100 protein-coding genes and 1 pseudogene (1 of these 101 running past the window's edge) are annotated in these 115,343 nt (G+C 54.2%); 38 read left to right on the top strand and 63 right to left on the bottom strand.

Translation table 11 applies throughout. The annotated features are described in order from the left end of the window. Window positions 1-231, top strand: the 3' end of a protein-coding gene (locus tag CA264_RS00505; RefSeq protein ID WP_025609450.1) for a 1,4-dihydroxy-2-naphthoyl-CoA synthase. The gene continues 612 nt to the left of window position 1, outside the view; only the last 231 of its 843 coding nucleotides appear in the window; its start codon lies beyond the left edge, outside the window; the stop codon is at window positions 229-231. A 125-nt stretch (window positions 232-356) separates the two neighbouring features. On the opposite strand, the gene CA264_RS00500 is transcribed toward CA264_RS00505, so the two are convergent. Further along, entirely contained in the window at window positions 357-1,403 is a 1,047-nt protein-coding gene (locus CA264_RS00500) for a hypothetical protein (RefSeq protein ID WP_071784644.1), read from the bottom strand. Window positions 1,404-1,882: 479 nt separating this feature from the next. Here CA264_RS00500 and CA264_RS00495 point away from each other — a divergent pair, with 479 nt between their 5' ends. The 5 genes from CA264_RS00495 to CA264_RS00475 all read left to right on the top strand — a co-directional run bounded on the left by CA264_RS00495 (window position 1,883) and on the right by CA264_RS00475 (window position 10,397). Continuing rightward, window positions 1,883-4,219, top strand: a complete 2,337-nt coding sequence (locus CA264_RS00495; protein ID WP_025609448.1) for a TonB-dependent receptor — start codon at window positions 1,883-1,885, stop codon at window positions 4,217-4,219. A 4-nt stretch (window positions 4,220-4,223) separates the two neighbouring features. After that, window positions 4,224-5,318, top strand: a complete 1,095-nt coding sequence (locus tag CA264_RS00490; RefSeq protein ID WP_071784643.1) for a PepSY-associated TM helix domain-containing protein — start codon at window positions 4,224-4,226, stop codon at window positions 5,316-5,318. Window positions 5,319-5,605: 287 nt separating this feature from the next. After that, window positions 5,606-7,999 carry a TonB-dependent receptor gene (locus CA264_RS00485; RefSeq protein WP_051364539.1) on the top strand — a complete coding sequence of 798 codons (2,394 nt, stop codon included), beginning with the start codon at window positions 5,606-5,608 and terminating at the stop codon, window positions 7,997-7,999. Between the two features lie 3 nt (window positions 8,000-8,002). Then, window positions 8,003-9,190, top strand: coding sequence for a PepSY-associated TM helix domain-containing protein (locus tag CA264_RS00480; protein ID WP_025609444.1), 1,188 nt, complete (start codon window positions 8,003-8,005; stop codon window positions 9,188-9,190). Between the two features lie 31 nt (window positions 9,191-9,221). Then, window positions 9,222-10,397 carry a PepSY-associated TM helix domain-containing protein gene (locus tag CA264_RS00475; protein ID WP_025609443.1) on the top strand — a complete coding sequence of 392 codons (1,176 nt, stop codon included), beginning with the start codon at window positions 9,222-9,224 and terminating at the stop codon, window positions 10,395-10,397. Between the two features lie 86 nt (window positions 10,398-10,483). Here the strand turns inward: CA264_RS00475 and CA264_RS00470 are convergent, their stop codons facing one another. Beyond that, window positions 10,484-12,976: a DUF5686 and carboxypeptidase-like regulatory domain-containing protein gene (locus tag CA264_RS00470; RefSeq protein ID WP_036777934.1), complete on the bottom strand. Its 2,493-nt coding sequence runs from the start codon at window positions 12,974-12,976 to the stop codon at window positions 10,484-10,486. 306 nt (window positions 12,977-13,282) lie between these two features. Between CA264_RS00470 and CA264_RS00465 the strand changes: the two genes are divergently transcribed. Next, window positions 13,283-14,875 (top strand): hypothetical protein, encoded by a 1,593-nt coding sequence (locus CA264_RS00465; RefSeq protein ID WP_025609441.1) that lies wholly within the window; start codon window positions 13,283-13,285, stop codon window positions 14,873-14,875. 128 nt (window positions 14,876-15,003) lie between these two features. Further along, window positions 15,004-15,402 carry an NUDIX hydrolase gene (locus CA264_RS00460; RefSeq protein ID WP_025609440.1) on the top strand — a complete coding sequence of 133 codons (399 nt, stop codon included), beginning with the start codon at window positions 15,004-15,006 and terminating at the stop codon, window positions 15,400-15,402. Window positions 15,403-15,474: 72 nt separating this feature from the next. Here the strand turns inward: CA264_RS00460 and CA264_RS00455 are convergent, their stop codons facing one another. From CA264_RS00455 to CA264_RS00440, 4 genes are all read right to left on the bottom strand, one after another. Then, window positions 15,475-16,227 carry an SDR family NAD(P)-dependent oxidoreductase gene (locus CA264_RS00455; protein ID WP_025609439.1) on the bottom strand — a complete coding sequence of 251 codons (753 nt, stop codon included), beginning with the start codon at window positions 16,225-16,227 and terminating at the stop codon, window positions 15,475-15,477. Between the two features lie 3 nt (window positions 16,228-16,230). Then, a complete protein-coding gene (porT, locus tag CA264_RS00450; RefSeq protein ID WP_036777930.1) occupies window positions 16,231-17,001 on the bottom strand; it encodes a type IX secretion/gliding motility protein PorT/SprT in 771 nt (256 codons plus the stop codon). Beyond that, window positions 16,950-17,672, bottom strand: coding sequence for a bifunctional demethylmenaquinone methyltransferase/2-methoxy-6-polyprenyl-1,4-benzoquinol methylase UbiE (gene ubiE / locus CA264_RS00445; RefSeq protein WP_025609437.1), 723 nt, complete (start codon window positions 17,670-17,672; stop codon window positions 16,950-16,952). The genes porT and ubiE overlap by 52 nt, the downstream gene beginning before the upstream one ends. Window positions 17,673-17,825: 153 nt before the next feature. After that, window positions 17,826-19,817: an OmpA family protein gene (locus CA264_RS00440; protein WP_025609435.1), complete on the bottom strand. Its 1,992-nt coding sequence runs from the start codon at window positions 19,815-19,817 to the stop codon at window positions 17,826-17,828. Window positions 19,818-20,527: 710 nt separating this feature from the next. On the opposite strand from CA264_RS00440, the gene yihA reads away from it, so the two are divergent. The 4 genes from yihA to CA264_RS00420 all read left to right on the top strand — a co-directional run bounded on the left by yihA (window position 20,528) and on the right by CA264_RS00420 (window position 22,530). Then, the gene (gene yihA, locus CA264_RS00435) at window positions 20,528-21,136 is read left to right on the top strand and encodes a ribosome biogenesis GTP-binding protein YihA/YsxC (RefSeq protein ID WP_025609434.1); all 609 of its coding nucleotides are present in this window, start codon (window positions 20,528-20,530) and stop codon (window positions 21,134-21,136) included. Window positions 21,137-21,207: 71 nt separating this feature from the next. Then, window positions 21,208-21,615 carry an energy transducer TonB gene (locus CA264_RS00430; RefSeq protein WP_025609433.1) on the top strand — a complete coding sequence of 136 codons (408 nt, stop codon included), beginning with the start codon at window positions 21,208-21,210 and terminating at the stop codon, window positions 21,613-21,615. A gap of 22 nt (window positions 21,616-21,637) precedes the next feature. After that, window positions 21,638-22,102 carry a DUF5606 family protein gene (locus CA264_RS00425; RefSeq protein WP_036777926.1) on the top strand — a complete coding sequence of 155 codons (465 nt, stop codon included), beginning with the start codon at window positions 21,638-21,640 and terminating at the stop codon, window positions 22,100-22,102. Window positions 22,103-22,221: 119 nt separating this feature from the next. Then, on the top strand, window positions 22,222-22,530 hold the full coding sequence (locus CA264_RS00420) for a hypothetical protein (protein WP_025609431.1): 309 nt from the start codon (window positions 22,222-22,224) through the stop codon (window positions 22,528-22,530). 254 nt (window positions 22,531-22,784) lie between these two features. Here CA264_RS00420 and fbp read toward each other — a convergent pair whose 3' ends face one another. Beyond that, window positions 22,785-23,792, bottom strand: coding sequence for a class 1 fructose-bisphosphatase (gene fbp, locus CA264_RS00415; RefSeq protein WP_025609430.1), 1,008 nt, complete (start codon window positions 23,790-23,792; stop codon window positions 22,785-22,787). A 77-nt stretch (window positions 23,793-23,869) separates the two neighbouring features. Between fbp and CA264_RS00410 the strand changes: the two genes are divergently transcribed. The 4 genes from CA264_RS00410 to CA264_RS00395 all read left to right on the top strand — a co-directional run bounded on the left by CA264_RS00410 (window position 23,870) and on the right by CA264_RS00395 (window position 27,308). After that, window positions 23,870-25,144, top strand: a complete 1,275-nt coding sequence (locus CA264_RS00410) for an aspartate kinase (RefSeq protein ID WP_084196312.1) — start codon at window positions 23,870-23,872, stop codon at window positions 25,142-25,144. Between the two features lie 99 nt (window positions 25,145-25,243). Continuing rightward, window positions 25,244-26,017: an enoyl-CoA hydratase-related protein gene (locus tag CA264_RS00405; RefSeq protein ID WP_025609428.1), complete on the top strand. Its 774-nt coding sequence runs from the start codon at window positions 25,244-25,246 to the stop codon at window positions 26,015-26,017. A 158-nt stretch (window positions 26,018-26,175) separates the two neighbouring features. Further along, window positions 26,176-26,640 (top strand): Fur family transcriptional regulator, encoded by a 465-nt coding sequence (locus CA264_RS00400; protein WP_025609427.1) that lies wholly within the window; start codon window positions 26,176-26,178, stop codon window positions 26,638-26,640. A gap of 29 nt (window positions 26,641-26,669) precedes the next feature. Next, the gene (locus tag CA264_RS00395; RefSeq protein ID WP_025609426.1) at window positions 26,670-27,308 is read left to right on the top strand and encodes a peroxiredoxin; all 639 of its coding nucleotides are present in this window, start codon (window positions 26,670-26,672) and stop codon (window positions 27,306-27,308) included. A 276-nt stretch (window positions 27,309-27,584) separates the two neighbouring features. Here CA264_RS00395 and CA264_RS00390 read toward each other — a convergent pair whose 3' ends face one another. The 6 genes from CA264_RS00390 to CA264_RS00365 form a co-directional block, all read right to left on the bottom strand. Then, entirely contained in the window at window positions 27,585-28,211 is a 627-nt protein-coding gene (locus CA264_RS00390) for a class I SAM-dependent methyltransferase (protein ID WP_025609425.1), read from the bottom strand. Beyond that, entirely contained in the window at window positions 28,208-28,690 is a 483-nt protein-coding gene (locus tag CA264_RS00385) for a GNAT family N-acetyltransferase (RefSeq protein WP_025609424.1), read from the bottom strand. The genes CA264_RS00390 and CA264_RS00385 overlap by 4 nt, the downstream gene beginning before the upstream one ends. A gap of 83 nt (window positions 28,691-28,773) precedes the next feature. Continuing rightward, complete coding sequence (locus CA264_RS00380; protein WP_025609423.1) at window positions 28,774-29,643, bottom strand: dimethylarginine dimethylaminohydrolase family protein; 870 nt, start codon at window positions 29,641-29,643, stop codon at window positions 28,774-28,776. A gap of 180 nt (window positions 29,644-29,823) precedes the next feature. Further along, the gene (locus CA264_RS00375) at window positions 29,824-30,279 is read right to left on the bottom strand and encodes a DinB family protein (protein ID WP_025609422.1); all 456 of its coding nucleotides are present in this window, start codon (window positions 30,277-30,279) and stop codon (window positions 29,824-29,826) included. Between the two features lie 58 nt (window positions 30,280-30,337). Further along, entirely contained in the window at window positions 30,338-30,811 is a 474-nt protein-coding gene (locus CA264_RS00370) for a hypothetical protein (protein ID WP_025609420.1), read from the bottom strand. A 138-nt stretch (window positions 30,812-30,949) separates the two neighbouring features. Next, on the bottom strand, window positions 30,950-31,345 hold the full coding sequence (locus tag CA264_RS00365) for a hypothetical protein (protein WP_025609419.1): 396 nt from the start codon (window positions 31,343-31,345) through the stop codon (window positions 30,950-30,952). 223 nt (window positions 31,346-31,568) lie between these two features. Here CA264_RS00365 and CA264_RS00360 point away from each other — a divergent pair, with 223 nt between their 5' ends. The 3 genes from CA264_RS00360 to CA264_RS00350 all read left to right on the top strand — a co-directional run bounded on the left by CA264_RS00360 (window position 31,569) and on the right by CA264_RS00350 (window position 34,649). Continuing rightward, window positions 31,569-32,810 (top strand): 3-deoxy-D-manno-octulosonic acid transferase, encoded by a 1,242-nt coding sequence (locus tag CA264_RS00360; protein WP_025609418.1) that lies wholly within the window; start codon window positions 31,569-31,571, stop codon window positions 32,808-32,810. 5 nt (window positions 32,811-32,815) lie between these two features. Next, window positions 32,816-33,739 carry a ribosome small subunit-dependent GTPase A gene (gene rsgA / locus CA264_RS00355; RefSeq protein ID WP_025609417.1) on the top strand — a complete coding sequence of 308 codons (924 nt, stop codon included), beginning with the start codon at window positions 32,816-32,818 and terminating at the stop codon, window positions 33,737-33,739. 208 nt (window positions 33,740-33,947) lie between these two features. Continuing rightward, window positions 33,948-34,649 carry an SDR family oxidoreductase gene (locus tag CA264_RS00350; RefSeq protein WP_025609416.1) on the top strand — a complete coding sequence of 234 codons (702 nt, stop codon included), beginning with the start codon at window positions 33,948-33,950 and terminating at the stop codon, window positions 34,647-34,649. A gap of 76 nt (window positions 34,650-34,725) precedes the next feature. On the opposite strand, the gene CA264_RS00345 is transcribed toward CA264_RS00350, so the two are convergent. Next, complete coding sequence (locus tag CA264_RS00345) at window positions 34,726-35,400, bottom strand: fasciclin domain-containing protein (RefSeq protein WP_025609415.1); 675 nt, start codon at window positions 35,398-35,400, stop codon at window positions 34,726-34,728. A gap of 149 nt (window positions 35,401-35,549) precedes the next feature. On the opposite strand from CA264_RS00345, the gene CA264_RS00340 reads away from it, so the two are divergent. Next, window positions 35,550-36,008, top strand: a complete 459-nt coding sequence (locus CA264_RS00340; RefSeq protein ID WP_025609414.1) for a peptidylprolyl isomerase — start codon at window positions 35,550-35,552, stop codon at window positions 36,006-36,008. 75 nt (window positions 36,009-36,083) lie between these two features. Here the strand turns inward: CA264_RS00340 and CA264_RS00335 are convergent, their stop codons facing one another. Continuing rightward, entirely contained in the window at window positions 36,084-36,836 is a 753-nt protein-coding gene (locus CA264_RS00335) for a ZIP family metal transporter (RefSeq protein ID WP_211233419.1), read from the bottom strand. A gap of 300 nt (window positions 36,837-37,136) precedes the next feature. Between CA264_RS00335 and CA264_RS00330 the strand changes: the two genes are divergently transcribed. Further along, window positions 37,137-38,441, top strand: coding sequence for a dicarboxylate/amino acid:cation symporter (locus CA264_RS00330; RefSeq protein WP_025609412.1), 1,305 nt, complete (start codon window positions 37,137-37,139; stop codon window positions 38,439-38,441). Here the strand turns inward: CA264_RS00330 and CA264_RS00325 are convergent. Further along, entirely contained in the window at window positions 38,419-39,150 is a 732-nt protein-coding gene (locus CA264_RS00325; RefSeq protein ID WP_025609411.1) for a hypothetical protein, read from the bottom strand. The two genes, CA264_RS00330 and CA264_RS00325, sit on opposite strands and share 23 nt — an antisense overlap. A 422-nt stretch (window positions 39,151-39,572) precedes the next feature. Here CA264_RS00325 and CA264_RS00320 point away from each other — a divergent pair, with 422 nt between their 5' ends. The 3 genes from CA264_RS00320 (at window position 39,573) to CA264_RS00310 (ending at window position 41,522) form a co-directional block, all read left to right on the top strand. Further along, complete coding sequence (locus CA264_RS00320) at window positions 39,573-39,944, top strand: nuclear transport factor 2 family protein (RefSeq protein WP_025609410.1); 372 nt, start codon at window positions 39,573-39,575, stop codon at window positions 39,942-39,944. A 108-nt stretch (window positions 39,945-40,052) separates the two neighbouring features. After that, entirely contained in the window at window positions 40,053-40,703 is a 651-nt protein-coding gene (locus CA264_RS00315) for a hypothetical protein (protein WP_025609409.1), read from the top strand. A 528-nt stretch (window positions 40,704-41,231) separates the two neighbouring features. Then, a complete protein-coding gene (locus CA264_RS00310; protein ID WP_025609407.1) occupies window positions 41,232-41,522 on the top strand; it encodes a hypothetical protein in 291 nt (96 codons plus the stop codon). 67 nt (window positions 41,523-41,589) lie between these two features. On the opposite strand, the gene CA264_RS00305 is transcribed toward CA264_RS00310, so the two are convergent. The 3 genes from CA264_RS00305 to CA264_RS00295 form a co-directional block, all read right to left on the bottom strand. Next, the gene (locus CA264_RS00305; RefSeq protein ID WP_025609406.1) at window positions 41,590-43,107 is read right to left on the bottom strand and encodes a sigma 54-interacting transcriptional regulator; all 1,518 of its coding nucleotides are present in this window, start codon (window positions 43,105-43,107) and stop codon (window positions 41,590-41,592) included. 97 nt (window positions 43,108-43,204) lie between these two features. Next, entirely contained in the window at window positions 43,205-43,678 is a 474-nt protein-coding gene (locus tag CA264_RS00300) for a hypothetical protein (protein ID WP_025609405.1), read from the bottom strand. Window positions 43,679-43,732: 54 nt separating this feature from the next. After that, window positions 43,733-44,833 carry a vWA domain-containing protein gene (locus tag CA264_RS00295; RefSeq protein ID WP_025609404.1) on the bottom strand — a complete coding sequence of 367 codons (1,101 nt, stop codon included), beginning with the start codon at window positions 44,831-44,833 and terminating at the stop codon, window positions 43,733-43,735. Window positions 44,834-45,009: 176 nt separating this feature from the next. Between CA264_RS00295 and CA264_RS00290 the strand changes: the two genes are divergently transcribed. Continuing rightward, complete coding sequence (locus CA264_RS00290; protein ID WP_025609403.1) at window positions 45,010-45,291, top strand: DUF427 domain-containing protein; 282 nt, start codon at window positions 45,010-45,012, stop codon at window positions 45,289-45,291. 95 nt (window positions 45,292-45,386) lie between these two features. Here CA264_RS00290 and CA264_RS00285 read toward each other — a convergent pair whose 3' ends face one another. The 4 genes from CA264_RS00285 to CA264_RS00270 all read right to left on the bottom strand — a co-directional run bounded on the left by CA264_RS00285 (window position 45,387) and on the right by CA264_RS00270 (window position 49,195). Then, window positions 45,387-46,367 carry an acyl-ACP desaturase gene (locus CA264_RS00285; protein ID WP_025609402.1) on the bottom strand — a complete coding sequence of 327 codons (981 nt, stop codon included), beginning with the start codon at window positions 46,365-46,367 and terminating at the stop codon, window positions 45,387-45,389. 190 nt (window positions 46,368-46,557) lie between these two features. Then, complete coding sequence (locus CA264_RS00280) at window positions 46,558-47,505, bottom strand: glycosyltransferase family 2 protein (RefSeq protein WP_025609401.1); 948 nt, start codon at window positions 47,503-47,505, stop codon at window positions 46,558-46,560. A 155-nt stretch (window positions 47,506-47,660) separates the two neighbouring features. Then, a complete protein-coding gene (locus tag CA264_RS00275; protein ID WP_025609400.1) occupies window positions 47,661-48,773 on the bottom strand; it encodes a DegT/DnrJ/EryC1/StrS family aminotransferase in 1,113 nt (370 codons plus the stop codon). 8 nt (window positions 48,774-48,781) lie between these two features. Further along, window positions 48,782-49,195, bottom strand: a complete 414-nt coding sequence (locus tag CA264_RS00270; RefSeq protein WP_025609399.1) for a sugar 3,4-ketoisomerase — start codon at window positions 49,193-49,195, stop codon at window positions 48,782-48,784. Between the two features lie 105 nt (window positions 49,196-49,300). Between CA264_RS00270 and CA264_RS00265 the strand changes: the two genes are divergently transcribed. The 3 genes from CA264_RS00265 to corA all read left to right on the top strand — a co-directional run bounded on the left by CA264_RS00265 (window position 49,301) and on the right by corA (window position 52,031). Continuing rightward, window positions 49,301-50,221, top strand: a complete 921-nt coding sequence (locus CA264_RS00265; protein ID WP_025609398.1) for a hypothetical protein — start codon at window positions 49,301-49,303, stop codon at window positions 50,219-50,221. Between the two features lie 2 nt (window positions 50,222-50,223). Next, window positions 50,224-50,835 carry an IMPACT family protein gene (locus CA264_RS00260; protein WP_025609397.1) on the top strand — a complete coding sequence of 204 codons (612 nt, stop codon included), beginning with the start codon at window positions 50,224-50,226 and terminating at the stop codon, window positions 50,833-50,835. A 65-nt stretch (window positions 50,836-50,900) separates the two neighbouring features. Then, window positions 50,901-52,031: a magnesium/cobalt transporter CorA gene (gene corA / locus CA264_RS00255; protein WP_025609396.1), complete on the top strand. Its 1,131-nt coding sequence runs from the start codon at window positions 50,901-50,903 to the stop codon at window positions 52,029-52,031. A 29-nt stretch (window positions 52,032-52,060) separates the two neighbouring features. Here the strand turns inward: corA and CA264_RS00250 are convergent, their stop codons facing one another. Together CA264_RS00250 and CA264_RS00245 are read right to left on the bottom strand one after the other, a co-directional pair. Further along, complete coding sequence (locus CA264_RS00250; protein WP_157593756.1) at window positions 52,061-52,606, bottom strand: hypothetical protein; 546 nt, start codon at window positions 52,604-52,606, stop codon at window positions 52,061-52,063. A 306-nt stretch (window positions 52,607-52,912) separates the two neighbouring features. After that, window positions 52,913-55,633, bottom strand: coding sequence for a hypothetical protein (locus CA264_RS00245; RefSeq protein ID WP_025609394.1), 2,721 nt, complete (start codon window positions 55,631-55,633; stop codon window positions 52,913-52,915). A gap of 139 nt (window positions 55,634-55,772) precedes the next feature. Between CA264_RS00245 and CA264_RS00240 the strand changes: the two genes are divergently transcribed. Beyond that, window positions 55,773-56,675 carry a universal stress protein gene (locus tag CA264_RS00240; protein ID WP_025609393.1) on the top strand — a complete coding sequence of 301 codons (903 nt, stop codon included), beginning with the start codon at window positions 55,773-55,775 and terminating at the stop codon, window positions 56,673-56,675. Here the strand turns inward: CA264_RS00240 and CA264_RS00235 are convergent. Continuing rightward, window positions 56,672-57,574, bottom strand: a complete 903-nt coding sequence (locus CA264_RS00235; protein WP_025609392.1) for an ATP-grasp domain-containing protein — start codon at window positions 57,572-57,574, stop codon at window positions 56,672-56,674. The genes CA264_RS00240 and CA264_RS00235 overlap by 4 nt on opposite strands. 145 nt (window positions 57,575-57,719) lie before the next feature. On the opposite strand from CA264_RS00235, the gene CA264_RS00230 reads away from it, so the two are divergent. The 3 genes from CA264_RS00230 to CA264_RS00220 all read left to right on the top strand — a co-directional run bounded on the left by CA264_RS00230 (window position 57,720) and on the right by CA264_RS00220 (window position 59,509). Then, complete coding sequence (locus tag CA264_RS00230) at window positions 57,720-58,367, top strand: hypothetical protein (RefSeq protein ID WP_025609391.1); 648 nt, start codon at window positions 57,720-57,722, stop codon at window positions 58,365-58,367. A 354-nt stretch (window positions 58,368-58,721) separates the two neighbouring features. Further along, on the top strand, window positions 58,722-59,180 hold the full coding sequence (dtd, locus tag CA264_RS00225) for a D-aminoacyl-tRNA deacylase (protein WP_025609390.1): 459 nt from the start codon (window positions 58,722-58,724) through the stop codon (window positions 59,178-59,180). A 2-nt stretch (window positions 59,181-59,182) separates the two neighbouring features. Beyond that, a complete protein-coding gene (locus CA264_RS00220) occupies window positions 59,183-59,509 on the top strand; it encodes a nucleotide pyrophosphohydrolase (RefSeq protein ID WP_025609389.1) in 327 nt (108 codons plus the stop codon). 32 nt (window positions 59,510-59,541) lie between these two features. On the opposite strand, the gene CA264_RS00215 is transcribed toward CA264_RS00220, so the two are convergent. Both CA264_RS00215 and gcvT read right to left on the bottom strand, forming a co-directional pair. Next, entirely contained in the window at window positions 59,542-60,264 is a 723-nt protein-coding gene (locus CA264_RS00215; RefSeq protein ID WP_025609387.1) for a 2-phosphosulfolactate phosphatase, read from the bottom strand. A gap of 78 nt (window positions 60,265-60,342) precedes the next feature. Beyond that, a complete protein-coding gene (gene gcvT, locus CA264_RS00210; RefSeq protein WP_025609386.1) occupies window positions 60,343-61,431 on the bottom strand; it encodes a glycine cleavage system aminomethyltransferase GcvT in 1,089 nt (362 codons plus the stop codon). A gap of 327 nt (window positions 61,432-61,758) precedes the next feature. Between gcvT and CA264_RS00205 the strand changes: the two genes are divergently transcribed. Continuing rightward, window positions 61,759-63,240, top strand: a complete 1,482-nt coding sequence (locus CA264_RS00205; RefSeq protein WP_025609385.1) for a sensor histidine kinase — start codon at window positions 61,759-61,761, stop codon at window positions 63,238-63,240. 43 nt (window positions 63,241-63,283) lie between these two features. Beyond that, entirely contained in the window at window positions 63,284-63,718 is a 435-nt protein-coding gene (locus CA264_RS00200; RefSeq protein WP_025609384.1) for a response regulator, read from the top strand. 41 nt (window positions 63,719-63,759) lie between these two features. Here CA264_RS00200 and CA264_RS00195 read toward each other — a convergent pair whose 3' ends face one another. The 12 genes from CA264_RS00195 to CA264_RS00135 all read right to left on the bottom strand — a co-directional run bounded on the left by CA264_RS00195 (window position 63,760) and on the right by CA264_RS00135 (window position 79,211). After that, window positions 63,760-64,359, bottom strand: coding sequence for a ribonuclease HII (locus CA264_RS00195; RefSeq protein WP_025609382.1), 600 nt, complete (start codon window positions 64,357-64,359; stop codon window positions 63,760-63,762). Window positions 64,360-64,447: 88 nt separating this feature from the next. Next, window positions 64,448-65,968: a RagB/SusD family nutrient uptake outer membrane protein gene (locus CA264_RS00190; protein WP_025609381.1), complete on the bottom strand. Its 1,521-nt coding sequence runs from the start codon at window positions 65,966-65,968 to the stop codon at window positions 64,448-64,450. A gap of 9 nt (window positions 65,969-65,977) precedes the next feature. Continuing rightward, window positions 65,978-69,172 carry a SusC/RagA family TonB-linked outer membrane protein gene (locus tag CA264_RS00185; RefSeq protein WP_025609380.1) on the bottom strand — a complete coding sequence of 1,065 codons (3,195 nt, stop codon included), beginning with the start codon at window positions 69,170-69,172 and terminating at the stop codon, window positions 65,978-65,980. A 624-nt stretch (window positions 69,173-69,796) separates the two neighbouring features. Beyond that, window positions 69,797-70,874, bottom strand: a protein-coding gene (gene prfB, locus CA264_RS00180) for a peptide chain release factor 2 (protein WP_119570406.1) whose coding sequence is annotated in 2 segments (ribosomal slippage) — window positions 69,797-70,813 and window positions 70,815-70,874 — 1,077 coding nt in all. Because the reading frame shifts where the segments join, the coding sequence is not laid out codon by codon here. Between the two features lie 94 nt (window positions 70,875-70,968). Beyond that, window positions 70,969-72,042, bottom strand: a complete 1,074-nt coding sequence (locus CA264_RS00175) for a branched-chain amino acid aminotransferase (RefSeq protein WP_025609378.1) — start codon at window positions 72,040-72,042, stop codon at window positions 70,969-70,971. A gap of 57 nt (window positions 72,043-72,099) precedes the next feature. Next, window positions 72,100-72,654, bottom strand: coding sequence for a cob(I)yrinic acid a,c-diamide adenosyltransferase (locus tag CA264_RS00170; RefSeq protein ID WP_025609377.1), 555 nt, complete (start codon window positions 72,652-72,654; stop codon window positions 72,100-72,102). Beyond that, window positions 72,654-73,382: an ABC transporter ATP-binding protein gene (locus CA264_RS00165; protein ID WP_025609376.1), complete on the bottom strand. Its 729-nt coding sequence runs from the start codon at window positions 73,380-73,382 to the stop codon at window positions 72,654-72,656. Before CA264_RS00165 ends, CA264_RS00170 begins: the two co-directional genes overlap by 1 nt. A 9-nt stretch (window positions 73,383-73,391) precedes the next feature. Next, window positions 73,392-76,433 (bottom strand): tetratricopeptide repeat protein, encoded by a 3,042-nt coding sequence (locus CA264_RS00160; protein WP_025609375.1) that lies wholly within the window; start codon window positions 76,431-76,433, stop codon window positions 73,392-73,394. Window positions 76,434-76,563: 130 nt separating this feature from the next. After that, window positions 76,564-76,851, bottom strand: a complete 288-nt coding sequence (gene gatC, locus CA264_RS00155; RefSeq protein WP_025609374.1) for an Asp-tRNA(Asn)/Glu-tRNA(Gln) amidotransferase subunit GatC — start codon at window positions 76,849-76,851, stop codon at window positions 76,564-76,566. Then, window positions 76,793-77,599: a lysophospholipid acyltransferase family protein gene (locus tag CA264_RS00150; RefSeq protein ID WP_025609373.1), complete on the bottom strand. Its 807-nt coding sequence runs from the start codon at window positions 77,597-77,599 to the stop codon at window positions 76,793-76,795. The genes gatC and CA264_RS00150 overlap by 59 nt, the downstream gene beginning before the upstream one ends. Window positions 77,600-77,706: 107 nt before the next feature. Further along, window positions 77,707-78,270 carry an NUDIX domain-containing protein gene (locus CA264_RS00145; RefSeq protein ID WP_025609372.1) on the bottom strand — a complete coding sequence of 188 codons (564 nt, stop codon included), beginning with the start codon at window positions 78,268-78,270 and terminating at the stop codon, window positions 77,707-77,709. Between the two features lie 620 nt (window positions 78,271-78,890). Beyond that, window positions 78,891-79,211, bottom strand: coding sequence for a winged helix-turn-helix transcriptional regulator (locus CA264_RS00135; RefSeq protein ID WP_036777909.1), 321 nt, complete (start codon window positions 79,209-79,211; stop codon window positions 78,891-78,893). A gap of 111 nt (window positions 79,212-79,322) precedes the next feature. Between CA264_RS00135 and CA264_RS00130 the strand changes: the two genes are divergently transcribed. Continuing rightward, window positions 79,323-79,832 (top strand): VOC family protein, encoded by a 510-nt coding sequence (locus tag CA264_RS00130; RefSeq protein WP_025609369.1) that lies wholly within the window; start codon window positions 79,323-79,325, stop codon window positions 79,830-79,832. Window positions 79,833-79,862: 30 nt separating this feature from the next. Beyond that, on the top strand, window positions 79,863-80,936 hold the full coding sequence (locus CA264_RS00125) for an SMP-30/gluconolactonase/LRE family protein (protein WP_025609368.1): 1,074 nt from the start codon (window positions 79,863-79,865) through the stop codon (window positions 80,934-80,936). A 169-nt stretch (window positions 80,937-81,105) separates the two neighbouring features. Here the strand turns inward: CA264_RS00125 and CA264_RS00120 are convergent, their stop codons facing one another. The 17 genes and pseudogenes from CA264_RS00120 to lon form a co-directional block, all read right to left on the bottom strand. Then, on the bottom strand, window positions 81,106-81,666 hold the full coding sequence (locus CA264_RS00120) for a DUF4269 domain-containing protein (RefSeq protein ID WP_025609367.1): 561 nt from the start codon (window positions 81,664-81,666) through the stop codon (window positions 81,106-81,108). A gap of 113 nt (window positions 81,667-81,779) precedes the next feature. Then, entirely contained in the window at window positions 81,780-82,280 is a 501-nt protein-coding gene (locus tag CA264_RS00115; protein ID WP_025609365.1) for a hypothetical protein, read from the bottom strand. A gap of 164 nt (window positions 82,281-82,444) precedes the next feature. Further along, window positions 82,445-83,143, bottom strand: coding sequence for a 3'-5' exonuclease (locus tag CA264_RS00110; protein ID WP_025609364.1), 699 nt, complete (start codon window positions 83,141-83,143; stop codon window positions 82,445-82,447). Next, window positions 83,143-85,074 carry a DUF294 nucleotidyltransferase-like domain-containing protein gene (locus CA264_RS00105; RefSeq protein WP_025609363.1) on the bottom strand — a complete coding sequence of 644 codons (1,932 nt, stop codon included), beginning with the start codon at window positions 85,072-85,074 and terminating at the stop codon, window positions 83,143-83,145. The genes CA264_RS00110 and CA264_RS00105 overlap by 1 nt, the downstream gene beginning before the upstream one ends. 612 nt (window positions 85,075-85,686) lie before the next feature. Continuing rightward, complete coding sequence (acs, locus tag CA264_RS22025; protein WP_025609557.1) at window positions 85,687-87,585, bottom strand: acetate--CoA ligase; 1,899 nt, start codon at window positions 87,583-87,585, stop codon at window positions 85,687-85,689. A 78-nt stretch (window positions 87,586-87,663) separates the two neighbouring features. Next, a pseudogene (locus CA264_RS22020) lies at window positions 87,664-89,544 on the bottom strand (propionyl-CoA synthetase); the annotation flags it as partial. A 23-nt stretch (window positions 89,545-89,567) separates the two neighbouring features. Beyond that, the gene (locus CA264_RS00095; protein ID WP_025609362.1) at window positions 89,568-89,951 is read right to left on the bottom strand and encodes a response regulator transcription factor; all 384 of its coding nucleotides are present in this window, start codon (window positions 89,949-89,951) and stop codon (window positions 89,568-89,570) included. Window positions 89,952-89,966: 15 nt separating this feature from the next. Further along, entirely contained in the window at window positions 89,967-92,690 is a 2,724-nt protein-coding gene (locus CA264_RS00090) for an ATP-binding protein (protein ID WP_025609361.1), read from the bottom strand. Further along, on the bottom strand, window positions 92,687-92,905 hold the full coding sequence (locus CA264_RS00085) for a hypothetical protein (RefSeq protein WP_025609360.1): 219 nt from the start codon (window positions 92,903-92,905) through the stop codon (window positions 92,687-92,689). Before CA264_RS00085 ends, CA264_RS00090 begins: the two co-directional genes overlap by 4 nt. Before the next feature lie 119 nt (window positions 92,906-93,024). Then, window positions 93,025-94,716: a sodium:solute symporter family protein gene (locus CA264_RS00080; RefSeq protein ID WP_025609359.1), complete on the bottom strand. Its 1,692-nt coding sequence runs from the start codon at window positions 94,714-94,716 to the stop codon at window positions 93,025-93,027. 27 nt (window positions 94,717-94,743) lie between these two features. Further along, the gene (locus CA264_RS00075) at window positions 94,744-95,007 is read right to left on the bottom strand and encodes a DUF4212 domain-containing protein (protein ID WP_025609358.1); all 264 of its coding nucleotides are present in this window, start codon (window positions 95,005-95,007) and stop codon (window positions 94,744-94,746) included. Between the two features lie 38 nt (window positions 95,008-95,045). Beyond that, complete coding sequence (locus tag CA264_RS00070) at window positions 95,046-96,395, bottom strand: hypothetical protein (RefSeq protein WP_025609356.1); 1,350 nt, start codon at window positions 96,393-96,395, stop codon at window positions 95,046-95,048. A gap of 903 nt (window positions 96,396-97,298) precedes the next feature. Continuing rightward, a complete protein-coding gene (locus CA264_RS00065) occupies window positions 97,299-97,718 on the bottom strand; it encodes an IS1/IS1595 family N-terminal zinc-binding domain-containing protein (RefSeq protein WP_025609355.1) in 420 nt (139 codons plus the stop codon). A 193-nt stretch (window positions 97,719-97,911) separates the two neighbouring features. Further along, a complete protein-coding gene (locus tag CA264_RS00060; protein ID WP_237151153.1) occupies window positions 97,912-98,652 on the bottom strand; it encodes an SDR family NAD(P)-dependent oxidoreductase in 741 nt (246 codons plus the stop codon). Between the two features lie 234 nt (window positions 98,653-98,886). Then, window positions 98,887-100,281 carry an ATP-dependent protease ATPase subunit HslU gene (gene hslU / locus CA264_RS00055; protein WP_025609352.1) on the bottom strand — a complete coding sequence of 465 codons (1,395 nt, stop codon included), beginning with the start codon at window positions 100,279-100,281 and terminating at the stop codon, window positions 98,887-98,889. Between the two features lie 69 nt (window positions 100,282-100,350). Next, on the bottom strand, window positions 100,351-101,394 hold the full coding sequence (gene porQ / locus CA264_RS00050) for a type IX secretion system protein PorQ (protein WP_025609351.1): 1,044 nt from the start codon (window positions 101,392-101,394) through the stop codon (window positions 100,351-100,353). A 221-nt stretch (window positions 101,395-101,615) separates the two neighbouring features. After that, a complete protein-coding gene (gene lon / locus CA264_RS00045) occupies window positions 101,616-104,105 on the bottom strand; it encodes an endopeptidase La (protein WP_025609350.1) in 2,490 nt (829 codons plus the stop codon). 215 nt (window positions 104,106-104,320) lie between these two features. Here lon and CA264_RS00040 point away from each other — a divergent pair, with 215 nt between their 5' ends. Further along, window positions 104,321-106,294, top strand: a complete 1,974-nt coding sequence (locus CA264_RS00040) for an OmpA family protein (RefSeq protein ID WP_036777986.1) — start codon at window positions 104,321-104,323, stop codon at window positions 106,292-106,294. A 428-nt stretch (window positions 106,295-106,722) separates the two neighbouring features. Here the strand turns inward: CA264_RS00040 and CA264_RS00035 are convergent, their stop codons facing one another. From CA264_RS00035 to CA264_RS00015, 5 genes are all read right to left on the bottom strand, one after another. Further along, the gene (locus CA264_RS00035; RefSeq protein WP_025609348.1) at window positions 106,723-107,229 is read right to left on the bottom strand and encodes a DUF6702 family protein; all 507 of its coding nucleotides are present in this window, start codon (window positions 107,227-107,229) and stop codon (window positions 106,723-106,725) included. A gap of 59 nt (window positions 107,230-107,288) precedes the next feature. Next, window positions 107,289-108,416: a LysM peptidoglycan-binding domain-containing protein gene (locus CA264_RS00030; RefSeq protein WP_025609347.1), complete on the bottom strand. Its 1,128-nt coding sequence runs from the start codon at window positions 108,414-108,416 to the stop codon at window positions 107,289-107,291. 15 nt (window positions 108,417-108,431) lie between these two features. Continuing rightward, window positions 108,432-109,745 (bottom strand): RIP metalloprotease RseP, encoded by a 1,314-nt coding sequence (rseP, locus tag CA264_RS00025; RefSeq protein WP_025609346.1) that lies wholly within the window; start codon window positions 109,743-109,745, stop codon window positions 108,432-108,434. A 57-nt stretch (window positions 109,746-109,802) separates the two neighbouring features. After that, complete coding sequence (locus CA264_RS00020; protein WP_025609345.1) at window positions 109,803-110,954, bottom strand: 1-deoxy-D-xylulose-5-phosphate reductoisomerase; 1,152 nt, start codon at window positions 110,952-110,954, stop codon at window positions 109,803-109,805. A 535-nt stretch (window positions 110,955-111,489) separates the two neighbouring features. Further along, window positions 111,490-112,989, bottom strand: coding sequence for a GH3 auxin-responsive promoter family protein (locus tag CA264_RS00015; protein WP_025609344.1), 1,500 nt, complete (start codon window positions 112,987-112,989; stop codon window positions 111,490-111,492). Window positions 112,990-113,318: 329 nt separating this feature from the next. Here CA264_RS00015 and CA264_RS00010 point away from each other — a divergent pair, with 329 nt between their 5' ends. Beyond that, window positions 113,319-113,828, top strand: coding sequence for a hypothetical protein (locus CA264_RS00010; protein WP_036777873.1), 510 nt, complete (start codon window positions 113,319-113,321; stop codon window positions 113,826-113,828). A gap of 90 nt (window positions 113,829-113,918) precedes the next feature. On the opposite strand, the gene dnaA is transcribed toward CA264_RS00010, so the two are convergent. Further along, a complete protein-coding gene (dnaA, locus tag CA264_RS00005) occupies window positions 113,919-115,343 on the bottom strand; it encodes a chromosomal replication initiator protein DnaA (protein ID WP_025609342.1) in 1,425 nt (474 codons plus the stop codon).

Raw genomic sequence — 115,343 nt, 5'->3', positions numbered from 1 at the left:
CTGGAGGATACAGCCTACGAGTGGGCGCAGGAGATTCTGCAGAAGTCGCCTACTTCTATTAAAATGCTGAAGTTTGCCTTTAACGCCACAGACGATGGCATGGTAGGGCAGCAGGTGTTTGCCGGTGAGGCCACCCGCCTTGCCTACATGACCGAAGAGGCCAAAGAAGGCAGAAATGCATTCCTGGAGAAGCGTAAGCCGAACTTTAAAGACATCCCCTGGATTCCGTAAGGAAGATAAAAGCAGCCTAACCGTACTGCTGACACACAAGCAGCCTATGAGCTGCACAGAACCGATTTTAAACCAGAAGGGCCAGCTACAGTAGCTGGCCCTTCTGGTTTTCTATTTCAGCTTACCTACACAGGCCGGACAGCCTCATCACCGGCTGCCACCAAATCTTTAGGCTCCCCTACTTTGCCTCCAACCGCTGCAGCAATAGCACCCAGCACAAGCCCAAAGAAAGCATAAATAGCTGCCTTGGAAACAGCATCGGCCACATTCCCGCCAATCTGCTGCGCCCGTGCCCCTACCTGAGCTCTTGTTTCCTTGAACTGTGATTTAGCCTGCTCGTAGGTGGAAATCCAGCTGCTAACAATTTCGTTGGCTTCTTCCCTGCTTTTGCCCGTGCGCTCCATCACAACATTAACAGCCGCCTCACGGTCGGCAGCGTTTACGATATCTGCCCCTTGCCCATACAGCCTGTCCATCACCTCATCAAAAGTTGAACCGGCGGCCTGTGGGTTTGCAGCAGCCTCACCTGCTCTTTGCTCCACAGTGCTTCCCGCTTGCCTGGCCTCCTGCTCAATATTCTCCGGCTGCAGCTCCGGTTTACCTGTCTGCTGTAGAATCTGCCGCGCTTCCTGCTTAATGGACTGGAGGTTGATCCCGCTTCCTTCCACTCTCGATTGGATGGCATCAGCCGCTTGCGGGGCGACAGCCGCTACCCCTTGTCCGGCAAGTGACAGGGTCTGGCCAACCACATTTCCCACACCACTTACAATTCTACCAATAGCTGTTGTCAGCAAGTAGAAAGAGAGCAAGGTAAAAAGGCTCCAGGTTAAAATACCGTGCAGTATGCTGTCGAAGCCAGTTGGCATACCTGCCAAGCGCCCTGCCACCCAGCCGCCAGCAAAGAGCGAAATCAGCATACTGACAATCCACCAGATAAGCGTACCCGTTCCCAATCCAGCCATAGGGTTTTGTTCCTGCGTTGGGTCAATGGACCCGATGCCTATGCCGAGGCCCAACAGGCTTAGCGTTAGCTGCACCACCAAGGCAACGACCAAGCCACCAAACACAGCTCCCCATGATATCCGCTTCATGGCGCTTAACCCTGCAGCGGGTCTCACACCTGTATAAACAGGTGCTCTGTAAGTTCTGTCGTCGTGTAGATCATCTTTCATAGTTCAGCGCTTTATTAGGTTTCAGATAATATTGTAACGCTTTAATAATCAATAGGTTTAAAAGGCAAGCAGAAGCCATTAAAGGCTAGCTTAAGCAAAAGCCCTGTTCCTGCCGCACGCCGTGCGTCTGCACAAAGCCGCAGCAAGCCGTAGAAAAGCAGGAGCTACCGCTCGCAGGGCAAGTTTGGAGGGCAAGAGCAGCAACAGGAACAACAGATGGCGAAGGAAAAGACTGCCAGGGTCGTCGGCAATCAACTTACATACAAGCATATAAATATATGCCACTTGCCTTACGGCATCTACTCCTCCCCTCCTGAACCCAGCACTAGCAACAGCCGCTGCACCCGGCTCCTTTAGCTAGCTTATACCTTGCAGCCACCCTATTTCCTTTTTATATGTTTAAACAGCTATTGGAGGCTAAAGCATCAGGCTATACTTTTGCACTTACATAGAATAAGTCTAAATAAAAATAAACTCGCATGCAAAGAACACTACTCCTGTTCGCACTACTACTGTTTTGTGCCTTAGCCACCCAGGCGCAAGACCTAAGAACGGTAACGGGCACCGTGCATGATGCCGCCGGCCAGCCTGTTCCTATGCTGACAGTGGCGTTGGAAGGCACCACCATCGGCGCTAACACAAATGACAATGGTTACTTTGAGTTAAAAGGCATTCAGCCCGGCACCTATACGCTACGTGTGGGCGGCGTGGGCTATGGCTCTATCAGGCAACAGGTGGACCTCACCAACAGCAACGCTAACTTCGACCTGAGCATCAAACAGACACAGCAGGCACTGCAGGAGGTAATTGTGTCTGCCGGCCGCACCGTGGAGGCGCTCGACGAAACACCGGCCTCTGTCTATGTACTGAACTCCCGTGCCTTACAGGTGCAGTCGCAAATATCCACCAACATCTCTAACATACTGGCGCAGACCGTTCCGGGCCTGGCCATCAACAGCAACACCACCAGCAACGTAGGCCAGACCCTGCGCGGCCGTAACGTGTTGGTTATGATAGACGGCATCCCGCAATCCACCCCGCTGCGCAACGGCAGCCGCGACGTGCGCACCATAGACCCTGCCGCCATTGAGCGCGTGGAGATCGTTAAAGGAGCTACCGCCGTTTATGGCAACGGTGCCGACGGCGGCCTGATTAACTACATTACTAAACGGGCTGACGCCAACAAGCCGTTCAGCGCCTACACTTCTGTTGCCGGTACAGGCATGCTCTTCAACAGCGACAATACCTTGGGCGGCCGCATTTCGCAGCAGTTCTCGGGCAAGGCCGGCGGCCTGGATTATGTAGCCAGCGGCACGTATGAGAAAACGGGTGTTTTTAAGGATGGGGAGGGCGATGTGATTTCGCCGGTATACGGCCTGGGTGAAACCAAAATGTACAATGGCTTCGGCAAGCTTGGCTACAACTTTAATGAGAAGCACCGCGTGGAAGCCATGTACAACTACTTCGGCAGCGGGCAGAACTCAGACTACGTGGAGCAGCTCGGCAAGTATGGCGAAGCACCGACCATAGGCGTGAAAGGCGAGCACAAAGGCAAAGACGAGGGAACGCGCTACAACCACAATGCCCAGGTGCGCTACATCGGCAAAGACCTGTTCATTAACTCAAGCCTGGAGCTGAGCACCTACCTGCAGAGCTTCTACACCGTGTACGGCTGGACGTCCTACTTTGAGAACGGCGGACAGTCTACCATCAAATCAAATAAAAAAGGTGTGCGCCTGAACCTGAACACTCCCTTTGCACTCGGCATGGCCAAAGGCAGCCTTACCTATGGCGTAGACTACCTGAACGATGTGACATCGCAGCCACTGGTAGACGGCCGCACATGGGTTCCGGAGATGGACCTGAAAAACGTGGCGCCTTACGCACAGCTGAACCTAAACCTGAACCAGGACTTTATCTTCAAGGCAGGCTACCGTTACGATAACGTGAAAGTTGGTGTGGATGATTTCCAGCAATTGGTGCTGGCAAGCGGGGCAGGCGGTGAGTCGGTGCAGGGTGGAACCCTGAAGTTTGATGCCCACACGTTTAACGTAGGCTTCCGCTACGTAGGCATTGAGGCGATCAAGCCGTTTGTAAGCTATTCGCAGGGTTTCTCCATGATTGACGTAGGCCGCTATGTGCGTAGCGCTAAAGAGAACTTTATCTCCCAAATGGACCTGGAGCCAGTTATCGTCAACAACTACGAGGCAGGCTTCCACAGCAGGCTGGGCATTGTGTCTTTTAGCGGTGCCTACTTTATCAGCACTTCCAAGCTGGGAGCAAACCTGAAGGCGAACGCTGACGGCGTGTATGAGATTGAGCGCGCACCTGAGCGGGTAGAAGGCGTAGAGGCTCTGGTTGATGTGTTCGTGTCAGATAAGATCACCTTTGGTGCCAACGCCGCCTACAGCGAAGGCAAGGCCGACATAAACAACAACAGCGAGTGCTCTGACGCGGAAGACAAGTACCTGACTGGCCTGCGCATTCCACCTCTCAAGATCACATCTTACCTGAACGTAAAACCTGTGGAGAAGCTGAACCTGAACCTGCAGTGGATTTACTCCGGCGACCGCGACCGCTTTGAGCGCAACGCCAAAGGCGGCTACAGTTCCGGCGAAGGACCTGTAAAAGCCTTTGATATTTTCAATCTGGCAGCCTCTTACCAGGCAACAACTAAACTGAGCCTGAACCTGGGCATCGAGAACCTGCTGAACAATGCCTATTACCTGCCACAGGCCTACTGGTACGGTCGCGACGACAACTTTACCCGCGCCAGCGGTGCCAGGTTCCAGGTGGGGGCGTCCTATAACTGGTAATATTTTGAAGAAACGCATTAAACGTACTTTTTCCATACACCACTGGTGTGGGCTGATAGCTGGGATGTTCATCCTGGCTATCAGCGTTTCCGGCTCTATCCTCGTTTTTGACGACAGTATAGATGAGGCCGTGTATACCCGGGAGGCAAGGCTGGAGGCACCCACCCAGGTCCTGCACATTGACAAATCCTTTCAGTGGGTACGCGCGCAAAACCCGGGCTGGGACGTGCGTATTCCCTCCCTCCCCACCTCCCCGGATCAGGCGCTGCTGTACGAGCTGCGCCAAGGGCAGTTCCGGAAGTGGGTATTTGTGCACCCGGAAACGGGGCAGGAAGTAGCTACCGTGCCGCAGGCACACAACCGCCTGACGTATGTGCTCCTGAACCTGCACTACAACCTGCTTTCCGGCACCCCCGGCAAAATAGCGGTGCTTTTGGTAGGTGTTGCGCTGCTCCTGCTCACTGTGACAGGGTTTATACTTTACAGAAAGTCCATTGTAAAAGTGCTCACCTTCCGGCAGAAAGTATCTTTTAAAAGCCGCCGAAGCCTTTACTCCGGCTTACACCGGGTGATAGGGGTCTGGGCCCTGGCGTTTAACCTGCTGATATGCGTTACCGGCCTCTCGCTGGCCATTACGGTAGTCAACAGCGCCTTGAAAGGAGGCAACAAGGAAATAGCCGTACCGCAGGTTACTGCCTCCGTGGATGCGGCCGTGGCAGAGGCAAGAGCAGCTTACCCTGACTTTGTTATTACCTATGTGCGCTTCCCAACCAGTGCAGATGGAAAGCTACAGCTGCTGGGCCACCTGCACAGCGACCCTTCCTACTATGGCAAGCTCTACAGCAAAGTGCAGGTAAACTACCAAACGGGCGAGCTGGAAGATGCTTACTTTCTCCGCGACCAGCCCTGGCTCGACCGCTTCCTGACTGTGCTGCACCCGATCCATTTCGGTGACTATGCCGGCCTGGCTGTCAAAATCCTTTATAGCTTCTTTGGGCTGATGCCTGGCCTACTTTCGGTTTCCGGGTTTGTGATCTGGTACTACCGGCAACAGCCGAAGCCAGAGCGCAGGCGGCCCAAGCTGACCCGGGCCGCTTAGCTTAAGCAGCAGTATACCTTTGCACACAGCCTGTCCCCCCCGTGACAGGCTGTGTGCATTTTAGGGCAGAGTACATCCGTCTTTACAGCGTCTCCCTCTTTCTCAAGTGCATCCCTAGTAGCAGCTAAACCCCCTCACTAGTACTAGTGAGGCAGCTATAGCTACTACTAACCAATTTGCTTTCTAAGCGCCTTCCTGTTTAGAATATGTCTAAACAAGCTTTGTTTCCGATGTTCTCGCCCTCTACTTTTGCTCAAAATAGAATCATTCTAAATAATAAGCATCGTATGAAGCGAACGTCTATACTAGCTTTTCGGGGAGCTCTGCCTTTGGCACTGTCACTCCTCTTTGTACTTGTGTCCAGTATCGCAGCGCTTGCGCAGAGCGGCACCATCAAAGGGCACATCACCACCACGGACAGCCAGCCGGCCATAGGCGTTTCGATAGGTTTAGAGGGGACTGTAATCGGCACCACCACCGATGCCCAGGGCAACTACACCATTAACAGGGTGAAGCCGGGTAATTATACTTTACGCGTGCAGATGCTGGGCCTGGAGCCGCAGGAACAGTACGTGCAGGTAGATAACGGGAAGACAAGCACGGCAAACTTTACTTTGGTTGAGAGTGCCTCCAAACTGCAGGAGGTAATCATCACCAGCCAGCGCGACAAGTATAAAGCCTCGCTCCCGTCTGAATCGCTGCGCCTGCAAACGCCGCTGCTGGAAACCCCGCAGAACATACAGATCATCACCAACGATGTACTCAAAGACCAGCAGGTGTTTACCTTATTAGAGGGCGTAACCCGCAACGTGAGCGGCGTGACGATGCAGGAGCACTGGGGCAACTATACCCGTATGAACATGCGCGGTGCCAGGGTAGCGCCTTTCCGCAACGGCATGAACGTGGAGTCAAACTGGGGGCCGCTGTCTGAAGACATGTCTTTTGTGGAGCGCATTGAGTTTGTGAAAGGCCCTGCCGGGTTTATGCTGGCTAACGGAGACCCCGCCGGTTTCTACAACATCGTTACCAAAAAGCCGACGGGCACTCCGAAGCAGGAGGTGAGCCTATCTTTTGGCAGCTACGAAACATTCCGCGCCGCTGCCGACCTGGACGGCAAGCTAACCAAAGACGGCAAACTGCTGTACCGCCTTAACCTGATGGGCCAGACCAACGAGTCGTGGCGAGACTATGAATCGAACGACCGCTATGCTGTTGCACCCGTGCTCAAGTATAGATTCAGCGACAAGACCTCTCTCACGGCGGAGTACACGTACCAGTTCTCCCGCATGTCGGCCATTGGTTCGGCTTATGTTTTCTCGGCCAATGGCTTTGAGGACCTGCCGCGCAGCTTCACCATCGCCGACCCGAACCTGGAGCCTTCGGACATGAAGGACCACAACGCCTACCTCATCTTTGAGCACAAACTGAACGACAACTGGAAGCTGACCGCACAAACCGCCTACTTCTACTACAACCAGGAAGGCAGCTCGCTTTGGGCAGCCGGCGTAGACGCATCCGGAAACATGAAGCGTACCCTGTCTGGTTGGGATGCTCAGAACAAAAGCAAGTTTGGGCAGCTGTTTGTAAACGGTGAGTTTGAAACAGGTACCGTTTCCCATAAAATATTAGGCGGCCTGGACCTGGGCGACAAGGAGTACCTGGCCGACTGGAGCCAATACTTTGTGCTGGACCCTGAAGCACCGTTTAATGTATATAATCCGGTTTACGGCAATATTGCCATCCCAACCCTGGACCACTCTGTGGCACTGGAAGACAGACCTACTGTAAGTACACTTGGCCAGAAGTATGGCGCGCTTTACCTGCAGGATGAGCTTGGGTTCTTTGATGATAAACTGCGCCTGACCCTGGCCGGACGCTACACCAAAGCGGAAACAAACCAGTACACCACCATCATCAAAAACGAGAAGTTTACGCCACGCGTGGGCATCAGCGGCTCAATCAGCAAGAGCCTGTCTGTGTATGCGCTCTTCGATCAGGCTTTTATACCTCAAACAGGCTTATTGGCCAGCGGAGATCAGGTAGATCCCATTACAGGTAACAACCTGGAGGTTGGCGTGAAGAAGGATTGGTTTAACGGCCGCTGGAACTCGACGCTATCGGTGTACCAGATCACCAAAAAGAACCAGCTGATAGGCGACCCAACTGACCCGACAGGCACTTACTCGCTGCAGATGGGCGAATCGCAGACCAAGGGAGCAGAGTTGGACGTGCGCGGTGAGATTGTTCCCGGCCTGAACCTGACCTTTAACTACGCCTACACCAACTCCGAGGCAACAGAAGAGTCCACTGAGTTTAAGCCGGGCGATAAAGTACCGGGTTTTGCCGAGCACATCACCAACGCGTGGCTGTCTTACAAACTACCAGTAAGCCCGCTAAAAGGGCTGGGCGTATCGCTAGGTTACCAGTGGCAGGTTAACCGCTACCCTTGGTTTGCCAGCGGCGATGGCGGCAGCGAACTGCCTGACTACTTCAGACTCGACGGCGGCCTTTCCTATCAAATCAAAAACGTGCGCCTGGCCCTGAACGTGAACAACCTGCTGGATGATTACCTGTACAGCGGCGCCCCTTACGACTTTAACTATGACGGCACCAACGACGGCTACTACTGGCAAACAGAGGCCCCTCGCAGCTACCGTGTTACCATCGGATACAGGTTCTAAGATATGAGTATAAAAAAGTTGATTGGTAAAGTACACCTTTGGCTCGGATTTGCATCCGGGCTATTGGTGCTTTTTCTGGGTATCACAGGCTGTATACTTTCTTTCCAGCGGGAGATAGAAGATGCCACGCAGGAGTACCGTTTTGTGGAGCACCAGCCAGGCAAAGCACTGCTTCCGCCTTCGGAGCTCCGGGCTATTGCCGATAGCCAACTGCCGGGCAAGAAAACACACAGCGTTTCCTACCAGAAAGGCAAGGCTGCTCTGGTGGTATACTATGACTTTGAACCGGAGTACTACTACACCGTTTACCTGAACCCTTACACCGGCGATGTGCTAAAGGTGAAGAACATGGCGCACGACTTTTTCAGGATCATCATAGAGGGCCACTATTACCTCTGGCTGCCGCCTAACATCGGGCAGCCTATACTTGCCAGTGCCACTCTTATTTTCGTTGTGCTATTGATAACAGGCATCATACTTTGGTGGCCTAAAAACAAGTCTGCCGCCAAGCAGCGGTTCTCCATAAAGTGGAGCGCCAAGTGGCGGCGCAAGAACTACGACCTGCACAATGTGCTGGGCTTTTACATGAGTTGGGTCGTGATATTCATTGCGATTACGGGTTTGGTGTGGGGCTTTCAGTGGGTATCTAAATCAGTTTACTGGGCAACCTCAGGAGGCAAGCCCATCAACGAGTATTACGAAACGCTCTCTGACACCACCAAAGCCTCCCCTCTCGCTAGCACCCCGGCCATCGACCTGCTTTGGGACAAAGTCAGGAAAGAGAACCCTGCCTTTACAGGTAGCCTGGAGGTGCACATCCCGGAAAACAAAAAGACAAGTATAGAAATTGCCTCCAACCCTGACACCGACACTTACTGGAAGATAGACTACCGCTACTTTGATCAGCACACGCTGCAGGAGCTTCCGGTAACCCACATGTACGGCAAGCTGGCTGATGCCTCGGTTGCCGACAAAATCAGGAGGATGAACTATGATATACACGTAGGGGCCATTGGCGGCATTGTCGGGAAGATCATCGCTTTTTTTGCCAGCCTGTTGGCAGCAAGTATGCCGGTAACCGGTACCCTCATCTGGTGGGGCCGCAGAAAAAAGGCCGCCCGCAAAGTAGCAAAGCCAGAACCGCAGCAGCAGGCAAGGCGCTTACAAAGGCCACGCGCAGTAAAGGCCTAGCAGGCAAAGCAGCTAAGAAAGAACGAGTTATATGGCTAATACACGCAAAACTATACTTACCCTGCATCGCTGGCTCGGGCTTGGCTCCGGACTTGTGGTGTTTATTGTAAGTATAACCGGCTGCCTTTATGCTTTTCAGGAGGAGATTTTTGATGCCGTGCACCAGGATGTGCTGTACGTAGCGCAGCCGCAACAGCAGGCACTCCCCATGAGTGTGCTGTACGAAAAAGCGCAGGAAGCACTGGGCCCCGAGTACCCCATCACGGCTGCCATCACCCATAAAGATCCCGTCAAAACATGGAGCTTTGAGGCATTAAAAGAAGACCACGAGGCGCTGACTTACTTTGGCCAGCATGTATACTTCCAAACTGCTTACCTGAACCCTTACACAGGAGAGGTGGCAGGCGTGATGGACAGCAAGTATGAGTTTTTTGAGCTGGTAAAGTACCTGCACTGGAGCCTGTGGCTCAGCACCGAAGTCGGCCAGCCTATTGTGGGTGTGAGCACACTTATCTTCCTGGTGATGCTGATCAGCGGCTTGGTACTGTGGTGGCCGGGCAGCAAGAGCAAAAAAGCGTTTAAGCAGCGCTTCACCGTTAAATGGGGGGCAAAGTTTAAGCGCCTGAACTACGACCTGCACAACGTCCCCGGCTTTTACATCAGCATGATCAGTGCCATAGTAGCACTGACAGGCCTGGTGATGGCTTTCCGGTGGGTGCTGGCTCTGGTATACTTTATGGCAAGCGGCGGTGAGACAGCCGAAACACCTCCCGTAAAATTAGAAGCGCCTGTTGTACAAACTGCTTCTACCCCACTGGACGAAGTCTTTACATCATCGCGCAGCTTATACCCCGAAGCCGCAACGATAGGATTGTTTGGCGCAGCCCAGGACTCGCTGGTGCTGGCTTATGTAAAGGTGCAGGACGATGTATATTACGAAAGCCATAACCTGCTGTATGAAAGAGCCACAGGGAAACCGCTTACCGCGCAGCACCACGAAGACAGAAATGCCGGAGAAAAGCTACTCTACATGAACTATGACATCCATGTGGGTGCCATACTGGGTATGCCGGGCAAGATACTCGCTTTCCTCGCCAGCCTTGTGTGCAGCTCCTTACCCGTAACCGGTTTTCTGATTTGGTATGGGAAAAGAGGGAAACAGAAAAAGCACCCCAGGGTGGCAGCGCCTGCCAGGGTAAGTGCCTAGCAAAGCGGGCTCAGCAAGTAAACATGTGTAAAGCAGGCGGGCCAGCTAATATTAGCTGGCCCGCCTGCTTTACACCTTACGGTAGTTTAGAGCTTAAACTGTACCGAGAACTTCAGCCCAAACTTACGGGCACCCTCGTCCAGGTAAGTCAGGCGGTGGAAAGCATCTACACGCAGTATCTTAAAGATGTTCTCGATGCCGTAACCCACCTCCACGTACGGCGTGTGCCCAAGTGCTTTGAGCGACTCCTGGGTAGCACCGGAAGGTGTAACCGCTGGCATCAGGTCCAGATTTTTCTGACTGAGGCTGCCGTAGAGGATGTTGGAGCTGGCCAGCACCCGCCACTTCAGCTTCTTGATGAGCGGCAGGCGGTTAAACAGTAAACCCTCAAAATACTGCTCGTAGTGCAGGGATGCGTACGTATCGCTGGCAAACTCAAAGTAGTCCATCAGGTTATAGGTAGCCTCGTAGTAGAAAGGCATTTCGTTACCGGTGTGCACCTCCAGCAGCGGGTAGGGCACCGGCGAGAAAACCTTGCCTGCCTCTAATCTATACAAAGCATTACCCAAACGGCCCATGACAAACTCCTGCTCTACTATCGCATCTACCCGCTGGTAATCTACGGTAGAGCCCAGGGCGTTATTCAGTCCCAAGGTATACTTCAGGCTAAGCACAGGCCAGCTGCCGCTCCCCAGGCTGATGCGCTCATTGTCGTTCTCCACATACACTTCGTTGTTGGCAAAGCGCGTCAGCACGCTTACCTCGGTAGCTGTAAAGCTGGAGGCGACCTTATCCGGCTGCTCCGGCCCTTCGGTGTAGTAGGCAAAGTCATACTGCGGGGTGAAGCGGCGCGAGCGCAGGCTGATGCGTTCGGTTACATTGCGCATCACGTCCCGCTGCAGGTACACACTGGTTTTGCGCACCATCATCGGGCCAAGCAGTTCCCCAAACCGTGAAAGGCCCATAAAGAAGGGGCTTGCCTCCAGCTTATCAGACATCAGGCCTACCTGCTGCAGGTCCTCCTGGTGCTCTACTCCTATCTCGCTCCAGTGTTTACGGCTCAGGATGTAGCGCGCGCCCACACTATACTTCGCTTTCTGGTCATCCGTGCCGTAGGCCACATATCCGCGCAGCTCCAGCTTATCGCTAAAGTGGATGTTGGTCTTTCCGCCTACCTGCAGGCGGTGCCCCTCCACATCGTTGTAGGCGTACGTGTACGGCCAGGGTCCCCAGCTCACTTTACCAAAGCTCCTGTAGCCGGTGCTCAGCGTAGTTACCAGGTTTGTGAAGCGCTGCACCTTGGGCGCCTCCCGGATGGCGTTAATGGTAGCATACACCTGCTGGTCTGCTACCGTGAGGCTATCGTGGCGGCGTTTCTCCCAGAAGTTCTCGGTCTGTTTGGTGGCGGAGGAAAGCAACTCCACGGGCTTGTCAAAGAAGGCGGGCTTTTCCGGCTGGTTCACCACCACATCCTTATAGGACGTGTGCACACTCGCCAATATGCCGGGGCGCTTCGGCGTGAGGCCCACCAGCTTAATTGCCACATCGGTGCTGGCCGGCATCCAGGCCCGCTCCCCCACCGGTAGCAGCTCCTGCTTCAGGGCAATGCTCTCCACAAAGTTAATGTTCGCCGACTTGCTCACCTTTACGTCTATCCTGCGGAGGGCGTAACCGTCTGCCGAAATCCACATACGGCCGTTAAACGCCAGGTCCTGTGCGCGCTTCTGCTTAAACGACAGCTCATAGCACCAGTCGTCGCCAATGTAGGTGCTGTCCTCCAGCTCATAGTTGTAATAGCCCTTCCAGCCGTCGGCAATCGGGCTGATAAAGTTCTTCTGCAGCACGCTCACCCAGTTCTGGTAAAAGTTGTAGTCCTGGTAATTGCTGCCGATCACCTGCGATACCAGCGTACCGTCCTGCAGGCCAATGCCCGTTACTTTCGTGGCCTTGATGATTTCCTTGCTCCGCTTGGGCTCGCGGGTGTAATACACATCCGACAGCGACTCCGAGATAAAGAACGGCAGCACCCTCCTGCCATCCTCGCCCGCCAGGTACAGCTGCGAGTCCACCAGGGAGGTAATGGCCTTCCCGACCACGCCCTTGCCCTTTCGCTGCCCCACGTTGTCAACGTCAAACTGCATTTTGGTGTAGGCTTCGTACTGGTAGGCCGTGAGCTTTCGCTTATCGTTGACATGCTTGTTATCCATTACACGGCGCATAATGGCCCAGGCCGGGTTCTCGCCGGGCCGGATCACAACCTCCTGCAGCTGTTGGGCGTTGGTGCGGAGCTTAAAGTTGACGGTCTGGGCAGCAACCCCTTTCTGCACAGGCAGCGTCTGGGGCAGGTAGCCCACAAAAGAAGCCGTAATGGAGTCTGGCGCAGTGGCCAGCCGCATAGCGAAGGCACCGCTCACATCGGTAGAGGTACCCAGGGAGGTGTTCTTCACGTAGATGCTCACAAAAGGCAGGGCCTCGCCGGTAACAGCATCCGTTACCTGCCCCGCAATGCGCACCTGGGCAAAGCCTGTCGCAGCGGTAAGTATAAACAGGAGTAAAAGCGTAAACTTTCTCAAAACCATATGTTTTAAAGGCCCGCAAATGTAGAAGGTTTTTCCCTCAAAACCAGCAATTTTGTGCAAACAACAGTTGTATAAATACAATACCCTTCGAAGGGGCTGTTACGGGTTTCCGAGGCTGCCGCAGAAGCCATTGTTACCCCTGCGCCGGAAGTGCCTCCGCTGCCCGCTATGCATTCTGTACCTGCTGCCTACAAGGCATTTGCCTACCTTATCCATGGGTTTTGCTAAGACTATGGTGCCATTCACATGAAAACATTACGCCCCATTTACGTTAGATAACCTGTTATACAGCATTGAACATACTTTATGAAGATATACCATCGGCAACTCATACTTGCCTTCATGATGATAAGCTTGGCCGGGTGCGCCAGAAAAAACTTCTACGCCACAACCCCTGTGGTGGACAAGGATGTGTACCAGCGCCTGAAGAACAAGCCCGAGTCGGTGGACAGTGTGACAGTAAAGGCCGGCGCCCACTACAAGCGCGGTTTCCTGCACCGCCTGTTCTGGGGCACGCACCACCGCCCCCTGTGGAACGCATCTGTAACGGTACCGGTATTTGACCTCGACTCTGCCAAGGGGGGCTTGGAGATAGAAGAGATGGGCGGCGGCTTTCAGACAACCAGCGTGGACCTGGTCGGCCCCAACGACTTTACCTACGCCCTCCGGTCTGTAGACAAGGACCCAAAGGAGGTGCTACCGCCCATGTGGCGCAAAACCTTTGTGCTGAACGTGCTCCGGGACCAGATCTCAGCGATAAACCCTTACGCCGCACTGGTGGTACCGCCCATGGCCGAGGCCGCCAAAATCCCCCACTCCACCCCAAAGCTAGTATATGTGCGCCCCAACGACGAGGACTTCGGAGAGCACAAGGAGCGCGTGAGCGATAAGCTTTACATGATTGAAGAAAAGTATAACGATGAGCGTACAGTGCATGACCTCCCCGGCGATGCGGTAGATATCGACGGCTCCGGCAGCATGCTTGACGACCGCTTTGGGCAGGATGATCATTTTATTGACCAGGTGGCCTTTGCCAAAGCGCGCTTGTTCGACGTGCTGATAGGAGACTGGGACCGCCATGAGGGCCAGTGGGAGTGGGCAGAGTATGAGCAAAACGGCAACAACTACTACCGCCCCATCCCCAAAGACCGCGACAACGCTTTCTACCGTTTCCAGGACGGCATCATTCCCTGGATCTTCAGCCGCAATTGGGCCATCCGCAAATTTGAGTCTTTTGATGAGGACTTGAACGACGTGGAGGCGCTGACAGTGAACTCTCAGTTCATAGATAAGCGGGCACTCTCGGAGGTAACCCGGGCACAGTTCGACTCCCTGGCTGTGGAGCTGCAGCAAAGCATTACGGATGAAGCAATCGCCAAAGGGGTGCAGCAGTACCCGGAGGCCGTGTACAAACTGGTGGGCGAGGAAACCCAGCGCAAACTCATCAGCCGCCGCAACCAACTGCGCGAGGCAGCCGCCAAGTTCTATGAGGTACTGGCGGAGGAGGTGCTGGTGGTGGGCACCGACGAGGAGGATAGCTTTGAAGTAAAGCGCCTGAACGATGAAGAGACGGAGGTAACGGTGCGCCGCGAATCCGACAAGATGGTTACCTACCACCGTGTCTTTAAGCGCTCCGAAACAGAGCTGATCACCCTGCACGGGCTGGCGGAAGACGATGTGTTTGAAGTGAGCGGGAAAGTGGACAAAGGCATCAAGGTCAAGATCTACGGTGGCCGCGGCGAGGATGAAATCAAAGATACCTCCAAAGTGAGCGGCTGGTGCAAAAAGACCTGGGTGTACGATACCAAGCGCGGTACAGAACTGGAGGCAGGCCCCGAAACAAAAGACAAGCGCACACACGACGTACGCGTACATGCTTTTGACCGCGAGGGCTTTTGATGCCTGGCTTTTGCTGGTCTCTACCGGCCAGGCCGCTTTCAAAGGCAACGCGCTCGTAATGTTTCAAAGCGTAAGCGTACCTTTGTGATGTACCCAGGCGCCTGGGGACATCAGCCTACACTACCACCATGCACGTTATAGATAAATTAGCCTGGATTGAGCTACAAGGCGGCAAGATATTGAGTACCCGCAGCCACGGCAAAGACGCCTACTACATCCCCGGCGGAAAGCGCGAGCCCGGAGAAACAGACCGGGAAACGCTGATGCGGGAGGTGGCAGAGGAGCTAAGCGTCAACTTAATTCCTTCCTCTATCAAGTACATCGGGACGTTCCAGGCGCAGGCACATGGCCATGCCCCGGGTGTGGAGGTGAAGATGCAGTGCTACAGCGGCCGGTACGAAGGCACACTCAAGGCGGCGGCAGAAATAGCAGAGGTCGTATGGCTTCAGTACGCTGACAGAGACAGCGTGTCGCCTGTGGACAAGGTCATCTTTGACTGGCTGCAGGCTGAGGGGCTGCTACACTAGCAAACACACAGAACCCCGCCCCTACCGGTAGCTAACCTGTGGGGGCGGGGTTCTGCAATTATAGATAGCCTTTTACTGCTGCTTTGTTACAATAGTAGCGGATGCCTGCGCAGCGGGCAGCACCAGCACCTCGGCCAGGTTTACGTGCGCCGGGCGCGTTACAATAAAACCGATCAGCTCGGCGATGTCCTGGGCCTGCAGCGGCGCATAGCCCTGGTATACCGTAGCAGCTCGCTCTGTGTCGCCTTTAAAGCGCACCTCGGAGAACTCCGTTTCCACCAGCCCCGGGTTTACCTCCGATACCTTTATCCCCTGCTCCACCAGGTCAATCCGCATCGCCTTTGACAGCGCATCGACGGCGTGCTTAGAGGCGCAGTACACATTGCCGTTAGGGTATACTTCTTTGCCTGCAATAGAGCCGATGTTTACGATATGGCCTTTGCGCTGCTCCTGCATCAGGGGCAACACCGCCTTCGTTACGTAAAGCAGGCCCTTCACATTAATGTCGATCATCGCGTCCCAATCATCCAGCGAGCCATCCTGAATCGGGGCCAGGCCGTGGGCGTTACCGGCGTTGTTCACCAGCACCTCCACCTTACGCCACTCCTGCGGCAGCGAAGCCACCGCCTCCTGCACCGCAAGCTTGTCGCGCACATCAAAGGTAAGCGGGTACACCTGGCCTTCGCCCAGCTTCTGCTGCAGCTCCTGCAGGCGGTCCTGGCGGCGGCCGGTGGCGATAATGCGGTACCCTTTGCCGGCCAGCTCCAGCGCAGTGGCCAGGCCAATGCCCGAAGTGGCTCCGGTAACGAATGCGATCTTGGTCATCTCTTATTCAAAGAAAAGTATGAGTGAAACATTGTGGTTTGTCAGCTTCTGGATGTAGGCGCTGTACTGGCTCTCCGGCACAGCCTTATACTGGTTCAGCAGGCCGTGCGAAAAGCGCAGCTCGGGCGCAAACTTAAAGTAAGGGTAGAAAATATCCACTCCGATGCCGTACTCCAGCGCCACGTCAAACTTCTCCACCTCCAGCAGCATTTCTTCCGGGGCTCCGGTGTTTCCCTTGCCCAGGTCGATGGCGGGCTTCACGCCGGCCACAATGTAAGGCCTGTAGTTGGAGCGGCGCTTGGCTTTATACTTGAGTAACACCGGCAGCTCCACCATCGTGTTGTTGATGGTCTCCAGCATTACGCTTTCGGTCTCCACGCCCGGTACCTCTACATTCTGAAACTCAATGGTGCGGCTGTAAAAGCCCACACCAGGCACAAAGCGGGCATCCAGGTACTCGGCCAGGCGCACGTTCAGTACCAGGCCGGTGTAAAAGCCGATGTCCGTCTTCGCGTTTACAGCATCGTCGCCGCCGTTTCGCAGTTGGTCCGCGTAGGCCTGCGAGTGATGCAGGTTATACTTGGTGAGCGGCATGGCCAGGTAAAAGCCGTAGTGCACCGGCCTGTCGTCGTAGCCTGGCTTGTTAAGGCTTTTGATTTTCTGGTTCTGTGCCGCGGCGGTGTTGCCTAGCAGCAGGCACAAAGCCAGCAGGCTGGTAAGGGCTACTTTTTGCCTGTATAGATGGAGCTTATCCCAAATGTGAGTGAATGCCATTTTGTGCTTCTGAATCCGACTTTCTGGTAAATGTTTAAGAAATCCTGCCCGTCCGGGAAAGCCTGAACCGACTCCGGCAAATAAGTATAGGCAGCATTGTCCTTAGAAACGAGTTTACCTACCACCGGTAGTATATTCTTAAAATAAAATTGATACAGCTGCTTCATCGGGAAGCTGCGCGGCTTAGAGAACTCCAGCACTACGGCCATTCCGCCCGGCTTTAGCACGCGGTGCATTTCAGCAAGCCCCTTCTCCAGGTTCTCGAAGTTGCGCACGCCAAAGGCCACCGTAATGGCATCAAAGGTATTGTCTTCAAAAGGCAGGTTCTCTGAGTCGCCGTACTTCAGCTCAATTTTGTTGGTGAGCCCCTTTTTAGCCAGCTTCTCACGTCCTACGGCTAACATGCCCTCCGAGATGTCCACTCCCGTGATTTTATCCGGGTTCAGGCGCAGCGTCTCAATGGCGAAGTCGGCGGTGCCAGTGGCTATATCCAGTACTTGCTTGGGCTTCTGGGGCGCCAGCAGGCTTACGGCTTTCTTTCTCCAGATAATATCGATGCCAGCGCTCAAAAAGTGGTTCAGGAAATCGTACTTGCCGGCAATGTTGTTGAACATCGTGGCCACCTGTGACTTTTTGTCTTCGTTCTGGTCTTTGTAAGGTACTACCGCCATGGGTTGGATTGTATTGTGTAACAGGGCAAAAATACTGTACCTAAAACTATAATCCGCAGAATATGTTCCGAAATATAAAAAAAGCAGGCCGGGCATCTCTGCCCGGCCTGCTCCGGAGTATAGTTCTTCCGGCCTCTCGGCCCGGTGTCGCAATTACTGGTTCTGGTTCTCGCGCGGAAGCACTTTAAACATGGTTCTGCGGTTCAGCTGCATGTTCTCGGCAGAGGTGTTCGGCACTGCCGGTCTGCTTTCGCCGTACGTTACGGTTACCATGCGCTTCGGAGAGATGCCCTTGCTCACTAGGTAATCGAAGGCGGCATCGGCACGGTTCTGGCCCAGCGTCATGTTATACGAGTCGCTTGCACGAGAGTCGGTGTGGCCTTCAATGCTGATGTTCAGCGTTGGGTTCGCCTTCATGATCGCGGCAATGCGGTCCAGCTCCTGCACTGATTCCGGACGCAGCTCATACTCGTCGGTAGCAAAGTACAGGTTCTCCATCTGGACGTTGGCGCTAACCCCTGTGCCGCTGCGCAGTGCGTCTGGCGACACTTTGGCGATGCGCGCCACCGTAGAGTCGTCCAGGGTAATGTAGAAGTTCTTGGTGATCTTGCTCGTATCATCCAGCACAACCGGCACCTCAAACTCCTCCGTTTCCACTACCTCGCCGTCCAGCGACAGCTGCACCTGGTAAGGGCGGCCTGAAAGCAGGGACACGTTGTAGTTGGCAGAGTCTGGCTTCGTTACGTCGCGGTAGCTGATCGGGCGCTTGTCTGCCTGCAAGCCGTTGAAGATAAGCTCAACGCCGGGCAGGGCAATGCTGTCGTTCTGCGTAAACACCTGGCCCTCTACCGTGGCGTTTCTGATGTAGTTGATGGTGTAGATATCCTTCTCGCCGTAGCCGCCGATGCGGTAAGACGACAGGTAAGCGTAGCTTCCGTCCGGCGCCAGGCGGTAATAGGTGTCATCGTCCGGCGTGTTGATCGGAGAGCCCAGGTTTACAGGGCGTGCCCAGCGGCGGGCCACAGAGTCATACTTGGCGGCGAAGATATCGTAACCGCCCATGCTGTTGTGTCCGCGCGAGGCGAAGTACAGCGTGCCGTCCGCAGCCAGGTAAGGGCTGTCGTCGTCAAAGGCCGTGTTGATGGTTTTGCCAAGGCTCTTCGGGTTGCCCCAGCTGCCGTTGTTGTTGCGTGTGATCGAGTAAATGTCCAGGTCGCCGTTCTCAGAGTAGTGGCTGGTGGAGAAGAACAGCGTTTTGCCGTCCGGCGTGATGTACGCGTCAGACTCGAAGTCTTTCGTGTTCACTTTGTCGCTGATGCTTTTCGGGGTACCCCAGGTTCCGTCCGGCTGGCGCTCCGACACCATAATGTCGCCGTTGTTCACAGACTGGTACAGCAGCAGCTTGGTGTCGTTGTCGAAGAGCTGGATAGAGGCATCGTGCCCGGCGCTGTTCAGTGCACCTGGCACAACGCGTGGCTCTGCCCATGAGTCTTCGCCTGTGCGGGTGGTCTCGAAGATATCTTCGAAGTACTCACCGTCACGGGCTTCCTTGCCGCCGGTCACGTTCTCAGAACGGGAGGTAAACAGCAGGTAGTTGTAGTCCGAGGAGATAACCGGGCTGTGCTCAGAGTAGTTTGAGTTCACGTCGCCGCCCAGGTTCTTCACGAAAACGTCTTTCGGGTTGGCCACCTCACGCTTGGCGTTTTTAGCATACTGGATCAGCTGCGCCACTTCCTCCTTGCGCTCCACGTTCCGCTTCGGAATGTCTTTCTGGTAGGTCTGGAAATGGTCGATCGCGCTGTCGAAGCGGTAGTTGATGTGGTCGGCGCGGCCAAGCCAGTACTCCAGCTCGCGGTCTACGTTCGGCTTCAGCTTCTGGGCGCGGTACAGGTAGTCAGCGGCCTTCTCCTTGTCAAAGGTCAGGTAGCTAATGCCTGCGTAGTACAGCGCTTTGGCGTTATCCGGATCAGCAGCCAATACTTGCTCATAGTATGGCAGGGCGTCGCGGTAGTTCTCCCTGTCGAAAAGCTTGTTGGCTGTGCGCAGTAGCTTTCTGGTGCTTTGCGCAGAGGCAGAGGCAGACAGAAGGCAAACCATCAACAGCAGCAGTGAAACCCGCGAAAACGATTTGGCTAAATAATTCATGTGTAAAAGGGTTTGTTATACTTTCCTTGTGTTTGTAATGATGATGTTTTCCTAAGCCAAAGCCGGTGCTCAAGCCTACGGCAAGGCTGTTCCAGTCTCTATACGAGATATATTATTTTTAGTATATGTTAATTTTCAGACATTCTTGCGCCAGGCATTGCCCTGCATACGGGTTTGTAGCGCAAAAAGGTTAGGTAACGGCAGCCTGGCCTTGTTAAAAGCCGCTAAACAAGTATAATCTTATCTTAAAATAATAGAATCAACAGCAAATATATGGAATTAATAATATTAGCAAACACTTATTTAACCTAATTACGCCTTGCCGTAGTGCAAGCCCAGCAAGTATAAATACAGGCCAGCGGAAACACTCCCGGGCGCTCCCCCTCTTCTGCGGCTCCCCCAGGTGGGTACAGCAGGGGCCGGCTGTTGGCTGGGGTGCCTGCCATACGCTAAAAGCCTGTTTTGCAAAGCCCCCGCCCGCAGCAGCACGGCCGCAAAGGCCGCTTTCCCGTCCGCTCCCGGTAAAATGTTCTGCCGTTTTACACGTTTACTTATAGGAGGGGCGCAAAAAGCGCTTCTACTTCTCCGAGTAGGTAAAATATTCGTTACCTTTGAGGTGCAACAAACAAGGCTGCCGCCAAAAGAGGCTCGTTCCTGCACTACCAAGTGTGGCTTCAGCGCTTAGGGCAGCGCCACGAATACACCACAGCATGATTATAAAAGAAGCAAAGTTTTTGATGAGCAACACCAAGGTAGAGGCCTGCCCTACCCCCGACAAGCCGGAGTACGCCTTTATCGGCCGCTCCAACGTAGGCAAGTCCTCCCTCATCAACATGCTGACAGAGCAGAAGAAGCTGGCCAAAACCTCGTCACAACCGGGCAAGACGCAGCTCATCAACCACTTCCTCATCAACAACGAGTGGTACCTGGTCGATTTGCCGGGCTACGGCTATGCCAAAGTCAGCAAGAGCTCCCGCGAGGAGTGGCGCCGCATGATCAACTTCTACTTTCAGAAGCGCGAGAACCTCACCTGCGTTTTCGTGCTGGTGGATGCCCGCCACGAACCCCTGCAACCGGACCTGGACTTTATTAACCACCTCGGAACCATGGGCGTACCTTTTGTGATTGTATTCACGAAGGTGGATAAGCAATCGGCGCTCAAGACAGACTCAACCATCGCCGCCTACGAGCGTAAACTGCGGGAAACATGGGAGGAGCTGCCACAGATGTTCCGTACCTCCGCCGAAAAGCAGATGGGCCGCGACGAGATCCTCAACTTTATAGATGAGGTGAACGCGCAGGTGCAGAACCAGCAATAGGCGGAGCAGGTTTACATTTAAACGTGTGCTGTAGCTTACCCGTGACGTAGGAATTTTAAATGTTTACCCTTATGAGAAGAAAAATTTCATTTTTGTTTATTTTCTTTGCCTTCGCGGCGCTAACAGCGAGTGCCCAGAGCAACGGCACAAAAAAAGCAGCAGCGCCTGCCGAGGAGAAAGTATGGATGCCGGAGAAGGCCGTTCCAGTCGCCGACTTTTACGAAGGCGGCCAGGAGGCCATGTACAAAGCCATCAACAAGGAGCTGACGTACCCGCCACTGGCCAAGCGCAACCGCGTGCAGGGCGACTGTATCGTCAGCTTTACCCTGAACCCCGACGGCTCAACATCTAACTTTAAGGTGTTGCGCAACGCCGGGGCCGGTACCGGCGAAGAGGCGCTGCGCGTGGCGCAGCTGCTGAAGTTTAAGGCGCCCGGTTTTGGCGTAGATGCCAGCATCCCGATTATGTTTAAACTATAAACTATACAGACATACCTTAACTATGCCTATCGATTTAAGACAAATTGCAGCCGTATCCGGACAGAGTGGCCTTTACCGTGTAATAAAGCCTACACGCACCGGTGTGATTATGGAGAGCCTGGAGGAGAACCCGAAGACAATGGTTGCGCAGGCGCGCCACCGTATGTCGCTGCTTGATGAGATCTCTATCTACACAACCGATGAGGAAGGAACTGTACCGCTTGCAGAGGTCTTCGACCGCGTGCATGAGAAGTATGGCGACAGCCTGCCTCTTGGCGAGAAACCAAGCAACGAGGACTACAAGGAGTTCATGGCCAACGTACTGCCTAACTACGACGACGACCGCGTGTATGTGTCAGACATGAAGAAGCTGGCCACCTGGTACACCATCGTGAAGAAGTACGTAGGTTTCACAGAAGCTGCCGAGCCTGAGGCGCAGTCTGAATCAGAGGCACCAGCTAAGGAATCTAAGAAAAAGAAAGCCTAGTGTAAAAGCCCCCCGGTACCGGGGGGCTTTTTTGTTTCCGGACGTATAGCCGTACCTTTACACTTACCCGCTTCGCTTTTACCGCCCCTGGCAAACAGCAAAGCCCTTGCCCTACAGCCATGCCTTACTCACCAGCCTTACTTGCCGGCACCACCAACCACCTGCAAAGGATATTTGAGGTAGACAACCTGCCCAGCACCGATCTGGAGGCGCTGGAGCACAAGCTGGCCCGTGTGGTGCTCCACCTGCTCCGCTCAGACTTTAACCGCCTGCTGCACATCCTCTACCGCATCGACGTGGACGAGCGCAAGGTGAAAGCCGCCATGGTGGATGCCGATGCGGAGATCATCGCCACCCGCATCTCCCGCCTCATCATCAAACGCGAAATGCTGAAAACCGAAATCCGGCTCAGGTACAGCGGGAGGTAACCCGCGCGCCGCAGAGGCCCCTTGTAAACGCCCCAACTTACCCCTGTGCCCCGGCAAGCCCCCCTTTCCCGAAATACTGCTGCGGCCTTGGCACCGTACTGCAATCAGCAAGGCCTCTGCCTCAGGAGCCGCCGCAGCTGGAACCGCCGCTACAGCCGCTGGCACCGCTCCGCTAAAAAGAAAAAGGCAGAAAGCGCTGCTGCTCTCTGCCTTTTGATGCTGTCTTAATCTAATTCCAGATGTGCGGTGCGGGGTTAACCTACTTCTACTTCGGATTTCAGGTACTCTTCTACTTTATCCACCATCTCTGTGGAGCCAATAATCAGCGGGCATCGCTGGTGCAGCTCCGTTGGCTGCATCTCCATAATGCGCTGGTAACCGTTGGTTGCCTTGCCGCCTGCCTGCTCCACAATAAAGGCCAGTGCGTTGCACTCGTACATGAGGCGCAGCTTGCCGTTTGGCGCCTTAGCGGTAGCCGGGTAAATGTAAATGCCGCCCTTCAGCAGGTTGCGGTGAAAGTCGGCCACCAGTGAGCCAATGTAGCGGGCCGAGTAGCCGCTTTCCTTGCAGTAGTTCACATACTGCTTCACCCCCTCCGGGAAAGAGTTAAAGCTACCCTCGTTAATGGAGTAGGTAGAGCCTGTTTCCGGTGAGGTGATGTTCGGGTGCGACAGGAAGAACTCGCCCAGCGACGGGTCGTAGGTGAAGCCGTTAACGCCGTGGCCGGTGGTGTAGACCATCATGGTGGACGAGCCGTAGATCACATAGCCGGCAGCCACCTGGCGCACGCCCTTCTGCAGGCAGTCTTCCATGGTGCCGTCCGCCCCCTGCTCCGACACACGGCGGTAGATGGAGAAGATCGTACCGATGGATACGTTCACATCGATGTTAGACGAGCCGTCCAGCGGGTCGATGGCCACAATGTACTTGCCCCCGATATTACCGGTTTGGATGATGTCATCTTCCTCCTCAGAAATAATGGTGCAAACTTCGCCACCGTTGCGCAAGGCACGTATGAAGCGGATGTTGGCAATTACGTCCAGCTTTTGCTGGTCTTCGCCTTGTACGTTTTGTTGCCCATAGGCACCAGTCACGTCGAGTAGCCCTGCGCGGTTTATTTCGCGGTTAACGATTTTGGCCGCCAGCGCTATATCGCGGAGTAACTGCGATAGCTCCCCTGTTGCATACGGGAAGGCTTCTTGTTTTCTCATGATAAACCTGTCCAGCGTGGTGCCTACAGGGAGCGCGAGTTTGTCATTCATAAAGATGAGTTTAACCTATAGTTTACAAAAATATCATTTTTAGGCAATATTCCGAACGATGCCTAATTTTACGGTTCATGACACAAGACAGGATAAAAGTATACAAGTTTGGGGGCGCATCGGTCAAGAGCGCCGAGGCGTTCCGCAACCTGGCCCGCATCGTGAAGACGCAGGCCGGCGGACAGCAGCTACTGCTGGTAGTGTCCGCCATGGGTAAGACCACCAATGCCCTGGAGGCGCTGCTCGACCTGGCACACCGGCAGCAGGCGTTTGAGCAGGAGTTTCTGCAACTGAAATCGTATCACCTACAGGTGCTGAGCGAGTTGTTTCCGCAGCAAGGCCACCCGGTGTTCCAGCGGCTGGAGCACCTCTTTGAGCAGCTGCACGCACAGCTGGCGAAAACACTTCCCAACGACAACTTTGATACCGTATACGATCAAACCGTAAGTTTTGGCGAACTTTTATCGTCAACTATCTTGCATTATTTTCTGGAGGAGCAGGATTTACACAACACCCTGATTGACAGCCGGAAGTACATCCAAACCGACAGCACCTGGCGCGAGGCCCGGGTGGACTGGGGCTGGACGGAGCGGCTGATCAGGCGGGACGTGCCCGCCATGCTGCAGGAAGGGCTGGTGGTAACGCAGGGCTTTCTGGGCGGCACCAACAACGGCCTGACGACCACGCTCGGCCGCGAGGGCTCCGACTTCAGCGCCGCCGTGTTTGCCTACTGCCTGGAGGCCGAGGGCATGTACATCTGGAAGGATGTGGAAGGCCTGCTCAACGCCGACCCCAAGTACTTCGCGGATACGGTGTGCTACCCCGAGATCTCTTACCAGGAGACGGTGGAGATGGCTTACTACGGCGCCTCCGTGATCCACCCGAAAACCATCAAGCCACTGGCCAACAAGCAGATTCCGCTCTACGTCAAGTCCTTTCTGAACCCAGAGGGGGCTGGCACCAAAATCTGCAACTGCCGCTTTGAGGTAATCGCTCCGGCCTACATCATTAAGGAGAAGCAGTGCCTGGTGTCCTTCGGCGTGAAGGACTTTACCTTTATCTCGGAGCAGAACCTGGGCACCATCTTCAACGCCCTCTCCGAGCTGCGCATCAAGATCAACCTGATGCAGAACTCGGCCATCTCCTTCTCCATCTGCACAGACTACCACCCTGAGCGCCTGCACCGCCTCATCCAGACGCTGCACGACCAGTTCGTGATCCACTACAACACCGAGCTGCGGCTGTACACGATCAAAAACTACGACGCAGCCAGTATAAACCGCATGATGGCAGGCAAGGCCGTGCTACTGGAGCAGCGCACACGCACCACGTTTCAGTTTGTGAGCCGGTAGGCTGCCAACACCTTACAGCCCGATCTACGCATCGGGCTTTTTCTTGCTTGCGCTAAAACTGTTATCTTAAGGCATTATCAACAGAAACCTAATCATACTATGGAATTTATACTTGTAACGCCCCAGGCGCAGCCGCACGTTGCGCTTATCCAACTCAACCGGCCCAAAGAGCTGAACGCTCTAAACCTGCAGCTGATGAGCGAGCTGCGCGACGCCCTGAAGGAGCTGGACGAGAACGACGAGGTGCGCGCCATCATCATCACCGGCAACGAGCGCGCCTTCGCCGCCGGCGCAGACATTAAGCAGATGGCCGGCAAAACGGCCATCGACATGCTGAACGTGGACCAGTTCTCCACCTGGGACCAGATTCGCAAGACTAAGAAGCCTATCGTTGCCGCAGTGTCCGGCTTCGCCCTGGGTGGCGGCTGTGAACTGGCCATGACCTGCGACATGATCGTGGCTTCGGAGACCGCCCAGTTTGGCCAGCCCGAGATTAAGATTGGCGTGATGCCCGGCGCGGGCGGCACACAGCGCCTGACCAAAGCCATCGGGAAGGCCAAAGCCATGGAAATGGTGCTGACGGGCAGGTTTATATCCGCCGACGAAGCAGAAAAGCACGGCCTGATTAACCGCGTAGTGCCGGTGGAGCTGTACTTGGAGGAGGCCTTTAAACTTGCCGGAGAGATCGCGCGCATGTCGCCGGTGGCGGCAAAGCTGGCCAAAGAGGCTGTGAACCGCTCCTTCGAAACCCACCTGGACGAGGGCCTGCACTTTGAGCGCAAGAACTTCTACCTCTGCTTCGCCTCCGAAGACCAGACCGAAGGCATGAACGCCTTTGTTGAGAAGCGCAAGCCAGAGTTTAAGGGCCGGTAGGCCATTACTTCAGAGTTATGAGTTGAGAGTTAAGAGTTATGAGTTGAGCCTGTGCGGAAGTATAACTCATAACTTTTCACTCTTCACTTTTAACTCTAATCTATCTGTCTTACCTTTGCAGGAACTATTATCAAGTAAGAATCATTCTTAACTGGTATATGCAAAACCTGACCCGAGACGAATTACGACAGCGCCTGTTAACGTGCGGCCTTAAGGCCACGCACCAGCGCATTGTTGTATTCGAAGCGGTAACGGAGCTGCACGGGCACCACCCCACCGCAGAGGATGTGTACCAGCGCCTGAAGCCAGCAAACCCAAGCATCTCGCTGGGCACGGTGTACAAAACTCTGGACACTTTTGCGGAGACAGGCCTGATCCGGCGCGTGTTTTCGGAAGAGGGCAGCAAGCGCTACGATGGCAACACACTGGTGCACAGCCACATTTACTGCAGCAACACCAAGGAGATCGTTGACTTTGATGATCCGGAGCTGGACCAGCTGCTGACCGAGTTCTTCAGCCGCAGAAAGCTCAGCAACTTCGAAGTGAAGGGGTTTTCGGTGCAGCTGTCAGGAAACAAGGTGGAGCCCGAGAAACAAATAAGCATTACACGAGTTTCAAAATAGATTTTTCAAAAACCAAAAACCAATAACAAATGGCAGTATTAGTAGGTAAAAAAGCACCTTCGTTTAAAACAATGGCCGTAGAAAACGGTGAGTTTGTAGAAGACTTTTCACTGGAGCAGTACCTTGGCAAGAAGCACGTAATTTTCTACTTCTACCCAATGGACTTCACTTTTGTGTGCCCAACTGAGATCATCGCCTTCCAGGACAGAATGGAGGAGTTTGAGCGCAAAGGTGTAGCGGTAGTAGGTTGCTCTACTGACACGCACTTCTCTCACTTCGCATGGCTGAACACTCCGCGCGAGCAGGGTGGCATCGAGGGCGTTAACTACCCGCTTGTAGCTGACGCTGCAAAGACTATCGCACAGAACTACGACGTGCTGGCTGGCCACTACGAGTACAACGAAGAAGGTGAAGTTACTTTTGTAGGTGATCCGGTTGCTTACCGTGGTCTGTTCCTGATCGACAAAGAAGGTATCGTACGCCACCAGGTAGTAAACGACATGCCGCTGGGCCGCTCTATCGACGAGGCGCTGCGCATGGTGGATGCCCTGCAGTACTTCGAGGAGAAAGGCGAAGTTTGCCCTGCAAACTGGGAAGAAGGTAAAGAAGGTATGCAAGCTACAAAAGAAGGCGTATCTAGCTACCTGTCAGCTAACGCAGCTCACTAAGCACCAGCTTCTAGTATAAAACAGAAAAGCCCCGGCAGTAGCTGGGGCTTTTTGTTTTTAAGGTAGCGGTGATGTACAAAAAGCCAGGAGTGGCTAGATAAGAGCTTAACTTACCCTTCACTTTTTTGAAAGAACGTCACCCTGACTTTGTGCTACTTTAAGAGGAGCACATCCCGATTGGAAATTGGGTTGCAAACGACTTCTTTAAGTACTGGTACACGCAGACGTACAACAACTTCTGAAACCGGATAGCTACTGCTCTACAAAGGGAGGCCCTTACACCCTCTGCAAGAGCAGCGTCAGGATGCGCGGTATGCTGGTGCGGTCGTTGTCGTCGAAGTACTCGTTTAGGTCTATCAGCTTCAGGCCATGCTGCTTGGCGGCCTGCACAAAGTCAGATACGTGGTGGGTGTAGCACGCCACCTCCTGCCTCCCCTGCTCCGTATCGAAGCGGGCTTTGGTGCCGCTGTACTGCTTAAAAGGGTGCAGTTCGCCAATGTATACGTGCCCGCCGTGCCTTAACACTGCGGCTGTTTTTCTGAAGATATGCTCCAGGTCTGCGATGTGCTCCAGCACCAGGCTAAAACTGACCAGGTCGTAAGGCTGCGTGGCAAAGCTCCAACCCTGAGTGATGTCGGCCTGCACAAACGTAGCCTTGTTAGAGTTCACCTTCTTCTTTGCCCGCTCCAGCATCTCCTCCGACAGGTCTACGCCTGTAACGTGCTGTGCCTTTCGCACCAGCCACTCCGTGTTTTTGCCCGTGCCGCAGCCAACCTCCAGGCAAGACTCAAACCCTATGCCTGCCAGTGTGGCGCGCAGCGCTACCGCCTCCAGATCGCGGGTGCGGTTCTTGTTGGTGTCGTATTGCGATGCCCAACTGTTGTAGGCTTGCTGTATACTCATAGTTCTTTCAACATCCAGATGGTGCAGGCATAGTGGCCGGAGTTGCCGAGTGCGTTCGGCAAAGGCCTAAAGCCTGCTTTTTCATACATAGATACGGCCCTGGCCAGTTCCGGGAACGACTCTAAGTACAGCTGCTTGTATCCGAGCTCCCGGGCCGCCGCTATACTTTGCTGCATCAGCTTGTTGCCAACGCCCTTGCCCCGGGCACTGGCGGCAAGGTAAAACTTCACCAGCTCTGCACAGCCCTCCGGCAAGCCCTCTGTAGGGTAAACGCCGCAGCCGCCTAGTAGCACACCGTTTTCTTCTGCAACAAAATAGGCGCTGGCAGCGCGCTCGAACAGCTGGTACAAAGCATCTGTGGTTGGGTCTGTGTATACCGTGCCGGGCTTGTCGATCTTAAACTCTCTGAAAACCGTGCGAATCAGCGATGCCAGGGGCTCGTTGTCGGCAGGTTGGATGGGGCGGATAGTGAGGGCCATACATTTATACTTTGGGCGGTAAGCTACTCAAAACTGCTTTGGTTCGAGGTTCCGCTGTGCTCAATTTTATACTTCGCTCTCCGTTAGCCTCTCCGCAAGGGCAGGCTGCAGCACCTGAAGGAGCCGCCGGTGGCCGGGGCCGCATCAAAGGTTATTTCCGTCACCTCTATACCCGCCTTCCGGATCTCGTCGTTGATCGGTTTGCACAGCGGATGGTCGCGGCTGATGATGCGGTCCTGCGAAAGCGACAGGATGTTGGTGGCCAGCTCCCGCTGCTGCGCCTTGTTTACCCGGATCAGGTCGTAGTTATTCAGGATTTCACGAGGCACCTGCTTAAAGCCTTCCTCATAGATAAGGGCGGTTCTCTCCCCCACCGGGTTAAACATACAGTCCAGGTGCAGCACGTTCTCGCCTTCTGCCAGCGAGCGGGCCTCAATGGGCACGATGTTAAACTCATTGCCGAACTGCTCCTGCAGAAACGCCACGCCTTCCGGGTTTGTGCGCTGCGACACGGCCACAAAGAGGTTCCCTTTGTCGATCAGGATGTCGCCTCCTTCTATAAAGCAGGTGGGCGAGTCGGGGATGATGATGTTCGGCTCATCGTCGGGGATGGCGTGCAGGTACCGGAAAATGCCGGCGCTCTCGTAACGGCGGCTTCGCTTCACCATGTTGCAAAGCAGAAACTTATCGCCGATCACCATGCCGATATCGCGCGGGGTGAGCTGGTCGTACACAAACCGGCCCACATAGTCCGGCACCAGCACTTCCACGCCTGCGTCTGTCAGTACTTTCCTGAAGCTGTCGAACTCCTCCTTCAGCTGGTTGCGCTGGGGCAGGCCGCTTTTCTGGTCCTCGTTTACCAGCTCCGCATAAGCCGGCGACTCATTATAGTTTTCGTACCTCCCGATAATTACCTTTTGCAGCGGGTCTGTCTCGCTGTGTTGCTGAATCATGCTATCCTCTTAAATTTGTACTACCTGCTGGCCGTGCCACAGGTGCAAAAATAAGGCCTAAAACCGGATTTGTTCTAGTTTTAAGGTTTCAGCAGGTACAGCGCGCCAACATTGCCAAGGAGATTACTGCCGGCTGGGCGGAGCGGGTGCTTCGGGACTGGCAGGCTTCGTTCCGGTGTTTCAGACAAACTTCCTGATGTTCATCATAACCCCCAAATGGAGCGCTTCGTGGTAATTGTTAAACTGTATGGCATCCGTTAGCGAGGCTACGTAAAAGCCCGTGCCTGTCATCCGTTCTTTGTAGGTAACGAACTTTCCGGCGTAGTAATCTGCTTTTGTTTGCGCTACCAAAGAGATCAAAAGCTCCTTTAGCTCCGCCACCTCTTCCTGCGAGGTAGCGGCAGTGGGTCTTGTGCCCGGCTTGTACAGCTCAAACAGCGCATCAGGCACATACCCCGGCAAGCCGGAAGACTTGTACACCAGGGCTTGCTGCGCCACAATGATGTGACCTATGTTCCAGATCAGGTTGTTACTGAACCCCTCCGGCACCTTGTTGAGTTGCTCTAAAGTATACTTGCTTAGAAAGTCCAGGTATAAGTTTCTGCTGGTTTCCCAAATCTTGAAGGCTGATTCCATTTGGTTGATGTTTGATGGAGGTGTGGTTAATGTTTCTTGGCTAAGCTGAGGCATCAACTTAAGTCTGCGCTTTATTTCCTGAATGTGATTCTTTCGCTACTCCTAACAAGATATTACTTCGGGTTGTAAAGTAAAGCTTAACTCTGTCTCCGATTCCAAAACTATTATATTCATCTTCTTCCACACATACTCTTCGCTTATCTATAACTAAAAAGCACTCGATAAGCTTTGGTTGTGAGCAGGAATCAGCACCAGGATTACCATGCCACCCCCAGTTGGTATTTGTAGATTTATCTGTTACTTGCCCAGAGTATATTCTTTTTGAATCGCTTCTCAAGTCCTTTAGGTAGTCGCTGATTGCATGAAACAAGAAGGCTGCAAATCCAGAGACAGCGGTTAGAAGCAAAACAGTGACTGCTGCACCCTTTTCGACTGGAAGATTATCTTTCTTTTGAACAAAGATGATAGCAGCAGCGATTAGAACAGACAAGATAATTCCGTTAGCTAAATAGCTTACTACAACTTGCCTCATTTCAAGCTTTACTCTGCGCTTATCAGCACCACTTAATTTTTCTATTCTATCATTTTTTATGACAGATAACGTCTCTGCTATAAGGTGGCATAGCTAACTTATAGGTTTTGTTGGGAGATGTGATTCTTTTATTTACTTCTAATCATTAAATCTCCAGAGTCTTCGAACTCCATCCTCGTTGGAAAGCACTAAAGAATCTTCGTCCGCTTTTATTACTCTTGCCTTAAAGAAGGGAATATTATCTTCCATATAGATTAGAGTGTCATTTCTGAATTCGTATTTCAGATATTCATATGAGTCTACAAATAATATTGAATCTTCATCGATTCTAAAGCTTGCGTTTTCAGTTTCTCCTGAAGTCCATATACCTTTTATATCTTCTTTGGTAAATAAAGGCTGGGCACCCGAATGTTGTGATTCAACTGCTGGAGAAGAAGTGTTAGCATGAGGTTGAGCAACGGATTCTTTCTCGCTCTCTTTCACACTACAGCTTATCAAAAGCAACACTAAGAAAACAGTGTATATGTTCTTCATTAATTAATTCTTATACCTCCCAACTAGCTGCTAAACGTAACAACCCACGCTTCTCCTACCAAATATAGCAGATAACAGCAACTCACCAAGTCAACAAAGTCTCCCGCCCCACAAACTACCCCTCCTTTGCCAACTATCCCTCCGCAAAGCGCTATATTTGCAGCAGAACCAGACACTCGCAGGAGCTGCGCGCACCGCGAGGTCTTTGTAAAGAAGTATAAATTTGAAGTTACTCTACGACATCGGCCTGAAGGCTTACAGTACGGCCATTGCCCTGGCGGCCCCTTTTAACGAGAAGGCGAAGCTGATGCGGCAGGGGCGCGAGGGGCAGTTCGAAAAGCTGCAGCAGGCCCTGCAGCAGAACCAGGCGCCGCTGGTGTGGTTCCACTGTGCCTCGCTGGGCGAGTTTGAGCAGGGGCGACCGGTGATAGAGGCCTTTCGGGAGACATTCCCAACGTACAAGGTACTGCTGACCTTCTTTTCTCCTTCCGGCTACGAGGTGCGCAAAAACTACGCGGGTGCCGACTATATCTTCTACCTGCCGCTGGACAGCGCCTCCAACGCCAAGCGGTTTCTGGACATCACCAGACCGAAGCTGGCGGTGTTCGTGAAGTATGAGTTCTGGCATTATTACCTGCAGGAGCTACAGCAGCGAAGTATACCGGTGCTTTCCATCTCTGCTATTTTCCGGCAGGAGCAGGTGTTCTTTAAGCCCTACGGCGATTTTTACCGTCGCATTCTGCGCCGCTTCACCCACATCTACACCCAAAACCAAACCTCGCTGGAGCTGCTGCACCGTATACACATCAGCAACGCAAGTATAGCCGGCGACACCCGCTTCGATAGGGTGCTGCAGACGGCCGCTTCGGTGAAGACCATACCCTTGGTAGAGGCTTTTGCGGCCGGGCAGGAGGTGTTTATGGTGGGCAGCAGCTGGCCTGCGGATGTAGAAGCGCTGCTGCCGCTGATCCAGAAGTATAAAGCAGGTATAAAGTTCATCATCGCGCCGCACGAAGTAAATGAGGCAAGTATAAGCACCGTGATGCAGGCTCTGGGCAAAGGAGCCGTGCGCTTCTCCCAAACCTCTGCGGCAGACGCGGCCAGGTACCAGGTGCTGGTGATCGACAACATCGGCATGCTCTCCTCGCTCTACAGCTACGGCACCTACGCCTACATTGGCGGGGCCTTCGGCAAGGGGCTGCATAATACACTAGAAGCCGCCGTGTTTGGGCTGCCGCTGTTCTTCGGGCCGAAGTATGACAAGTTTCAGGAGGCAAAGGACCTGGTAGCGTTGGAATGTGCCTTTCCGGTGCAAAACGCGGAGGAGCTGCTGCAGGCTTTCGGGCGGGTGCACGCAACACCGGGGCTGCGGCAAAGTATAACTCACAAAGAAAAAGATTACGTACAAAAGCAGGCTGGCGCCACGGCTACCATCATGGCCGATGTGAAACAGCTGCTGAAATAGACCGGATGAAAGGAGTAGTAGTAAAATCGACGGGGTCGTGGTACCTGGTGCGCGACGAGGAAGGCAATTTGCACCGGGCTCGCCTGCGCGGTAAGTTTAAGATAAAGGGCCTGAAGGTGAGCAACCCGCTGGCCGTGGGCGACCGCGTGGAATTTGAAGTGGAGCAGACGGGCGAGGACACAGCCGTGATCTTCAAGATCGAAGACCGGGAGAACTACATTATCCGCCAGAGCACGCACAAAACCGCCTACTCCCACATTATTGCCGCCAACTTAGACCAGGCCCTGCTCATTGTAACGCTGGTGTCGCCGCGCACCTCCTTTGGCTTTATAGACCGCTTTTTGGTAACAGCGGAGGCCTATGACATACCGGCAACGCTTATCTTCAACAAAACAGACCTCTACGACGAGGACGTGATGGACTACCAGCGCCAGATCAGCCACATGTACGGGCAGATCGGCTACCCGAGCCTGGCGGTATCGGCCAAGACCAACGAGGGCGTTGAGGAAATGCGCGCGCTGCTGCAAGGCAAAACCACGCTCCTCTCCGGCCACTCCGGTGTGGGGAAGTCGACCCTCATCAACCTGCTGGTGCCGGACCTAGCGCTCAAAACCTCCGAAATCTCTGACTTCTCCGACAAAGGCGTACACACCACCACCTTTGCCGAGATGTTTGAGGTGGACCAGGACACGTTCATCATCGACACCCCCGGCATTAAAGAACTGGGCATTGTGGATATCCCGGCGGCGCAGCTGGGCCACTACTTCCCGGAGATGCGCGAGCGCATGAACCAGTGCCGCTTTAACAACTGCACCCACTTTAACGAACCGGGCTGCGCTGTGATAGAGGCTGTGCGCCACAACGATATTTCCCTGAGCCGCTACGAAAGCTACCTGAGCATGCTGCACGGCGGCGACAACCGGAAGTAAGGCTAAGATACTTTTTCAGATAAAACAGGAGAGGCGCAACATGTTGCGCCTCTCCTGTTTTATCTCTGCCAGCTGCCCTCTGCGCGGCTGCCGCACACACTGTGCCTGCCCCTGTGTATGCCGCCCGCGGTAAGGCGCTCAGTTTAACCAATCCCCACCTGCACCGTTACATGATTTTATACTTCTTGAAACCTAACCATCAGATACCATGAAACTTGACAACGCCAATATCCTGATCACAGGCGGCACGCTGGGCATCGGGCATGCCACGGCCAAGCTGCTCATAGAGAAGGGCGCCAACGTAGCCATTACGGGCCGCGACGAGAAACGCACCCACAAAGCCGCTCGCGACATAGGGGCCATGCCCATCACCGCCGACGTCGCCAACCCCTACGATGTAAAGCGCACCTTTAAGACCTTTATGGACGAGTACGGCCGGCTGGATGCACTCATTAACAACGCCGGCGTCGGCACGCGAAAGCTGGTCGAGGAGCTGACGGTGGAGGACTTTCAGGAGGTGTACAGCGTGAACGTGTTCGGGGCCGCCATGATGGCCGCGCGGGCAGCAGAGATCTTCAAAAAGCAAAAGCACGGCAACATCATCAACATCGGCTCCACGGCGGCGCTGAACGGCTACGCGGGCGGCTCCGTTTACGCCTCCTCCAAGGCCGCGCTGCGTAGCATGACGCAGAGTTGGCAGGCCGAGCTGCGCAAGTACAATGTGCGCGTAATGCTGATCAACCCAAGCGAGGTAACCACGGCCTTCGGGCAGCAGGACCGCCGGGAGCGCGATAGCGAGCCGAACAAACTGCGGGGCGAGGAGATTGCCTGGGCCATCAAGAGCGCGCTGCAAATGGACAGCCGCGGCTTTATACCGGAGCACTCCGTCTGGGCCACCAACCCTTTCTAAGCTCCCGCGGTGGGCACAAAAAAAGGCAGGCACTGTACAGCGCCTGCCTTTTTTGCATAGCCGCTTTGGCGGCAGTCTATTTCTTCGTGATCAATACTTTGCCAATCACATGAATCACCCCGTTCTCGCTCTCCACGTTAGGCTGCAGTACTTCGGCGCCGTTAATCATCACCTTCTCTCCCTTCTTGGATACCTTCAGCTGCTCTCCTCCTACCGTTTTAAGGGTGGCGCCGTCCTTTAGCTCGCTTACCGTTAGCCTGCCGGCCACCACGTGGTTGTTCAGGATCTCCTTCAGGCGGGCTTTGTTCTCAGGCTGCATCAGCTCTTCCAGCACCCCATCCGGCAAGGCCTCAAAGGCATCGTTCTCTGGCGCAAACACGGTGTAAGGGCCGGTCGCGTTTAAGGCATCCACCAGCTCCGCCCTGCGGAGTGCAGCGGCCAGCGTGCTCAGCTCATAGTTGGAGGTGATGTTCTCCACCACCAGCTGGGTCGGCATCATTTCATGTCCACCTATATCCGGGTCCGTAGCAGTCAACTCCACCTCTTCGGTTCCTCCTTCTGCCTCTCCTTCACCGGCTTGCCGGCCAGGAGTAGTTGGGTTCGTCATTTTGGCGTCTGTCTGCGCCCCCGGGTTTGGCTTGGTTTCTTCCTGTAGTTCGTTTTCAGCGTTGTCAGGCCCGGTGCCGCAACTTACGAGTGCTACACTAAAGCACATCGCCAGGGCATAGGCCATTATCTTCATTTTTTTCATAGTTTGATTTGTTGTGCTATCCTACATAACTAAACAGGCCCGCCACGCCAGCCAAACAGCCGGAGCAAAGCGTGCCTTATTGCTCTCTTAAACTATAATTTACGTACTTTTGTTATCTATATTGATTTTTAAGCTAAACTGTACCCACAATGAGAACTGCAGACATCCATACTGCCAAAGGCGTAATGAAAGTGGAGTTTTATGAGAAAGACGCTCCTAAAACCGTAGATAACTTTATAAAGCTGGCAAAAGAGGGCTTCTACGACGGCCTGACTTTCCACCGTGTCATTCCTGACTTCGTTATCCAGGGTGGTTGCCCTAACACCCGCGAGGGTGCCAAAGGCGCTCCGGGCACCGGTGGCCCCGGCTACAAAATCGACTGCGAGCTGACAGGTGAGAACCAGTACCACGACCGCGGTGTGCTGAGCATGGCGCATGCCGGCCGCAACACAGGTGGTTCGCAGTTCTTTATCTGCCACAGCCGCAAAAACACAGCCCACCTGGACCGCAACCACACCGTTTTCGGTAAAGTAGTGGAAGGCGAGGACGTGATCGACCAGATCAAAGCCAACGACCGCATCGAAAAGATTGTAGTGAACGAGGCTTAAGCAACCGCGCTACCGTTTTTTTATATCACAAAAGCCAGCCACACGGTGTGTAGCTGGCTTTTGCTTTTCAGGCATCTACAGATGGCTTAGCACAAAGGCTACCAGAAAGCCCAGCACCGTGATCAGCCCCGTCATGTTATGTGCCTGCTCAAACGCTTCGGGTATCATGGTGTCGGAAACCATGGCCAGTATGGCACCGGCAGCCAACGCGGTGGTAGCGGCAATAACATCATCGGGCAAACCACTAAACACAGTATAGCCCGCCAGCGAGGCAAAGCCCAGTATAAGCGCTATACTTCCCCAGACACCGAAGATGTAAGCCTTAGACCTGCCGGCGTTCTTCATGCCCACCGCACTTGATAAACCTTCCGGAACGTTAGACAGGCAAACCGCGATGAGTGCGACCATACTTACAGCGCCTCCGGCAATCATGCTAATGCCTATCACCATAGCCTCTGGTATGCCATCAATCAGAGAGCCAATGGCAAGGGCCATACCGCTGCCGCTTTCTTCCGACTCCGACGGCTGCTGTTTTCCTGAGCGCTTGCGGTGTTTGGCCCCCTGCTTTGCCAGTACCCAGTTGGCAAACGTGTAGATAGCCGCACCTGCCAGAAAACCGACCACGGTCGCATCAAAGCCACCGCGTTCGTAGGCCTCCCCCATCAACTCAAAGCTTAAGGCCGACACCAGCACACCACTGCCAAAAGCCATGATACCTGCCACTACACGCTGCTTTATCGGCACAAAACAACCTGTAACCGCACCCACTACTAAGGCTAAACCTGCCAATAATCCGTATAACCCTGCCTGTAGCCAAAGTGGTATCATGCTGTATGTGTGTTGTAACGGTGATAGATGCTGACTTGTACGGTTACCCGGGCTGGTAGTTAGCTGCAGGAGAAACAGCCCAAACATGAATTATGCTGCTAAAAATAGAATATTTAAAACAGTTTACCGGATACAAGCCTAATTATGCTTAAATTTACCTAACAACTGTTCGGCACCTATAAAGGGGATATCTGCTTTGCCTGCCCCGGCTTTGGGAGGTGCCAGGTTTATGTGTATCATCTTAATATACTGTTAGAGAGGGACAAGTACTCGTGCTTGCCTCCGCCGCTACTACTGCGTATGAAGAAACTCGCTTTACACTGGCAAATTCTGATCGGCATGGCCCTGGGCGTGCTATGGGGAATGCTGGCCAGCTACCTCGGCCTCGTTGAATTCACCTCAGACTGGGTGAAGCCCTTCGGCACCATCTTTATTAACCTGCTTAAGCTGATTGCCGTGCCGCTGGTGCTGGTGTCGCTCATTACCGGGGTCTCCAGCCTCAGCGATGTGAGCCGCCTCTCGCGCATCGGCTCCAAGACCATCGGCATTTACCTCATGACCACGGTGGTGGCCGTGGTGCTGGGCCTGGTGCTGGTGAATGTGTTTGAGCCGGGCAAGGCCTTCTCGCCGGAGAAGCGCGAGGAGTTTAAGGAGCAGTTCGCCTCCACTACGGTTGAAAAATCTTCGGACGCGGCAGCTGTGGAACAGCAAGGGCCATTGCAGCCCCTCATCGATATTGTGCCGAGCAACATTTTTGGCTCCCTTACCACCAACAGCGCCATGCTGCAGGTTATCTTCTTTGCCCTGCTCTTCGGCGTTGCCCTCATCATGATTCCCGCTGACAAGGCCCAGCCCGTCAACGACTTCTTCGAAGGCGTGAACCTGGTCATACTCCAGATCGTGGACCTGATTATGGCCACGGCCCCTTATGGCGTGTTTGCGCTGCTGGCGGGGCTGGTGGTGGAGTTTGCCGGCGACGACCCGGGCGCCGCCGTAGAGCTGCTGCTGGTGCTGGGCTACTACTGCATTGTAGTGATTGTGGGCCTGGCCTTGATGATCTTCGTGGTGTACCCGCTACTGGTGACAACGGTAGGCAAAACAAAGTATAAATCGTTTTTCAAAGGCATTTTCCCGGCGCAGATGCTGGCTTTCTCCACCTCCTCCAGCGCCGCGACGCTGCCGGTAACCATGGAGTGCGCCGAGCAGAACCTGGGCATCAACAAAGAGATCACCAGCTTCGTCCTGCCGCTGGGCGCTACCATTAACATGGACGGCACAAGCCTTTACCAGGCCGTGGCCGCTGTGTTCATCGCGCAGGCTTACGGCATTCAGCTGGACATCATGGCCCAGCTCGGCATTGTCATGACGGCGACCCTGGCCTCTATCGGGGCCGCGGCCGTGCCCGGAGCAGGCATTGTGATGCTCGTGATCGTACTGCAGCAGGCAGGCATCCCGATCGAGGGCATTGCCCTGATACTTGCCCCGGACCGGATTCTGGACATGCTGCGCACGACCGTGAACGTAACCGGCGATGCCACCGTGTCAATGATGGTGGCCCGCACCGAGGGCCAGCTGCACCCGCCTAAAGAGACAACAGCAGTATAGCATATAAGAACGCCCCCAGCGCAAAGGCCCAGTAGCGGCTTTTGCGCTCCTCGGGCAACTCTTCCTTCAGCACGTTAAGTATAACGCCCCCTCCCACGAAAGACAGCACCAGCACCACCAGCGTGTGCGATACCGTTACCAGGTAGCCTGTGCCCCACCCTGCTACCAGCGCCAGCACTAAAAGCCAGCGGCCATACTTCCGGTAGCGGTCATGGTGATGCTCCTGCAAACCGAAGTCGTTCACGACAAAATGCAGCGCCATGGCGATTGAAAACAGCACCAGTTGCTGCAGCGGCCCCTCCTCCCGGGTAAAGAGAATGTAGCCGATCAGGGCGTTGTAGATGGCAAAGGAGGCCATGTGCACCCAGAAAAGGCCGGGAGGCGGCTTGTTATCGACTTTCTTCTCTTTCTGCTCCTCTTTAGCGGACACCATTTTCCGCTCCAGCCCATAAAACACGCTCAGCCCAATCAGGGCCATAATGTAGACGTGGTGCCGCAGAAAACCCTCCCCGACAAAGGCCTCCTCCACGTGCTCCTGCCCCTCGCTTAGCTCCGGGAACAGGTGCAGAAACACGTAGGCTACCGACACACCGCCGGCTACCGACAGCCACACGCTACGCGGCACCCCCGCCAGAAACCGTAGGCGGGTGCCAAAGAAATGGATAAGTGCCAGCACCAACACCGGCCAGATAGATACATGATGCTCCATAGGCAAGGGTACTATCCTTTTCAGCTTAGGGTTATCCAAGGCCCCCTTTTACGCCCGCCCTGGCCTGGGGAGGCTTCCGCAGCAGGTACTGCCTCCGGCACTCACTCCAAACTCAGGGCAGGCTAAATTTTTCGAGCACGCACCCACTTTGTATCACTATATCTTCTTATATTTATACTACCAAGCAGCAGCAGGCGAGATCCGGCAACTGCCCGTGTGTGAACGACAAGAGAGGCGGCATAGCCACGCAGCCGGATGCTGTTGCTGCACATCAGAATAAAAGCATTTGTTTACGATTGTGCGGCGGGCCAGCAACCACCTTACATCAGACAGCTTTAGCAAAATGACCTGTGAAAAACACCTTCCTTCTTTTCGCCGCCTTACTGGCTTTAAACTCATGTGATACCCCTAACCAAGAAACAATGGACTCCGAAAACGTAAAGCTGGTAAACCAGTACTTTGAGCACTTCAACAACCATGATTGGGAGAAGATGGCGGACATGTACACAGAAACCGCAGAGTTTAAAGACCCCTCCCTGGGCCCGGGGATCGTAAGGCAGACACGGGCACAGACGGCTCAGAAGTACAGCGAGCTAAACGGGGTGTTCCCGGATTTGCAGGACAGGGTGGTACAGCTGTACCCTTCAGGGGAGAAACACGTGGTTGTGGAGTTCGTATCGAGCGGCACTGCACCGGATGGCTCAGCCTTTGAGCTGCCCATCTGTACCATTTTCACTGTGGAGAACGGAAAGATCACGAAAGACTTTACCTACTACGACAACTTTGAGGAGTAATAGAAATAAGCACACGCACCTGTCCCACTCCGGTAGAAACACAGCTCTGCCAGTGGGCAGGCGGTTGCGCGCCACGCTATCCCATCCATAAATTTACCCCATAACCACATGAAACAGCTTATCCTCCTGCTCACTTTTACGCTCCTCTCCACCTACGGCTTTTGCCAGGGCAAGTACTTCTTTGGTGCAGGGGCAGGCGCTGTCTTCACGACAGACAACGGGCTCCCTGCCAAAGCCGGAGCCAGCTTCAGCAACAAGGCAGGGGTTGTTTTTCCGGCCCAGCTGGGGGTGTACATCAGCGAGAAGAGCAGGGTACGCCTGGAACTGACAAGTATGAAACTGCGCTCTGAGCTCGACTACGGTTACAGCACCTTGCACCCCGACCCTTTGATACCCAGCCAAACAGAAGTAACCGTTAAAGCACAGGGGGTACACCTTAACTATGACCACCGCGTAGCCGGCACAGGAAAGCTGGAGGTGTTTGCCGCTGCAGGCGCTCGCGCCTTGTTTGCCAGCAGTAAAAAGGAAGAAACCACCTACGGAGACGGCCGCAGCGAAAAGACCTCGCTGCTGGTCCGTGACTACTGCCAAAACGTGTTTGGAGTGGGGGCAGGTGCTGTAGCCAAGTACAACCACACTCCCCACCTCGCCATTACCCTCACCCCGGACTACATGTATTACTTCGGCAGCTTTAACAAAGGCGGCGGTAAGCACCTGCAGCTTCTGCAACTCTCCCTCGGCGTTGAGTGCCGGCTGTAACGCAGGCAGTGTAGCTTTCAGGTGTTTCCGTTTGGTAAAGAATGTACAGGTTTTTCACGCAGGAGGCCTTCGCCACAGCGCCCCTTCATGCACAGGACAAGTTAAACCTCTGTGGCTACTGACGCTGTAAAGCTTATCGAGTGCAACATTTGAGCAAACACAAGGCTTTTAGAGCAGATAAGGCAGCTCCCGGGCAATGGGTTTCACAGAGAGTTTGGGGAAGCTTTCCGACCATACGGCTCACCTTGCTTCACCTGCTGGCGTCTGGCTGGACCTGGCTGCACCGCTGAAAAGGAATCCCTTATGTAGCGCCTCCTGCTGACTGGCCAACCGATTACAGCCCAATAGGGCAGGAATGTACCTGCCAGTGTATACGCTAGTACACACGCTTGCCAAGTATAGCGTTTATACCTGGCAAAGGGCCGCCGTTTACCGTATGGGTTACACGTATAAAAGCAAAACCACAGGCCTGGAGGAAGAGCGTTGAGCACCGGCCGGGCATAGGTAGCACACATAACCACTGCACCCATGGACTACAGAAGTTTTAAGGCAAGCCTGCAGCACGATGCTCCCCCACCGGAGACCTCAGTGTACCTGCAGGCGCTGTGGCACGAGGCAAAAGGAAACTGGGACCAAGCACACGCCACGGTCCAGGACCTCCCCGACCAAACCGCCGCCTGGATACACGCCTACCTGCACCGCCAGGAGGGCGACACGTGGAACGCCGACTACTGGTACCGCAGAGCCGGCAAACACAGACCAGCCCTTACGCTGCAAGAGGAATGGGAGCAAATCGCAAGAGAACTACTTGGCAGGTAAAAGAAAAAGGCAGGAGTATTAACAACTCCTGCCTTTTCTAAAGTATAACTCGAGACGCAGCACTCGATTAATAGTCTTCATCCTCCTCATCACCGAAGCTGGGCATGGTAAACATCCCGCTGAGCAGGTCTTTGAACTGAAGGCCTGTGCTGAGGCGGTTTTTACTGAGCTGGCTGTGCTCGGCCAGGCCGTGCAGGGCAAACTCCATCATAAACAGCTTTTCGTCGCCTTTGGCATCGGGCTGTTGCTTCTCTACCAGCTCTGCCAACCCCGGCACACGTTGCAGGGCCTTTTTATAGTCTCCGCTGGCGGCATCGTTCAGGATATCGATGGCGTTTCCGTCGCCGAACCAGTCGGTGATCTTCTTGTACGGGTTGCCCTGCTTTAACTTCTTGGCCTTGTCCGGGTCCGGGAAGTAATGCAGGAACTGCGTGCGGATGGCTTTGCCCATCAACACCTGCGCCACATGCCCGGCTCCCTCCTGCTCTCCTTCATACACTAGCTCTACCTTACCTGTTACTGCAGGTATGGTGTTGAGAAAGTCTGCTATCCGCACGTAAGTTTGGCGCTCGCCATTCAGCAAGGCACGGCGCTCGGCCGCACTCAGCAGGTTTTCGTAGGCAGAGATCGTTAAACGGGCCGACACGCCGCTCTTTGCGTCCACATACTCGCTTTCGCGCGCCTCAAAGGCCACCTGCTCTATCAGGTCGCCGATGATGTCGTTGGTCTGCACCAGCTCCCCTTGCCCGGCCTTTACCTTTGCCTCCTGCTGTGTAATCTTCTTGCCCGTCTCAATCGATTTAGGGTAGTGGGTGATGATCTGGGAGTCAATCCTGTCTTTAAGCGGCGTTACGATGGAGCCACGGTTGGTATAATCCTCCGGGTTGGCCGTGAACACAAATTGGATATCCAGGGGCATGCGTACTTTAAAGCCGCGGATCTGGATATCGCCCTCCTGCAGAATGTTGAACAGCGCCACCTGTATGCGCGCCTGCAGGTCGGGCAGCTCGTTGATCACAAAAATGCCGCGGTGCGAGCGCGGGATCAGGCCGAAGTGAATCACGCGCTCATCGGAATACGGCAGCTTGAGGGTAGCCGCCTTTATCGGGTCGGCATCGCCGATCAGGTCCGCCACCGACACATCGGGCGTGGCCAGCTTTTCGGTGTAGCGCTCGGAGCGGTGCATCCACCCGATAGGCGTATCGTCGCCGTGCTCCTGCACCATGTCTTTGGCAAAGCGCGAGAGCGGGTGCAGCGGGTCGTCGTTCAGCTCGGAGCCCTGCACCACGGGGATATACTCGTCCAGCAGGTCTATCATCTGGCGGGCAATACGCGTTTTGGCCTGCCCGCGCAGGCCCAGCAGGTTTACGTGGTGCATCGAAAGTATGGCCCGCTGCATATCCGGAATCACCGTTTCCTCATAGCCCCAGATGCCGGGGAATATCTCCTCCTTGTTCTGCAGCTTTTTGATGAGGTTGCGGCGCAGCTCCTGCTTTACGCTCTCCGGTTCATAGCCAGCGGCTTTTAACTGGCCTAGGGTTTTTATCTGTTGTAGTTTCTCAGCCGGAATTTCTCTGTAGTTCATGTATCAGTTCTCATTTACCGGTTAGCGTGTAACCGACATTCGTGAAAGTATAAATTTGGTAACCTGCCTGCATGTTTTGTACGGAAGCAGCGGGAGTTTAGTCGGAGGCGGTGAGGCGCTGGCCTGCCCAAGGCCGGTATAGCAGCCACTGCCATGCCTGCCGCAGCACCTCCCCCAGCACCAGTACCTCCGCCACCTGCGGCACCACGGATACCACCACGTGCTCCAGGTGTAAAGTATAGCCTAGCTCACCGTTGCCGGAAAGACGCCAGATGCTGTACTCAAACACAATCCAGCACACAACGGCAAGTATAATCAGCAGCGTTACGATAAACGCGGAGCCAACCACCTGCTGCAGCGCCCGCAGCCAACGCCCCTGCCCCGGCTGCACGGCACTTTCCACGCCCCGCACCAGCACATAGGTACCCAGCTGGAACAGCAGGAAAAGCCCCAGCAGCACCAGCCCCGGCAGCTCGGTAAACGCATAAAGTATAGCGCCTCCCGAGGCCAGGAGCGCTGTGCAGAGCTGCACCAGCAGGTACGGCAGTATGATGGAAAGGGCACGTTTCATGGCGGGTCGGGTCACGGGCGGTACGGGTTCAGGCAAAGCACCCGGTAAGGTTCTCTAAAAGTTCTTCCTGCGGTTCTGCTTGTAGTCCCGGAACACCATGTGGCCCAAGCCCTTCAGGCTGCTGTAGTACGCCTGCCCGTTGTTCACCTTGGTAAACTCATCCACAAACTGCTGCAGGTAAGGGTCAGAGGCGATCATGAAGGTGGTGATCGGAATCTTGATCCGGCGGCACTGGGCTGCCAGGTTCAGCGTTTTGTTCACCACTTTGCGGTCCAGCCCGAAGCTGTTCTTATAGTAGCGCAGCCCTTCCTTCAGGCAGGTTGGCTTGCCGTCGGTGATCATGAAGATCTGCTTGTTCTGGGTTTTCCGCTTGCGCAGGATGTCCATCGCCAGCTCCAGGCCGGCCACGGTGTTGGTATGGTACGGCCCCACCTCCAGGTATGGCAGGTCTTTCACCTCAATCTGCCAGGCGTCGTTGCCAAACACGATCACATCCAGCGTGTCTTTCGGGTACTTCTGGCGGATCAGCTCCGCCAGGGCCATGGCAACTTTTTTGGCCGGGGTAATGCGGTCTTCGCCATACAGGATCATGGAGTGGGAGATGTCGATCATCAGCACCGTGGACGCCTGCGTTTTGTGCTCCGTCTCCGTCACCTCCAGGTCCTGCTCCGTAAGCCGCAGGTCGCCGATGCCGTGGTTCACCTGGGCGTTTCGCAGCGAGTCAGTCATGGAGATCTGCTCCAGTGAATCACCGAAGCGGTACTCCCGGCGGTCAGCGCTGGCCTCATCGCCCACACCGGTGTGCGGCGTGGCATGGCCGCCTTTGCCGCCTTTCTTCAGCTTCCCGAATATTTCCTCCAGCGCACTTTTGCGAATGCTCTGCTCGCTCTTGGCGGTGAGCTGCAGGCTGCCGCCCTCCTGCGGGTTCTCGTCCAGGTAGCCTTTCTTCTTCAGGTCCTCAATAAAATCGCCGATGCCGTACTCATCCCCCGTCAGCTTGTACTGCTTATCCAGGGAGCTGAGCCAGTTCAGCGCCTCCCCCACGTCGCCGGACGTAATCGTGACCAGCTGCATAAAGATCTTGAGCAGCGAGTCGAACCCGGGTTTATCATCCTGAGGCGGTACAAACTCTGTAAATCGATATCCTATAGCCATAGTTTAGAGAAGTAAATCTGTAACATAACAAACACGGCAGGTGCAATGTTCTTTTTTTAATTGAAAGCGCCGTTGGCACGCCCCATACTCCTTTCCCTGCCCCGGCCCACAAACTATTGCCGGGCGATACAAGTAAAAAGAGTATAGCATACTCTCACTATAAAACGCAGGAAACGATGAAAGCGATATGGAACAACGTGGTAGTTGCAGACAGCGACGACACAATTGAGGTGAACGGGGAGCAGTACTTTCCGCCAAACACGGTTAAACACGACTACCTGGAGCGAAGCAACGCGCAACCGGTGGGGCATCAGCAGAACCACCCCACCTATTACCATGTACAGGTAAACGGGCGGGTAGAGCTGGACGCCGCCTGGTCTTACTCCGAGCCGCCGGAGGGCAACAGCGACATTAGAGGCTACTTTGCCTTCGGGAGAGGCGTGACGCTGAAAGACTAAGCCGGAGGCCAGGGCCTGAAAAGCAAATGCCCGGGCTACAACGTATAGCCAGGGCATTTGTGTCGGACGTAAGTCTGTACTTTTTAGGAAAGCCCTTAGGCGATCCAGCGGAACTTGTACTCCAGCGTCGGGGCTTTCATACGGTCTGCCACGCGCTTAAGGCGTGCTGGCAGGGCCATTACATAGTCGCGGGCACGCTCTCCGGCTTCGTTCAGGCCTGTGAGGCCCTCAATCTTCCACTCCTTAATCAGCCCGTCCAGGATGTCTGTGTAGTCAGAGGAAGTATAAACGCCCAGGCGCTGCGCTGCGTCGGTAAAGTGGCCGAAGGTTTTACCCATCTCCACACCCAGCTCCCGCATGTAGTGCGCCGGCATAACAATCTTCTTGCGCATCATGTCTTCGAAGGCCAGCATCATCTCGTTAGGGTCTGCCTCAAATATTTTCCCCACAAACGCTTTGTAGGCCTTGGCATGGCGCGCCTCGTCGGCAGCCACGTGGCCGCACATTTTGGCCAGCAGGTTGTCGCCTTGCTTTTTAGCCAGCTGGGCTACGCGGCGGTGCGAAATATTGGTGGCCGTTTCCTGAAACGAGGTGTACACAAACGAGCGATACGGGTCGCTGTCTGTCTGCAGGTCGAACCCGTCCGCGATCAGGTATTGGGTAGAGGCCTCCATCTCGCGCATGTTAATGCGCCCGCTCAGGAAAAGGTAGCGGTTCAGGATATCGCCGTGACGGTTCTCCTCCGCTGTCCAGCTGCGGTTCCACTTCATCCACGGCCCGTTCGGGTCCTGTGGCAGTCCATCTATGGTCATCAGCCAACTTTCGTAAGTCGGCAGCGCCTCTTCAGTTATGGTATCCCCTACTAAAACAGCCAGTAAATCGTAGCTCAGATCACGGGCTCTCTCTCGCAGATCCTTTATCTCATCCAGGAAATTATCCAGTGTTGCATCCGGTAAAAGGTCTGCAGGTTGCCAGCTATCCTCTACCGATTTAAGAAACTCGGACATCTTTTCTGCCACGAAGTCTTCCATCCATTTTATCACTTCTCCACGTGAGGCGAGTGCTGCTGTAATCATCTTATTGTTGTTTGTTTGGTTGCCAAATATACTTATTTAAACCAACATTGTTATCAGGTGAGAAACAATTTGGTAATAAAAGCGCCTAGTATGCATTGTTTTAGGCCTCTTTGGCCTATTACCAGTTGTGGTATATATTGTATACCGTTTGGGCGGATAAAATGATTCGCTGTAAGGAAAAAGCCTGTAACTAGCGCCCGTAACGCCAGCGGTAATAAAGGGCCCGCAGGAAACCCAGATCTATTTTACCCCTGTTTAAGAGGCTTATAAAACGGTACATAAAAGGGGGCTGGCCCAGTAGGTTTTTCAGCATTCCCAGCAGCTGACCGGCCTCTGTAAAATTACCGGAGAGGTAAGCATGCCGCGCCTCATACTTTAGCCTGACAGCCAGCGCCTCCCGCTCTTCAGGGGTTTGTATCAACCGGGCGGCTTTCTCGCATACCTGCACCGTAGACGCCAGCAAGCGGTTGCCCTTCTGGTACCAGCCACTGGAGAGAGAGTGCTGGTGCACCCGCCGCTGCGTGGTTACCTGCGGCAGATAAGCGTACTGGTACTTCCGGGCCGACCGCACCCAGAAGTCGAAGTCCTCATAGGCCAGTGCCTCGTCGTACCCCTGCAGGTCCTCCAGCACCTCGCGGCGCATCAGCATGGTAGGCGGGCAGATAAAGTAGCGCCGCAGCACATCGGCAAACACATTGCCGTCCGGCGCCGCTGTATACTTCTGGCTGTGCAAGTACAGGTGCTGGCCATCGTCTGAAATGTACTCGGCATCTGAGTAGACCACCCCATAGCCAGGGCCGAGGCGCTGGAACTGCTCCACCTGCTGTGTTACCCGGTCGGGCAGCAGCACATCATCCGTGGCGAAATCTAACACAAAGCGGCCCCGGCTGGCGCGCCAGCCTTTGTTAAATGCCCTCGTGTTGCCCAGGTTCGTCCCGGTGCTGATAAAGCGGAGCCGCGGGTGCTGCTGCAGGTATTCTTCTATGATTCTGACGCTGCCGTCGGTGCTACTGTCGTCTACGATAACGATCTCCAGGTTGGGGTAGGTCTGCGCCAGCACCGAGTCCAGGGCGGGGCGAAGAAAGCGCTCATGGTTGTAGCACAGGCAGACGATGGAGACAAGCGGCAATGGGGTCATAGGCGAAGATAGGCATTCTGGCGCGAATGTGCGCGTGCTTTATCCGGGCAGGGGTGGTTTATGCTAGCCCTTGGGGCTACGGCCGGCCTTTGCACGCATGTTGCCTGCAGCGCAGACACAGCGCCGCCGCGGGAGGGCGCGACAAAGTGCTCTCCTTACCTTTTCCTGCAGAAGCGCTTTACCGCCTCTAGCACCCGCTCCTGCTCCAGCTCCGTGAGGCCGGGGAAAAGCGGAAGGCTGAGGCTGGTGTTGGCCAGCTCCTCGGCTACAGGAAAATCACTGGCCTTATACCCCAGGAAAGTATAGGCTGGCTGCTGGTGCACCGGCACAGGGTAATGAACCGCGGCCCCAATGCCCTGCTCCTGCAAGTATACTTGCAAGGCATCCCGGTGCCTGGTGCGGATGTTAAAGATATGGTACACGTGGCCGCAGCCCGGTACCGACACGGGAAGAATGATGTCTCCGGTTTGCTGCAGCTCCTGCAGGTACACGTGCGCCAACCGCTGCCGCTCCGTGTTGAGCGCTTGCAGGTGCGGCAGCTTTACCCGCAGCACGGCCGCCTGCAGCTCATCCAGCCGCGAGTTAACCCCGACCTGCTCCGAGCGGTACTTCTGCGCCTCCCCGTAGTTTCTGTACTTGCGGGCGAAGGCGGCCACAGAGGCATCCGAGCTTACCACTGCTCCGGCATCGCCTACGGCACCCAGGTTCTTTGTGGGGTAGAAGCTGAAGGCGGCGGCATCGCCAAAGCTTCCGGCCAGCCTGCTTTTGTAGGTTGCGCCGTGGGCCTGGGCAACGTCCTCCAGCACTTTTATACCCTGCAGCTGCGCCACCTGCAGCAGCTCGTCCATCTCGCACACCTGCCCGTAAAGATGCACCGGAAGTACCGCTTTTGTCCGGGGGCTGAGGTGCCTGGCGGCGGTATCGGCTGTTAAGTTGTAAGTGTACCTGTCTGGCTCGGCGAGCACTGGCTTCGCCCCGACCTGCAGCACCGCGTTAACCGTGGCAATAAAGGTGTGTACCGGCAGCACCACCTCATCCCCCGGCCCTATACCCAGGGCTTTTAAGGCAATGACGAGGGCATCGTATCCGTTTCCGACCCCCACGGCTGAACCTGCACCTATAAACCTGGCAAACTCACCTTCGAAAGCCTGTACCTGCGGCCCCAGCACATACTGCTTTGCGGCTACAGCCTCAGCCAGGGCCTGTTGTACCTGGGCCTCCAGCCCTGCCGGGAAATCTCTGAACTGAAAGTACGGGAGTGGCTGCATGGCGATTTTTATAAGGCGTTGTGCGAAGCCAGCTTCAGAAAACGGTCGTAATCGCGGATATAGTCCGTTTCGCTGAAGTCGGTAGAGGCCAGGCAGAGGGCGGTGGCGCCTTCGGAGAAGTGCAGCTCAGTCCAGCACATGGCCGGTATGTACAGCCCCTGCTGCGGGTGCGCCAGCTCAAACTCCTGCTGCTCCCGCCCAGTGTCCGTCAGCACCTGTATACTTCCGCTCAGGGCAACCAGTACTTCCTCGGTAGCCATGTTGGCGTGGTGCCCACGCGCCACGGTGGGAGGTGTTGCCTGCGTCCAGAACACCCGCTTTATCTCAAAGGGAATATTCTTGGCCAACTGCGTGCTGGTGATGTAGCCGGCGTGGGGGCTGCCAATGCAGTCGAAGGAAAGCAGGTGTGGTTTGGCTGGCAAAACGTTGTCCTTTGGTACTGCTGCAAATGTAATCCATTTCGGAGAGATAGCTATAATTTTTACCTTTGGCTAACTTGCAGCTTTTGCAGCACTCAAACCGGGCACATGCTATACTTATTACTGAGCATTTTCTGTAGCGCATCTCTTATCTTTATTTTTAAGCTCTACGAGCGTTACAATGTGCACACCATGCAGGCGATCGCTGTTAACTACGGAGTGTGCGTGCTGGTGGGGCTCTGCTTCCCGGGAGGCGCAGATGTGCTGCAGCCGGAGATCTTTTCCCGCACCTGGGCCTACTATGCCATGGCGCTTGGCTTTATCTTTATCGTCACGTTTTATCTGATTGCCGTCACTGCGCAGAAAGTGGGGGTAACCGTGGCCTCTGTAGCGGCCAAGATCTCGCTCGTGATTCCGGTGCTGTTTAGCCTGCTGGTGCTGCAGACCACGGTAAAAGAGTACACCTGGCTCAACTATACCGGCATGGCGGCCGCGCTGGTGGCCATCGTGCTCTCTTCGCTGCGGCCACGGCAGCAGGAGGCCGGCGAGGCGGGCACCCGGGTGCCGCTGGTGCTGGCAGTCGTGCTCCCGCTGGTTATTTTCCTGAACAGCGGCGTGGCCGACTCGCTCATCAACTACACGAACCAGCACCACCTGCAGCCGCACGAGGCCAGCCAGTTTACCATGCTCACGTTTGCCGCCTCGGCCGTTATCGGCGGAGCAGTTATACTTTACCAGCGCACCCGGCACAAGACCAGCCTCCGGCGCCGCAGCTTTGTGGCGGGCGTGGTGCTGGGCGTGCCCAACTTCTTTTCCATCTTTTTCCTGATACAGGCCCTCCGCTACTTCAACAACGACGGAGCCTTCTTCTATCCCATCAACAACATCGGCATTATACTGGCCGGGGCGGCGGGGGCGGCAATTCTTTTTAAGGAGAGGCTGAACCCGCTGAACAAGCTTGGGCTGGCGCTTGCTGTGCTGGCGCTGCTACTTATTTCGTATCAGGAGATCATTGCTAACCTGTTTTAAACATGGAGGACACCTACAGAACCATAGAGGCGCCCGCTGAGGGCCTGTACAAAGAGAAAGGGAGCAAGTTTATCGCGCTGGCCTACCCGGTATACACTGAAGAGGAGGTGAAGGAGGTGCTGGCCGAGCTGCGGAAGAAGTACTACGATGCCCGCCACCACTGTTACGCCTATATCCTGGGGGCCGACCAGAGCCGCTACCGCGCCAACGATGACGGGGAGCCAAACCACTCCGCCGGCGACCCTATCCTGGGCCAGATCCGCTCAGCCGGGCTCAGCAATGTGCTGGTGGTGGTTGTGCGCTACTTCGGGGGTACCAAGCTGGGCGTGAGCGGCCTCATCAACGCCTACAAAGTATCCACCGCCGAGGCGCTGGCAGGCGCCAGCATCGTGGAAAAGCACGAGACAGTGCTGCTGCAGGCACACTATGCCTATCCACAGATGAACGACGTCATGAGCCTGGTGAAGGAGTACGACCTGAACGTGCGCGACCAGCAGTTTGAGCTCGATTGCCGCCTGACGCTGGAGGTGCGCCGCCAGCTGCAGGAGGAAATCACCACCAGGTTAGAGGAAATGGAGGGCGTCAGCGTAGCAGTACTCGGTGAGGGACTGTAAATTCATTAACTTTATAAGTCCGTTAACTTTCAGCGCCGCTAAATCTAAACACGTTAACCTGTAGCATGGCCAAGCACAAGCACACCCGCAAACGAAATAAAATACTCGAACGCAAGGCCGGTACCCGCCCGGGCACTTTGGCGATTCCTACCGAGGCCTATGCGCCGCGCTTTTTCCTGATGTCGTTTAACGAGCACCTGTTTGAGGAAGTGGAGCTGAAGACCTACCAGGAGCTGCTGCACAAAGTGAAGTCGCAGCCGGACGCGCGCCACTGGATCGATATTCGGGGGTACGCCGACCAGGCGGTGCTGGAGCAGATAATACAGGACTTCGGGCTGCACTCCCTGCAGATGGAAGATGTGATTAACGACTACCAGCGGCCCAAAGTGGAGGAGTTTGACCACAACCGGCTCTTTATCATTACCCGCATGCTGCGCTGGTCGCCCGAGTTCAGAACGCTGGACGATGTGCAGCTCTCGCTGTTTACGGGCACAAACTATGTGCTCAGCCTGCAGAGCGATTACGGCGACTGCCTGGACCCGCTGCGTGAGCGCATCCGCATAGGCAGGGGCGTTATCAGGCAGCGGCCCACCATGTACATGGCCTACGCCATACTCGATGTGGTGCTTGATTATTACTTCCCGGTAATGGCGGACATCGGCATGTACATCGAGGACCTGGAAACGCAGGTGCTCCGCGAGCCTTCTAAGGCTACACTCACCCAGATCCTGGACCTGAAAAGCGAGTTGGTGAAGCTGCGCCGCATCAGCTGGCCCGAGCGCGACCTGATGAACGAGCTGCTGCGCATGGACGAAGACACCATTCCCGACAGCATGAAGGTCTACTTCCGCGATGCCTACGACCATGCCGTGCAGCTCATAGACCTGGTGGACAACCACAAGGAAATGACCTCCAGTTTGGTGGAGCTGTACATGTCCACGGTGAGTAACCGCATGAACGAGATCATGAAGGTGCTGACCATTATCTCCAGCATCTTTATCCCGCTAAGCTTTATTGTAGGGCTCTACGGGATGAACTTTTCGCGGGAGAACCCGGAGACTGGACACGTGATGCCGTACAGCATGCCGGAGCTGTACGAGCCGTACTCGTACCCCATCCTGCTGAGCCTGATGAGCACACTTATCTTGCTGCAGCTGTACTTCTTCTACAAAAAGGGCTGGTTCAGGAGCTTTTGACGGGCTTACTTTTGGTTAGGGTTGCGGTGCTACTTTGAGAAGTCCGCGTTGCCGTTCTCATCATAGGCTAAGGTCCAGGTGATATCCCTGAAGCCTTTATCTCCCCTGTAGGAATAGGACGTGAAGTTGTTGGCAGACAAGGTAAGGTACAGCAGGTCCTGCCACAAACATATTCCCTTTAAGGGGTTGGGCTTATCATCGTAACCGCCAAAATGCTCCTCGGTTGTTCCAACGACAGTGTTATCGTACCTGTCCTTCTTTTCACCCAGTATGCTTCTCAGGTTACCCTTAGCGTCAAAAGCATAGTTTCTTTCTATAACGTAGTGTTTCGTGCGCTGCCGGGTGCGTTGCAGCCGTCGTGCGGCGTCGTAGTAATAGTCTATTGTGTCTGTGTATGACCAGAAGTAAGCATCATCATACGTGATCTTTTGCTTTACAAGTCCGTTTTCAAGTATAATTTCCCTTTTATTCGGGTGCCCGTTGTAATCATCAAGGTTCTCTTTTGAGACGATGGTGATGAGGTTTGGAGCGGTGTACATGACCGTGTCATAAAAGCCAGAATGTCTCCATAGCACACCCCCCATCTGTACGCCTCCCCCTATCCGCTTCAATGGTTTTCCTCCCTTGTACACAAAATCAGCGGCTCCACCTACAGTTCGGTCTGCTGTATGCTCTTCTATGTCTATCAGATGTGAATGAGCAACTGTTTTGAAGTCAGCAAAGGCTACAGGCGCCGGCGTATCGGACCTGGAACAGCTACATACTAATATGCCGATGATAAAGAGTAAAAGTACAGGTCTTTGCATAAAGTGGGTTGTAGGGATAAGGTATTGCGTAAGTTAAGAAGCCTAGTGTAAGCTAAGCTTTTTCTGCTCTTTATCCTACTCCCCCACGCGAAACTGCATTTTCTTGAGCTGCTTGCCTGATGTGAGGTACAACGTGTAATTGTTGGCCGTTTCGTTGTAGTAGATGGTGACCGGTTGGTTGTTCTCCAGCGTGCGGTTGCCGATCAGGCTTCCCTCCGCATTGTAGAGGTATGTTTTCTGCGGGCCGGTTTCCGTGATGGCGTATACCTTGTGGTCTCCCCCGAAGTGGAAGTACTGCACTATTTTGGAGGCGGAGGTAACGTAGCGCTTCTCAAACACCTCTTTCAGGTCCTGGTCGAAGACGGCCACTTTGCCTTGCTCCTGCCGCACGATAATAAACGAGCGGCCGTTGCTGCTCTCCGGCACCAGCTCAAACATGGCGCGCTTGCTTGGGCGCAGCAGCTGCTCCCGGTTTAGCACCCTGCCCTGCAGGTTAAACGTGATCACACTGCCGTAGCGTGTCACGGCGGTAACTTCGGTGCGCTTCAGGTCTGCCCCTACTTTAGCGACAGCCCCGGAAGTGAGCGGAGACTTTAGGTTGATCGGGAAGCCGGGGTAGGTTTCCCCCTCGCGGTTCAGGGCGTACACGTAGCCGTTCTCCAACAGCACCAGGATCACATCGCGGCCGCCTACCCGCAGATGCTGCGGTTCCGCCGCCAGGCGATAGTCCATGCGGCGCGGCTGCCAGCCCTGCACAGCTGCCCCCTGCATGTTGTACATGTAGAGGTTGCCCATGTTGTCGTCTACCAGCAGGCGGTAGTTGCCGTTGTTCTCGTAGTCGAACACCGCCAGGTGCTGCAGGCTCAGAGAGTCGGGTACGTTAAACGGGAAGTTCTCCAGCGACTGCCCCTGGTTGTTAACGGCGTGAATGCGGTTGGCGGTGATAAAAAGGAAGCGGAGCTTTTTATCCGGCCCGTACTCGATTTGCTTGATACCGCTGCGCAGCGAGGTGCCCACCGAGTCTACCCAGCCCCGTTGGCCGGACGCCGTTACGTTGATGAGCACATTAGCCGAGTCCTGCACCACTACCTCGCGGCTTCGGTCCACGGCGTTCTGCACCGGGAACGGACGGGTGTCCAGCCGCTTATCGAAAACAATGCTTTTCTCCTCCTCAAACGCCTGCTGCCCGGTTGCCTTGCTTTGGTCCGGCCTCCGGATAACCAGGCTGGTGTAATAGCGGCCCTCTACAATGGAGAACTGCAGGCTCACCTGCGAAAACCTTTTGATGAGGGTGGCATTCTGCAGCAGGTTCTCCCGGTCCTCGTCCGTGGTGTAGCGGTTAAGCAAGTACCAGGCATTGACGGTGTTCAGAAACAGGCTGAGGTTCGCCTCCTGCAGGGTCTCCTCCAGAAAGGCTTTTTGCGCCACCGACTTGCCCCACACGTTCTCATCCGAGATATCATCCAAGAGTTGCCGCAGGGTCGTCATCTCCTCGGCAATGAGCAGGTAATCGTCCACCTGCACCACGTAGCTCTGCTCAAAGCCCTGGAACACCCGGCCAAGCAGCTGCTGCGGCAGGTCCGGCACGTTTACCAGCTGAATGGTGTAGCTGCCGTACTTCTCTACAAACGGTTTTTGCTTTTTGGCGCCGGCCACCTGCGCGCTCAGTTTATCCAGTAGCCGCTGTGCCAGCGCAGGGTTGGCCATGTGCGCGTAGGCTACCTTCTCCGGGCTCTGGCTAACGCTGCTGGACTCCATGTAAGCCAGCGCCGCCTCATCGCTGAGCGTCTGGGCCAGGCTGTCCAGCGTGGCCGCGTAAACGGACTTGTTGGTTGCCTGCTGCTGGCGCAGGCGCTCTATCTCCTGCAGCCCGAAGTGCAGCAGCATAGCCGTGCGGTTGGGCAAGTACGCCCTTACGCCCAGCGGCTGCGGCTTCTGTGGCTCCATTTCCCGGTGCAGCGAGTTCTTGAGCAACTCGGGGGTGGAGAATCCATTCAAAAATATCTTGTTCCGCTCCAGTTTCAGCTCCAGCATTCCGTTCTGGCAGAGCGTGGACAGGTAACGCACCTCCGGCATCAGCTTCTCCTCCAGGAACAGCCCCAGCAGGTCGGGCAGCGCACGGTAGTTCACAAAAACGTTGGCGTACACCTCGGGCTGGTTCAGGTAGTTCGTGTTCTGGAACTCGGCTGCGATAGATTTGGGCTTGCCCCTGGTAATGCGCCGCACAATCTCCTCCACCAGCACCGGGGACTCACTCAGGATGATGTTGTTATGGTAGGTAAAATAGGTGAAGCTTCTGCCGTTGCGGTTGTTCTTTATGTCGGTGAGCAGCATGCCCTGGTAATCCCGCGAGTCCTCCTCAAAAATATCGCTCTTGTTGATGTTCTCCGAGAGCGTCCGCAGAAAGCGGTGCTCCCCCACAGAGCTGACCGGCACATAGAAGACAAAGGCCACCTCCGTCTTGCCTGTCACGTGCAGGGAGGTAAGTATGTTTTTTTCGTTCAGAAAGCGGGTGAGGCGCTGGCTTCCGGGAGATATGCTGTCGAGGTAGGCCATGTCTTCCTCGAAGCGCTGGGCAAAGGGGAGCAGCGAAAAGCTCTGCCACAGCTCCGTCTCCTGCAAATGCTCCATCAGTTCCTGGTGGTTCTGGGTTTCCAGCACCAGCGCCGCATCGTCAGGCACCAGCGTCCATAGGTCTACCTTCTCCCTGGAGCCCTTCCAGCGGTTAAAGCCATAGTAGGCCAGCGAGGCAAGTATAACAAAGCCGATGAAGAAGAATACGATGCGTTTTGGCATGCCAAGCGTTTTCGAGCTACAAAACTAATGTAATTTTTGGAACTTCCCCGAGCCTCTGTTGGATAAGGCTGCCCGCACCCGGCACAACTCCTTTTCTACCTCGCCACGTATACAACAGCCAAGCCTAAAAACAAGACACATGTTCAGAATACTCCTACCCGTAGATTTAACCGCCAGCTCCTCCAACGCCTGCGACTATGCCATGCACGTGGCCGCCGCCGCACCGGAAGCCGAGCTGCTGCTGCTCCACTGTTTCAGCGATTACCTGCTGGAGCCCGAGCTCGAGAACCCCTTCTCCGACACCGGCCGCAGCCCGCTTAGCCCCGGCTCCGAGGAGGTGACAGACCGCGTGCTGCATCGCAACCAGACAGACGAGCACGCCGGGCTGGACGAGCTGTACGAGGAGCTGCAGGCAAAAGCCAACGCGCACGGGCAGCATGTGCACCTGAAGCGGGCCTTTATCAACGGCATGCCGGAAGACGTTATTCCGGAGGAGATCAAACGCTTTAAGCCCGACCTGCTCGTGATGGGCACCAAAGGCGAGGACAACTTTGTCCGCTCCTTCTTCGGCACAGTTACCACCAAGATGATCGATGACGCTAAGGTGCCGCTGCTGACCGTGCCCGAGAGCTACCAGGGCCGCAGCCTCCGCCGCATCCTCTACGCCACCGACTTCGACAAAACCGACGCACAGGCGCTTGCCTCCCTACAGCTGCTCCTGCGGGCATTTAACCCGATTATTGTTTGCGCCCACATCGGCACCGACAGCTCCGAGGAAAAGGACACCCGAAAGCTGGCGCAACTGGAAGACAGGCTGAACCAGGAACTGCCCAACCACGCACTGCAGTTCGCATTGCTGCAGGGAGATGATGTGGCCGAGGCACTGCAGGAGTTTGTGGCCCGGGAGAAAGTGGAGCTGATCGCCGTTAACAACCACCAGCGCTCCCTGCTCAGCAGCATTTTCCAGCCAAGCCTCAGTAAAAAGCTCGTGCTGGAGATGCAGGTGCCGATGCTGATTTTCCACAGCCCTGGAAAGGCCTAGGCCATACTTGCTGACGGTTGCTGCAGCTGCTCTAACAACGCCTCGTAGTAGCGCTCAAACGCCCCCTCGCTGGTAGCCATAAACAGGAAGGGCTCGATCAGCTCCAGCTCCATCAGCACGAGTTCTCCGTTTAGCTCCACACCGTCTACGCGGGCGTAGAGGCAGCCGGAGGCATAGGCGTCTACCAGGTTGTGGGCCGCCTCCAGCAGGTGTGCCGGTGGCTCCGGCGTGTGCACGGTGCCGCCAAAGAAGTGCTGCACCCTGAAATCGCCGGGCTTGGCGGTTTTAAGCACGGTGTGGCTGTACGCTCCGTTAAAGAACAGGAAAGACCACTCTCCCTGGGTCTGTATCTCGGGGATGAAAGGCTGCGCCAGGAAGCTTTCCTGCTGCAACAGCTCGTTTATACTTTCTGCTTTGGCCCCGGCCTCTGCACGGGTCAGGGCAAAGGTATTTTTGGCTCCGCCGCTAACGGCCGGTTTCACGATGATCCGCTCCGACTGCAGCTGCGCGAGGGTCGCCGCCACATCCAGCTGCGTTCCCTGCTCCAGCCACACGCTTGGCACCACCTTTACCCCCTGCTCCTGCAGCTCCACCAGGTAACGCTTATCGGCGTTCCAGCGCACTGTCCGGATTGGATTTAGCACCCGCACGCCGAGCTCCTCCAGCTTATCCAGCCAGGTATAAAAGGCTTCAATCTTATCGAAGTAGTCCCAGGGCGACTTCAGCACCACCAGGTCATACTTCGCCCAGTCCACCGCCGGGTCGTCCCAGATTTCGAGCGCCACATGCAGCCCTTTTTCCTGCAACAAACCCAGCAGTTTACTGTTTTCTTCCTCGGATACGCCTGTGTAGTTGCCCGTGCTTTTATATGTGATGAGCGCTATTTGCTGTGTTTCCATTTTTTACCATCTTTGCTGCCAAATTATACTATATCCCGGGCCTAAGCAAACCAACGGCAGCTGTTTATACTATAACTTTTGGGCGGTAAATACTCGTATGTACGTATAGTTAATACCTGCACTTTTTTAATATACATCGTTCACTATGTTTTACCGCCTAAACAGCAGCTTACGCCACAAGTATAGCCTTACGCTACGGTTGCTCGTGCTGCTGTTGCTTGTCCATACTATTGCCTCCGCCTGCTCTACCGACAGTACGGCAGACGAGGAGACCGATATGCCGCGCGAACGCCGCACCGCCGCCTCGCCCGACACACTCGCTGCCAGCCGCTCGCTGGAGCGCGCCACCACCAGCCTGCTGGGCAACCCCTTTGTGGCCAACCGCCAGCAGAGCAACAACCTGAGCACCTACTTCGACCGCATCGATGCTGATTTCACCGTTGATGCCGATGCCATCGAGAACCTGCACAACCCTGACGTAACGGACACCATCTACACAATCCGCTTCGGCAACTCAATGATGGAGTTTTACGCGCCGACCCACTCAGGGGACCTGCACCTGCAGGCCGCCGACATTCGCAGCGCCAGCGTGTCGCTGCGAAACAACCTGCGGGTGGGTATGAGCCAGGCCGAACTGATGAAAAGCCTGAAAGGCCAGGGATCAGATATCAGAATCATGCAGACCCCCAACGAGATTGTAGCCTCTAACCGTGAAGGCGCGCCTATAACACTGCACTTTTACTTGCAGAAAGGGAAAGTGAGCCGAATCAAGTATGATGGCTATGTAGACTAGCGGCAACCGGTGCAGGTGGCGGCAAAACCGCATCAACACATCTGCCTGTACTTTCTCCCGTGGCGTGGATATCCGCCTGTGCCTCCGGCTGCCACTGCTTATACTTGCGTAGCTGCTGTTGATGCCACTTGCACTAAGCTGTTCTTCCAAGCTGCCGCCCTGAAAAGCGTTCACAGCCGAGGCAGGGCTCACGAGCAATGTCCAGGCGGGGCTCGGAGAGGTTCGCCTGAACGGCCTGCCCGAACACGCAGAAAAAGACAGCCAGGGCACTCGCTACAGCACAACTCTTCTCTCTAAGCTTATAACTCTGCCCCCTTCGCCTTATATTTGCCCAGAACCAAAAGCAAACATGTTATGCGAATTGTTATTCAGCGGGTAACACAGGCTGCAGTAGAGATTGAAGGCACGGTAAAAGGCCAGATCGGTCTGGGCTTGCTGCTGCTGGCAGGCTTTACCGCCGACGACACCGAAGAAGACCTGAAATGGATGGCCGGTAAAGTGGCAGGGCTGCGCATCTTCTCCGACACAGAAGATAAGATGAACCTAAGTATAAAAGATGTCAACGGCGAAGTGCTTGTCATCAGCCAGTTCACACTTTACGCCAGCACAAAGAAGGGCAACCGTCCCTCTTATATCTATGCGGCCCCTCCTGCCGTTGCTGTCCCCTTGTATGAGCGCTTTGTGGAACTGATGGAGCAGGCACTGGGAAAGCCGGTGCAGACCGGGGAGTTCGGAGCCGACATGAAGGTGTCGCTGCGGAACGACGGCCCCGTAACCATTGTGATGGACACCAAACAGAAAGACCTATTTTAGCCATGACCATAGCCGAAGCACAAGCCATTGTAGATAAGTGGATCAAAGAAAACGGGGTTCGCTACTTTAACGAACTAACGAACATGGCCATACTGACAGAAGAGGTGGGCGAGGTGGCCCGGATTATCTCGAGGCAGTACGGAGAGCAGTCGTTTAAGAAGAGCGATGAAGGCAAGCAGTTAGGCGACGAGCTGGCCGACGTACTGTTTGTGCTGATCTGCCTGGCCAACCAAACCGGCGTAAACCTGACGGAGGCGCTGGAGAAGAACCTGCACAAGAAAACCGAACGCGACAGCGAACGGCATAAGCAAAACGAGAAGCTGAAGTAATAAAAAAGGAGGAGGGGCAACCCCTCCTCCTTTTAGCTTTCCAGTTCCAGGGCCAGGTCTACCAGCCTATCCTGGCGCCACACCGGCAGTACGTTGAATGCATCGTGGCGCAGGCAGAACTCAATGTCTTTGTGGATTTCCAGGTGCTCCAGCCTGCGTACGTGCGAGGACTGGCGCAGGAATGCGACTAAATCGGCTTTAGCTGTCTGGTACAGGTACAGCGCAGCCAGGGTGCTGTCGTTCTCGGTTGAGAACTTGCCCTGCAGGCGCTCCACCAGCGCCCCGGCAAACAGCGTATCCTCCAGGTTAAACTGCCCTTTCCACCCGGCGCATACCACCAGCACATCCAGCTGCAGCGCCGCCAGGTAATCGGCCACGGCCTGCAGGTTCAGAAAGGCCCCCACAATAATCTCCTCTGCCGCCTCTGACAAACGGATCGCGCGGGTGCCGTTGGTGGTGGTGATCGCAATGTCCCGGCCCTGCACGCTTCCGCCCATGTAGCCGAAGGGCGAGTTGCCCAGGTCAAAGCCCTCTGCCTTGATGCCGTTGCGCTCAGCTGCCGTCAGGCACCCCTGCGCAGCGTAACCGCGGCACTCCTCCAGGTCCATTACCGGGAAAATATTGGCGACCCCGTGTGCAAAAGCGGTTACCATGGTAGAGGTGGCGCGCAGTATATCCACAGCCACAACAGCCTTTCCCTTCAAATCATACAGGTGCAGCAGCTCAGGGCTGAAACACACATCTATACTTGCCATACCTTTTTGTTTACCGCCGGTCGTTGCCCGGGAGGGCAGGTTTACCCTCCCGGGCAACGACCGGCGGATCACCAATAATTACTTTTTATAAATAGGCAGCTTCACGACCTCTGCCTTTATGTCTTTGTTGCGGATGCGGACGAAGATTTCGGTGCCGGCTTTGCTGTAGTCTTTGGCCACGTAGCCCATGCCGATACCTTTGCCCATAGAGGGAGACATCGTGCCGGACGTTACTTCTCCGATCTTCTCCCCTTCTGCGTTCACAATCTCGTAGTGCGCACGCGGAATGGCTTTCTCCAGCATCTCAAAGCCTACCAGTTTGCGGCTGATGCCCTGCTCCTTCTGAGCCTTCAGGTTGGCAGCGTTGGTAAAGTCTTTGTCGAACTTGGTGATCCAGCCCAGGCCGGCCTCGATCGGTGAGGTGGTGTCGTTGATGTCGTTGCCGTAGAGGCAGAAGCCCATCTCCAGGCGCAGCGTGTCGCGGGCACCCAGGCCAATCGGCTTAATGCCGTACGGTTTGCCGGCTTCCATTATGGCGTCAAATACTTTTTTTGCGTCTTCGTTTTTCACGTAGATCTCAAAACCACCCGACCCCGTGTAGCCTGTAGCCGAAACGATCACATCCTGCACACCGGCAAACTCTCCTTTGTCAAAAGTATAGTATACCATGTTCGGCAGGTCGATCTTCGTCAGCGACTGCAGTGCCTCAGCGGTTCTTGGGCCCTGCACGGCAAACAGCGACATCTCGTCTGAGATGTTCTCCATCTCCACGCCCTCGGTGTTGTACTTGCTTATCCAGTTCCAGTCTTTATCGATGTTGGAAGCGTTTACAACCAGCAGGTACTCCTCCGCAGACAGGCGGTACACCAGCAGATCGTCTACGATACCGCCGTTTTCGTTTGGCAGGCAGGAGTACTGCACTTTGCCGTCGTCCAGCTTAGCGGCATCGTTGGAGGTGACGCGCTGGATCAGGTCCAAAGCTTTCGGGCCGCGCAGAATAAACTCGCCCATGTGCGACACATCAAAGATACCCACAGCTTCGCGCACTGTCTTGTGTTCTTCTATGTCAGAGGAGTAGCGCACGGGCATGTTGTAGCCGGCAAATGGCACCATTTTAGCGCCGAGCGCCTCGTGTACATCGTTTAAAGCTATTTTCTTTAGTTCCATGTAGGTTTAGCGGTTCTAAGTGTGGCGCAAAAATAAGTAAATTTCAGCCGCTTCCGAAATTTAATCCCGCCCCGCCCACTGCACTTCCTCCCCCTGCGGAGAAGATCTTTATAACAAAAACACTATACTTGCGTAGAACCATATATTCTACAATAGCCAAAGGACATCTATGCTTACCCCTTTTTTACGTCGCGCCGCCGCTCCGGCTCTGCGAACCGTCTCTTTCTGTGTATTGTTGTTCAGCGCCACGCGCGTGGCCCCCGGTGTATAGCAGGCTTTAGCCTCCGCCGCACCCCCTGACTAAGTGTATAGCCAGACCCTCTATTCATGAAACTTTCCGTTAAACTCTTCGCCGGCTTTGTGCTGATATCGGTGCTCTTCACGGCTGTGGCCATCGTGAACTTCCGCCTGTCGGAGGCCGTGATCGAAAACACGCAGTGGGTGTCGCGCTCACAGATAATGGTGCGCAACTCTGCCGCGCTCCAGCGTAACATCATTGACATGGAGACCGGCCTGCGCGGGTACCTGCTCAATGGCAACAAGACCTTCCTGCAGCCTTACGTGCAGGCCAAAGACCAGCTGCCGGGCCTCATGCAGGAGACAAAGACCTTTGTATCGGCCTCTCCCGAGCAGATCAAGAAGATCACCGAGATCCAGAGCCTGAAGAACAACTGGCTAAACAGCTACGCCGAGCCGCTCATCCAGCTCAAAAGCACCGGCGACACCCTGGTAAACAACCGTGCCTTCGATGCGAAGCTCGATAGCCTGGTGCTGGGCGAGAAAATCATCATGGACTCTATCCGTATCGCCTTCCGGGAACTGAACGCCTACGAGTACAAGGTGCGGGAGGAGCGCCGGGAGCGCCTTAACAGAAGTATAAACAACACCCGGCAGCTCTCCACGATCCTGACCATTCTCTCTGTGATGCTTGGCCTGTGCTGGGCTTACTACATTACACGCCTCATCTCCAACCGCATTATAAAAATGGTGACGCTGGCCGAGCAGGTATCGCGCGGCGATTACAAAACCCGTATCGTAGACACCAGCAACGACGAACTGAGCCAGCTGTCGCACTCCCTCAACCGCATGTCTACCACTATTGATGAGACCTTTACGGAGCTGGACCTAAAGAACAAGGAGCTCGACCAGTTTGCCTATGTGGTGTCGCATGACCTGAAGGCGCCGCTGCGCGGGATTGAGGTGGCCTCACGGTGGGTAGAGGAGGACATGGGCAGCAAGCTTCCCCCGAATGTGCAGGAGTACCTGCTGATGATGCGCGTGCGCGTGCACCGCATGGAGAACCTGATCAACGGCATCCTGGTGCTGGCCCGCATTGGCCGCACCAGCCAGGTAGAGGAAGACGTGGACGTGAACCTGCTGCTGGTAGAGGTGGTGGATATGCTTGCGCCGCCGAAGAACTTCACGATTGACGTGCAGGACGGCCTACCAACTTTGCACACCGTGCGTATACAGCTGCAGCAAGTGTTCAGCAACCTGATCAGCAATGCCATTAAGTACCATGACAAAGACAGTGGGTTTATTACTGTAAACCACCATGAGACGGAGAAATTTCACGTTTTTTCTATCTCAGACGATGGCCCGGGTATTGACCCTGCCTATCATGAGCGTATATTTGTGATCTTCCAGACTCTGCAGGAGCGTGACGCCGTGGAAAGCACAGGCGTGGGGCTTACGATTGTGAAAAAGATCGTGGAATGGCAGGGAGGCTCCATTTCGGTGTCCTCGGAACCGGGCAAAGGCTCCACTTTTACCTTCACCTGGCCAAAAGATTCGGGCGAGGTTGAATAATTTTTTATAGTTTTGTTTCAACTCACCAGAGTACCCAGATATAATGAGCGAGAAAGAAGTGAATATCCTCTTAGTGGAAGACGACTATTTGGATACCATGAATGTGGAGCGAGAGCTGAAAAAGATAGGCATCACACACCCGATTTACGAAGCACGCAATGGCCGTGAGGCGCTGGACATGCTGCGTGGCGAGGGTGTGGAAAAGATATCTCCGGCCCCGAGCGTTATTCTGCTGGACATTAACATGCCGAAGATGAACGGGCTGGAGTTTCTGGAAGAGCTGCGACGCGACCCGGAGTTCAGCCATATTCCCGTTTTCATCATGACCACTTCGAACGAGGAGACGGACCGCATGGCGGCCCAGCGCCTGAACGTGTCTGGCTACATCGTAAAGCCTCTCTCTTTTGATAGCTTTGAGCATAGCCACTCCTCCCTCGACAGCTTCAGCCTTTTCCTCGACCTGATCAAACTAAAGTAAAACGCCCCTCTTTTGCGGTAGCCCCGCCTACAAGAAAGGCTTTACCGGAAAAGCTCCTGCTGCGCGGGCAGCAGGGTAAACGACTGCCGGTGGTGCACTGTGGCGCCGAACCTGGCGATTCCCTCCCGATGCTGCTTTGTTGGATACCCTGCATTTTGCTCCCAGCCGTAGTGGCTGTGCTCCCTGGCCAACCGGCCCATCAAGTCATCGCGGTACGTTTTGGCCAGTACCGAGGCCGCCGCTATCGATAAGTACTTCCCGTCTCCTTTCACAATGCAGCTATGCGGAACCTCCCGGTAAGGTTTGAAGCGGTTGCCATCCACCAGTAGGTACTCCGGTTGCGACTGCAGCTGCTGCAGTGCACGGTGCATGGCCAGGTAAGTGGCGTTTAGTATGTTAAACTGGTCTATTTCCTGCGGAGACGCCTCCCCGATCGCCCAGGCCACAGCATGCTGCAGCACCAGCTCCCGCAACTGCTCGCGCACTTTCTTCGTCAGCTTTTTGGAGTCGTTTAGTAGCGGGTGCTCAAAGTTCGGGGGAAGTATAACGGCCGCCGCCACCACCGGTCCGGCCAGGCAACCGCGCCCCACTTCATCTACGCCTGCCTCCAGGGCATAGCCGCTATGGTTCTGTAAAAGCATTGCTTGTAAAGGTATAGGCGCAAGTACAAAAAGAAAAGCCCGCCAGTCAAGTGACGGCGGGCCTTCTTTAACAACTAAAAACTATTTACTACAACGGATTCTGCACCATTCCCTCGTTATTGTTTGAGTTCAGCTCATCTTGCGGAATCAGCCATTGCCACTGGTTATCACCAGCCGCAACATCAAGAACGTTACCGGCAAGAGTTGCGCTGTGGTTAGCTCCGTTTCTATTAAGTGGGCTGTTGGTGCGCTTCAGGTCAAAGAAGCGGAAGCCTTCACCCCAAAGCTCAATACGGCGCTGCTTCATGATTTCATCAATAAGCGCTTGGTCAGCAAGTGTGATATCTGAGGCTTCCGTATCACGCGCCTTTACAAGCTTTGTTAATAAAGCAGCAGCAGCAGAGTTATTGCCCATGCGAGCCAGCGCCTCTGCCTCAATCAACATCATCTCAGCAGCTCTCATGTAAGGCACGTCACCAACGCTGCTCGCTCCGCCATCAGCCAGGAACTTTCTGTTCATGTAAGGCTTTGGAGAGAAGTTTGATGGTATAACATACCCATTCACATCGTACCCAACCACTTTTTTGGTTGTCTCATCTAACACTTCCGTAGGAGTTGGGTCCCACAGCTGTTTACGTACGTCAGTGTTGGGAATCTTGCTGTACAGCTGGCTGTTGATTGCCTTCGGATTCGCTCTAATGTTAGACGAACTAAAGTTAGCAGACATGTAGGCGAAGTACGAGTAGAAGTAAGTGGTCTGATCAGATATCTGATCACTTCCCCACATCCACTCCTCATTTTCAACGTTGTTGAAACCAGCTAAGTACTGCGTTTGGCCCATCAGCTTGTAACCCTGCGCTGCCTCATTTGCAAACTTGGCAGCAGTAGCCCAGTCCTGCATTGTGAGTGCCACACGGGCCTTGATGCCTTTTGCAACGTTTGTGTTAAAGTGCGACTTAGCGTTACGTCTTGCAGGCAGCAAGGAGATCGCTTCATCAATGTCTTTATTGATTTGCGCATACACCTGCTCCACAGTTGCCCGAGGCTGCCCTTCCAGTGTATAAACGTTCATGATCGGCACACCAAGCTGGTCGTTAGAGCTTTTGGAAGCGTCATAGCGCTCAGCAAAGATCTGCACGAGCTGGTGATGCGCCCAGGCTCTGTACGCCAAAGCTTGCCCCTTTATTGCTGCACGCTCTGCCGGTGTACCTTCAGCCGTGTCAATGCCCTCAATGATCTTGTTGGCATTAGCAATAATCTTATAGTAGAACCTGTAAACAAAAGACACTGTACCGGCATTCGCGTTACGGTGCGTCATCCATTTGTAGGTTGAGTTAAACCAGCCGTTACCAGCAGCAGTCATAACTACGTCCTCACCCAGCAGGTCCAGGTTGATCATCACTGACCCCTGCCCTGCCTGGTCCTGGTTGTCGTACTGCATGAACATGGCTCTGTGAATACCGTTCAGAGCGGCCATGGCATTTGTAGTAGTGGTAATTGCCAGGTCTCCAGCCACAGCATCTGTTGGCTGCACCTCAAGATAATCTTTGTCGCAAGAGGCGAGCATGAGCATGCAGGCAGCAAGCGAGCTATATAATACTTTTTTCATTTTCAAAAATTAAAGGGTAACGTTCAAACCAACTGTGTAAACACGAGCAGGGATATAGCTATTAGAAGTAACACCTGAGTAAGACTGATTCACGTTCATACCGTCACGCTTAGAGAACAGCGCTAAGTTCTCACCTGATGCGAAGACACTCGCATTTTTCAGGAACACCTTTGAAGTGAGCTCTGAAGGAAGAACGTAGTTCAGGTTTACAGATCTGATGTTCAGGTAAGAAGCGTCGATCAGCCAGCGGTCAGACTGCGCATTGTAATGCGTTGCGGTCGTCAGGTCCATACGTGGCACGTCTGTCTCATCACCAGCTTGCTGCCATCTGTTCAGGATGTCCTTGTGCAGTGCACCACCTTGTGTTCCGGCGTTCATCAAAGAGGCGTAGTTAGCATCGTACACTTTACCGCCTACCTGGTACGTCAGCAATACCGAAAGCGACAGGTTCTTATAAGTAAAGGTGTTTGTGATACCACCGGCAAAGTCAGGAATTGCAGAGCCTGCATAGTGATACTTGGCACCGTTAGAGTCTGTGGTTACCGTATCGCCGTTGATCACACGCGTCTTGCCTTCTACCCATGTATCGGTAGCGAACAAGCCTGCTCCGTCAGCCGGATCAACACCGTACCAGTCACGCAACCAGTAGTCATAGATAGATTTGCCCACCATGTACTTTTTGGTACCCGTGATCACCTCTTCCTGCGGAAGCTTCTTCAGTTCATTCTTGAAGGTGGACACGTTCAGGTTAACATTCCAGGTAAAGTCCTGCGTTTTAACGGCATCAGTAGAAAGTTGTACCTCGACACCTGTGTTAGCCATTGTACCGATGTTCTCCCACTTCTCTTTTACACCGCTTGACAAAGGAAGCGGAACGCGGAACAGCAGGTTCTCTGATTCTCTGTTGAAGTACTCAACGCTACCACTAACTCGGTTGAACAGGTCAAACTCCACGCCGATGTCAAAGCTGTTGTTAGACTCCCACAGCAGGTTTGCGCTACCAAGCACATCCTGTTGTAAGAAACCTGGCTCTTTGGCGTTGTTCATGCCAAGCGTGTACAGTTCCTGGTATCCATAGTATCTGTCAGTTCCATCAGAGTTCAGAAGGGCATCGTTGCCTACCTCACCATAAGAACCTCTAAGCTTCAGCATGTTAACCCACTCCGGCATGCTGATGAAAGTCTCTCTGTCCAGGCGCCAAGATGCACCCACAGACCAGAAGTCACCCCAGCGTACATCTTTCGCAAACCTGGAGGAACCATCGCGGCGGTAAGAGCCGGAAAGGGTGTACTTGTCGTCGAATGTATAGTTCAAGCGCGACAGGTAGCTTTCTACTCTGTACTTATCAGTTCTTGAATCTAAGCTGTTCGTAGTAGTGAAGTTACCTAGTTCAGTATTGTCTTCTACAATTACGCCCTGGCGCATTCCGTACATGTACTTGTAGTCGTAGCTGTAGTTTTCATGGCCAACCAAAGCTTCTACAAAGTGTCTGTCGTTGAACGTTTTAGAATAGTTCAGCAACTGGTTGATGTTGTAGGTTGTAGCGGTTGTACTAGTGCGGCTAGCTCTACCTGCCGGCGCACCGTCGCCTACTTTGTTGTTGTCGTACTCCGCAGCTAGGTAGTTTGCAATGTCTACGCTAAGGTTTGTTGTAAACTTGAAGTCCTGCAAGAACTTAACCTCTCCGAAAGTTCTGGCACTTAAAACATTGCGGTTGTACAGGTTATCGTTCCACATCGTCTCCGCAACTATGTGACGGCCTACGCTGGCGTTGCTGCCCCTGTTAGGCAAGCCCAGGTTAGACAGGTTACCATAGTCGTAGATTCTGTTGCCATCCTCATCTAGCAGATAGGCACCAGTACTAGGGTCATGTGCGTAAACAGGGTAGATAGGACCAATGCCACGGGCAAAGTTAAAAGGGTTAACATAGCTGCTGCTGCTGCTTGTGCTAGCCTGGTTAGACTCTGTAATGGTACCGGAAACGTTCAAACCTGTTCTCAGCCAGTCTGTAGCCTGTGTGTTCACATTTACACGGCCAGTAAAGCGCTCATAATCAGATCGTATCACATAGCCTTTCTCTTTCAGGTAACCCAAAGACACGAAGTAGTCGCTCTTCTCAGAGCCTCCGCTGTAATTCAGGGCATAGTCACTACGGCTGCCACTGCGCTGCAACGGCTCAAACCAGTCTACGTCGTCATAAAGCAACTTCGCCTCTGGGTTGATGTTACCATTGGCATCAACAATGGCATCGTTTGCCACGTTAAACGGGTTGTACCCCAGAATACCTTTAACGCTACCGTCTTTGCCGTCTCTCAGCTTTTTCAAGCCGGAAGCGATTTGATTGGCATCCTCTAAAGAATAAGGGTCTTTTGCAGCGTTTACTAAGCTGTTTCTTTGCGCTTCCCAGATCAAAGGATAGTACTCGTATGCATTTACACGGTCATACTCTTTGATAGCTCTTTCGCTCACACCCTGCGAGATCTTCACATTCAGCTGGTTGCTCCCTTTTTTACCTTTTTTGGTGGTAATCATCACCACACCGTTTGTGGCACGTGCACCGTAAAGGGCGGTAGAAGAAGCGTCTTTCAGAATAGAGATGCTTTCGATATCATCCACATTCAGGTTGGCGATACTACCTGGGTACGGTGTACCGTCTACAACGTAGAGCGGATCGTTTGATGAGTTTATAGAACCAATACCACGGATGCGGATTTCTGGTCCTGCTCCTGGCTGGCCGCTACCAGAGTTAGTCTGCACACCTGCAGCCTGTCCGGCAATGGCGTTGGTGATGTTCGTTACAGGTCGCTGCGCTATCTTCTCTGCGCTGATCTGAGTGGCTGACCCAGTGAATGAGCCTTTATCTGCCGTACCGTAGGCAACCACAACAACTTCCTCCAGTTGCTTGTCGTCTACTCCCAGGTTAACGTTTATCGTAGCGGCACTCCCTATCTCGCGTTCAACGGTCTTGTAGCCGATAAAACGGAAGATAAGGGTGTTACCATTGGCGGGAACGTTGATGGAGTAAGTTCCGTCAACTCCTGTCGTGGTGCCCACTGTGGTACCTTTCACAATTACTGCGACCCCCGGCAGTCCTTGTGATGTGCCCTGGTCGGTTACTGTACCAGACACTGTTCTGCTTTGGGCATACACCTGCTGCAGCAGTGTGAGCACCATCGCAAAACTCAAAAGTAATACTCTTCTCATGTAAGTGGTTGGATTAGGTAAATTGGTTGGTAAGATTTTGTATTTCGAACACAGGACATAGCGCTGCCACTCACCTTTACAAGTGTTTTTAACAGGCACCACACAGAAAGCCAACTATCCGTGATAGTGACAACTTGGTGATTCAAGCTTAAAAGTTTGTTCTTTCTTTGGTAAATGTGCTCTACAACAGACACACCTCACCTCTGAGAGCGGGAGTGGTAGCAACACGTACAGACACTATGGGTATTCTCGATAGCTGTAAATCTGTATATGCCTCTATTCGGGTTCAATAATATGCACAAGCATAATTAAAAACAATAGCCCGAAAAAAATATTTACCTAATGTTATGCCACTAAAGATCAGCCACAACGGAAAAGTATACTTTGCCGTTGTGGCTATTTCCCAGCCTCGGAAGGGAAAGAAGGCCTCTACAGTATTAAAGGGGGCAGCTTTATCAAAAGCTGCAGCAAAATAAGTGTTCAAACACCCATAAACCCATGCAGGGTAGTGACCTAAAAAAAGCACAGAATTTAGTGCAAAAAAAATATTGTTTATAGACAGGTATAAAAGCAAAGAAGCACCTCTAGTAAGGTGCTTCTTTGCTACAGCTTTCTTCAGGCGTTCTACGCCTGCATCAGGTAAGCTTTGATATATTCGTCCAGATCTCCGTCCAACACGTTCTGTACGTCTGAGCGCTCTACGCCCGTGCGCACGTCCTTCACGAGCTTGTAAGGGTGCAACACGTAGTTTCGGATCTGGGAGCCGAAGTCGATGCGTTTTTTGGTGCTCTCGATGCGGTCCCGCTCGGCGTTACGCTTCTCCAGCTCTATCTGGTACAGCCTGGATTTGAGCATCCGGATCGCATGCTCTTTGTTCATGAGCTGCGAGCGCTCAATCTGGCATTCGATAACGATGCCGGTTGGCTTGTGCTTCAGGCGTACGGCTGTCTCAACCTTGTTTACGTTCTGCCCTCCGGCACCCCCTGAGCGGAAAGTGTCCCACTCAATATCGCTCATGTTGATTTCGATGTTGATGGTGTCATCCACCACCGGATAGGCAAAAACAGAGGCAAAAGAGGTATGCCGCCGGCCACCGGAGTCGAACGGTGAAATACGCACCAACCGGTGCACCCCTATCTCGGACTTGAGGTAGCCGTAAGCAAAGTCGCCGGTGATCTCCAAGGTGGCAGAACGTATACCCGCGCCGTCACCGGCCTGGTAGTTCAGCTGCTTAACGCTAAAGCCGTGCGACTCGCCCCACATGATGTACATCCGCATCAGCATCTCGGCCCAGTCCTGGCTTTCTGTACCGCCTGCGCCCGGGTTTATCTCCACAATGGCGCTTAGCTGGTCTTCCTCACCGCTCAGCATACGCTTAAACTCAAGGCCCTCTACGGCTTCTTCGGCCTTTTTATACTCCTGCTGTATGTCCTCTTCCGACACATCGCCTTCTTTGTAGAAGTCGAACAGCACCTCAAAGTCAGACACAGCCTTCTCCACCTCCTCGTAGTGGTCCGTCCATACTTTTACCGACTTGATCTCCTTCAGGATCTTCTCAGCCTCTTTAGGGTCATCCCAGAAGTTAGGGGCAGTGGTCTCGACCTCCGTCTCCCTTACCTGCTCTTTCTTGGCATCGTAGTCAAAGGTACCTCCTCAAGGCCTCTACTCTGGCCTTCAACTCTTTTACTTGCTCAGTTGTCATTAGCGTACTTGGTTATACATCCTTTTAAACAAGAAAATGCTGAAGTATAAACTGTCGCCTATACTTCAGCATCTCTGCACTTATACTTAATACTTTACAGGCTGATGCGGTACACCCAGTTGTGCGGGTCCGGAGCCTGGCCGGTTTTGATCTTGTCCAGCTCGGTAGCCAGGTGATTGGATATTTTGCGGCCTTCTATCGCAGGCAGCTCCATGTCTGTGTTATCGTAGTGGATGGTGGCTATTTGGGCTATGGTAGCGGCTGTGCCTGTCCCGAAAGCCTCTTGCAGCGTACCGGCTTTGTGGGCCTCCACCAGCTCATCCACTGCTACCTTGCGCTCTTCTACAGGGTAGCCCAGGTCGCGGGCCAGCGTCAGTACGCTGTCGCGGGTGATGCCTTTCAGGATGGTCGTGCTCACGGGAGGCGTAATCAGCTTTCCGTCGATCACAAACATTACGTTCATCGTGCCGGACTCCTCAATGTACTTGTGCTCTTTGGCATCTGTCCAGATAAGCTGGTGATACCCTTTTTCCTGCATCTTGCGGGCTGGCAGCAGCGCTGCGCCGTAGTTTCCGGCCGCCTTGGCATAGCCGGCACCGCCCTCCGCAGAACGCACAAAGTTCGGCTCTATGGCAACCTTCAGTGGCTGGCCGTAATAGGCGCCCACCGGGCAGGAGAAGATGGTGAAGCGGTACTTGGACGACGGCCTTACCCCGATAAAGTCATCAGTGGCGAACATAAACGGGCGGATATACAGTGCGCAGCCCGCGGTTGGCGGCACCCAGGCAGCATCCAGGCGCAGCAGCTGCTCCAGGCCCTGCATGAAAATGTCCTCTGTAATGGCCGGCATGCACATGCGCTCCGCCGAAATGTTGAGGCGGCGGAAGTTATCCAGCGGGCGGAACAGCAGGATGTCGCCGTTGGCGTCCTTGTAGGCTTTCATACCCTCAAAAATAGCCTGTCCGTAGTGGAGGGCCGAGGTAGCCGGGCTCATGGTTATGTTGCCGTAAGGCAGTATCTCCGGGTTCTGCCAAGCCTCGTCTTTGTAGTCAACCACCAGCATGTGGTCTGAGAAGAGCTTTCCGAACTCAATATTGTTGATATCCAGCTGCGAAATACGCGACTCCGTGACACATTGTGCCGGTATAGTTAGCATATCTATTGACATAGTAAGTTAGTTTTAGTGATTCCTGTTGGGTTAGGTTGGGTTGTATCGTATGGGTTGTTAAATTCTGGGTTTCCAAACTACCTCCTCAGCGCCCAGTTCCTGGGTCATTTTACGGCAAAGAGCGAAAAGATAGTCAGAGAGTCTGTTTAAATATTTTACCACCAGCTCTCCCTCCGCTACCGCTGCCACCTCCTGCAGGCTGATGGCCAGGCGCTCGGCGCGGCGGCACACACAGCGGGCCACGTGGCAAAACGACACCGACTGGTGCCCGCCAGGCAGCACGAATGCCCGCAGCGGCGGCACATCGGCAGTCATAAGGTCTATCTCCTGCTCCAGTAAGGTCACATCCTCCTCGTGCAGGTCAGGGGTTTTCATTTTAGATTTCTCCGGATCGGTGGCCAACAGGGCTCCAATGGTGAAAAGCCTGTCCTGTATCTCCTTGAGAATGTCGAGGCGCGCTGCGTTCACTTCCTGGTCGCGCACCAACCCGATGTAGGAGTTGAGCTCGTCCACGGTGCCATAGGCCTCGATGCGTAAGTGGGATTTGGCTACGCGGGTGCCACCTATAAGCGCGGTGGTGCCTTTGTCGCCGGTCTTAGTGTAAATTTTCATTAGTGCTGTTGCTCTGCCTGCAGCTTGGAAGCTGTGGCAATATCAGTGTTCAAGGTATCAGACTCCACCAGTCCGTCGCGGAGGCGCACGATGCGATGGGCATACTTGGCGATGTCCTCTTCGTGCGTTACCATGATGATGGTGTTGCCTTTGGCGTGCAGGTTCTCGAACAGCTCCATGATCTCATAGGAGGTCTTGGTATCGAGGTTACCTGTCGGTTCGTCGGCCAGGATGATGCTGGGATCGTTGATAAGGGCGCGGGCAATAGCCACACGCTGGCGCTGGCCACCGGAAAGCTCGTTGGGCTTGTGCTTGCCGCGCGTGCCGAGGCCCACACTCTCCAGTGCCAGCTGCGCCTTCTCTTCGCGCTGGCTTTTGTTGTAGCCGGCATAGATCAGCGGCAGGGCCACATTCTCTAGCGACGACTGCCGCGGCAGCAGGTTAAAGGTCTGGAACACGAAGCCGATCTCCTTGTTGCGCACCTCCGCCAGCTCGTTGTCGGTCATGTTGCTCACGTCCTGCCCGTTCAGCACGTACGTGCCGCCGGTTGGTGTATCCAGGCAGCCGATGATATTCATAAACGTGGACTTGCCGGAACCAGAGGGCCCCATAAACGCCACATACTCGCCGCGCGCTATGGTGATAGACACAGACTTAAGGGCGTGAATGGTCTCCGCACCCATGCGGTACACCTTTGAAATATCGTGGGTTTCAATAATGGTGCTCATAGGCTTATTTCATAGTTGCCAGTTTTCGGCGCGTGCCTCTACTTCCTGACGCTTTTGTGCTAATTTCTCTATAAATGTAGTATATTCTGAGGCAGGAAGCAAGCCTTGCAAGGTTTCTGACGCCTGCTCCGCATACGAGTAAAGCCCCTGGTCCAGGCTCTCCAGCGCATAGGCTTTGTAGAGCTGTGCCGCATACGGGTTATACGTAACGCCGCTCAGCAGAATGTTGTACGCCGCCTCTTCGTCGGGTTTATACTTGTTAAAGAACTCGGCGGCAGCCAGCACAGTCTCCTCGTCATACACCAGCATCTTAAGCGCTTGCTCATAGCGACTTGCGGCTTCCTCCATCCGGCCTTTTGCCTCCGCTATGCGTGCCTTAAAGTACAGCCCCATGCGCTTGTCCCGGTCGGTCAGGTAGAGTTTGTCCAGCCTGTTCAGCAGCACGTCATAGTTTTCGGTGTAAAGCCACAGTTTCAGCTGCTGCAGGTTTAGTGCAGAGCGCAGTTCTCCCTCCGGCTTTAGCTGCCCCGAAGCCTCTGTAATGGCATCCAGGGCGGCTTTCCAGCGCTTCTGGCCCAACAGGTAATCAACCCTGGCCACCAGGGCGCGTCGCTTCAGCTCTTTCTCCTGCACTGCCTCCACCAGCGCATTCACCTGTTCGGGCGCCAGCTTGGGGAGGTACGTCAGCAGGTACTGCACCTTCTCCTTATCGGTAGAGGACTGCTGCACCGCCTGTACGTCTTTCTGCAACAGGGCCGCCAGCTCCTGGGCCACCGACACAGCCGCTTCGTTCTCGGTATAGGCCACCTCCTCCAGCGCCGCCACGGCTGCCTCCGGCTGATGCGCCAGTGCCAGTGCATACCCCTGCGACAGGTAAGCCTGCGGGTAGCCACGGTCTTTGGCCTGCTTAAAGTATGCGGCCGCGGCCCGGTAGTTCTCCTCCTCCAGCATCCACTGCCCTAAGGCGTTGTAGTAGTAGCCGCTCTGCACCTCCATCTGCAGGGCCAGGTTCTCCAGGGCGTTTCTGCCTTCCTGCGGCAGCCCGTTGTAATGGTGTATCAGCCCCCTCAGGTAGTACAGGTCGCTGTAGAAGATCTGGTTGCCCGGCGACTTCAGGTACCTGCTGATAGGCTGTAACCGGGTAGTGTCGTCTGTGTTAAGGCGGCTGATCGTTTGGTTGTAGAACAGGGCGAAGTCCTCCACGGCCTCCAGTGAGTCCGGCATAAAGTCTTCCTTGTCCTGTGGATCGAGGCCCAGGAGTTGGCGTAGCACGGCCTGGTTGCTGCGCAGCGTTTTATACTTGCCCTTCAGCGACTCCTCCAGCACGGTTTTGGCCGGCTCCAGCATCGCCTGCCTTGTATAGTAGGCCAGGCGGTTGCTGCGCACGAAGTCGTCGTTATCAGCGAAGCGCTGCGCCAGGTCAAAATAGTACTCGGTGCTATCCTGCACGCTGGTTTGGGCGTACAGCAGGGCCAGGTTGTTGTAGATCTCCGAGCTTTCCGGGAACTGCTCTGCCCCTTGCTGCAGCACATAGAGCTTTTCGAAGAAGAACTGCTTTTCGTCGTAGAGGTTGGCCAGGCGCACGTACAGCTTCGGGTTCGGGCGCTTCTCCAGCGCGTCCTTCAGCCGCAGAATCTCGTTGTTGCGCTGCTGCTCCTGCCGGTACATGGCCGCCAGGCTGTAGTTAGCCTTCACGTTGTTATTGTCGTACACATCGCTTTCCTCATAAAAGCGCTCCGCCAGTATATCGTTGCCGGAGGCGCGGTAAAGGTCGCCAAGGTAGCTGTAGTACCCGGCCTGCGCATGGAAGTACACCCGGTACTGCGTACGCATCACCATCACCACACAGATCACCGAACTCATGATAAAGAAAGAGAACAGCGAGAAGCTGCGCGGCTCATACACCACCTTGTACACCTGCAGGCGCTGCTCCAGCAAACGCCCGAAGTTGATCATGACGTACAGGAAAAAGCCGACGCCAAAGGCCAGGTGCGTGTACACCACCAAATCATCAAACAGCGTGGTGAGGGAGTCGTTGGCGGTGGCGTAGGCGTACCCGATACTCAGGAAGGTGATGGTGGCAAACACCAGGTACAGCACCGCACCGGTCGGGCGGAACGGGAACAGGCCGCCGTATACTTTCTCCCGCTGGCGCATGCCCCAGAAACCCGCCACGGTGGAGAGCAGCAGGATAAGGTAAGCGTTGATATAGCTAACATCGGTGCGGACAACCCCCACGTGCCGCAGGTAAATCAGCAGCAGGCTAAGCAGGTACAGCAAGCTGATAAGTATAAACTGCCACATGCCGAAGCGGCGCTCCGGTGTTTTAGCCTGCGTATTTATCCAAAGCAGGGCATTTACGTTCTCGTAGCTCACCCACAGCATAAACAGCACTGTGGCCACCAGCAAACCGATGGAGCTGTAGTTGACCAGGTGCAGCGTGACCAGCTCGGCCGGGAACTCGGCCTCAGCATACAGCAGCATCCCCAGCACCCCTACAATGACCAGCATGCCCAGCACACGCAGCCCGAAGTTGGTATTCTGCCAGAAAGCCTGGAAGGCGTAGCTACCCATGGCCAGCATGGCTATACTTAGCAGCAGCATGGTTTGGCTTGCGCCTCCCCCGAAAATCTCCAGTAAATCGAAGTTAAACGTAGCCAGGAACAGCATCAGCAGCAGGACGCCGGCAAAGTACGGCAGCTGCCGCATGGTGCTGATGGCGGCCGTGTAGAAGGCGACGCAGATAGCCAGCATCCCGAGCAGCACAGAGGCCACCCAGGTGTTTACCTCCGGCGCGGCCACATCGTACTGCTCAGAAATCAGGTAGCCGTCGGCCGAGAGGGTAAAGGGCTCCAGCAGGCGCGTTACCTCATGCACCGGCATGGGCACCACCTGCAGATCCGTTATCTTATCCCAGGCAAAAACGGCGTTGTCGCCGGTAAAATAGTGATATACGCCCAGCAACAACGCCAGGGCGCTCAACAGAAATAAAAAAAGATAGGGATACTTGGTATGAGTATCCCAGCTTTTCCAGAACTTGATTTTATTCATATTTGTAGGACACAAGTATCAAGACATAAGACACAAGACATTCTGGTTATACTTCTTCTTGCTGCTTTGCCTACGCTTTACGCCGGAGGCCATCGCAGGATAGACCTGTCTCTTTACCTATGCCAGCAGGTTACTCCAGCACTTTAGGTACGCGGAAATAGTCAGAGTCTTTTTTAGGTGCGTTCAGCAAGGCCTGCTCGTGGGAGATCGTGTTACGGACCTCGTCCTCACGCAGCACGTTTACCTCCTCCGACATATGGATGAGCGGCTCCACGCTCTCTGTGTCCAGCTCGCGCAGTTGGTCTACCCAGTTCAGGATCTTGTTCAGGTCCTGCAGCACTTCCTGCTCCTTCTCCTCGTTAAACTCTAGCCTCGCTAAGTGCGCTATCTTGCGGATGGTTTGAATATCTGTTGACATGTACTTTATTATGTTTTTCTAATTCCGTTTGAATAATGCGGGAAACCTGCTCTTTCAGCTGTGGCAGGTCCTCCAGTGTCAGCCCCTTCGTCTCGATCGGCTCGTGCACCACGATCTTAAGCGGGTGCCAGCGTACCTTCAGCTTCCCGTCCAGGTCAGGCAGAAAGTGCTGGTTGTAGGGCATGGTGACCGGAACCACCGGCAGCTGCTTCTCAATGGCGATCCTGAACGGGCCGTCCTTGAAGGCCATCAGCTCCTTGCCGGCCGTTTTCGGAATCGTACCCTCCGGAAAAATCACCAGGCTGCGCCCTTCCTCCAGCGTTTTCACTGACTTTATGTAGCTTCTGGCACTGCTGGTGGCGCTTTTCCGGTCTACGGAGATATACAGCTGCTCGTATACCTTGCCCCACAGCGGCACTTTGCACAGGTCGCTTTTGCCCACAAAGTTAATAAATCCGGGGATGGCATGCAGCACCACCGGAATGTCTAAATAGGAACTGTGGTTGGGGGTAAAAACATAGCGCTGCCCGCGGTTAAGTTTCATGCGCCACTCCACCTGCAGCGGCGTCAGGAACATGCGCAGGGCCGATGTTGACCAGAACCTGTTTACATTGTGTAAATACCTATGCCACCGCTTTTTACGCAGCAGCACTACCTGCAACGGGTACGTTACCACAAACGGAAGCACGAACCAGGTGACGCACCAGGTTGTGTAGATTCTGTGTGATAGGTATTTTATGGCCTTCATGCGTTCAAATGTAAGAATAATCCACCACTGTACAACTCTTGTGCCTGCTGCCTGGCCCCGGCACAAGGTATAAAAGCCAGCGCCTGCCCCTAGAGGTACAGCGTACGCTACAGTTTGCCCTGCTCCTGCAGCAGAAAGGCTGCTTTCAGAATACCGGCCACACTAATGGCATCGGTAATTTCATTGTTCATGGCCATGCGCACTGCCTCTTTAAACGGCACTTTCCTGATGTGCAGTTGCTCAGTCTCTTCAAAAGCGGTTTCGCCGGCGGTTAGTTCCTGGGCCAGGAAAACAAATCCTTCTTCATCGGTTACGGAGTTGGATGTGTGCAGGCGGCATATGTTTTCCCATTTGGCGGCTGTAAAGCCTGTTTCCTCCTGCAACTCCCGCTTCGCCGACTCCAGAATGTCGTTCTCCAGCAGGCCGCCGCCCATCGGTATTTCCCAGCTGTACTCGTTGAGCGGGTAGCGGTATTGGCCGATGAGGTACGTATATCCCTCCTCATCAATCGGAATGATGCCAATGGCCTTGTTCTTCATGCTCACTACCCCGTAGATGCCTTCGCCGCCGCTGGGGTTCAGCACCTGGTCTTCACGCACTTTTATCCAGGGGTTCTGGTAAACTGACTTGCTGGAGAGGGTGGTCCAGGGATTATGGGTTTCGTCGATCATAGCTTATACTGTTTACTGGTGCAAAGATAGGGGTTTGCGGGTTGTGGCAGTATGGGTGGGGGAACTTTGGGAAAAGAGGCTGTCGGTTAATGGTGAGAACGGCTTGATACTAGAGAGAAAGGAGGCGCTGTTGGCATTTATACCATGTTCTTCTAGTGTGCTTTTTCAAGAGGACCAGAAACCCGCTTCGTTAACCTCTTTGCTTACCTTTGGCCACACAAGCAAAACCGGCAAAAGAACAAGCAGCCCAACATATGAAAACGACTTGACAGCCTGGCTCTTTATTTTAAATGAAGAAAATAGATCCATAAGGCACACCGTAAGTACCAGCATAAACAGGCCGTTTAGCCCTATTGGTGTATGTTTCCTTCTCTTCATTATATTACCGCTAACGGTCAAGTATAAGCGTAGTGCGGGTTTCGGAGTGATTCACTACCCACTAGCACTAAACTTTGACAGATGCCAAAATACTGAAATTTAGCGATTCAGCCCGCATTATGCTTTTACAATGTTAGCTGCTGCCCTTTTGTAGTTAGCTCAATGTTTCTTTTATTATTTTCATTCGTTTTTTACTTTTTCGGCCTATACGTTAAGTATGCCTTTATCCAAGAACTCTTTCTTTATGTCTTCATCATTTCAAGCCCCCACGCATCCAGACTTTTTAATATATTTTCCAGTGAATATCCTTTCTTGGTTAACTTGTATTCCACCTTGGGGGGAACGACTGGATATACAATTCTTTCAACTAAATTGTCTTTTTCCAATTCCCTTATAGTTTGGGTAAACATTTTGTTGGAAATATCCGGAAGGTGCTTTTGCAATACACCTGACCGCACAGGACCTTCCAGCAAATGGAATAACACCAAAGGTTTCCATTTAGTACCAATAAGTTTCATCGCAAAGTCGAGCGGACATATAATTCTATTTTTTATTTCATCCATAAATTACTTATTATCAACAAAATACTCTTTTTGGTAACTATATTACTTTTTGGTTAGTTCTCGTTTAATTAGCTAATATGCACTTTTTTTGCAGGACTAAAATAGATTGTTATGAATTTGAGACCGTATCCTAAAACATTTTCCCATATCGGGATTACCGTTCCTGATTTGCACGAGGCTGTAAAATTCTATTCTGAAGTGATGGGCTGGTATGTTATAATGGAACCATCCATTGTCAAAAAAGAAACAGACACCGCCATCGGGCAGATGTGTATTGATGTATTTGGCAACGGTTGGGAACAATTTGAAATTGCACACCTCGCAACCTCAGACGGAATAGGAATTGAACTGTTTTCTTTTCCCAACGGAATTAAAGAAGCTCCTGAATTTAACCCATTCAATACCGGACTCTTTCATTTTTGCATACAAGACCCAAATATAGAGGAACTGATAGAAAAAATTCTGTTGTACGGGGGTAAGCAAAGAATGCCTGTCAGGGAGTATTATCCAGATGACAAACCTTACAAAATGTGTTATGTAGAAGACCCATTCGGAATTGTTTTTGAAATCTACACGCACAGTTATGAACTGACGTATTCTTCAGGCGCATACACTAAATAACTTTAATGTGAGATTTTAAAACAGTATGTTATGATTAGAACCTTAATCAAAAAACTGCTTTTTCATTTAATATTATTACCGTTTTTATTCTTTGGCATATATTCCTGCTTCCATTCGCCTAAATCCAAGCAGACAGAAGTAACGAATGTTGCAGAGTTTAAGGGTCAACAGGTCACTGGTGTATCGGTTAGTGATAAGGGCAGGATTTTCGTCAATTTTCCCAGGTGGCGGAATACGGTGGAAAATTCAGTGGTTGAAATTTCCAAAGAAGGGAATTTGCAGCCTTACCCCAACAAGAACTGGAACAGTTGGAATATTGAACAGGCGGTTTCCGATTCCGTTTTTATAGGCGTTCAGTCTGTTGTGGCATTTGCCAAAAAACTTTATGTGCTGGATACCCGGAATCCTATTTGGGAAGGTACAGTAGATGCTCCAAGGGTTTATGTTTTCAATCTCAAGAATAACAGTTTGGAAGACATTTTGATTCTTTCTGAAGGGAGCTACAAGCCAAACTCTTACATCAATGATTTGCGTGTAGATTTAAAAAATAACGCCATCTACTTTACCGATTCCAATGAGGGTGCCTTGGTTATCTATGATCTTTCTACGAGAAAAAGCAGACGCGTTCTTGACAACCACTTTTCAACCAGAGCCGAAACCGATTATTTAACTTTCGATGGGAAAAAATGGGGTGGTAAACCGGTACATTCTGACGGCATTGCATTAAATCCCAAAAGCAACCGTTTGTTCTTTCATAGTTTAACCGGTTATACATTGTATTCTGTTTCTACGGCTGTCTTGCTTAACGGAACGGAAGCCGAAATAGAAGCCAATGTAAAAATAGAAGCCGAAACGGGGGCTCCGGATGGGATGATTTTCGACAAACATCAAAATCTATATCTGGCGGATTTGGAACATAATAGGATTGACTACCTTACTCCGGAAGGAAAACTGAAAACCTTGGTTCAAGGAGAAAAAGTGAAATGGGCAGACACCTTTAGTATTTATGAAGGACACCTATATTTCACTAATTCCAGAATTAATGAGGTGGGTGAAGATATTTCCGATATGGTATTTACTATCAACAAAATAAAAATCAATTAGAGAGGGATTATTGAAAACCGTGGTAGTCCAATGGTGCTTGTTTTAATAAAATAGCCTATCGCTATAAGTAAAAGTATGCAATAGAAATCAATCTTAAAATTATTTTCAGCTTTTGATTCTATTGAAGATTTTCGCCTGGGTTGCAGCTAACGTTTGGCTAAAAAGCGGTTTAAAGCTTTTTAGCTATTGTTGGCAGATGGGTTTGTAATTTTTCTTCATATTTTAAAAGTTCAAGATATGGATCTCCCTTCCATCCTAGAGCATGAGCAAAAGCTGGTTCTGTTTTATATCCCTGCTCCTTAAGTTCCCTAATGGTTTGCCTGAACTGATTTCCCTTGGACAGTAGAAGATAGTACTCTACTACCATGTGTCTGTAAGCATACTGCTCTTGCGAAGGTGTATTCTGCCCAAATATTTCAATATCAAAGCTTTCAACTATAAAATTAGCAATTACGGTACGTTGATCTTGAACCATTTTATCAACTAACTGAAAGTCTTTATAACTGGAGAAATATTTGAGCAAATTAACCTTGAATTGATCAACATGTTCCCAGTAACAAATAATGTCCAAATCACTGTTTTCTATGTCAATATCTATAGGAATTGTCCCTGCCAATATGGGAGAATAAGGTTGCAGATACTCCATTATTGAATATTGAGTAAGCACATTATATGCTTCTTGTTGCTTTGGAGTACCTCTCTTTAAATATTCAATAATATTGAAATCCATTCTTTTAATATTTCTTTCTGCTAACGGACTTGGTATAGCAGATTGCGAGGCGTAGCCGAAGCAGTACTGCTATACTTTATTGGCGAAGGTTGTTTTCTTCTAGTTAAGCTTCTTTATTGGCAGGAGCGGAAAGTCCATTCTCTTCCTGCCCTTGTTTTGATTGTTATTTGGGGGTTTATCCTCAGTTCTTCATTTGAAATCACCGATAGCTCATTTGTGCCTAAGTCTGTGAATCCCATACCAGGATAGAATATCTGAAACTCACTGTCCTTTACTTTCCTGATTTTGGCTATTCTTGATGTATACACTGCGGAATCTTCGATGACAGTTGAAGTGTCCTTCCATACTATTAGCGTAACAGTGTTGCCTTGCTCCAGCATCTGATTTACTGTTTCATCTGTGCTGGTAAAAGAAACAACAAGAGCATCAGGTGCCTCAATATCATCTGGAACAAGTTCTACTCCTATATCACTAACACAAGTCTGGATGCTTTGCTCAATAGCCTCAGTTCCACCTACTGTTTTCTCCGAAGAAGTACCTTCTCCTTTTCCCTCACAACCAATACAAATAGTACCAAAAACAAAAGCGCCCATAATCGCTCTGAACTTCCTCATGCTATTGTTTTTGCGTTGTGGTTAAATTAGTAGTTACAATCATCGCCAACTAATTGCTAACAGGAACCCTATTCCTGCTATACTCCAAATATAACAGATAAACGGAATAGCTATTCGGCTTATCTGCCAAATCTACAAATAAGCCGAGCCAGGCAACCTGCCACCTACCGCACCAGCTCCCCCACCTTGCTAATCCCACGCTGCTTTGCCTGCGCTAGCAGCTTCAGCAGCAGTATGGCCGTGATAAAGGCGTCGCCGGAGGCGGTGTGGCGGGATTCGGTGGGCAGGTTATACTTGCGGATGAGCGAGTCTAATGTGTAGTCGGAGCGCCGGTAGCTGTCGGGGGAGTGCTGGCGGCGCTCCAGCCGTTTGGCCAGTTCGGCGGTGTCTACGGTGGGGTTGTGCAGCTTGCCGTTGATGCCACAGCGCCGGATCATGCCGTTGATCATCTCAACATCAAAAGCCACATGATGGCCAACCAAAGGGGCGCTGCCCACGAAGGAAAGGAAAAGCATCAGCACCTCCGGCTCCGGCACCCCCTGCCCTACCTCCTGCCGCAGCAGGCCGTGCACTTCTGCGCTTTTGTTTCCTGCTGCCACCTCCTGCCGCACCACAAACTCAAAGCTATCCTGTACCAGCACCTGCCCCTTACACACCCTCACAGCCCCCACCGACAGCACCTTGTCCGCCTTTACATCCAAACCCGTTGTCTCGGTATCAAAAACGACAAAGTCCGCCTCGCTCAGGGAGGTATCTGCAGCGCCCTGGTTATGTATGCGCTGGATGTAGTCTTTCCAGAAGGGAGGATCATCAGGGCTTGCCTGCGGCTTACCCGACAGCAGTTCTTTCAGCCAGCCGCGCATCAGCCCAGGTAATTTAACTGGAAGCGCACCTGCAGCAACTCCTGCACATCGCTAATGGGCTTAAAGGTATTGCGCAGCGTTTGCCGCTCCAGCTTGTTGAGCTGCTCCGGGTTGATGTAGCGCCCGGAGTTGTGGTTGCGCAAACCGCTAAGGGCCCGGTGGCGCATCATAATCTCGTAGGCCATGGCGGCCTCCTGGTAAAGGCCGGCGTTTTGTGGCTCCAGTGCTGCCAGCCTGGCAAAGCGCTTAAAGGTATTGTTTTCGCCGGCCACGCGGTTATCCAGCGTCAGCACACGGGCGGCATCTACAAGCGGGGCCATGGCGCGCAGCTTTATATCGAACTGGTCTTTGTGCTCCCCTCCCCGCTCCACAATAAAGCTCCGGAAAAAGCTGAGCGGAGGCGGGCTCTGCAGAGCATGCTTGGCCAGGTAAGGCAAGAATATCCGCTCCTGCTGTATGTGCTCGTAAACATAGTTTGTCAGCTTCTCTGCCAGGCTAAAGTCCCCGTAAACTGGGCGGTAGTCGAAGAAGATACTGGCGTTCAGGAGCGCCTCCTCGGTAGGCTGGTGTATCCATTTGTAGAAGTAGTGCACCCAGGTGTGCAGCGGCTGGCACCACAAAGGGTTACTTGCCATCATGTTAGCCGGGCACCTCTCAAAGCCGCAGGACTCCAGCACCTGGTTTACCTGCGCGGCCAGCTCCAGAAAGTACGCCTGCGCCTCCTTCTCCTGTGCCGCATGGGCATCCTCAAACACCAGGGCGTTGTCCTGGTCGGTACGCAACAGCTGCTCCTCGCGCCCCTCGCTGCCGATGGAGAGCCAGCAGTAGCGCAAAGGCGGTTCGCCAAGTACACTTTCGGCGTGCCGCAGTGCCCGTACCACCAGCGCATCGTTTATCTCTGTTATAATGTTGGCGATGAAAGCGATGCTCACCTCCTGCTCCAGGTACTTCTGCAGCAGCTCCTCGGCCTGGTTGCGGATGGCTGGCAAGTTGCCGATGCTTTGCGTCTCCCGGATTTCCTGCACCAGCACTGCCGGGTTGTTGCCCTGGGCAAGCAGCAGGTGGTGCTCTGTCAGAACTCCCTCCACAGGTGATTCACCGGAGCCGTCTGCTGTCACGCAAAGGTGCTTTATACGGTGGCGCATCATTAGCAGCAGAGCCTCCGCCATGTGCGGGTTGGGGTGTATGGTCACTACCGGTGCCGACATTACCTCCGTCACGGCATCGTCGATGCTCAGGTGGCCCGCCACTACGCGCCTTCGCAGGTCCGTGTCGGTCAGGATGCCGACAGGGCGCTCCTGCTCATCCACAACAAGTATAAAGCTGGAGTCTTTATCGCTCATGATCTGGGCCGCCAGCCGAATGGAGGTCTGGCCGGTGCAGGTTACTTTGTTGCGGTCGGTGTCCAGCGTCAGCACATCCTCCAGGTGCAGCGGCTGCTGCGGGGTGTAGGTGCTCAGCCCGCGGCGGGCTTTGTTGGTCTCCTGCATACTGCCCTGCTGCACCGGCGACCCGGCGGCAAAACCGGCGGCAAAGTATAAAGCCACCTCCGGGTTATGGTACAGGATAGGCTCGAACAGCGCCGTCGGAATGCCGTACACCAGCGCTTCTTCAGCAGCCGTGGCCCTGGAGGAATAGTCTTTCTTAGCGATCAGGGCACGGGCCCCAAACACATCTCCCTCGTCGCATACATCCACCAGGCGCCTCTCATCCTCAGGCCCCTGCTCCAGCCTTACCGAACCCTGCCGCACCACATAAAACACCTCATGCGGTGTGTCGCCCTGCTTAAACAGCACCTGCTCCGGCTCCAGGTACTGCACCCGCACCTGCCCCGCCAGTTGCCGGAGTTCATCCTGTGCTATCAGGTTAAACGGCGGGTACTGTTTCAGGAACTCCAGTACGCGCTCTTGTATGGCGTTGGCGGGTTTCATAGGGCAGTGCTTTTGCTAGTATAAGTTAAGCGTTTTATGGATGAGGTGCAAGGGGTTTGGAGTTAAGGTACTTCTCTGGCTGCCTTCCCGCTGGCGCAAGTTCCCAACCCGTATCTTACCATGATGTGGAGTTGTAAACTCAACTGGTTTGAAACACCGTACTTGCTGCCGCTGTTCACAACTTTTCTGGCCCGCGACGGCCCCTGCTATACTTGCGTAGCCTCTGCTTCCTGCAACTTCAGCCAAGCTGCCCTTTTCTAGCTCCCGTTCATCCTGCAGCTCCCAAGCACCTACTGTTTCACCTTCTGCTTTGGAGTGCTCAACCCAAGGACTGGAAATATTATCCTTTAGCCGCAGCCATCGCAATACAACAAAAGCTAAGTCTCCCTTTGCAGGGGGAAGGGGGTGTTCCTGCAAAAACCGGAGACATATGGCTTAACCTTTCGCCAACTCAACTACAGCCTTCCTCTCCTGTTCTTAGGTAAAGATTGGGGAGAAAAGCAGCAGCTTATGCTACAAAATCTTGAAGCCTTTTCATGGTCGTCAACACCAAAAACAAAAAAAGCCCTGTAGCAGTAGCTACAGGGCTTTAAACAACTAAACTAAATACTGTTACAGTGCACCGTTCTTGATTTCCTCTACTACCTCCGGATCAAGGAGCGTTGAGGTGTCGCCCAGGTTGGAGGTGTCTCCTTCGGCAACTTTGCGCAGGATGCGGCGCATGATTTTGCCGGAGCGGGTTTTTGGCAGGCCGCTTACAATCTGAATCTTGTCCGGCTTGGCAATCTTCCCGATCTTCTCCACCACGGTTTCGATGATCTCGGCGCGCAACCAGTCGTCGCGCTCAGGTTTATCCTTCAGGATCACAAACGCGTAGATCCCCTGCCCTTTCACATCGTGCGGATAGCCCACCACGGCAGACTCAATCACGTGCTCGTTATGGTTGATGGCCTCCTCAATCTCGGCTGTGCCAAAGCGGTGGCCGGATACGTTGATTACATCATCCACGCGGCCGATGATACGGTACAGGCCGTTCTCATCACGCTTGGCACCGTCACCGGTAAAGTACAGGCCTTTGTAAGTAGAGAAATAGCTCAGGCGGGCGCGTTCATGGTCGCCGTACGTGGTCCGGATCATACTTGGCCACGGGAACTTCACGCACAGGTAGCCCTCCACACCGTTCTCAGTGATCTCGTTCCCATCGCTGTCCACCAGTATCGGCTGGATACCCGGCAAAGGCAGGCCGGCGTGGCTCGGCTTCATCGGGGTGACATCGGCCAGGGTGGAAATCATAATACCGCCTGTTTCGGTTTGCCACCAGGTGTCTACCACCGGGCAATCCTCCTTGCCCACGTGGATGTGGTACCAATGCCAGGCCTCTTCGTTGATCGGCTCGCCTACGGAGCCCAGCACCCGCAGCGAGTCCAGGCTATAGGACAGCACGTTGTCCAGGTCTCCGCCCATCAGCGCACGGATGGCTGTTGGCGCGGTATAGAAGATGGTAACGCCAAACTTATCCACCACCTGCCAGAAACGGCCCATGTCCGGGTAAGTTGGTACGCCTTCGAACATCAGCGTTGTGGCACCAGCCAGCAGCGGGCCGTACACCAGGTAGGTGTGGCCGGTAATCCAGCCGATGTCGGCGGTGCACCAGTATACATCGCTCTCCTGGTACTGGAACACGTTGCAGAAACTGTACTGCGCGTACACCATGTAGCCGCCGCAGGTGTGCACAACGCCTTTTGGCTTGCCCGTAGACCCGGACGTGTAAAGTATAAACAGCATGTCCTCAGCATCCATTTCCTCGGCAGGGCAGTCTTTCCCGACAGTCTGCACTTCATCGTGGTACCACACATCGCGGCCTTCCACCATGTTCACGGCCCAGCCCAGGCGCTCCACTACAATTACTTTTTTAACGGAGGTACAGTCCTCCAGGGCCTCATCCACCACACGCTTTACCGGGATCTGCTTCGCTCCACGGTTCAGGCCGTCCGAGGTCAGCACCATGCTGCACTGCGCGTCGTTGATGCGGTCGGCCATGGCCGACGCGGAGAAACCGGCAAACACCACCGAGTGGATGGCGCCAATACGGGCACAGGCCAGCACGGCAATCGCCAGCTCCGGCACCATCGGCATATAGATACAGATGCGGTCGCCCTTCTTCGCCCCGTTCTTCTTGAGCACGTTGGCGAACTGGCACACCTTTTCGTGCAGTTCACGGTATGTTAGCCTGACAAAGCGCTCCTTCGGGTCGTTGGGCTCCCAGATCAGGGCCAGTTTATTGCCGCGCGTTTTCAGGTGGCGGTCCAGGCAGTTTTCGGTGATGTTCATCTTCCCGCCCTGGAACCACTTTACGCTTGGCTCCTCAAAATTCCACTCCAGTACCTTGTCCCACTTCTTGCGCCAGGTAAAGGTGTCGGCAACATCGGCCCAGAACCCTTCGGGGTCCTCTGTGCTGCGCTTGTAGGCGTCCTGGTACTCGTCGTAGGTGCTTACTTGATAATTTGTCATGGCAAGGTGTAGTTCTTGGTTAGATTTAGTTTTAAGGTTTATGAATGCGTTTCCAATGCGCCGCGCCTTCAGATGGTCGTGTATCTCGGTCAGGATAGCCGGGTCATCAATGGTCGACGGCACAGCGTAGGGCGTGCCGTCGGCAATGTGGCGCAGGATGCGGCGGAGTATCTTTCCGGAGCGCGTTTTCGGCAGGCGCTGCACCAGCACCACGGTTTTGAAGTAGGCCACCGCCCCGATCTTATCCCGGAGCAGCGCCACCAGTTCCTGCTCCAGCTCCTGTTCGCCTATGGTTTGCCCGTCTTTAAGCACCACCAGCCCGACTGGCCGCTGGCCCCGCAGGTCGTCGGCGATGCCGATTACGGCGCACTCGGCCACTGCCGGGTGCGAGGAGACCATTTCCTCCATTTCACCGGTAGAGAGCCTGTGGCCCGACACGTTGATCACATCGTCGATGCGCCCCATGATGTACACGTAGCCCTCCTCGTCGATGTAGCCGCCGTCGCCGGTCATGTAGTAGCCGGGGAAACGCTCCAGGTATGATTTCCGGAAGCGCTCATCATCCTCCCACAGGGTAGGCAGGCAGCCCGGGGGCAAAGGCAGCTTCACGGCCACAACGCCCTCCTGGTTCGGTATCAGCTGCTGCCCCTCCTCGTTCAGAATGTGCACCTCGTAGCCGCAGACTGGTTTGCCCGCAGAGCCCGGTTTGGCCGGCTGCAGCTCCAGCCCAGCCATGTTCGCCACCATCGGCCACCCCGACTCCGTCTGCCACCAGTGGTCTATCACCGGCACCTGCAACAGGTTTTTGGCCCAGTAGTAGGTAGACACATCGCAGCGCTCTCCAGCTAAAAATAGGTATTTTAAAGATGGCGTGTCGTATTTTTTCTTCAGCAGCCCGTCCGGGTCCTCTTTCTTGATGGCGCGGAAGGCCGTGGGAGCCGTGAACAGCACCTTTACCTCATGTTGTTGGATGATGCGCCAGAAGGTTCCGGCATCAGGTGTGCGCACCGGTTTGCCCTCAAAAAGGATGGAGGTGCAGCCATGGATCAGCGGGCCGTACACGAGGTACGAGTGGCCTACCGCCCAGCCCACATCCGAGGCAGCCCAGAACACATCGCCCGGGTCTACGTCGTACACGGCCTTCATGCTGTACTTGAGCGCCACGGCATGGCCGCCGTTGTCGCGCACGATGCCTTTGGGCTTGCCGGTGGTGCCGGAGGTGTAGAGTATGTACAGCGGGTCCGTGGCATCCACCGGCACGCAGTCGGCCGGCGCGGCCTGCTCCAGCACCTCTACGTAATCCAGGTCGCGCCCCTGCTGCATTGCCGCCTGTACCTGCGGCCGCTGGAAAATGATGGTGTGCTCCGGCTTGTGCGTGCTGTCGTTGAGCGCCTTGTCCAGCAGCGGCTTGTAGGGTATCACTTTGTCGAACTCGATGCCGCAGGAAGCAGAGATGACCACCTTAGGCTTGGCATCATCGATCCGCACGCAGAGCTCGTGTGGGGCAAAGCCGCCAAACACCACCGAGTGTACCGCCCCCAGGCGCGCACAGGCCAGCATGGCCACCATCGCCTCCGGTATAACGGGCATGTAGATGACCACGGTATCGCCTTTGCCTACCCCCAGCTGCTGCAGCGCGCCGGCAAAGCGGGCCACAAAGTCGCGCAGCTCCGCGTAGGTGTACTTCTTTATGGTTCCCGTTACAGGAGAATCGTAGATGAGGGCCGTTTGATCGCCGCGGCCGTTCTCCACGTGGTAGTCCAGGGCCAGGTAGGCCGTGTTCAGCTTTCCGCCTTTGTACCAGCGGTAGAAGCCGTTCTCATCCGTGGTGAGCACCTGCTGCGGCTTTTCGTACCACGCCAGCTGCTCTGCCTGCTCACCCCAGAAGGCCTCCGGGTCGGCTATACTTTGGGCGTATGCCTCCGCATAGTTGTTTGGTGTTGGGGATAAAGTCTCCATAGTTCCAGTTTTTTAGTTTTCCGTCAACTCGCTGTCAGGTCTTTGATCTTCTCCATCAGGAAGCGCGTGGAGAAGGGCTTCGGGATGTAGAGGTCCGCCCCCACGGCATAGCCTTTTTTAATGTCAGCATCCTTGGTTTTGGCGCTCAGGAAAATAACCTTTGCCCCGTTCATTTCCTCTTTCCCCCGGATGTGGCGGCATACTTCGTAGCCGTCCACGTCGGGCATCATAATGTCCAGCACCACCACCTCCGGCAACTCTTTGTTTACGCTTTCGATGGCCTCTGTGCCGTTGCGGGCGATAAACACCTGATACCCGTTCTTCCGCATCAGGAACTCCAGCGGCATCAGGATACTAGGCTCATCATCCACGACCAACACCTTCATCTTCTCTTTCGCCTTACTCATACGTTACGCATAGTTTTATACTTTAGCGGCGGGGGCCGCCACCCTTACAGGCAGCGTAAACGAGAACCTGGCTCCTTTGCCCGGCTCGCTCTCGACCCACAGCCGCCCTTGGTGCGACTCTATTATCTTTTTGCTGATGGCCAGGCCCAGGCCGCTGCCCTCGGGCTTGCGGATGTTCTGGTGCTTGGCCTGGTAAAACTTATCGAACACCTGCTTCTGGCTCTCCGCGTCTATCCCTTTGCCGTTGTCCACCACGTTTACCTTTACGTTTCCGTCGATGTAGTAGGCGGAGACGATGATGCGGCCGTTTTCCGGGCTGCAGAACTTGATGGCGTTGGAGATAAGGTTGACCAGCACCTGTATCAGGCGATCGCGGTCGGCGTTTATACTTGGCAAACTGTGCTGCACATCCACCACCAGCTCTATCTGCTTCTCCTGCACCAGCTGCGCCAGCGCCTCCACCGACTCCTGTATTACCTCCTTCAGCTGCACCGGCTCCAGGTTCAGCTTTTGGCGGCCGCTCTCGAAGCGCTCCAGGTCCAGCACGTGCGTAATCAGCCGCGTCAGCCGCTCCGACTCCTTCACGATGGTGTGCAGAAAGTGCTCCTGGTCGCTGCGCTCCATCTCCGGGTTGTCGTACAGTATCTCGGACAGAGCCCGGATGGAGGTAAGCGGGGTGCGCAGCTCGTGCGTTACCGTGGAGAGGAAGTCGTCCTTCAGCTCGTCCAGCAGCTTTAGCCGCTCATTGGCGCTGCGCAACTGCTCCGTGGCGCGGCGCAGCTCCATCGATTTCCTTCTGAGCTCATTGTTGATGCTAATCAGCTGCTGCGACTCCCGCAGGATGTTCAGCACCTCGTCTATACTTATCTCCTCCTCCTTCACCACCGAGGCCACCATAATGTGCGCCGACGAGGAGCCGATCACACCGGAGAGCAGTTTCTCGGCGTAGGTCACCAGCTTCGGGTCTGCCTTGCCGGTGGCATCCTCGGGAGCCGGGTACTTGCGCCGGAAGGAGCTGAGGGCTTTGTCGGTGCGCTGCTCGCCCAGAAAGCTCACCAGCAGCGACTTGATATCGGGGATGTAAGCCGTGCCCTTCCACACAATAGAGGACTCGTACACCATGGAGTAGCGGAAAATATCCACGAAAACCTCCGCCTGGTTCCGCTCCTGCGAAGTCTGCTGGCTTAGCAGCGATACGCCAATGTAGAGGCCCGTGTTGAGGAACATCGTCCAGAACATGGCGTGGGAGATGTACCCCATCCCCTCCAGCCCGAACAGGGCAAAGGGCTTGAGCCACCCTATGCCCAGCGGCCCGTTGCTCATCACGCTCGTCGGCAGCATGCCCACCCCCACTATGGAGGGCACCACCAAGGTATAGAACCACACCAGGGAGCCGACCACAATGCCAGCCAGCGCACCGCCTTTGGTGCCTTCCTTCCAGAAGATCCCGCCGATCATGGCCGGGGCAAACTGGGCCACGGCCGCAAACGACACCAGCCCGACCTCCACCAGCGAGTAGTACTCTGCCACGCCTTTGTAGTACAGGTAGGCCAGCAACAGCACCGCCATAATGCACAGGCGGCGGCTATAGAGCAGGATGCGCGTCAGGCGGTCCTGGTTGGCTGTTTTAAAGTATGGCGTGCCGATCATCAGCGGCATCACCAGGTTGTTGCTCATCATCACGCTCAGGGCGATGGTGGCCACAATCACCATGCTGGTGGCGGCCGAGTAGCCGCCCAGGTACACCAGCAGCGCCAGGAGGCTCTGGCCTTCGCTCAACGGGATGGCCAGCACAAACATGTCGGCATCGAAGGCGCCGGGGGCAAACAGCAGGTCGCCGCCCAGGGCAATAGGCAGCACAAAAACGTTGATGGCGAAGAGGTACAGCGGGAACAGCCACATGGCCTTGTTCAGGTGCTGCTCGTTCACGTTCTCCACCACCGCCACCTGGAACTGGCGCGGCAGGAAGAGAATGGCCAGCATCGACAGAAAGATCATCCAGAACCACTCCCCGAAGCCCCCCTCGCCGCTGAAAGTCATCAGGCGGTTGAAGTTCGGCAGCGCCTGCGCACGGGCCATCACATCATCAAAGCCGTTAAAGACAACGTACGTCACAAACACCCCGGCCAGGATAAACACCACCAGCTTCAGCACCGACTCAAAGGCGATCGCCGCCACCATGCCCTCGTGGCGCTCGGTGGCCTCTATGTGCCGCGTGCCGTACACGATGGTGAACAGCCCCAGGCCGATGGCAATAAAGAAGGAGGTGTCCGGGAAAGCCTCCTGCTGTATGGCGGTGCCCGTGAGGATGCTCAGGCTGCTGGCAATCGCCTTTAACTGGATGGAGATGTAAGGGATGATCCCCAGCACACACACAACCGTTACCAGGCTGCCCAGCGTAATGCTCTTGCCGTAGCGCGAGGAAATAAAGTCGGCGATGGTGGTGATGCGCTGCACCTTGCAGATGCGGATGATCTTGCGCAGCACGACCCACCAGAGCGGCGCCATCAGGGTAGGGCCCACGTAAATGGCCAGGTACTCCAGCCCCGAGGTGGCGGCGCGCCCCACACTGCCGTAGTAGGTCCAGGCGGTGCAGTAAACGGCCATCGACAACGCGTATACATAGGGGTTGCCCACAAAGCTCTTCCCGGCAGCGGAGCGGCGCTCCGCCCAGGAGGCCAGCCCAAACAGCAAGGCCAGGTATAAAAAAGACACCCCGATGACCAGCCAGTAGTTCATGCCCGCTGCTTTGGTTTCCGGATGCGCTTACGCTCTACAAACAGCCCTATCGCCACAATGCACCCCAGCCAGCCCAGCATCAGGTACAGGTACAGCACAGGCACGCCCGCCACCACACCGCCCTTGTTAAAGATGGAGAGCACCGGGAAGTTCAGCAGCAGCAGGAAGAGCACGCTGATGAAGAAAAGTCGCCTGCCTTTTACTCGGTCACGCATAGGGTAAGGTTATGTACCATTCCAAACAAGGTGAGGTCCGGAGCCGCGATCTTTAACACGGACTACCACGCAGCCCGGACGGCTCACCTTGCTCGAAACGGTCATCTCTGTACTTGGTGTTAGTGCGCTGCAGCGGCAGCAACCACCCCGCGCGGGATACGGATATCCTCTACCAGCTCCTGGATGTGGGCTGGCGGCGGCGGCGTCATTCTTGATATCACAAAAGATACAATAAAATTCAGCACCATGCCAAGCGTACCAATGCCTTCCGGCGAAATACCGAACCACCAGTTCTCCGGCAGGTTTGCATCGGGGTTGATGAACTTGAAGTACGAGATGTAGGAAATGGTGAACAGCAGCCCGATCACCATGCCCCAGATGGCGCCCTGCTTGTTCATGCGCGTCGAGAAGATCCCCATAATGATAACCGGGAAGAAGGACGCCGCCGCCAGACCGAAGGCAAAGGCCACCACCTCAGCCACAAAGCCCGGAGGGTAGATGCCAAAGTAGCCGGCCACCACCACAGCCAGTGTAGCCGCTACGCGCGCCGCAATCAGCTCGCTCTTCTCAGAGATATCCGGCATAAAGGAGTTCTTGAGCAGGTCGTGGGAGATGGAGGTAGAGATAACCAGCAACAGGCCGGCCGCCGTAGAGAGAGCCGCCGCCAGGCCGCCGGCCGCCACCAGCGCGATTACCCAGTTGGGCAGGTTCGCGATCTCCGGGTTCGCCAGCACCATGATGTCCTTGTCTATGGTCAGCTCGTTTACATCCGGGTTCTTCACGTATTGGATGCGGCCGTCTCCGTTTCTGTCTTCAATGCTGATCAGCTTCGTTTTTTGCCAGTTCTGCACCCAGCGCGGCATCTCGGCAATAGGGCGGTTGCTGATGTTGTTGATCATGTTGTAGCGGCCAAAGGCGCCAATGGCCGGGGCCGTTGTGTAGAGTATCGCAATAAACACCAGCGCATACCCTGCGGATTTGCGCGCGTCCTTCACCTTCGGCACGGTAAAGAAGCGCACGATTACGTGGGGCAGGCCAGCCGTGCCCACCATCAAGGCAGCCGTGATAAAGAACACATCGATGGTAGACTTGGTACCGCTGGTGTAGGGCGCAAAGCCCAGCTCTGTCAGCATGCCGTCCAGCTTCGCCAGCAAGGGCGTGCCGTCAGCCACATCGCCTCCCAGGCCGAGCTGCGGAATCGGGTTGCCCGTCAGCATGATGGAGATAAAGATAGCAGGCACCATGTAGGCGAAAATCAGCACGCAGTACTGCGCCACCTGCGTGTAGGTAATGCCCTTCATGCCGCCCAGCACCGCGTAGAAAAGCACGATCACCATGCCGATGATCACACCGGTCTCGATCTGCACCTCCAGAAAGCGGGAGAACACAATGCCCACGCCGCGCATCTGCCCGGCCACGTAGGTAAAGGAGATAAAGATGGCGCAGACCACGGCCACCAGGCGGGCCGTTCTGGAGTAGTAGCGGTCGCCAACGAAATCCGGCACGGTAAACTTACCGAACTTGCGCAGGTAGGGCGCCAGCAGCAGGGCCAGCAGCACGTAGCCGCCCGTCCAGCCCATCAGGTACACAGAGCCGTCGTACCCCATAAAGGAGATAAGGCCGGCCATGGAGATAAAGGAGGCCGCGCTCATCCAGTCGGCGGCGGTGGCCATGCCGTTGGCCAGCGGGCTAACACCGCCCCCGGCCACATAGAACTCTTTGGTTGATCCGGCACGCGACCAGATCGCAATGCCAATGTAGAGGGCAAACGTAATGCCCACGATCAGGTATGTCCAAGCTAAGATGCTCATTTTGTTTTGCTTTTAAAGTGAGTGAAGTTAATCTTCGTGCACGTCAAACTCTCTGTCCAGCTTGTTCATCAGGATCACGTACACGAAGATGATGATGACAAAGCAGTAGATGGAGCCCTGCTGGGCAAACCAGAAGCCGAGCTTAAAGCCCCCCAGGTGGAACTGGTTGAGCTCCTCCACGAGCAGGATGCCGAACACGTACGACACCGCGAACCAGAGCCCGAGCAGCGTGAGCAGGATGCGCACGTTGCGCCTCCAGTATTCCTGCATCTTTTGTTTGTTGTTTTCCATGTGTTACAAGGTTAGATATTCTGTTTAGGTTGGTGATGTTAGAGGTAAATCATGGCCTGCAGCGTAACCTCAGGCCTGTACTTGATGTCGTTGATGTTGGTAAAGTCCGGGCGGTGGCGGTAGTTGAGCGTGATCTTGGCGTGGTGCGCCTCCAGCAGCAGGTTGGCCCCCACGTCCAGCACTTTCACAGACTGTATGTCGCCGCCGCTGTCGCGCAGCCCGTCGTAGCGGCCGTAGTTAAAGGCGGCGTACGGCTGCAGCCGCGTCTCCTCTCCCAGCGCTCCCTTAGGCAGCAGGTAACCCACTTCCGCGTAGCCCGCGTCGCCGGTGCCCACTGTCGGGAAGGCGTTGCCGCGCAGGCCGCCGCCCTCTGTGGCCGGGTTCAGGATGCCGATGTTGCGCACATGGTTGCGGCCGAAGTCATAGTTGTAGTACACGGCGTAGGCTGTGATAGCCGTGCCGCTCTCCTCATTCAGTGGCATGTCCAGGAAGGCATCCACCCCAAACAGGTCTATGTCTTCCTCCACCACTCTGTTTACTGTGCCTCCCGGCACCACCACCGCCTCTTCGCGCCACATGCCGTCGCTGTTGTGCATAAAGCCGGCGCCAATGTTAAACACCTTCTTAGTGCCGAGGTACGTGCCCACCATGTAGGGCAGCAGGTTCGACTCCTGCTCCAGGAACTGGAAGTTAAAGTAACCCTGGTACACCTTCTCGTTGTTGTTCGGGTTGTAGTTTGCCGCCGAAGACACGGCCCCCGCCGTATTGGTCAGGAAGGGGTTGTTCACCGCTACCCGGTAATCCAGCTTCCCGAGCTTGCCTTTGGCAAAAACGCCCAGCATGCGCGCAAACTGGTCTATGGCCTCTATGGTTGGCCAGTTGGTGATGGGCGCGTCGTAGGCCAGGAAGTTAAGCGTGCTGGCGTTCGTGAGCCGCGAGATTCCGTTCCAGTAGTGCAGCCCCGCCCCCAGGTGCAGGTAGTTATCGAACACCTTGTAGTCTACCCAGGCATCGTGCATGTAGAGCTGCGGCTTTTTACCGTCTGTTCCGAGGTAGCCGCCGCTCACGGCGTTTTGGTTGTTGATACCAAAGTGCGTGAGAATCAGAAAGCGCGGACTGATCTGGGAATAGAGCAGCACACGCGAGCGGCGCAGGCCGACATCAAAGGTGTTGTCTGTCGGCTCCCCGTTCCGGATGGAGCCTGTGTTATTCTCGTTGTAGCGCACCCACACCTGGTTCCACAAAATCACCCGGAAGTACTTCGAGCCGTCCTCATTCAGGGGCACCTTTAACCCCGAACCATATAGCGAGGAACCTTGCGCCATAGCGCTCCCCCCGCAGCAGCAAAGGCCAAGCCCCGCCACTACACTTAGTAACAGTTTTTTCATTGATATTCAGGAATTTTAAGGTTTATACTAGAGGACAGCTGTTCCCTGAATCTTTATCCTATTTTATGGAATTGTGAAGAAAAAGTGTTAGCAGATGTACTTTACTGCTAATTTGGTATACTTGATTTTGTCCTGGGAAGGGATGGTGGTTAAGTGTGTGGCAAAGTGCACTTGGTAGCAGCTGCTCTTGCAGCCCCTCGCTGGCACGAAGGTCCGCTTGTGACTTGATTGCCTCTATTTATACTTTATTACTCCTGCTGGCGCGAGTTTGCAAACGTGTCTGACTATGATGTTGCGTCTGTGACTCAACTGGCTTACAAAGCCATACTTTTTGGCCTCCGCTAACAACTTTACTGGCGCAAGCGTCCGCTTGTGCCTTAGACTGCCCCTGCTTATACTTCCATTGCAGCTGCTTTCCGCAGTTTGAAACGAGCTCCCCTTTCTAGCCTCCGGTCATCCTCCAGCTCCCACACACCTATCGTTTCACTTTATACTTTGGGGCGCTCATGCCCGCGAGGACTCGTCCTGGGGGTATGGCCCCTCGATAAGGGCATCGCGCTGCTTTCGCTTCCTGCCCTCTTGCCTCGGGCTGCCTCGCTCGCGCTCGTCACCGGAAACTCTCGAGGCGCTCTTTTCGAGGGCCCCTACCCCCACCCAAGGACTGGGATCAGGTCAGGTAGCCAAGACTGTTATCATAGAACTTTTTCCTTTTCACCCGCTTCAGCAGAGGTTCTTTGGAGGAGGGCTTTTAGGTGTTGCTTTACAGTGGAGACGCCAGGCTTATGCTTCAAAAAGCAGTTACTGGCCTCCTTAATTTAAGCCAGTCGGAGTTAGTGAGGGGCAACGTGGTTAAGCGATACGTTTAACTCAGGCGGCTTTCGAAGGTGGTTAATGGCTCCCCCCTTACTCCCGGAAACGCTTCCACTTAATCATCATGTATTTGTCGCCGAGTTCTGTGATCATCATACCGGCACCTTTCAGGTTGCCACCGTTTTTGATGTACTCCACCAGCTCCCCGTGGTTCAGTATTTTATAGGTGGGGTGGTAGGCTGTCTGCTCCGGCGCCTTTATTTTATACTTGCGCACCCAGTTCATAACCGACACGTGGCTCACCCCCAGAATGCGCTCAATCTCGCGATAGCTAATGCCCTCGATGTAGAGTTGCAGCGCTTTTGTTACATAGTAGCTGTCGATGTGCTTGCCCAGCTTGTTTACCGTGAAATAGTAACCGCACTTTTTGCAGCGGTAGCGTTGCCGGTCATTTACGATGCCGCTCTTTACGGCTTCCGGACTATCACAGCGGGGGCAGATGGGGTGCTTCATAAGCCACTTTTACAGAGTGAGTAAACACTTAACTATATCAAGTTAGCATATATATACTTATTTAGCAAGATTATCATCAAACAAATACCTGAGTTATAACTTTGTGCATCAGCGTTTTAACAACAAATACCCCTGCCATAAAAAAGCCTCACCATCATGGCGAGGCCTCTAGGTGTAGCAACTCGTGCAGGCGCTATGGCATATCCCGCACCGACACAATCACCTCTTTGTAGTTGTCTGAGTTGTGCAGGAAGTGGACCATCTTACGGGCCACCTCTTCGGGAGAGGCCAGTTCGTTGTTAGCCTTGTACTGCCGGAACTTCTCAACGGTACTAAAGCGGCTGGCATCTATCTCCCTGATCTGCCCTTGCATGCTGGTATCCACCACGCCCGGAGAAAGCGAGAACACCTTTACGTTAGACGCCCTGTTATCCTGCTCCAACTGCACGGTCTGCGACAGCATGTCGATGGCGGCTTTTGAGGCGCAGTAGCTGGCCCAACCGTCTACGGGGTACTTTCCCGCACCGGAGCTGACGTTTACCACGACCTTCTTTGCCGGCTGCTGCTGGTATACTTGCAGAAACGTGTTCATCAGCATGGCCGGCACGATCACGTTCACATCAAACACAAACTCAAAACGCTCGTTCGGCATGTCCTCTCCTACGTAGCCAATGTCGCCCAGCACGCCGGCGTTGTTTACCAGCACCAGCTTCTGCGCCTCCGGATACGGCAGGAAGATTTTCTGCAGGTTATGCTCCACCGCCTCCACATCCGAGAAGTCGAGGGGCTGGTGGCGGTAGTTCGGGTGTTTGATGCTGCAGGTGCGCGATACGCCCACCACATGGTTGCTATCGTCTTTCAACAGTTCTTCGGCCAATGCCTTGCCTATGCCTTTGCTGGCTCCGGTGATGATGTAGATGTTCACTGCGTTCACAATTATGGATGATGAGTTGTTGTAAATCCTAAACTAAAAATACGGATTGTAGCGCTTAGAAGGTACAGATGCCTGGGCCAAGTATAACTCGCTACAATAAAAAAGGCTGGTGCCCCTGCCTTTGCAGCCACACCAGCCTTTTTGTTATAAGCGAGTCACAGACTCGCCTTTATACCTTTGGCGCGGAAGAAACTTCCGCGCCAGCAGTCTTTCATAATTCAGAATTCATCATTCTTAAAGAATGTACTGGCTTAGGTCGCGGTTTTTCACCATGCCCGACAGTTTTTCCTGCACCATGGCACGGTCTACCAGGATGTGCGCGTTGGCACCGATCTTATCCGGCACGTCGAACAGGATATCGTTGAGCAGTCGGCTCATAACAGTGTGCAAGCGGCGGGCGCCAATGTTCTCCACCTCCGTGTTCACCTCGTAGGCAATCGAAGCGATCTCGTCCAGGGCCTCGTCGTTAAACGTCAGCTCCACGTCTTCGGAAGAGAGCAGCGCCTCGTACTGTTTGGTCAGCGCGTTTTTCGGGAACTTCAGGATTTGGTAGAAGTCATCCTTGGTCAGGCTGTCCAGCTCCACACGGATCGGGAAGCGGCCCTGCAACTCCGGAATAAGATCGGAAGGCTTGGCCACGTGGAACGCACCGGCTGCGATAAACAGGATATGATCGGTGGTGATGATGCCGTACTTGGTGTTCACCGTGGAACCTTCCACGATCGGCAACAGGTCTCGCTGCACTCCCTCGCGGCTCACATCCGGGCCGCCACCGCCTTTGTTGCTGGCGCTGGCCACTTTGTCTATCTCATCGATAAAGATAACGCCGGAGTTCTCCGCTTTGAAGATTGCCTCCTCCTTTACCTCGTCCATATCAATCAGCTTAGACGCCTCCTCTTCCAGCAGAATCTTACGCGCCTCGCCGATGGTTACTTTACGCTTCTTGGTCTTTTTCGGCATCATGCCGCTGATCATCTCCTGGATGTTCATCATCGACGCCTCATCCATACCAGGCCCCATTACGCCCATACCCGGCATAGCGCTTTGCGACACGCGGATTTCGATTTTACGGTCTTCGAGCTCGCCGTTGCGGATCTTCTCACGGAACTTCTCGCGGGTGCGCTCGTTCAGCTCGTAATCGTTGTCGGGCATGGAGTTCGGGTCCGTGGTGGTAGAAACCGGGCTACCGGAGCGGCCCTGGATCGGTGGGATCAGCGCGTCCAGGATGATGTCTTCCACCATTTCGGCGGCTTTCTGCTTCACCTCCTCCTTTTTCTTCTGCTTCACCATGTTCACCGACTGCTCCACCAGGTCGCGCACCATGCTCTCCACGTCGCGGCCCACGTAGCCTACCTCTGTAAACTTAGAGGCTTCTACCTTGGTAAAAGGCGCATCGGCGATTTTAGCCAGGCGGCGGGCGATCTCCGTCTTACCCACACCCGTTGCCCCGATCATCAGGATGTTGTTCGGCACAATATCACTCTGGATGCTCTTGTCGGCATTCATGCGGCGCCAGCGGTTACGCAGCGCGATGGCCACGTTGCGTTTGGCGTCTTTCTGCCCGATGATGTATTTATCCAGCTCCGCTACAATCTGGGCTGGCGTTAACGATGCAATATTATCTAACATGTCTTCTTCTTGTGTTTATAAATCAAACCCGGCCTACAGCTTTGTACCAACCGCACGGCCGTTTGGTTATTAACTACTCTTCTTTTTCAGGAACGCGCGGGTACTGGTCGCGATGGTGATGTAGTGTGTGGCTCCTGAGGGATGAAAAAAGGCACTGCCGTAGTTCAGCTCAAAGTTCCGCACACGCAGCATGGCTCCCAGCGAGAACCCGGCCCCACCGGCCTTGTTATCCAGGCGGAGCTCTTTGCGGCGGAGGTGGTTATAGCCCGCCCGAAGCTGAAAGTTCTTGCTGAACACGAACTCGGTGCCTACCACAAAATGCCGGGCTATTTTATCCCCCAGCTTCTTCTCCTCCTTCACTTCATTTCCGTTCTCATCCAGCTTGGCCGGTGCGTTCGGGTCCAGGTACACGATGTCGAACTGGTAGAGGCGGTGCGCCGTGAGCGAAAGCCGCACGGGCATGTGCTCCGGCTTGTACGTCAGCCCCAGTTGGGCATCCCACGGCATCTCCTGCCGCTCGCCCCCGTCGTAGGTCTTTACCTGGTACCCCACGTTCTTAAACGCCAGGCCCACCGTAAAGTCTTTCTCGGGGTGCTTAAAAACAGCTCCCGCATCGGCCAGTACACCTACGGCTTTGTTCCCGGCTATACTTGACACGGCCACTTTCGCCGTGGCGCCAATGGTAAAGGCCTCCATTTCGCGGGCGTGGGTAAGGGCCAGGGTATAGTCGTTTACGTTAAAAGTACCCAGTTCCATACCGGAGGCGTCGCGTTGCACGAAGTCGCCGTAATTCAGGTAGTTTATACTTGCCGCCCAGCGCCCCAGCTTCTCCGAGTTAAACGCATACACCGCATGGCTTTGCTTGATGTCGGCCAGGTAGCCCACATAGCTCAGGCTCACCTGCCCGTCCATCTCCTCGCTTAGCAGCGCCGGGTTGGCTGTTACCATGTTCACATCATGGGCTCCTGCCGTTACGTTTACGCCGCCCAAGGCCGCCTGCTTGGCACTGCCAGGCAACTCCAGGAACGGAAAACCACGCTGCCCTCCCACCTGCGCCCGCGCCGTAAGCGAAAAGCCCAGCAAGATGCTAAGTATAAGGGCGGCGGTTTTCATGGGCGTTTCAATTATGAATAACTGACTCTTTAGTAACTGAACATTTAGTTTTGAATGAGTGATTGAGTGAATTTTGACTTGGTACTCCTTCTACTCTCCCTAGCTGTCATCCTGGAAGGCTCTCGTGGGCAAGCCGCAACTGCTTTAGAGTTACGCCCACAAGATCTTTTAAAGATGACAAAGGAGATTTATTCAATCATTCGAAAGTCAATCATTCGAAATTATTTCTCAGCGTCAGCTTTCTCTTCCTTCACCTCCAGTTTCAGCGGGTACTTCACCTTTTCCTTCAGCAGGGCGATCTTCACGACATCGTCCACGCGGTCTACGTAATGGATGGTAAGGCCCTTGATGTACTGCTCCGGAATCTCGTTGATGTCCTTTTTATTCTTTTGGCACAGGATGATGTCGGTCACACCGGCACGCTTCGCCGCCAGAATCTTCTCTTTGATGCCTCCTACCGGCAGCACCTTGCCGCGTAGCGTTATCTCCCCGGTCATCGCCAGCCTCGGCCTTACCTTGCGTTGCGTAAACACAGAGGCAATGGAGGTGAAGATGGCAATACCCGCCGACGGACCGTCTTTCGGCACCGCGCCTTCCGGAAAGTGGATGTGCAGGTCGTACTGGTCGAAGAGGCGGTAGTCAATGTCCAGCAGCTCGGCGTGTGCCTTTAGGTAAGAAATCGCCGTCATGGCCGACTCCTTCATCACATCACCCAACTGGCCCGACAGCGTCAGTTTGCCTTTGCCACGGCTCAGTATGCTTTCGATAAACAGGATGTCGCCACCCACCGAGGTCCAGGCCAGGCCTGTTACCACACCGGCCGTATCGATATCCTGGTAAATCTCCTTGTCGAAAATCTCCGAGCCCAGGATTTTCACCACATCATCCGGCTTAATGGTTTTAACGAACTCCTCGTCCATCGCCTTCTGCTTGGCCGTGTTGCGCATCAGCTGCCCAATCTTGCGCTCCAGACTTCTAACGCCCGATTCGCGGGTATAGTCTTCGATCACCTTATGGATTGTTGGCTTCGGCACCTTCACATCCTCCGGCTCCAGGCCGTGCTCCTCCACCTGCTTCGGCACCAGGTGGCGCTTGGCTATCTCGGTTTTCTCTTCCAGGGTGTAGCCCGTCAGCTCGATAATCTCCATACGGTCGCGCAGGGCCGGCTGAATGGTCTCCAGCGAGTTGGCCGTGGCTATAAAGAGCACCTTCGAGAGGTCGTACTCCACATCCAGGTAGTTATCCATAAACGTGTGGTTCTGCTCCGGGTCCAGCACCTCCAGCAAAGCCGAAGACGGGTCGCCACGGAAATCAGAGGCCAGCTTATCGATCTCATCAAGTATGATAACAGGGTTTGAGGAACCTGTTTTCTTGATCTGGCTGATGATCTTGCCCGGCATCGCGCCGACGTAGGTACGGCGGTGGCCGCGGATCTCGGCCTCATCGCGCACGCCGCCCAGCGACATCCGCACATAGTTACGGCCTAAGGCTTTGGCAATAGAGCGGCCCAGCGAGGTTTTACCCACGCCCGGAGGCCCGTAAAGGCACAGGATAGGCGCCTTCATGTCGTTCTTCAGTTTGAGCACCGCCAGGTACTCCAGAATGCGCTCCTTTACCTTCTCCAGCCCGTAGTGGTCGGCGTCCAGTATTTTTTTAGTGCGCTTCAGGTTGAAGTTATCCTTGGTGTGCTCGTCCCAGGGCAGGTCCAGCAGGAACTCCAGGTAGTTGACAGCCACCGGGTACTCTGCCGCCTGCGGGTTAAGGCGGGCCAGTTTATCTATCTCTTTCTTGAAGTGCTGCGCCACCGCCTCCGGCCATTTCTTCTTCTTGGCGCGCTCCCGGAAACGCTCTATCTCCTGGTCCGGTCCCTCCTGCCCCAGCTCGTCCTGCAGCACCTTTATCTGCTGCCGCAGGAAGTAGTCGCGCTGCTGCTGGTCAATGTCGGTATGCACTTTGGAGTGGATCTCCTGCTTCAGCTCCAGCAGCTGGATTTCGCGCAGCATGAGCTCGAGCAGCAACGTACCGCGCTCCTTGCCGTCGTTCACCTCCAGCAGCTCCTGCTTCTGCGCCATCTCCACGTTCAGGTTGCTCGACAGGAAGTGCGTCAGGAAGCTCGGGCTGTCGATATTGTCGAGCGCCACCTGTGCCTCCTGCGGAATCTCCGGGTTGAGCTTCAGCATTTTGGCGGCCGCGTCTTTAAGCGACTGCACCAGCGCCTTCACCTCTTTCTTGCTCTTGTCCATCGGCGTTTCCTGGCAAAGGCTCACGCGCGCTGCCAGGTAAGGCTCCTCCTGCGTTACCTCCTCAATTTTGAAGCGGCTCTGCCCCTGGATAATGATGGTCGTGTTTCCGTCCGGCAGCACGAGCATCTTCAGGATCTTGGCTACGGTGCCGATGTCGTACAGGTCTTCTGCCGTAGGATCGTCCGAGCCTGTGTTTTTCTGTGCCACCACGCCGATCACCTGCCCGCCGCTGTGTGCCTTGCGCACCAGCTTGACAGACTTTTTGCGGCTCACGGTAATTGGCAGCACTACTCCCGGGAACAGCACGGTATTGCGAACGGCCAGTATCGGCAGCTCTTCCGGAAGGTCTTCTTGCTTTATATCGTCCTCTGCATCAGCCGTAATCACCGGAATAAGCTCTATGCTTTCATCATCGGAGATACTGCTCAGTAGTAGGTTTTGTAGAAAATGCTCTAGTGTGTGGTTCATATGTAGATCAATGCCATTTTGACAGGAAAACGCTTATTTCCCCCGGTCTTCCTATACTTGTATAGTTATGTCAAGTCCTGTGCCAAGGGCAGCAGAACTGTTGAATTGTCGTAAATTGGCCCGATGCCCCAAAAAGTAGCGCCAAGTGCGGGTACATTTATCAGAATTTAGCACAAAAATAATATCTTTGGGCTTTGGGCAAAATTGCATCGCTGATGAAACGCTTGTTCCTGTTGACTCCCTTCCTGCTCGCGCTGCTGCACTTTGTGCCGTTGCAGGCGCAGCAGTACAAACACGTAGAGCTTAACCAGCCTGAAAAGGGACTCCAGGTCAAAAAAGTACAGCCTAACCCGGAGCTCCACCTCGACTTTCCCAATTTAAACAAAATTCCGTACTATCACGACCGGAAGCAGCTCGCACTTATCCAAAAGCTGGAGAAGCGCCGGCAGTACGATAAGGTGCTCCCCCTGCTGGAGGGCTACGTGCACCGCTTCGGGATACAGAACTTTTACACCGACACGAGCCTTCTGTGGCGCCTGGCGCAGCTGCTGGAGCGGCAGGGGAACACGGAAAAAGCCAAAGCGCTGTACCGCCTCGTGCTGAAGCACCACCGCACGGATGTTCGCCGCGTCAAGTCCTACTACGACTCCCTGGAGCAAAACACCAAGGACTATTACGTGCCGCTCGACTACTACTATGAGTTGGTGGAGTACCGTAAGTCCATCGTTTCGTTTAAGCCGCCCAAAGGCGTGTACCTGAACATGGGCAACGCCATCAACTCGCCTTACGCTGATTACGGCCCCACCCTGAGCGATGAGAACGAGCTGTTCATCTATACTTCGAAGCGCCACGTGGATGACCTAAAGAACCGCTCAAACGAGGATCTGTTTTACAGCAAGCAGAATAACGGTTTCTGGGAGGAGGCGCAGTCGTTTGGGAAGCCTATCAACAGCATCTACAACGAAGGCTCAGGCTGCCTGAGCCGCGACGGCAACACCCTGTACTTTGCCCGCTGCGAGGCTCCGGACGGCTACGGCAACTGCGATATTTACGTCGCCACGCGGCAGAGCGACGGCAGCTGGGGCCAGATCCAGAACCTGGGCGCCAACGTAAACAGCCCCGCCTGGGACTCGCAGCCGACCCTCTCCAAACAGGAAGACACGCTGTACTTTGCCTCCGACCGCCTGGGCGGCTTTGGCCTCTCCGACATCTACTACACCCACAAAGACGGCAGCGGCAAGTGGGCACCGGCGCGCAACATGGGGCCTGTTATCAACACCCGCGAGAGCGAGGTTAGCCCGTTCCTGCACCCCAAGTACCAGGTGCTGTACTTTAGCTCCCGTGGCCAACTGAACAACTTCGGCGATTTCGACATCTACAAAACATACGAGGTGCAGGGGCACTGGCAGGAGCCGCGCAACATCGGTCCGCTGGTAAACGGGCGCGGCAGCGAGTACTACTTTACCATCGATGGCGCCTCCCGCAACCTGTACTACGCCCGCTCAGAGGCAGACGACCTCCAGAACCTGGACCTGTACTCGTTCCCGCTGCCCATGGAGGCGCACCCGCTCGCGGTGACCAAGGTGGAGGGCACCCTCACCGACTCCGTCACCCATAAGCCGCTTTCGGGGGTTATCTCTATCATTGACATGGAAAACGGCATCGAGATATCGAGCAAGTACATCCGGCCGGACGGTTCGTTTGAGTTTGATCTGATTGACGACACCAGGTACATGATTCTTATCCAGAGCCCGGACTTCTTCACCATTGAGCGGGAACTGGATCTGCGCGGCGACGCCTCGCTGCAGGTGATGACCTCGGTGATCGACTACAGCATTCCGCTGGTGTTCCAGAACATTGAGTTTGACCAGAACCAATCGGCCATTAAGCCCGAAATGGAGGCCGTGCTCGATGAGGTGGCTTACTTTATGATCGACCATCCAACGTACCGGCTGGAGATTGCCGGCCACACAGACGGCGCCGGCGACCCGGACTTTAACCTCTCCCTCTCCCAAGATCGTGCCGATGCCATTAAGCGGTACATTGAGCGCAAGGTAAACATTGAGGACACCCGCATTGATGCTATCGGCTATGGCAGCCGGAAGCCTATCCGGGAGGAGCACACCGAGGAAGACCGCCGCATTAACAGGCGCGTAGAGTTTATCGTTACGAAGCCGAAGAAACAGTAGCTAGGCAGCCTTCTTAGTAGACTCAGCAGCTTCTGGTTAGGATTTTGAATGAGTGAATGAGTGAGCGAATAGGTTATTCTGAATAGCTGAGTGTTGCATTATTGCATATCATTCTTGCGTTCCTGAAAAGATATTATGTGCGAGCCGCAACCACTTTCGCGCCCCGTCACCAAAACCCTTTTTGGATGGCAGCAGGAAACAAGCAGGTACAGACAAGTATAAAGCTGCTCCATCTCTCAACCATCCCTTCCCGTTTGTGGCCGATGTATACGCCACAGCAGAGCAGTGCGGCACCGAGGATACAAGTATAAAACCCGCTCAATCACCCCACCAGAATTAGCTGAAGGCTCTACGAGGCTTTTTGGAGTGCACAAAAAAGGCTGAACTACTACTGCAGCTCAGCCCTTGCTATTTTAAGTATGAAACTCTTAAAGCGAAACCTTCTTCACTGTCTCATTGCGCTGTAGCAGCACACTTTCTGTTTCGCCCTTGTAATTGATATTCACAATATTCATCTGGTCGGAGAAGAGTTCTGTAAGCACCGCGTTCGTTACGTACAGTTGCGGCACGGTGGCCTGCTTTACCGGTACTTCCACATACATCCAGACCACATCGGCATCTTCTTCGGAGCCTACAAACCGCTGCTTCAGCGGCTTTCCCTTCTCTACCTCAAACACCAGGTTGGCATTCAGGTAGTCGGCAAGGTATTTCTTTACCTGCTCGGAAGTGCTGCTGTAGGTTACTTTGGTCTTGTTGCGGCGCGAGAGGGCATCCTCCAGGTCATCCATAAACACTTTAACGGCTACCTCCAGCGCCTGCGAGCGCGGGTTAAAGCGCACATCAGCAATACTGGCGTGGTAATCGTGTGCAAAGGCGGGGCGAGCCACGCCAAAAGCCAGGAGCAGCAACAAAAGCGATAGAAACTTATACTTCATCAGCAGGGAGAAATCGTTAGACAGGAGAACAGAAGCAAAGTTAGTACCAGTTCCTGAAATTACTTCCCGTTCGGCAAATCAGCCAGCACACGCTGGGCCATATTCGGCATGCTGTCACTCACGATGCGCTGCACATTGTTGATGTTGGAGTGGTACGGTACCTTAACCTTGTTGCCCGATACCAGCTCTCCTTTGCTGTCGTAAATGCTGTAGTGCACGGTAAAGTCACGCTCGTAGTTCATGGCGGCGCGGTCCAGGCAGTTCTCGTAAATGGTCTTTACCTCAAACTGATTGATGAACACGTAGTAGTCGATGCCGTACTGGTTGTTGAAGTAGCTAAAGAACTCCGGGTCTTTTACGGTTACGCCGAAGTGCTTGTCCGGGTCCTGGGCTACAGGCAGTGTAGCCGGCTCGCCTCTGGATCCCAGCTTCTCTTTCTGCTCTTTTACCCAGCTCAGCACATTGCCCTTCTCCTCTTTTACCACCGGCTGGTGGTTGAACCGTGACTGCTTGTTATCCTGGTAGTCGTAGCGCAGCGAACCGTAGATGCGGCTCAACTCGCTCACGCTATCGCGGTACACGCCGCCCAGCAGGTGAATGGTTTCATACCCGTCCGGTGCCAGCATGGCGTTCAGGCGGCCACGGAAAACATGGCGCACGTTCTGGCGCGGAATCTTAGACTGCCGGGCAATCTCATAGTCAGAGTCAGAGAAGTATAGGTGCGGGTCGAAAGGGATAACCAGCACACGGCTTTTGGTTTTGTACGCTGCCGGTTTAGGCGCTGGGGCCGGAGCCGCAGAAGAGCTTTCTACGGCTCGCTTGGGAGTAGAGGCAGCCGAGGACTTTGCCACCGGGGCGGAGGCCTTTGGCGCCGTTTTCGGAGCCGGCTTAGCGGTGGCTGCCGCTACTGCTTTTTTCTTTTTAGGGCTGGTGAGATACAGGGTTTGGCCGATCTGCAGCGTGTTGTTATTCCATCGTTGCAGGGAGTCCAGCGGGATCTGGAAGCGGCGTGCAAGGCTGTAATATGTATCGCCCTGCTTTACCAGGTACACGCTATCGCTCTGAGCGGCGATAGCGTGCTGGTTTATATTTTCAAGCTTTACGGCCGGGGCGGCCTCAACTTGGCTTAGTGCAACTAGTACTAGAAAAAGTAAGTTTGTTAAAGTTAGTCTTACGATGGCTCTCATGAGAGGAATCTTTGGTTAAAAGATTATCTTGAATACATCGTTAAAGATAGCGAAAGCCATTAAACCTAACAATAAAACCATACCCACTTTCTGGGCATTTTCCAAAAAGTTATCAGACGGCTTGCGCCCGCTGATCATTTCATAAGTCAAAAACACAACGTGGCCCCCATCCAATGCCGGGATCGGCAGGAAGTTCATAAAGGCCAACACCATGGAGAGCATGGCGGTGATGCTCCAGAACTTGTACCAGTTAAACGTGTCGCCGAAGATTTGCGCAATGCCAATCGGGCCGCTCAACGACTTAGAGGCAGACACCTCGCCACGGAAGATCTTGCCGAAGCCCTTCAGGTTCGCCGTGATCACGCCAAAGGCCTGCTCCGTTCCCAGCGGTATGGACTCGCCCAGGCTAAACTGCCTCGTGGCCGACTCCAGGAGTATCACCGGCATAAACCCGATGGTGCCTTCCTCGCTTACCTGCGCCTGTAGCTTAATAGGCTTGCCCCCGCGCTCGATGGTCATGGTCACAGGCTTGGCCTTATTGGCATGCAGTGCCTCCTGCAGCTCGTGGAAGAACATTACGCTCTTGCCGTTTATCATGGTAATGAAGTCGCCCTCCTGCAAACCGGCTTTATCGGCGGCGCTTCCCTTGGCTACCTGGCCTACCTTAAACGGCTGGCGCGGCTGCACGAAGAGCATGCGGTCCTCACGGTCCGCCAGCCTGTCCATCAGGTCCACTGGCACTTTCAGGTCAATCAGTTGCCCGTTACGGTCGATGGTGTAGTAAGAATCGCGGCCGAGCAGCGCATCCATAGAGTACACATCGTCGAACTTCTCCAGCTTCTGGCCGTTAACAGCCACGATTTTATCGCCGGTCTGGAAGCCGATATCCTCGCCAATATCGTTGGCGATAACACCATACTTCGCCTCAGAGGCAGGCAGGTAGCTTTCGCCGTAGTTATAGGTCAGGGCGATATAGATAACAATACCCGTGATCACGTTCACGATAATACCGCCCATCATCACGATCAGGCGCTGCCAGGCTGGCTTGGCTCTAAACTCCCATGGCTTCGGCTCTTCTTTCAGCGCCTCTGTGTCCATCGACTCGTCCACCATACCGGAGATCTTAACGAAACCGCCCAGCGGGATCAGCCCCAGCATGTACTCCGTCTCGCCTATTTTCTTACCGAAAACTTTCGGAGGGAAGCCGATGGCGTATTTCTCCACACGCATCCCAAACCACTTGGCCGCCAGCATGTGCCCCAGCTCGTGTAATCCCACCAAGATTGTAAGGCCCAGGATGAGCTGGCCTACCATGATCAATATATCCATCTAAAAAAGAAAATTTCGGTTTTAACGCTGCTACAACTTACCGTAACAGCTAATTGTTTACTTGTTTAACAGCTCTGCAGCACGTTTACGAGCCTCCTCGTCGGTACTAACATAGTCCTCGTAAGAAGGATTCGCAATATACGCAACTTTTGCCATACAGCTTTCGATGATGTCTGACATCTGCAGGAAGCCCACCTCATCGCGCATAAACGCACTGACGGCCACCTCGTTAGCCGCATTCAGGATGCAGGGCAGGTTCCCGCCACGCTCCATGGCGTCGAAGGCCAGCTGCAGGTTGCGAAACGTCTCCAGGTCCGGCTGCTCAAAGGTCAGCTGCGGGTAGTCCAGGAAGCTGAAACGCGGAAAGTCTGACCTGAGGCGCTGCGGGTAGCCCAGCGCATACTGGATCGGCAGCTTCATATCGGGCAAACCCAGCTGTGCTTTGATAGAGCCATCCTCAAACTGCACCAGCGAGTGGATAATAGACTGCGGATGCACAACCACCTCGATCTGCTCGTTCCTGAGGCCAAACAGCCACTTCGCCTCTATTACCTCCAGCCCTTTGTTCATCAGCGAGGCAGAGTCAATAGTGATTTTGGCGCCCATGTCCCAGTTGGGGTGCTTTAGGGCCTGTGCCTTGGTTACTGCGGCCAGCTCAGCGGCGCTTTTGCCCCTGAACGGTCCTCCTGAGGCCGTCAGGATAATTTTCTCGATCGGGTTGTGAAACTCACCGGCCAGGCACTGGAAGATAGCACTGTGCTCCGAATCCACGGGGTATATGTTCACCCCGTACTCCCGGGCCAGGTCTGTGATCAGTTGGCCGGCCACCACCAGCGTCTCCTTATTAGCCAGGGCAATTTGCTTGCCAGCTTTGATGGCGTGGATGGTAGGCAGCAAACCGGCATAGCCGACCATAGCCGTCAGCACCATGTCGATTGTAGCCATTTCCACCACTGAGCAGAGAGCTTTGCTGCCGGTGTATACTTTGATATCTTCCTGCTGCAGCGCCTCCTGCACCTGTTCGTAGAGGTCTTCGCGACCAATCACCACGGAGTTTGGCTTAAACTCCAGCGCCTGCTGTATCAGCAGGTCGGAGTTACTGTAGGCTGTGATCACCTCCAGCTCAAAGTTATCCGGGTTGGCCTTGATTACTTCCAGGGCCTGTGTGCCGATGGAGCCTGTGGAGCCAAGTATGGCGATTCTTTTCATTTTGTTTCCTTTATGATAAAAGCTTTTATGCTTTTACAATCATAGTCTTATTATATATGTTGGCTTGAGCTGTCGTGGTTACTACCTATCAAAGTTAGCATAGGTGTAGCTTATCTACGGCTTCAGTTCCGGCCTTTTTCATTGCTAGTTACTTGCGCTCCGAGCCCGCGAGGACTCGTTTTCCTACTCGGCGCTGCTTTCCTTTCCTGCCCTCGTGCCTCGGTCTGCCTCACTATCGCTCGTCACCGGAAACTCTCGAGGCGCCTCCTAGAAAAACTGGAAAAATTTTTCCTTCGATCAAAAAAACCGTCTCCCTAACGAAGTATGGTCATACCTATAACAACTTTAGCCCCTAAAATTGTACATAATCCACAATGGCTACAGAGCAGAAACTTTTGCCAGGTGCACAACGATGATTTTTTGTCCGAGCGGTCAGCGAGTTCAAAATCGTCTTGATTCTTTTGCTTACTTTTCTCATCAAGGAGAAAAGTAAGGCCCAGCCGGCGAGGCGAAAAGCTAGCTAAGGGCTTAACTGTCAACACTTACTCACTTCTATTAACCCATCCGCTAACTTTCTGTCGTTGCTTAGCCTTGGCACTTTGTTCTGCCCGCCCAGCTTTCCCTGCGATTTCATGTAGCTCTGAAAAGTGCCTTTGGGAAGTGCTGTAAGCTTTAGCTTCTGGAGGATGTTCCCTGTAATCAGGTCATCGTAGTAAGCGTTGAACGTACGCAGCTGCCTGTCCAGCTCCTCTGCAAACGCAGCCTTGTTCAGCGGCTCCTTTGCGAACTCCACCAGCCACTCGTGGTACGACTGGCCGTTGTCCTGGCTTACAAACGGAGCCACGGTAAACTCTATCAGCTCCACCTCCGGGAACCTCACCATCGCCCGTTTCATGGCTTTCTCCACTTCCTCCCCAATCACGTGCTCGCCAAAAGCGGAGATATAGTGCTTGATGCGGCCGCTTACAACCAACTTGTAGGGCTTGGTAGAGGTGAACTTAACGGTATCGCCGATGGAGTAGCTCCACAGGCCGGCATTGCTGCTCACCACCAGCGCATAGTTCACGCCGGGCTCCACCTCTCCGATTGTCAGGCGCGTAGGGTTTTCGTTGAAGTACTCTTCCGAAGGTATAAACTCGTAGAAGATGCCCGCATCCAGCAACAGCAGCAGCCCAGGGTCATTTTGTTTATCCTGATAGGCAAAGAAGCCCTCGGAGGCTGGAAACAGCTCAATGGAGTCTACTTTTTTACCCACCGACTCAAACAGCTTCTTGCGGTACGGCTCAAAGTTAACGCCACCGTACACAAACAGCTGGAAGTTCGGGAATATGTCTTTGATGGGTTTGCCGGTTTGCTGGATCAGCTTATCGAAGTACATCTGCACCCAGGGCGGAATCCCCGAGATCAGGGTCATGTTCTCGTCCAGGGTCTCCTCAATAATCTGATCGAGCTTTGCCTCCCAATCGTCAATGCAGTTGGTCTGGTAGCTCGGCAGCTGGTTTGTGCGCAGGTACCCCGGCACGTGGTGGTTGACGATACCTGACAAGCGGCCGGTTTTAATGCCGCCCACTTCCTCCAGTTCCGGGCTGCCGGACAGAAAGATCATCTTCCCGTCCAGAAACTGAGCCTTTCCAGTTTCGTGCACATAGGCCAACAAGGCATCGCGGGCACCGTTGATGTGGTTCGAGATAGAGTCCTGGGTGATGGGGATATACTTGGTTCCGGAGGTAGTGCCCGAGGTTTTCGCCAGGTAGAGCGGCTTTCCGGGCCAAAGCACATCCTTTTCGCCCTCCTTTACCTGGCCGAAGTACGGCGCCAGCCCCTCATAGTCACGAACGGGCACGGCCTTCACAAAATCGGCGTGCGTTTTTATACTTGCAAAGCCGTGGTCACGGCCAAACTTTGTGCCCTGCGCCTTCTGAATGATACGCTCAAAAACAGCTTTCTGTGCCTCTACCGGATGCTCTATCCAGTTTTGGTGCTTCCTGTGCACATAAGCCGCCAGCGGCTTGCTCAACAATGCTTTTACACCCATACAGTTATTTTTAGTGGCAGGTAAAGATAACCAGATAATGCTGCAATGCCATACTAAAACAACCTCCTTCTCATTGCCAGGTTTCACTTTAAGCCCCTGAAAACCTCTGCCTACGCCATTCATTTATACCTTGCTAGTGAAAACGGCTGGCTGGCGCAGGTAAGTATCGCTGGCACCAGAGGAAAAACGCCCTCCCCCGGAAACGCTGGCCGCAACGGCCAGAACAGGGGTGCCAGGCGCAACTTTACAGGCCAAACTTGTCGAATAAATGAGTATATTGCGGGAGGTCCATTATGCTGGTCCCCTATGTTTCACGAAACCCTTTTATAATGGCAGCATCTGGTAGTAATGCACGATCGACGTTAATTGTGCAGCTAAGCCCAACGCGAAATGCAAAACTATCTTTTACCGTGCAGCTCGTGCTCACGCTGTTCTGGCTAGCCTGGGCGTCTATGCTTCTTTTTTCCGCTGAGCGGGCCTATGCGCAGGACTACCTGTACTATGCTTTCTTTGGACTGGCTATTGTTTTCCTCTTTTATGTGATTCTGCAAAACACATCGGTTTTCGGGGTGCAGTCTTACATTGAGGTAACGCAGCAGTACATTGTGCAGAAGTTCGGCGTGTTCCGCACCAAACACCTGATCCAGATCCCGGATATTGCCGCCGTGCACATCACGCCGCTGGCGCTGCGCCTCACCCTGCAGGATGGCTCCCAGGTGTACTTGGACCTGAAGCAGGTGCGCAAAAAGCGCGACCTCGACAAGATCAAAAACAAGATCCGCGACCTGGCTGAGCTACACAACTATGAACTGACAGACACGATGGGCAACAGAATCTAGCCCCCTGTAATTAAGACATACAGCAAAAAAAGAGCGGCGGCCATACTTGCAAGTATGGCCGCCGCTCTTTTTTATAGCTATTTTACCGGATCAGCCGGCTTTGGTCTTAAACTTCTTCTGGAGCTCCTGTATGCTGGCTTTAAACTTCTTATCTGTATCAATCAGGTCCGAAACTGTTTGCACCGAGTGGATAACCGTACTGTGGTCGCGGCCGCCGAAGTGGTAGCCAATGGATTTGAGCGAGTGGCTGGTGAACTCCTTGGCAAAGTACATGGCCACCTGGCGCGCCGTCACAATCTCTTTCTTACGCGTTTTGGCTTTCAGCGAGTCCAGGCTTACCTGGAAGTACTCTGCTACGGTTTTCTGGATGAAGTCGAGGTTCACCTCCGTCTCCACATCCTCTATTATATGTTTCAGGGCTTGTTTGGCAAGTTCCAGGTCAATCTCCTTGCGGTTCAGCGATGATTGCGCTATCAAAGAAATCAATACGCCTTCCAGCTCACGCACGTTCGTATCTACGCTGTATGCCAGGTACTCCACCACGTTATCCGGAATGTCAATGCCGTCGCCCTGCATCTTTTTCTGGATGATGGCCATACGCGTTTCGAAGTCCGGGCTCTGCAAGTCTGCCGTCAGGCCCCACTTAAAGCGGGATAGCAGTCGTTCTTCCAGTCCTTTCAAGTCACGCGGCGGGCAGTCAGAGGTCATTACAATTTGCTTGCCGGACTGGTGCAGGTGGTTAAAAATGTGGAAGAACATCTCCTGGGTTTTGTCCTTCCCGCTCAGAAACTGCACGTCATCAATGATCAGGATGTCCACCAGCAGGTAAAAGTTGGCGAAGTCCTGTACATTATTTGTCTTTACAGACTCGATGAACTGGTTCACGAACTTCTCAGACGAAACGTAGAGGACAAACTTCTCCGGGTTGCTGTTCTTGATGTTGTTGCCGATGGCCTGCACCAGGTGCGTTTTGCCAAGGCCCACCCCACCGTAGATCATGAGCGGGTTAAAGGAGGTGGTACCCGGTTTATTGGCCACGGCATAACCTGCCGAGCGGGCCAAACGGTTACAGTCTCCCTCAATGTAGTTCTCGAAGGTATAAGCCGGGTTGAGCTGCGAGTTCAGGAAGTTGCGGTCGATGGTCTTCGACTCGAACGGGCTCTTGATAAAGCTTTGCTCCGGTTTATAGGAGTTCACGACCGCGGCAGGTATGCGTTTGGTCGGGATGTTGACCGTCTGCGGTTTGTTGCCGTCGTTGCCCCTGTCAACAATAATAGAGTACTCTAGGCGGCCCTCACTTCCGAGTTCCTGGTAAATGACCTTTTTCAGAAGCTGCACATAGTGCTCCTCCAGCCACTCGTAAAAGAACTGGCTAGGCACTTGTATGGTCAGTACGCTGTCGCGCAGGGATACAGGCTTAATCGGCTCAAACCAAGTCTTAAAACTCTGTTCGCCAATATTCTCCTTGATCACCTGCAGGCAGTTATTCCATACAGTTGAACAGTCTTTGATCAT

The sequence above is a fragment of the Pontibacter actiniarum genome (assembly GCF_003585765.1).
GTDB lineage: Bacteria > Bacteroidota > Bacteroidia > Cytophagales > Hymenobacteraceae > Pontibacter > Pontibacter actiniarum.
Note: the sequence above shows the minus strand (reverse complement) of the source record. Positions and strands in the feature narration are given on the sequence as shown.

Bases quoted from the DNA above. Each gene is read 5' to 3' on its own strand.
- CA264_RS00425 (WP_036777926.1), top strand. From the start codon at position 21,638: ATGCCTATCGATTTAAGACAAATTGCAGCCGTATCCGGACAGAGTGGC.
- CA264_RS00120 (WP_025609367.1), bottom strand. From the start codon at position 81,666: ATGGATTTCAATATTATTGAATATTTAAAGAGAGGTACTCCAAAGCAA.
- CA264_RS00035 (WP_025609348.1), bottom strand. From the start codon at position 107,229: ATGAAGTATAAGTTTCTATCGCTTTTGTTGCTGCTCCTGGCTTTTGGC.
- CA264_RS00275 (WP_025609400.1), bottom strand. From the start codon at position 48,773: ATGCAGCCACTCCCGTACTTTCAGTTCAGAGATTTCCCGGCAGGGCTG.
- CA264_RS00115 (WP_025609365.1), bottom strand. From the start codon at position 82,280: ATGAGGAAGTTCAGAGCGATTATGGGCGCTTTTGTTTTTGGTACTATT.
- CA264_RS00300 (WP_025609405.1), bottom strand. From the start codon at position 43,678: ATGAAACGTGCCCTTTCCATCATACTGCCGTACCTGCTGGTGCAGCTC.
- CA264_RS00345 (WP_025609415.1), bottom strand. From the start codon at position 35,400: ATGAAAAAAATGAAGATAATGGCCTATGCCCTGGCGATGTGCTTTAGT.
- CA264_RS00245 (WP_025609394.1), bottom strand. From the start codon at position 55,633: ATGCCAAAACGCATCGTATTCTTCTTCATCGGCTTTGTTATACTTGCC.
- ubiE (WP_025609437.1), bottom strand. From the start codon at position 17,672: ATGGCGGTAGTACCTTACAAAGACCAGAACGAAGACAAAAAGTCACAG.
- CA264_RS00010 (WP_036777873.1), top strand. From the start codon at position 113,319: ATGGCAGCATCTGGTAGTAATGCACGATCGACGTTAATTGTGCAGCTA.
- CA264_RS00085 (WP_025609360.1), bottom strand. From the start codon at position 92,905: ATGCGTGACCGAGTAAAAGGCAGGCGACTTTTCTTCATCAGCGTGCTC.
- CA264_RS00285 (WP_025609402.1), bottom strand. From the start codon at position 46,367: ATGATTACAGCAGCACTCGCCTCACGTGGAGAAGTGATAAAATGGATG.
- CA264_RS00460 (WP_025609440.1), top strand. From the start codon at position 15,004: ATGCACGTTATAGATAAATTAGCCTGGATTGAGCTACAAGGCGGCAAG.
- CA264_RS00280 (WP_025609401.1), bottom strand. From the start codon at position 47,505: ATGACCCCATTGCCGCTTGTCTCCATCGTCTGCCTGTGCTACAACCAT.
- CA264_RS00080 (WP_025609359.1), bottom strand. From the start codon at position 94,716: ATGAGCATCTTAGCTTGGACATACCTGATCGTGGGCATTACGTTTGCC.
- CA264_RS00340 (WP_025609414.1), top strand. From the start codon at position 35,550: ATGAGAACTGCAGACATCCATACTGCCAAAGGCGTAATGAAAGTGGAG.
- CA264_RS00015 (WP_025609344.1), bottom strand. From the start codon at position 112,989: ATGGGTGTAAAAGCATTGTTGAGCAAGCCGCTGGCGGCTTATGTGCAC.
- CA264_RS00330 (WP_025609412.1), top strand. From the start codon at position 37,137: ATGAAGAAACTCGCTTTACACTGGCAAATTCTGATCGGCATGGCCCTG.
- CA264_RS00040 (WP_036777986.1), top strand. From the start codon at position 104,321: ATGAAACGCTTGTTCCTGTTGACTCCCTTCCTGCTCGCGCTGCTGCAC.
- porT (WP_036777930.1), bottom strand. From the start codon at position 17,001: ATGGCATTCACTCACATTTGGGATAAGCTCCATCTATACAGGCAAAAA.
- CA264_RS00240 (WP_025609393.1), top strand. From the start codon at position 55,773: ATGTTCAGAATACTCCTACCCGTAGATTTAACCGCCAGCTCCTCCAAC.
- CA264_RS00170 (WP_025609377.1), bottom strand. From the start codon at position 72,654: ATGAAAATTTACACTAAGACCGGCGACAAAGGCACCACCGCGCTTATA.
- gcvT (WP_025609386.1), bottom strand. From the start codon at position 61,431: ATGGAACTAAAGAAAATAGCTTTAAACGATGTACACGAGGCGCTCGGC.
- CA264_RS00190 (WP_025609381.1), bottom strand. From the start codon at position 65,968: ATGAAAAAAGTATTATATAGCTCGCTTGCTGCCTGCATGCTCATGCTC.
- CA264_RS00485 (WP_051364539.1), top strand. From the start codon at position 5,606: ATGAAGCGAACGTCTATACTAGCTTTTCGGGGAGCTCTGCCTTTGGCA.
- CA264_RS00390 (WP_025609425.1), bottom strand. From the start codon at position 28,211: ATGAGTATACAGCAAGCCTACAACAGTTGGGCATCGCAATACGACACC.
- CA264_RS00290 (WP_025609403.1), top strand. From the start codon at position 45,010: ATGAAAGCGATATGGAACAACGTGGTAGTTGCAGACAGCGACGACACA.
- CA264_RS00205 (WP_025609385.1), top strand. From the start codon at position 61,759: ATGAAACTTTCCGTTAAACTCTTCGCCGGCTTTGTGCTGATATCGGTG.
- CA264_RS00325 (WP_025609411.1), bottom strand. From the start codon at position 39,150: ATGGAGCATCATGTATCTATCTGGCCGGTGTTGGTGCTGGCACTTATC.
- CA264_RS00260 (WP_025609397.1), top strand. From the start codon at position 50,224: ATGGAGGACACCTACAGAACCATAGAGGCGCCCGCTGAGGGCCTGTAC.
- CA264_RS00235 (WP_025609392.1), bottom strand. From the start codon at position 57,574: ATGGAAACACAGCAAATAGCGCTCATCACATATAAAAGCACGGGCAAC.
- CA264_RS00315 (WP_025609409.1), top strand. From the start codon at position 40,053: ATGAAACAGCTTATCCTCCTGCTCACTTTTACGCTCCTCTCCACCTAC.
- CA264_RS00420 (WP_025609431.1), top strand. From the start codon at position 22,222: ATGCCTTACTCACCAGCCTTACTTGCCGGCACCACCAACCACCTGCAA.
- CA264_RS00265 (WP_025609398.1), top strand. From the start codon at position 49,301: ATGCTATACTTATTACTGAGCATTTTCTGTAGCGCATCTCTTATCTTT.
- CA264_RS00195 (WP_025609382.1), bottom strand. From the start codon at position 64,359: ATGCTTTTACAGAACCATAGCGGCTATGCCCTGGAGGCAGGCGTAGAT.
- fbp (WP_025609430.1), bottom strand. From the start codon at position 23,792: ATGAATGACAAACTCGCGCTCCCTGTAGGCACCACGCTGGACAGGTTT.
- CA264_RS00405 (WP_025609428.1), top strand. From the start codon at position 25,244: ATGGAATTTATACTTGTAACGCCCCAGGCGCAGCCGCACGTTGCGCTT.
- CA264_RS00385 (WP_025609424.1), bottom strand. From the start codon at position 28,690: ATGGCCCTCACTATCCGCCCCATCCAACCTGCCGACAACGAGCCCCTG.
- CA264_RS00430 (WP_025609433.1), top strand. From the start codon at position 21,208: ATGAGAAGAAAAATTTCATTTTTGTTTATTTTCTTTGCCTTCGCGGCG.
- CA264_RS00220 (WP_025609389.1), top strand. From the start codon at position 59,183: ATGACCATAGCCGAAGCACAAGCCATTGTAGATAAGTGGATCAAAGAA.
- dtd (WP_025609390.1), top strand. From the start codon at position 58,722: ATGCGAATTGTTATTCAGCGGGTAACACAGGCTGCAGTAGAGATTGAA.
- CA264_RS00380 (WP_025609423.1), bottom strand. From the start codon at position 29,643: ATGATTCAGCAACACAGCGAGACAGACCCGCTGCAAAAGGTAATTATC.
- CA264_RS00470 (WP_036777934.1), bottom strand. From the start codon at position 12,976: ATGGTTTTGAGAAAGTTTACGCTTTTACTCCTGTTTATACTTACCGCT.
- CA264_RS00395 (WP_025609426.1), top strand. From the start codon at position 26,670: ATGGCAGTATTAGTAGGTAAAAAAGCACCTTCGTTTAAAACAATGGCC.
- CA264_RS00495 (WP_025609448.1), top strand. From the start codon at position 1,883: ATGCAAAGAACACTACTCCTGTTCGCACTACTACTGTTTTGTGCCTTA.
- CA264_RS00165 (WP_025609376.1), bottom strand. From the start codon at position 73,382: ATGAGCACCATTATTGAAACCCACGATATTTCAAAGGTGTACCGCATG.
- CA264_RS00465 (WP_025609441.1), top strand. From the start codon at position 13,283: ATGAAGATATACCATCGGCAACTCATACTTGCCTTCATGATGATAAGC.
- CA264_RS00440 (WP_025609435.1), bottom strand. From the start codon at position 19,817: ATGAATTATTTAGCCAAATCGTTTTCGCGGGTTTCACTGCTGCTGTTG.
- CA264_RS00020 (WP_025609345.1), bottom strand. From the start codon at position 110,954: ATGAAAAGAATCGCCATACTTGGCTCCACAGGCTCCATCGGCACACAG.
- CA264_RS00320 (WP_025609410.1), top strand. From the start codon at position 39,573: ATGGACTCCGAAAACGTAAAGCTGGTAAACCAGTACTTTGAGCACTTC.
- CA264_RS00130 (WP_025609369.1), top strand. From the start codon at position 79,323: ATGAATTTGAGACCGTATCCTAAAACATTTTCCCATATCGGGATTACC.
- CA264_RS00305 (WP_025609406.1), bottom strand. From the start codon at position 43,107: ATGAACTACAGAGAAATTCCGGCTGAGAAACTACAACAGATAAAAACC.
- gatC (WP_025609374.1), bottom strand. From the start codon at position 76,851: ATGTCAACAGATATTCAAACCATCCGCAAGATAGCGCACTTAGCGAGG.
- CA264_RS00230 (WP_025609391.1), top strand. From the start codon at position 57,720: ATGTTTTACCGCCTAAACAGCAGCTTACGCCACAAGTATAGCCTTACG.
- CA264_RS00400 (WP_025609427.1), top strand. From the start codon at position 26,176: ATGCAAAACCTGACCCGAGACGAATTACGACAGCGCCTGTTAACGTGC.
- CA264_RS00335 (WP_211233419.1), bottom strand. From the start codon at position 36,836: ATGATACCACTTTGGCTACAGGCAGGGTTATACGGATTATTGGCAGGT.
- CA264_RS00455 (WP_025609439.1), bottom strand. From the start codon at position 16,227: ATGACCAAGATCGCATTCGTTACCGGAGCCACTTCGGGCATTGGCCTG.
- rseP (WP_025609346.1), bottom strand. From the start codon at position 109,745: ATGGATATATTGATCATGGTAGGCCAGCTCATCCTGGGCCTTACAATC.
- lon (WP_025609350.1), bottom strand. From the start codon at position 104,105: ATGAACCACACACTAGAGCATTTTCTACAAAACCTACTACTGAGCAGT.
- CA264_RS00365 (WP_025609419.1), bottom strand. From the start codon at position 31,345: ATGAAGAACATATACACTGTTTTCTTAGTGTTGCTTTTGATAAGCTGT.
- CA264_RS00160 (WP_025609375.1), bottom strand. From the start codon at position 76,433: ATGAATAAAATCAAGTTCTGGAAAAGCTGGGATACTCATACCAAGTAT.
- CA264_RS00410 (WP_084196312.1), top strand. From the start codon at position 23,870: ATGACACAAGACAGGATAAAAGTATACAAGTTTGGGGGCGCATCGGTC.
- porQ (WP_025609351.1), bottom strand. From the start codon at position 101,394: ATGAAAACCGCCGCCCTTATACTTAGCATCTTGCTGGGCTTTTCGCTT.
- CA264_RS00125 (WP_025609368.1), top strand. From the start codon at position 79,863: ATGATTAGAACCTTAATCAAAAAACTGCTTTTTCATTTAATATTATTA.
- CA264_RS00295 (WP_025609404.1), bottom strand. From the start codon at position 44,833: ATGGCTATAGGATATCGATTTACAGAGTTTGTACCGCCTCAGGATGAT.
- corA (WP_025609396.1), top strand. From the start codon at position 50,901: ATGGCCAAGCACAAGCACACCCGCAAACGAAATAAAATACTCGAACGC.
- CA264_RS00500 (WP_071784644.1), bottom strand. From the start codon at position 1,403: ATGAAAGATGATCTACACGACGACAGAACTTACAGAGCACCTGTTTAT.
- acs (WP_025609557.1), bottom strand. From the start codon at position 87,585: ATGACAAATTATCAAGTAAGCACCTACGACGAGTACCAGGACGCCTAC.
- CA264_RS00200 (WP_025609384.1), top strand. From the start codon at position 63,284: ATGAGCGAGAAAGAAGTGAATATCCTCTTAGTGGAAGACGACTATTTG.
- rsgA (WP_025609417.1), top strand. From the start codon at position 32,816: ATGAAAGGAGTAGTAGTAAAATCGACGGGGTCGTGGTACCTGGTGCGC.
- CA264_RS00065 (WP_025609355.1), bottom strand. From the start codon at position 97,718: ATGAAGCACCCCATCTGCCCCCGCTGTGATAGTCCGGAAGCCGTAAAG.
- CA264_RS00150 (WP_025609373.1), bottom strand. From the start codon at position 77,599: ATGAAGGCCATAAAATACCTATCACACAGAATCTACACAACCTGGTGC.
- hslU (WP_025609352.1), bottom strand. From the start codon at position 100,281: ATGTTAGATAATATTGCATCGTTAACGCCAGCCCAGATTGTAGCGGAG.
- dnaA (WP_025609342.1), bottom strand. From the start codon at position 115,343: ATGATCAAAGACTGTTCAACTGTATGGAATAACTGCCTGCAGGTGATC.
- CA264_RS00095 (WP_025609362.1), bottom strand. From the start codon at position 89,951: ATGAGTAAGGCGAAAGAGAAGATGAAGGTGTTGGTCGTGGATGATGAG.
- CA264_RS00145 (WP_025609372.1), bottom strand. From the start codon at position 78,270: ATGATCGACGAAACCCATAATCCCTGGACCACCCTCTCCAGCAAGTCA.
- CA264_RS00310 (WP_025609407.1), top strand. From the start codon at position 41,232: ATGGACTACAGAAGTTTTAAGGCAAGCCTGCAGCACGATGCTCCCCCA.
- CA264_RS00350 (WP_025609416.1), top strand. From the start codon at position 33,948: ATGAAACTTGACAACGCCAATATCCTGATCACAGGCGGCACGCTGGGC.
- CA264_RS00375 (WP_025609422.1), bottom strand. From the start codon at position 30,279: ATGGAATCAGCCTTCAAGATTTGGGAAACCAGCAGAAACTTATACCTG.
- CA264_RS00090 (WP_025609361.1), bottom strand. From the start codon at position 92,690: ATGAACTACTGGCTGGTCATCGGGGTGTCTTTTTTATACCTGGCCTTG.
- CA264_RS00370 (WP_025609420.1), bottom strand. From the start codon at position 30,811: ATGAGGCAAGTTGTAGTAAGCTATTTAGCTAACGGAATTATCTTGTCT.
- CA264_RS00110 (WP_025609364.1), bottom strand. From the start codon at position 83,143: ATGCGCGGCTGGCTGAAAGAACTGCTGTCGGGTAAGCCGCAGGCAAGC.
- CA264_RS00175 (WP_025609378.1), bottom strand. From the start codon at position 72,042: ATGTCAATAGATATGCTAACTATACCGGCACAATGTGTCACGGAGTCG.
- CA264_RS00475 (WP_025609443.1), top strand. From the start codon at position 9,222: ATGGCTAATACACGCAAAACTATACTTACCCTGCATCGCTGGCTCGGG.
- CA264_RS00075 (WP_025609358.1), bottom strand. From the start codon at position 95,007: ATGGAAAACAACAAACAAAAGATGCAGGAATACTGGAGGCGCAACGTG.
- CA264_RS00215 (WP_025609387.1), bottom strand. From the start codon at position 60,264: ATGGCAAGTATAGATGTGTGTTTCAGCCCTGAGCTGCTGCACCTGTAT.
- CA264_RS00105 (WP_025609363.1), bottom strand. From the start codon at position 85,074: ATGAAACCCGCCAACGCCATACAAGAGCGCGTACTGGAGTTCCTGAAA.
- CA264_RS00030 (WP_025609347.1), bottom strand. From the start codon at position 108,416: ATGAGAGCCATCGTAAGACTAACTTTAACAAACTTACTTTTTCTAGTA.
- CA264_RS00480 (WP_025609444.1), top strand. From the start codon at position 8,003: ATGAGTATAAAAAAGTTGATTGGTAAAGTACACCTTTGGCTCGGATTT.
- yihA (WP_025609434.1), top strand. From the start codon at position 20,528: ATGATTATAAAAGAAGCAAAGTTTTTGATGAGCAACACCAAGGTAGAG.
- CA264_RS00135 (WP_036777909.1), bottom strand. From the start codon at position 79,211: ATGGATGAAATAAAAAATAGAATTATATGTCCGCTCGACTTTGCGATG.
- CA264_RS00185 (WP_025609380.1), bottom strand. From the start codon at position 69,172: ATGAGAAGAGTATTACTTTTGAGTTTTGCGATGGTGCTCACACTGCTG.
- CA264_RS00070 (WP_025609356.1), bottom strand. From the start codon at position 96,395: ATGAAAAAACTGTTACTAAGTGTAGTGGCGGGGCTTGGCCTTTGCTGC.